95 protein-coding genes, 4 tRNA genes, 3 pseudogenes and 1 riboswitch (2 of these 103 only partly in view) are annotated in these 113,885 nt (G+C 64.9%); of the genes and pseudogenes, 46 read left to right on the forward strand and 56 right to left on the reverse strand.

The genetic code is table 11. The annotated features are described in order from the left end of the window. A protein-coding gene (locus tag J1C48_RS03200; protein ID WP_207256253.1) for an ATP-binding protein crosses the window boundary here: on the reverse strand, positions 1-3,536 show its 5' portion. 97 nt of this gene lie to the left of the window's left edge; 3,536 of the gene's 3,633 nt are visible here — the first part of the coding sequence; it begins with the start codon at positions 3,534-3,536; its stop codon lies beyond the left edge, outside the window. A 459-nt stretch (positions 3,537-3,995) separates the two neighbouring features. Here J1C48_RS03200 and J1C48_RS03205 point away from each other — a divergent pair, with 459 nt between their 5' ends. The 4 genes from J1C48_RS03205 (at position 3,996) to J1C48_RS03220 (ending at position 6,078) form a co-directional block, all read left to right on the forward strand. Beyond that, positions 3,996-4,451 (forward strand): phasin family protein, encoded by a 456-nt coding sequence (locus J1C48_RS03205; protein ID WP_207256254.1) that lies wholly within the window; start codon positions 3,996-3,998, stop codon positions 4,449-4,451. Positions 4,452-4,752: 301 nt separating this feature from the next. After that, positions 4,753-4,829, forward strand: a tRNA-His gene (locus tag J1C48_RS03210). A 184-nt stretch (positions 4,830-5,013) separates the two neighbouring features. After that, entirely contained in the window at positions 5,014-5,517 is a 504-nt protein-coding gene (locus J1C48_RS03215) for a hypothetical protein (protein WP_207256256.1), read from the forward strand. A 153-nt stretch (positions 5,518-5,670) separates the two neighbouring features. After that, a complete protein-coding gene (locus J1C48_RS03220; RefSeq protein ID WP_207256257.1) occupies positions 5,671-6,078 on the forward strand; it encodes a metallopeptidase family protein in 408 nt (135 codons plus the stop codon). Positions 6,079-6,120: 42 nt separating this feature from the next. Here the strand turns inward: J1C48_RS03220 and J1C48_RS03225 are convergent, their stop codons facing one another. From J1C48_RS03225 to mepA, 3 genes are all read right to left on the reverse strand, one after another. Beyond that, positions 6,121-6,813, reverse strand: a complete 693-nt coding sequence (locus J1C48_RS03225; protein ID WP_207256259.1) for a TIGR02117 family protein — start codon at positions 6,811-6,813, stop codon at positions 6,121-6,123. Positions 6,814-6,905: 92 nt separating this feature from the next. Next, positions 6,906-7,931 carry a glucokinase gene (locus J1C48_RS03230; RefSeq protein WP_207256265.1) on the reverse strand — a complete coding sequence of 342 codons (1,026 nt, stop codon included), beginning with the start codon at positions 7,929-7,931 and terminating at the stop codon, positions 6,906-6,908. Between the two features lie 312 nt (positions 7,932-8,243). Beyond that, positions 8,244-9,224 carry a penicillin-insensitive murein endopeptidase gene (mepA, locus tag J1C48_RS03235; protein WP_207256267.1) on the reverse strand — a complete coding sequence of 327 codons (981 nt, stop codon included), beginning with the start codon at positions 9,222-9,224 and terminating at the stop codon, positions 8,244-8,246. A gap of 290 nt (positions 9,225-9,514) precedes the next feature. On the opposite strand from mepA, the gene J1C48_RS03240 reads away from it, so the two are divergent. Further along, positions 9,515-10,240 (forward strand): glutathione S-transferase, encoded by a 726-nt coding sequence (locus J1C48_RS03240; protein WP_207256268.1) that lies wholly within the window; start codon positions 9,515-9,517, stop codon positions 10,238-10,240. A gap of 105 nt (positions 10,241-10,345) precedes the next feature. Here the strand turns inward: J1C48_RS03240 and J1C48_RS03245 are convergent, their stop codons facing one another. The 3 genes from J1C48_RS03245 to J1C48_RS03255 all read right to left on the reverse strand — a co-directional run bounded on the left by J1C48_RS03245 (position 10,346) and on the right by J1C48_RS03255 (position 13,207). Next, positions 10,346-11,176, reverse strand: a complete 831-nt coding sequence (locus J1C48_RS03245) for a lytic murein transglycosylase (RefSeq protein WP_231081550.1) — start codon at positions 11,174-11,176, stop codon at positions 10,346-10,348. 139 nt (positions 11,177-11,315) lie between these two features. Next, positions 11,316-11,648: a lipid-A-disaccharide synthase N-terminal domain-containing protein gene (locus J1C48_RS03250; RefSeq protein WP_207256270.1), complete on the reverse strand. Its 333-nt coding sequence runs from the start codon at positions 11,646-11,648 to the stop codon at positions 11,316-11,318. Further along, positions 11,648-13,207, reverse strand: coding sequence for a glycosyltransferase (locus tag J1C48_RS03255; protein WP_207256272.1), 1,560 nt, complete (start codon positions 13,205-13,207; stop codon positions 11,648-11,650). The genes J1C48_RS03250 and J1C48_RS03255 overlap by 1 nt, the downstream gene beginning before the upstream one ends. A gap of 319 nt (positions 13,208-13,526) precedes the next feature. Here J1C48_RS03255 and J1C48_RS03260 point away from each other — a divergent pair, with 319 nt between their 5' ends. Continuing rightward, positions 13,527-15,035 carry an ArnT family glycosyltransferase gene (locus J1C48_RS03260; RefSeq protein WP_207256274.1) on the forward strand — a complete coding sequence of 503 codons (1,509 nt, stop codon included), beginning with the start codon at positions 13,527-13,529 and terminating at the stop codon, positions 15,033-15,035. A gap of 143 nt (positions 15,036-15,178) precedes the next feature. On the opposite strand, the gene J1C48_RS03265 is transcribed toward J1C48_RS03260, so the two are convergent. Beyond that, positions 15,179-15,385, reverse strand: a complete 207-nt coding sequence (locus J1C48_RS03265) for a DUF1737 domain-containing protein (RefSeq protein WP_207256276.1) — start codon at positions 15,383-15,385, stop codon at positions 15,179-15,181. Positions 15,386-15,403: 18 nt separating this feature from the next. Continuing rightward, on the reverse strand, positions 15,404-16,282 hold the full coding sequence (locus J1C48_RS03270) for an HpcH/HpaI aldolase/citrate lyase family protein (protein ID WP_207256278.1): 879 nt from the start codon (positions 16,280-16,282) through the stop codon (positions 15,404-15,406). Between the two features lie 117 nt (positions 16,283-16,399). Here J1C48_RS03270 and leuD point away from each other — a divergent pair, with 117 nt between their 5' ends. The 4 genes from leuD (at position 16,400) to J1C48_RS03290 (ending at position 19,652) form a co-directional block, all read left to right on the forward strand. Continuing rightward, positions 16,400-17,005 carry a 3-isopropylmalate dehydratase small subunit gene (gene leuD, locus J1C48_RS03275; protein ID WP_207256280.1) on the forward strand — a complete coding sequence of 202 codons (606 nt, stop codon included), beginning with the start codon at positions 16,400-16,402 and terminating at the stop codon, positions 17,003-17,005. Positions 17,006-17,162: 157 nt separating this feature from the next. Beyond that, positions 17,163-17,237 (forward strand) — tRNA-Thr (locus J1C48_RS03280). A gap of 262 nt (positions 17,238-17,499) precedes the next feature. Then, positions 17,500-18,108 (forward strand): phosphatase, encoded by a 609-nt coding sequence (locus tag J1C48_RS03285; RefSeq protein WP_207256281.1) that lies wholly within the window; start codon positions 17,500-17,502, stop codon positions 18,106-18,108. Positions 18,109-18,461: 353 nt separating this feature from the next. After that, on the forward strand, positions 18,462-19,652 hold the full coding sequence (locus tag J1C48_RS03290) for a polysaccharide biosynthesis/export family protein (protein WP_207256283.1): 1,191 nt from the start codon (positions 18,462-18,464) through the stop codon (positions 19,650-19,652). A gap of 400 nt (positions 19,653-20,052) precedes the next feature. Here the strand turns inward: J1C48_RS03290 and J1C48_RS03295 are convergent, their stop codons facing one another. Continuing rightward, positions 20,053-20,508, reverse strand: coding sequence for a hypothetical protein (locus J1C48_RS03295; RefSeq protein WP_207256285.1), 456 nt, complete (start codon positions 20,506-20,508; stop codon positions 20,053-20,055). A 168-nt stretch (positions 20,509-20,676) separates the two neighbouring features. Then, entirely contained in the window at positions 20,677-21,690 is a 1,014-nt protein-coding gene (locus J1C48_RS03300) for a substrate-binding domain-containing protein (protein ID WP_207256585.1), read from the reverse strand. Between the two features lie 294 nt (positions 21,691-21,984). On the opposite strand from J1C48_RS03300, the gene J1C48_RS03305 reads away from it, so the two are divergent. The 6 genes from J1C48_RS03305 (at position 21,985) to J1C48_RS19225 (ending at position 33,022) form a co-directional block, all read left to right on the forward strand. Next, positions 21,985-27,468 carry an alpha-2-macroglobulin family protein gene (locus J1C48_RS03305; RefSeq protein WP_231081551.1) on the forward strand — a complete coding sequence of 1,828 codons (5,484 nt, stop codon included), beginning with the start codon at positions 21,985-21,987 and terminating at the stop codon, positions 27,466-27,468. Positions 27,469-27,527: 59 nt separating this feature from the next. Further along, a complete protein-coding gene (gene pbpC, locus J1C48_RS03310; protein WP_207256286.1) occupies positions 27,528-29,597 on the forward strand; it encodes a penicillin-binding protein 1C in 2,070 nt (689 codons plus the stop codon). 191 nt (positions 29,598-29,788) lie between these two features. Then, complete coding sequence (locus tag J1C48_RS03315; RefSeq protein ID WP_207256288.1) at positions 29,789-31,276, forward strand: sensor histidine kinase; 1,488 nt, start codon at positions 29,789-29,791, stop codon at positions 31,274-31,276. A 26-nt stretch (positions 31,277-31,302) separates the two neighbouring features. Next, positions 31,303-31,719: a response regulator gene (locus tag J1C48_RS03320; protein ID WP_207256588.1), complete on the forward strand. Its 417-nt coding sequence runs from the start codon at positions 31,303-31,305 to the stop codon at positions 31,717-31,719. 119 nt (positions 31,720-31,838) lie between these two features. Continuing rightward, positions 31,839-32,858 carry a sensor histidine kinase gene (locus J1C48_RS03325; RefSeq protein ID WP_207256290.1) on the forward strand — a complete coding sequence of 340 codons (1,020 nt, stop codon included), beginning with the start codon at positions 31,839-31,841 and terminating at the stop codon, positions 32,856-32,858. A gap of 23 nt (positions 32,859-32,881) precedes the next feature. Continuing rightward, entirely contained in the window at positions 32,882-33,022 is a 141-nt protein-coding gene (locus J1C48_RS19225) for a toxin-antitoxin system HicB family antitoxin (protein WP_369413336.1), read from the forward strand. A gap of 58 nt (positions 33,023-33,080) precedes the next feature. On the opposite strand, the gene J1C48_RS03335 is transcribed toward J1C48_RS19225, so the two are convergent. Next, complete coding sequence (locus tag J1C48_RS03335; RefSeq protein WP_484825356.1) at positions 33,081-34,229, reverse strand: isovaleryl-CoA dehydrogenase; 1,149 nt, start codon at positions 34,227-34,229, stop codon at positions 33,081-33,083. Continuing rightward, complete coding sequence (locus J1C48_RS03340) at positions 34,226-34,876, reverse strand: TetR/AcrR family transcriptional regulator (protein ID WP_207256294.1); 651 nt, start codon at positions 34,874-34,876, stop codon at positions 34,226-34,228. Before J1C48_RS03340 ends, J1C48_RS03335 begins: the two co-directional genes overlap by 4 nt. 120 nt (positions 34,877-34,996) lie before the next feature. Between J1C48_RS03340 and J1C48_RS03345 the strand changes: the two genes are divergently transcribed. Beyond that, a complete protein-coding gene (locus J1C48_RS03345; RefSeq protein ID WP_207256295.1) occupies positions 34,997-36,679 on the forward strand; it encodes an AMP-binding protein in 1,683 nt (560 codons plus the stop codon). 233 nt (positions 36,680-36,912) lie between these two features. Beyond that, positions 36,913-37,170 (forward strand): excalibur calcium-binding domain-containing protein, encoded by a 258-nt coding sequence (locus J1C48_RS03350; RefSeq protein ID WP_207256303.1) that lies wholly within the window; start codon positions 36,913-36,915, stop codon positions 37,168-37,170. Positions 37,171-37,185: 15 nt separating this feature from the next. Here the strand turns inward: J1C48_RS03350 and J1C48_RS03355 are convergent, their stop codons facing one another. Then, on the reverse strand, positions 37,186-37,932 hold the full coding sequence (locus J1C48_RS03355) for a DUF3750 domain-containing protein (protein ID WP_207256311.1): 747 nt from the start codon (positions 37,930-37,932) through the stop codon (positions 37,186-37,188). A 212-nt stretch (positions 37,933-38,144) separates the two neighbouring features. Here J1C48_RS03355 and J1C48_RS03360 point away from each other — a divergent pair, with 212 nt between their 5' ends. Beyond that, positions 38,145-39,155 carry an asparaginase gene (locus tag J1C48_RS03360; protein WP_207256313.1) on the forward strand — a complete coding sequence of 337 codons (1,011 nt, stop codon included), beginning with the start codon at positions 38,145-38,147 and terminating at the stop codon, positions 39,153-39,155. 589 nt (positions 39,156-39,744) lie between these two features. Here J1C48_RS03360 and J1C48_RS03365 read toward each other — a convergent pair. The 9 genes from J1C48_RS03365 to gltX form a co-directional block, all read right to left on the reverse strand. Then, complete coding sequence (locus J1C48_RS03365; RefSeq protein WP_207256316.1) at positions 39,745-40,179, reverse strand: 6,7-dimethyl-8-ribityllumazine synthase; 435 nt, start codon at positions 40,177-40,179, stop codon at positions 39,745-39,747. A gap of 73 nt (positions 40,180-40,252) precedes the next feature. Then, a riboswitch (FMN riboswitch) is annotated at positions 40,253-40,394 on the reverse strand. A 59-nt stretch (positions 40,395-40,453) separates the two neighbouring features. Then, positions 40,454-41,320 carry an NYN domain-containing protein gene (locus J1C48_RS03370; RefSeq protein WP_207256318.1) on the reverse strand — a complete coding sequence of 289 codons (867 nt, stop codon included), beginning with the start codon at positions 41,318-41,320 and terminating at the stop codon, positions 40,454-40,456. Positions 41,321-41,430: 110 nt separating this feature from the next. Then, positions 41,431-42,486, reverse strand: a complete 1,056-nt coding sequence (locus tag J1C48_RS03375) for a TonB family protein (protein ID WP_207256319.1) — start codon at positions 42,484-42,486, stop codon at positions 41,431-41,433. Between the two features lie 7 nt (positions 42,487-42,493). After that, a complete protein-coding gene (gene exbD, locus J1C48_RS03380) occupies positions 42,494-42,937 on the reverse strand; it encodes a TonB system transport protein ExbD (RefSeq protein ID WP_207256320.1) in 444 nt (147 codons plus the stop codon). 5 nt (positions 42,938-42,942) lie between these two features. After that, a complete protein-coding gene (gene exbB, locus J1C48_RS03385; RefSeq protein WP_207256321.1) occupies positions 42,943-43,980 on the reverse strand; it encodes a tonB-system energizer ExbB in 1,038 nt (345 codons plus the stop codon). A 238-nt stretch (positions 43,981-44,218) separates the two neighbouring features. Further along, entirely contained in the window at positions 44,219-44,905 is a 687-nt protein-coding gene (locus J1C48_RS03390) for a D-lyxose/D-mannose family sugar isomerase (RefSeq protein WP_207256322.1), read from the reverse strand. 81 nt (positions 44,906-44,986) lie between these two features. Then, complete coding sequence (locus J1C48_RS03395; RefSeq protein ID WP_207256323.1) at positions 44,987-45,604, reverse strand: glutathione S-transferase family protein; 618 nt, start codon at positions 45,602-45,604, stop codon at positions 44,987-44,989. A gap of 159 nt (positions 45,605-45,763) precedes the next feature. Next, positions 45,764-47,056, reverse strand: coding sequence for a citrate synthase (gene gltA, locus J1C48_RS03400; RefSeq protein ID WP_207256324.1), 1,293 nt, complete (start codon positions 47,054-47,056; stop codon positions 45,764-45,766). Positions 47,057-47,197: 141 nt separating this feature from the next. Then, complete coding sequence (gene gltX, locus J1C48_RS03405; RefSeq protein ID WP_207256325.1) at positions 47,198-48,619, reverse strand: glutamate--tRNA ligase; 1,422 nt, start codon at positions 48,617-48,619, stop codon at positions 47,198-47,200. A gap of 187 nt (positions 48,620-48,806) precedes the next feature. On the opposite strand from gltX, the gene J1C48_RS03410 reads away from it, so the two are divergent. Next, positions 48,807-51,185, forward strand: a complete 2,379-nt coding sequence (locus tag J1C48_RS03410) for a ComEC/Rec2 family competence protein (RefSeq protein ID WP_207256326.1) — start codon at positions 48,807-48,809, stop codon at positions 51,183-51,185. Here J1C48_RS03410 and lexA read toward each other — a convergent pair. Continuing rightward, positions 51,179-51,937, reverse strand: a complete 759-nt coding sequence (gene lexA, locus J1C48_RS03415) for a transcriptional repressor LexA (protein ID WP_207256327.1) — start codon at positions 51,935-51,937, stop codon at positions 51,179-51,181. The two genes, J1C48_RS03410 and lexA, sit on opposite strands and share 7 nt — an antisense overlap. 416 nt (positions 51,938-52,353) lie before the next feature. Between lexA and J1C48_RS03420 the strand changes: the two genes are divergently transcribed. Further along, positions 52,354-52,429 (forward strand) — tRNA-Phe (locus J1C48_RS03420). 76 nt (positions 52,430-52,505) lie between these two features. Here J1C48_RS03420 and J1C48_RS03425 read toward each other — a convergent pair. From J1C48_RS03425 to J1C48_RS03435, 3 genes and pseudogenes are all read right to left on the reverse strand, one after another. Further along, a complete protein-coding gene (locus J1C48_RS03425) occupies positions 52,506-54,401 on the reverse strand; it encodes a methyl-accepting chemotaxis protein (RefSeq protein ID WP_207256328.1) in 1,896 nt (631 codons plus the stop codon). A 373-nt stretch (positions 54,402-54,774) separates the two neighbouring features. Further along, positions 54,775-55,919 (reverse strand): annotated as a pseudogene (locus tag J1C48_RS03430) (IS3 family transposase). A 357-nt stretch (positions 55,920-56,276) separates the two neighbouring features. After that, positions 56,277-56,351, reverse strand: a tRNA-Gly gene (locus J1C48_RS03435). Positions 56,352-56,552: 201 nt separating this feature from the next. Here J1C48_RS03435 and J1C48_RS03440 point away from each other — a divergent pair. The 4 genes from J1C48_RS03440 (at position 56,553) to J1C48_RS03455 (ending at position 59,352) form a co-directional block, all read left to right on the forward strand. Then, on the forward strand, positions 56,553-57,080 hold the full coding sequence (locus J1C48_RS03440) for a prolyl-tRNA synthetase associated domain-containing protein (protein ID WP_207256329.1): 528 nt from the start codon (positions 56,553-56,555) through the stop codon (positions 57,078-57,080). Further along, on the forward strand, positions 57,077-58,102 hold the full coding sequence (gene trxA / locus J1C48_RS03445) for a thioredoxin (protein WP_207256330.1): 1,026 nt from the start codon (positions 57,077-57,079) through the stop codon (positions 58,100-58,102). The genes J1C48_RS03440 and trxA overlap by 4 nt, the downstream gene beginning before the upstream one ends. Positions 58,103-58,330: 228 nt before the next feature. Further along, positions 58,331-59,008 carry an LON peptidase substrate-binding domain-containing protein gene (locus J1C48_RS03450; RefSeq protein ID WP_207256331.1) on the forward strand — a complete coding sequence of 226 codons (678 nt, stop codon included), beginning with the start codon at positions 58,331-58,333 and terminating at the stop codon, positions 59,006-59,008. Positions 59,009-59,160: 152 nt separating this feature from the next. Continuing rightward, positions 59,161-59,352, forward strand: a complete 192-nt coding sequence (locus tag J1C48_RS03455; RefSeq protein ID WP_207256332.1) for a Trm112 family protein — start codon at positions 59,161-59,163, stop codon at positions 59,350-59,352. Positions 59,353-59,530: 178 nt separating this feature from the next. On the opposite strand, the gene J1C48_RS03460 is transcribed toward J1C48_RS03455, so the two are convergent. Continuing rightward, on the reverse strand, positions 59,531-61,447 hold the full coding sequence (locus tag J1C48_RS03460) for an ABC-F family ATP-binding cassette domain-containing protein (RefSeq protein WP_207256333.1): 1,917 nt from the start codon (positions 61,445-61,447) through the stop codon (positions 59,531-59,533). Positions 61,448-61,686: 239 nt separating this feature from the next. Here J1C48_RS03460 and J1C48_RS03465 point away from each other — a divergent pair, with 239 nt between their 5' ends. From J1C48_RS03465 to J1C48_RS03475, 3 genes are read left to right on the forward strand one after another with little or no spacing between them, the layout of a single operon-like run. After that, a complete protein-coding gene (locus J1C48_RS03465; protein ID WP_231081553.1) occupies positions 61,687-62,337 on the forward strand; it encodes a HupE/UreJ family protein in 651 nt (216 codons plus the stop codon). Next, positions 62,327-63,127: a hypothetical protein gene (locus tag J1C48_RS03470; protein ID WP_207256334.1), complete on the forward strand. Its 801-nt coding sequence runs from the start codon at positions 62,327-62,329 to the stop codon at positions 63,125-63,127. Before J1C48_RS03465 ends, J1C48_RS03470 begins: the two co-directional genes overlap by 11 nt. 35 nt (positions 63,128-63,162) lie before the next feature. Then, positions 63,163-63,774, forward strand: a complete 612-nt coding sequence (locus tag J1C48_RS03475) for a DUF1007 family protein (protein ID WP_207256335.1) — start codon at positions 63,163-63,165, stop codon at positions 63,772-63,774. A 166-nt stretch (positions 63,775-63,940) separates the two neighbouring features. Here J1C48_RS03475 and J1C48_RS03480 read toward each other — a convergent pair whose 3' ends face one another. After that, entirely contained in the window at positions 63,941-65,881 is a 1,941-nt protein-coding gene (locus J1C48_RS03480; RefSeq protein WP_207256336.1) for a TRAP transporter large permease, read from the reverse strand. Continuing rightward, positions 65,878-66,519 (reverse strand): TRAP transporter small permease subunit, encoded by a 642-nt coding sequence (locus tag J1C48_RS03485; RefSeq protein WP_207256337.1) that lies wholly within the window; start codon positions 66,517-66,519, stop codon positions 65,878-65,880. Before J1C48_RS03485 ends, J1C48_RS03480 begins: the two co-directional genes overlap by 4 nt. A 505-nt stretch (positions 66,520-67,024) precedes the next feature. Here J1C48_RS03485 and J1C48_RS03490 point away from each other — a divergent pair. The 4 genes from J1C48_RS03490 to J1C48_RS03505 all read left to right on the forward strand — a co-directional run bounded on the left by J1C48_RS03490 (position 67,025) and on the right by J1C48_RS03505 (position 72,077). Further along, on the forward strand, positions 67,025-70,477 hold the full coding sequence (locus tag J1C48_RS03490; RefSeq protein ID WP_207256338.1) for an indolepyruvate ferredoxin oxidoreductase family protein: 3,453 nt from the start codon (positions 67,025-67,027) through the stop codon (positions 70,475-70,477). 60 nt (positions 70,478-70,537) lie between these two features. Beyond that, entirely contained in the window at positions 70,538-70,792 is a 255-nt protein-coding gene (locus J1C48_RS03495) for a hypothetical protein (RefSeq protein WP_207256339.1), read from the forward strand. A 10-nt stretch (positions 70,793-70,802) separates the two neighbouring features. Beyond that, positions 70,803-71,363 (forward strand): RecX family transcriptional regulator, encoded by a 561-nt coding sequence (locus J1C48_RS03500; protein ID WP_207256340.1) that lies wholly within the window; start codon positions 70,803-70,805, stop codon positions 71,361-71,363. 150 nt (positions 71,364-71,513) lie between these two features. Beyond that, positions 71,514-72,077, forward strand: a complete 564-nt coding sequence (locus J1C48_RS03505) for a type 1 glutamine amidotransferase domain-containing protein (protein WP_207256341.1) — start codon at positions 71,514-71,516, stop codon at positions 72,075-72,077. A gap of 83 nt (positions 72,078-72,160) precedes the next feature. Here J1C48_RS03505 and J1C48_RS03510 read toward each other — a convergent pair whose 3' ends face one another. Both J1C48_RS03510 and J1C48_RS03515 read right to left on the reverse strand, forming a co-directional pair. Next, a complete protein-coding gene (locus tag J1C48_RS03510; protein ID WP_207256342.1) occupies positions 72,161-74,122 on the reverse strand; it encodes a GumC family protein in 1,962 nt (653 codons plus the stop codon). Positions 74,123-74,251: 129 nt separating this feature from the next. After that, the gene (locus tag J1C48_RS03515; protein ID WP_231081554.1) at positions 74,252-75,427 is read right to left on the reverse strand and encodes an endo-1,4-beta-xylanase; all 1,176 of its coding nucleotides are present in this window, start codon (positions 75,425-75,427) and stop codon (positions 74,252-74,254) included. 30 nt (positions 75,428-75,457) lie between these two features. Between J1C48_RS03515 and J1C48_RS03520 the strand changes: the two genes are divergently transcribed. After that, positions 75,458-76,768 carry a lipopolysaccharide biosynthesis protein gene (locus J1C48_RS03520; RefSeq protein ID WP_207256343.1) on the forward strand — a complete coding sequence of 437 codons (1,311 nt, stop codon included), beginning with the start codon at positions 75,458-75,460 and terminating at the stop codon, positions 76,766-76,768. Here J1C48_RS03520 and J1C48_RS03525 read toward each other — a convergent pair. The 3 genes from J1C48_RS03525 to J1C48_RS03535 all read right to left on the reverse strand — a co-directional run bounded on the left by J1C48_RS03525 (position 76,740) and on the right by J1C48_RS03535 (position 79,745). Continuing rightward, positions 76,740-77,618 (reverse strand): DUF6492 family protein, encoded by an 879-nt coding sequence (locus tag J1C48_RS03525; protein WP_231081555.1) that lies wholly within the window; start codon positions 77,616-77,618, stop codon positions 76,740-76,742. The genes J1C48_RS03520 and J1C48_RS03525 overlap by 29 nt on opposite strands. Before the next feature lie 82 nt (positions 77,619-77,700). Next, entirely contained in the window at positions 77,701-78,507 is an 807-nt protein-coding gene (locus J1C48_RS03530) for a WecB/TagA/CpsF family glycosyltransferase (protein ID WP_207256345.1), read from the reverse strand. After that, positions 78,501-79,745 (reverse strand): glycosyltransferase, encoded by a 1,245-nt coding sequence (locus J1C48_RS03535; RefSeq protein WP_207256346.1) that lies wholly within the window; start codon positions 79,743-79,745, stop codon positions 78,501-78,503. Before J1C48_RS03535 ends, J1C48_RS03530 begins: the two co-directional genes overlap by 7 nt. 302 nt (positions 79,746-80,047) lie before the next feature. On the opposite strand from J1C48_RS03535, the gene J1C48_RS03540 reads away from it, so the two are divergent. Together J1C48_RS03540 and J1C48_RS03545 are read left to right on the forward strand one after the other, a co-directional pair. Then, a complete protein-coding gene (locus J1C48_RS03540; protein WP_207256347.1) occupies positions 80,048-81,028 on the forward strand; it encodes a glycosyltransferase family 2 protein in 981 nt (326 codons plus the stop codon). Then, the gene (locus tag J1C48_RS03545) at positions 80,997-82,316 is read left to right on the forward strand and encodes an O-antigen ligase family protein (RefSeq protein ID WP_207256348.1); all 1,320 of its coding nucleotides are present in this window, start codon (positions 80,997-80,999) and stop codon (positions 82,314-82,316) included. The genes J1C48_RS03540 and J1C48_RS03545 overlap by 32 nt, the downstream gene beginning before the upstream one ends. Positions 82,317-82,349: 33 nt before the next feature. Here the strand turns inward: J1C48_RS03545 and J1C48_RS03550 are convergent, their stop codons facing one another. Beyond that, the gene (locus tag J1C48_RS03550) at positions 82,350-83,531 is read right to left on the reverse strand and encodes an acyltransferase family protein (RefSeq protein WP_207256349.1); all 1,182 of its coding nucleotides are present in this window, start codon (positions 83,529-83,531) and stop codon (positions 82,350-82,352) included. Positions 83,532-83,831: 300 nt separating this feature from the next. Between J1C48_RS03550 and J1C48_RS03555 the strand changes: the two genes are divergently transcribed. From J1C48_RS03555 to J1C48_RS03570, 4 genes are all read left to right on the forward strand, one after another. Beyond that, positions 83,832-84,284, forward strand: coding sequence for a DUF2948 family protein (locus J1C48_RS03555; RefSeq protein ID WP_207256350.1), 453 nt, complete (start codon positions 83,832-83,834; stop codon positions 84,282-84,284). A 55-nt stretch (positions 84,285-84,339) separates the two neighbouring features. Beyond that, positions 84,340-85,674 carry a histidinol dehydrogenase gene (gene hisD, locus J1C48_RS03560; protein WP_207256351.1) on the forward strand — a complete coding sequence of 445 codons (1,335 nt, stop codon included), beginning with the start codon at positions 84,340-84,342 and terminating at the stop codon, positions 85,672-85,674. Positions 85,675-85,688: 14 nt separating this feature from the next. Further along, complete coding sequence (locus tag J1C48_RS03565) at positions 85,689-86,174, forward strand: UPF0262 family protein (protein WP_207256352.1); 486 nt, start codon at positions 85,689-85,691, stop codon at positions 86,172-86,174. A gap of 138 nt (positions 86,175-86,312) precedes the next feature. After that, a complete protein-coding gene (locus tag J1C48_RS03570) occupies positions 86,313-86,792 on the forward strand; it encodes an arsenate-mycothiol transferase ArsC (RefSeq protein WP_207256353.1) in 480 nt (159 codons plus the stop codon). A gap of 30 nt (positions 86,793-86,822) precedes the next feature. Here J1C48_RS03570 and yihA read toward each other — a convergent pair whose 3' ends face one another. The 5 genes and pseudogenes from yihA to rpmH form a co-directional block, all read right to left on the reverse strand. After that, positions 86,823-87,500, reverse strand: coding sequence for a ribosome biogenesis GTP-binding protein YihA/YsxC (gene yihA, locus J1C48_RS03575; protein WP_207256354.1), 678 nt, complete (start codon positions 87,498-87,500; stop codon positions 86,823-86,825). Further along, positions 87,497-87,679, reverse strand: a pseudogene (locus tag J1C48_RS18845) (chloramphenicol acetyltransferase); the annotation flags it as partial. The gene yihA and the pseudogene J1C48_RS18845, both read right to left, overlap by 4 nt. Before the next feature lie 64 nt (positions 87,680-87,743). Beyond that, positions 87,744-89,558, reverse strand: coding sequence for a membrane protein insertase YidC (gene yidC / locus J1C48_RS03580; protein WP_207256355.1), 1,815 nt, complete (start codon positions 89,556-89,558; stop codon positions 87,744-87,746). Next, the gene (gene rnpA / locus J1C48_RS03585) at positions 89,558-89,947 is read right to left on the reverse strand and encodes a ribonuclease P protein component (protein WP_207256356.1); all 390 of its coding nucleotides are present in this window, start codon (positions 89,945-89,947) and stop codon (positions 89,558-89,560) included. The genes yidC and rnpA overlap by 1 nt, the downstream gene beginning before the upstream one ends. A gap of 33 nt (positions 89,948-89,980) precedes the next feature. Then, on the reverse strand, positions 89,981-90,115 hold the full coding sequence (gene rpmH / locus J1C48_RS03590; protein ID WP_207256357.1) for a 50S ribosomal protein L34: 135 nt from the start codon (positions 90,113-90,115) through the stop codon (positions 89,981-89,983). A 346-nt stretch (positions 90,116-90,461) separates the two neighbouring features. On the opposite strand from rpmH, the gene J1C48_RS03595 reads away from it, so the two are divergent. From J1C48_RS03595 to J1C48_RS03610, 4 genes and pseudogenes are all read left to right on the forward strand, one after another. Continuing rightward, entirely contained in the window at positions 90,462-92,357 is a 1,896-nt protein-coding gene (locus J1C48_RS03595) for a LysM peptidoglycan-binding domain-containing protein (RefSeq protein ID WP_207256358.1), read from the forward strand. A gap of 362 nt (positions 92,358-92,719) precedes the next feature. Further along, entirely contained in the window at positions 92,720-94,534 is a 1,815-nt protein-coding gene (locus J1C48_RS03600) for an ABCB family ABC transporter ATP-binding protein/permease (protein ID WP_231081587.1), read from the forward strand. 266 nt (positions 94,535-94,800) lie between these two features. Beyond that, positions 94,801-95,523: pseudogene (locus J1C48_RS03605) on the forward strand (phosphatidylserine decarboxylase); the annotation flags it as partial. Further along, positions 95,523-96,356 carry a CDP-alcohol phosphatidyltransferase family protein gene (locus J1C48_RS03610; RefSeq protein WP_207256361.1) on the forward strand — a complete coding sequence of 278 codons (834 nt, stop codon included), beginning with the start codon at positions 95,523-95,525 and terminating at the stop codon, positions 96,354-96,356. The pseudogene J1C48_RS03605 and the gene J1C48_RS03610, both read left to right, overlap by 1 nt. 48 nt (positions 96,357-96,404) lie before the next feature. Here the strand turns inward: J1C48_RS03610 and cysG are convergent, their stop codons facing one another. Next, a complete protein-coding gene (gene cysG, locus J1C48_RS03615; protein ID WP_425523480.1) occupies positions 96,405-97,949 on the reverse strand; it encodes a siroheme synthase CysG in 1,545 nt (514 codons plus the stop codon). A 310-nt stretch (positions 97,950-98,259) separates the two neighbouring features. Here cysG and J1C48_RS03620 point away from each other — a divergent pair, with 310 nt between their 5' ends. Beyond that, the gene (locus tag J1C48_RS03620; RefSeq protein ID WP_207256362.1) at positions 98,260-98,772 is read left to right on the forward strand and encodes an RNA pyrophosphohydrolase; all 513 of its coding nucleotides are present in this window, start codon (positions 98,260-98,262) and stop codon (positions 98,770-98,772) included. A 118-nt stretch (positions 98,773-98,890) separates the two neighbouring features. On the opposite strand, the gene J1C48_RS03625 is transcribed toward J1C48_RS03620, so the two are convergent. The 8 genes from J1C48_RS03625 to J1C48_RS03660 form a co-directional block, all read right to left on the reverse strand. After that, complete coding sequence (locus J1C48_RS03625; RefSeq protein WP_207256363.1) at positions 98,891-99,298, reverse strand: F0F1 ATP synthase subunit epsilon; 408 nt, start codon at positions 99,296-99,298, stop codon at positions 98,891-98,893. A gap of 189 nt (positions 99,299-99,487) precedes the next feature. After that, positions 99,488-100,927, reverse strand: a complete 1,440-nt coding sequence (gene atpD / locus J1C48_RS03630) for a F0F1 ATP synthase subunit beta (protein ID WP_207256364.1) — start codon at positions 100,925-100,927, stop codon at positions 99,488-99,490. A gap of 24 nt (positions 100,928-100,951) precedes the next feature. Then, positions 100,952-101,833 carry a F0F1 ATP synthase subunit gamma gene (locus tag J1C48_RS03635; RefSeq protein WP_207256365.1) on the reverse strand — a complete coding sequence of 294 codons (882 nt, stop codon included), beginning with the start codon at positions 101,831-101,833 and terminating at the stop codon, positions 100,952-100,954. Between the two features lie 78 nt (positions 101,834-101,911). Further along, positions 101,912-103,441 carry a F0F1 ATP synthase subunit alpha gene (gene atpA / locus J1C48_RS03640; RefSeq protein ID WP_207256366.1) on the reverse strand — a complete coding sequence of 510 codons (1,530 nt, stop codon included), beginning with the start codon at positions 103,439-103,441 and terminating at the stop codon, positions 101,912-101,914. Continuing rightward, on the reverse strand, positions 103,441-104,001 hold the full coding sequence (locus J1C48_RS03645; RefSeq protein WP_207256367.1) for a F0F1 ATP synthase subunit delta: 561 nt from the start codon (positions 103,999-104,001) through the stop codon (positions 103,441-103,443). The genes atpA and J1C48_RS03645 overlap by 1 nt, the downstream gene beginning before the upstream one ends. A 269-nt stretch (positions 104,002-104,270) precedes the next feature. After that, positions 104,271-104,663, reverse strand: a complete 393-nt coding sequence (locus J1C48_RS03650) for an AGROH133_08824 family phage infection protein (RefSeq protein WP_207256368.1) — start codon at positions 104,661-104,663, stop codon at positions 104,271-104,273. Positions 104,664-104,880: 217 nt separating this feature from the next. Then, entirely contained in the window at positions 104,881-105,627 is a 747-nt protein-coding gene (locus J1C48_RS03655; protein ID WP_207256369.1) for a ribonuclease HII, read from the reverse strand. A 165-nt stretch (positions 105,628-105,792) separates the two neighbouring features. Further along, positions 105,793-106,950: a PA0069 family radical SAM protein gene (locus J1C48_RS03660; RefSeq protein WP_207256370.1), complete on the reverse strand. Its 1,158-nt coding sequence runs from the start codon at positions 106,948-106,950 to the stop codon at positions 105,793-105,795. A 127-nt stretch (positions 106,951-107,077) separates the two neighbouring features. On the opposite strand from J1C48_RS03660, the gene J1C48_RS03665 reads away from it, so the two are divergent. Beyond that, positions 107,078-107,620, forward strand: a complete 543-nt coding sequence (locus J1C48_RS03665) for a glycosyltransferase family protein (RefSeq protein WP_207256371.1) — start codon at positions 107,078-107,080, stop codon at positions 107,618-107,620. Positions 107,621-107,772: 152 nt separating this feature from the next. Here J1C48_RS03665 and rpsA read toward each other — a convergent pair whose 3' ends face one another. The 4 genes from rpsA to aroA all read right to left on the reverse strand — a co-directional run bounded on the left by rpsA (position 107,773) and on the right by aroA (position 112,186). Next, positions 107,773-109,473 (reverse strand): 30S ribosomal protein S1, encoded by a 1,701-nt coding sequence (gene rpsA / locus J1C48_RS03670; RefSeq protein ID WP_207256372.1) that lies wholly within the window; start codon positions 109,471-109,473, stop codon positions 107,773-107,775. Positions 109,474-109,752: 279 nt separating this feature from the next. Continuing rightward, entirely contained in the window at positions 109,753-110,406 is a 654-nt protein-coding gene (gene cmk, locus J1C48_RS03675) for a (d)CMP kinase (RefSeq protein WP_207256373.1), read from the reverse strand. Beyond that, complete coding sequence (locus tag J1C48_RS03680; RefSeq protein WP_207256374.1) at positions 110,403-110,705, reverse strand: hypothetical protein; 303 nt, start codon at positions 110,703-110,705, stop codon at positions 110,403-110,405. Before J1C48_RS03680 ends, cmk begins: the two co-directional genes overlap by 4 nt. A gap of 122 nt (positions 110,706-110,827) precedes the next feature. Beyond that, positions 110,828-112,186 carry a 3-phosphoshikimate 1-carboxyvinyltransferase gene (gene aroA / locus J1C48_RS03685; RefSeq protein ID WP_207256375.1) on the reverse strand — a complete coding sequence of 453 codons (1,359 nt, stop codon included), beginning with the start codon at positions 112,184-112,186 and terminating at the stop codon, positions 110,828-110,830. A gap of 320 nt (positions 112,187-112,506) precedes the next feature. Between aroA and J1C48_RS03690 the strand changes: the two genes are divergently transcribed. Next, complete coding sequence (locus J1C48_RS03690; protein ID WP_207256376.1) at positions 112,507-112,884, forward strand: TIGR02300 family protein; 378 nt, start codon at positions 112,507-112,509, stop codon at positions 112,882-112,884. A gap of 222 nt (positions 112,885-113,106) precedes the next feature. Here the strand turns inward: J1C48_RS03690 and J1C48_RS03695 are convergent, their stop codons facing one another. Together J1C48_RS03695 and J1C48_RS03700 are read right to left on the reverse strand one after the other, a co-directional pair. Further along, positions 113,107-113,448 (reverse strand): HPr family phosphocarrier protein, encoded by a 342-nt coding sequence (locus tag J1C48_RS03695; RefSeq protein WP_207256593.1) that lies wholly within the window; start codon positions 113,446-113,448, stop codon positions 113,107-113,109. Between the two features lie 46 nt (positions 113,449-113,494). Beyond that, positions 113,495-113,885, reverse strand: partial view of a PTS sugar transporter subunit IIA gene (locus J1C48_RS03700; RefSeq protein ID WP_207256377.1) — the 3' portion only. The gene runs 11 nt beyond the window's last position; the window shows 391 of its 402 coding nt (coding positions 12-402); the start codon falls outside the window, past its right edge; it ends in the stop codon at positions 113,495-113,497.

The following is a 113,885-nucleotide window of genomic DNA, read 5'->3' on the forward strand; positions in this document are numbered from 1 at the left end:
GCGAGAGCCTTGGTCAGGGGCAGGCCGAGGCGACCGCTTTCGCGGGTGCCGTGGCCGCTGTTGTGGCCGATGCCCGGCGCGCGCATCGCGCTTTCGATTTCGTCCTGCCGCATGCCGACGCCGCTGTCGCGAAAGCGTAGCGTCACGCCGGTTTCGGGACTGAATCTGGTCGAGACGATCAGCTGGCCGCCGGCCGGTGTCGAGCGGATCGAGTTGGCGACGAGGTTGGTGGTGATCTGCCGGAGGGTTTCGGGATCGCCGACGACCGGCGGCACCGAAGAGGGCAGATGGGTGCGAATGATCACCCGTTGCCGGTTGGCTTTCGGTCCCATGATGGCGGTGACCTCATCGACGATCTCTGCCAGCGACACCGCTTCGAAGGCGATGCTCTGACCGCTGCTCTCCACCTTGGCGAGATCATGCAGAATGGTGACGAGATCGATGACCTGATGGCCGGAGCGCTTGATGTCGTCGAGATATTCGAGATAGCGCTCATTGCCCACCGGGCCGAGGCTCTCGCTGCTGATCAGGTCAGCCAGGCCGATCATCGCATCGACGGGATCGCGGATCTCCTGGGCGACTTCCGAAAGGAAGGTCGTCTTTTGCAGATTGGCGGCTTCGGCATCCGAGCGCGCCTTTTCCAGCGTCTGCTCGGAACGTTTCCAGGAGGTGATGTCCTGCACCACCGCGCAGCATCCGGGCCGGCGGGGGATGTGGCCGAGGGTCACCGAAAGCGGCAGAAAGGCGCCGCCGGCGACGCGGCCGATTACTTCACGCCGGGCGAACCATTTCGCCGCGCCCGTAGCCGGCTCGCTGGTCGGTGCCGCCGCGGCTTCTCTGCCGGCTAACAAGCCCTTCAGCCCCTTCTGGCTTTCATGCGCAAACAGCGACAGGAACGGGCGACCGGTGAGATCGTCTTCGGGAATTTCGAACAGCGCCCGGGCGGTGGCGCTCATCGCGGTGATCAGCCCGTTCGGATCGATCAGCACAACGCCGTCCGCAGCGAGATTGAGGATTGCGTCGTCGAGCGCGTCGGCCGGGACCGCTTCGGGGCTTTCGCCCTCGTCTTCATCGGCCAGATCCCGCGCGATGACGGCCAGACGTGGTGTCGCGAAGAAGGACAGGATCAGGCAGGAGACGCCGCCGACGCAGCTGCGTTGCAGCCGGGCGCGCAGCGACAGGCTGCGGCCATTGGCGCGGCGGATGCGCAAGCAGTCGTCGTCGCCGTTCTGACGCTCCTGAACCAGCGTTTCCAAACCGCCCGCCGCCTGAAACGCGGCGAGGTCTTCATGGCCGGTGAGATCGAAGAACTCGCGATTGGCATAGACGAGCGCGTCGCCGACCTGGGCAAGAATCGGCAGCGGCAGCGTGCCATAGGAGGCTTCCAGCAGAGCCTCAGCATTCGCAGCTTCGCCACTGGCCGGCGCTGCGGCATGGCGCGATGGCGTGCTGTCCGCGGCTTCTTTGGCTGGAGCGTCGTCGGCACCGGCATTAGAACTCGCCGGCGCGACGGGATGCGACAGGCGCTCCCATTCGATTTCATCGATCCGCTCCGAGGCCGAGCGCACCGCTTCGACGAGCTCGCGGGGATCGCCGCCCTGGGCTAGCGTCTCGCCGATCGCCCGGAATGCCGCCTCTTCGGTCTGGCTGAGAGTTCCGTTGCCGCCACGCCGCCGCTCTTCGAGGCGAATGACCTTACCGTCCGGGCCGCTGCTGATGCGTGGTGCTTCGACCGGCGCGGGCTCGTCGGCCGGCTTGCTTGGCGCGCTCGGCCGCACCTCGGGATCGCGGCGACCGAAGGCAATTGACGGTGCCGGCGGGGCGCCGATCGTGCGCATGACGGCCGTCAGTGCCGCGTCCTCGGGCTGTTGCTCGGCGGCGATGGCTGTATCGGTCACGACTTGGCTTTTGAAAAAGGCCTCGGCCGGCGCGAGGCCGATCGCCTCGGGATCATCTTCGGCATCGGCGAGGCGGACGACGCCGAAGCCGCGAAAGCCATCGAAGGTGCGATCGCGGGCAAAGACCGGCAGGGCGGCGAGATCGACGGGGACTTTCTTGGCGGTCGTCTCGACCGGCCACATCACCGTGCGGCCCGACCAGGTTTCGCGCCGTTTCAACAAGCGGCGCAACGCGCCGTCCGCGTCAAAACCATAGGCGTGGGCAACCTCGTCGATGCTGCGATCGACGATCGCCGCGGAGATCGGCCCGACGGCTTCGGAAAATTCCGGCGAGAGCGAGCGGAAGCGCCCGTCGCTGTCGATCCGCCAAACGAAGCGGACGGGCTCGGCGTCAAGCCGCGGGGCAAAGCCGCCGTCAGGGCCGTTTTTCGGCGCGGCCTGCTCTGCGTGCGCGGCCGCAAAATCGCCGGCGGTCGCCGCGCGAGTGTTTTCGACCGGCACGTCGCTACGCTGATCGTCCGTGGCGGAAATGGGTGTAGTCGCTGCGGGAGCGACGTCGGAGTAGGGGGCGATCGGCATCTCGGTCTCCGCGGAAGGCGTGTCGGGGACGCCGTCGCCGTCGCTCGTGGCGGTGGCGTCGGCTGGCGGCGGGGCGCCGCGCGGCTGGTCTGTCCGCCCGGCGGCGTCGAGATGCTCCGTCGAAGATACCGCGTTGCCGTCCGTCTCACTCTCGGGAACCGACCAGACCGAATGACGCCGTCGCGGAGGCTGGGGCGCCGCCGGCTCGGCGCAAGAATTCGGCCCCGCTTCGGCGGGAGCGGAATCGCTGGTCGCGGCGCTCTGCGTCATTGCCGCATCCACAGGATGAACGGCGTCGATTGAGCTTGGCGCCGGCAGGAACCAGTTCGATGGACGGTCAAGCGGCGCGATCGGCTGATGCGCCTCCTGTGGGGTGTCGTCGATGGGATCGGCGTTGCGGAACGCTGCGTCCTCTGCTGCCGCATCGGTGGCGGCTTGGTCCTGGTCCGGCTCCTGCTCGACGATGTCAGCGCCATCCGACGCCGCCACCGGCGCGGATGGATTGACGCTGGCCGGTTCACCGCCAGTGCCCTGACCCTGCAGGCTGTCACTCTGTGCGGCGCTGTCGGCAACTGCTTCGGGCTCAGCCCCGACGCTCTCGGTCGAGGATGTACCCTCCGAAGCGACAGGCAGGGCAATCACGCGATCTTCGGCAACCCGGGCGAGCAGCAGGGTGGATCCGTCGCTCGCTTGCTGTTCGGCAATGGCTTCGGCGCCGGCAAAGAAGGCGCGGATCGCGTCGGCGCCGATGCGTCCTGCGGCTTTGGGATCGCGCGGTGTGCCGTCGAGATCGAACAGCGTGACGGCCGCACCGGCTGCCGCCCCCGCCTCGCGCAGCAAGGCGGCATCGCTCTCGGCCGGCGCATAGGCGGTCCGCACAGCGCGGGTGGTCAGAAGCGCCACCTCCATTGCCGGATGTTCGCCGAACCCATCGATGATCAGGCGCCGCAAGCTGGCAGGCTGGCTCTGCGCCCGGAAGCCATTGGATGGGCGCAGCATCAGCGTCGTCGCACCCTTGCGCGACAGAATGCCGCGCGAGCCGGCGAGCTGGCGTGTCAAGTCGGACTGATTCTCACTTCGCGGCCCGACTGCGGACAGGCCGAAACTTCCCGCAGCTGCGCTGTTGGCCCACAAAATGGCCGAAAGATCCTCCGATAAGACGATGATCGCCGTATCGGGGTCATTCGCGCCTTGAACGGCCGGGTCCGCCATGATGGCGAGCGTTTGTCGCATCGGTGTGGTCGCCATGGATTGGTTCGTCACTTCCGCCACACGCGCGCCGCCGGTGAGGCCTTTCGAGTTCCGATCAGTCTTAAGCTTTCTTTCATAGTGTTGTGGGCGATGCGAATAAAGAACCCCCCAGGTTCACCCACTACGGACTTGCAAGAGGGTTAACGTCTGCCGGATGGGAAAAATCTGCGTGGTTTGTTGCAGTGCAGCATGCTAATTGCTATGTAGGGGACGGGTAGGGAAACCATAGACGTCCCTGACAAAAACAAGAATTGAGGAGATAGCCAGATGGCTGAAGCCAAGAGCGATCCGTTCGCGATGCCGAATGCGCAGTCGATCCTCGGAATGGATCCGAGCCAGCTCAACGAGACGTTCCGGTCGATGACGCAGAAGTCGATGGAGCAGTCGAAGGAAGCCTATGGCCGGATGAAGACGGCTGCGGATGAGGCGACCAAAGCGCTCGAAGCGACGATGGAAAATGTTCATCAGGGCTCGCTGCAGTTGTCCAAGAAGGCGATCGACGCGATGCGCACCAATGCCGAACTCGGATTTGCCCATCTCGACTCGATGATGTCCGCGAAGTCCTTCGCTGAAGTCATTGAAATGCAGACGGCCTATGTGCGCAAGCAGGTCGAGATGGCGACCGACCAGGCCAAGGAAATGCAGACCCTGACCCAGGCCGTCGCCCAAGACATGATGAAGCCGGGCCGCGACGCTTTCCAAAAGGCCACCAAGGGCAAGTAAGGGCGGGGCCGTTCGCGCCTGTCGGGGCGGCCGTCGCGACGAGGGCCGCTTCTTCATCTCGGGTCGCGCTGGGCGGGGCTCGCACCGGAGCGATGCCGCCCGGTCGCCTCGAGCCAGGCAATTTGCGGGAATGGGTTGGTTGTCAATCGCGATTGGATTTCGATGTTGATGCGATCGGTTCGCCGTCATCCGCATATCGCATCAAACACGTCCACATATCGTGTCGGACAAGACGATGTGCGGGCTTGCATCGCCCGCCAAAAATCACTATTCGGTGCCCGACGAGACTGAAATCTCGCATGCGGTTGTAGCTCAGCTGGTTAGAGCGTCGGATTGTGGCTCCGAAGGTCGGTGGTTCGAACCCACTCAACCGTACCAGCTTCTTTATCAGACAATCTTTGATCATTCGGGGTTCGGCTCCTTTGCAGTGGCTGCCTCGGGCAGTCTCTCTGGGGCCGGCTTGTGGAAACGGTCGGCGCATAACGTGTGATTTTTTTCGCAACAATTGACAATTGTTATCGATTGATCCCCTATTGCACCGTGTCGGCGAAGGGGGCGATCCATGGCGCGCTGGTTCCTGGCGGTCATCTGTCTCTGTCTGGCCGGCTGCCAGACGGTGCAGCACGACACGCAGAGCGGCCGGCCCGAGGTGACCATTGCGGCTCCGTCCGAAACGGTGAAGACCGCTTTCGTCGGCATCATGACCAATTTTGGCTACGCGCTCAAACGCGACAGCAATTTTCAGATCGTCATGGAGCGCCCGGTCCATAACGTTGTGATGAACCTGCTCCTCGCCAGCGAATACGACCCCACCCTCGAAGCGCGGGTGTCGGCAACGGTCCTCGATCTTGGCGCCCGCACCCGCCTGACCGCCGACATGGGCGTCGTGCGCAACGCCGGTACCGGTTTCGAAGCCGTCACCTCGGCCAACAACAGCCCGGATTCGTCAGGCCTTCAGAACTTGCTCGACGAGATCAAGACCGATCTCGAGCGCGGCATGAGCGTCGAACAGGTCATCACCAAAGCATCCGCCCGCACCATCACCGCCCGCGACAAGCCCGGCTGAGGGGACGCCGAGAACACAGATCCGCGGTGTCGCCGGCGGGCGCCGGACGGCGACGCTTTTGGCCGCCGCCTCGCATGCCTATCTTCTCTGCAATGAGACGAGCGGCATGATTGTACGCAACGGCGGTGAAGATGGAGTTGGGGGAGATTGTCGATGAAGGATGATGTCAGGCTGAGCCGGGCGCCGGATCTGGAGGCGATCGAGGCCCTCGCGGTCGCCGCCTATCGCGATCTGCCGGAGGATTTTCGCGCCTTGTGCGGCGACATCCGGTTCATTGTCGCCGATTTTCCCGGCGAGGACGTGATCGGCGAGATGAAGCTGGCCTCGGAATTCGACATTCTCGGCCTGTTCGAGGGAATGCCGATCGGTGAGATGGGCGTGCCGGCCACCGGCGCGATGACCAATCGCATCCTGCTCTACCGCCGGCCAATTCTCGATTATTGGGCTGAGCACGACGAGACGTTGGAGGCGATCGTCAAGCATGTGCTGATCCACGAGATCGGCCATCATTTCGGCCTCTCCGACGACGACATGTACGGGCTGGAGCGCGAGGCCGACTGAGTTCCTGCTCGGCCGTTTCAGGCCGCAAGGCGGCGTCTTGCATCAGCCGGCGTGAAGGTCGAGGGACAAAAAGAGGAGCTGCGGCAGCGGTGTCCAAAGCCCCGTGCGGATCCCGCCGGCACGCAGCATGGCGGCGGTCCAGCTATTGCAGTTGGCAAGCAGCTGGAACGTGCCGCGCGCCTCGAAAAAGCGATCGTAAAGCCCATAGCCGGTGCCGGAAATTGGCTGCGGCGCGCCGTTCGGGCCGGGGACGAAGCTTGCGAGAATCGCGTCGAGCAGGCGCCGATAGGCCTCCGGCGACAGGCGGAAGGCCCGCACACCGGGGTGGTTCGGATCGATCGGTCCGGCCAGCGCCACATGCAGTGCCGAGGCATCGCCAATCAAGGTACGCAGCAACGGCCGCGCCTTCAGTTCGGACCAGGTCGGCGTTTCGGTGTAGAAGCTTTTCCCGCCCCAACCGACGACCAGCCAGGCGACCGCCGGATTGTCGACGGGCAGGCCCGCCGCCGTCAAAAAGCCGAAGCGCACCCGGGTCGCATCGTCGGCGGGCAGGGCGATATCGGTGTGGATCGGCCCTTCGAGTAGGAGGATCCGCCGGTTGTCGTCGTCTCTTGCGGCCGGAAGTGCGGCGCCGCGCGGGATCAGCGTACCAAGCGCCAACGTCAGAGCCGCCAGCACAACGACGGCGACAAGGCCGCGGACGATCCGGCGCGCGATTTGCCGCCGCGCCGTCATTCAGCCCGCTTGATGGCGGCCGACGATCGCGTTGACGGTCGGATTGTCGCCGGATTGATCGAGCATCTGCGCCAGGGTCAGCTCCTTGAGAATCAGCCGATCCAGTGACGCCCGGTGGTTTCCAGGCCGAAGAAGCGCGGGGTGCGGGCGAAGGTTGCGAGGCCGGCCAGGGCGGCGAGCGGCTCGGTCATCACATAGAGCGGGATTTCCTTCATCAAGGCGGTGTGCGGCGCCTTGTCTTCGAAGGCGCGTCGGACGTGATCCTTTTTGATCGCCGGAATCAGGCGCTGGAAAATGCCACCGCCAATGAAGACACCGCCTCTGGCCATGAACACCAGCGCGATGTCGCCGGCGATCCGCCCGAGATAGGTTGCGAAGAGATCGATCGCCTCGCCGGCCTCGATATCCAGCCGGTTGATCGCCGCTTCGGTGATCGCCTGGGGCGTTTCCAGCGAGGGCGCGACGGACTTCGTCGCGCAGATCGCCTGATAAAGGTTCATCAAGCCGCGACCACAAAGGATCTGCTCGCCGGAGATACGGCCCTCGATGGCTTTCAAATGCGGCCAGATTTCCATGTCGCGTTCGGTCCGCGGCCCCATATCGACATGGCCGCCCTCGCCGGCGACCGGGATCCACATGTTGCGGGCGCGGATCAGGCCGGCGACACCCAGGCCGGTGCCGGGCCCGATCACGGCGCGACTTGCGCCCTCGCGGATCACGCCGCCGCCGATCTGGGTACGAGCGTCGTCGCGCAGCGACGAAATCGCCAGCGCCTGAGCCTCGAAATCGTTGAGGACGATGATTTCCGAAATGCCGAGTGTCTCGATCATCACCTTCGGCCGGACAATCCAGGGGCAGTTGGTCAGATCGATCTCGTCGCCGTCGATCGGGCCGGCAATCGCCAGCACGGCCGATTTCGGCTGCAACGAGGTCTTGTCGAGAACCGTTCTCTGGATTGCGTCGTCGATATTTTCGAAATCGGCCGTTTGGACGATCGGAAACATCTTCGGGTCGGCGTTGGCGTCAACGATAATGGCGAAGCGGGCATTGGTGCCGCCGATGTCTCCAATCAAAATCGGAAATTGCAACGCGGTCGCATTGCTGCGTGTCGTGACCATGGAAGGTGCCCGTTTTCAATCGATTCGCATCGTGACCGACATAGGACATCACGCTCACAACGCAAAGCGGAAAGCCGGTGCGCGTTTGCGACGGCGAAACATGCGTGTCGTTAAAACAGAATGCGATCTAGCGGAATCGCCATTGCGCTCAAAATCTTTGTCGAGCCGCATGATGTGACCCGCAACGTCACGCAACCATTCGGCATCATGCCCTCCAGCATCGGCCCGAAAATCGGAATCGATTTTCGGCAAAGCAAGATGCGCCGAATCAAAGAGTGAGAGCGCCCTGCGTCCGATCGGACGCAGGGCGCTCTAGCGTCGCGGCCGCGGCGAAGGCTTGGCAACGAGTGCGCCGGCAGGGGGCGGCGTCGTCTGCGCCGCTGTCATTGCACCGCCGGATGCCCCACCCGCAGCAGGCGCGGCAAGCACCGCGCGGCAGGCCGCCGGCATGCCTGCGAGCGTCAGGGGTGGCTTCGGCTTCGGCGGTTTCGCATTCGGCGGGGACGGTTGCAGGGCGACATTGAACCACCAGTCGAGCTTCGAGCAGCCGTCGCCGCTGCCCGCTGCCTTCTGCGGTTTGCATGTGGTCGAGCCGGGCGGACAGAACAGGCGCACATGGAAGTGCTCGTAATGGCCGTAATAGGGGCGCACCTTGGCGAGCCAGCCGCGATCGCGCCCCGCCGTCTCGCAAAGCTTCTTCTTGATGCCGGGATGGACGAAGATCCGCTGCACTTCGGGCTGCTCAGCGGTAATCTTGATCAGATCACGATAATGGTCGTTCCAGATCCGGTCATCGACAGAAAATGTGCCCTTCTTCAGGACCGACCGAAACGGATAGGTCTCGCGTTGGGCGGCGGTCAGGCGCGGCGTCGGCATTGGCCGCAGCCAGACGTCGAAGTCGAGACCGATTTGATGCGAGGAGTGCCCGGACGACATCGGCCCGCCGCGCGGCTGGGAGATGTCGCCGACGAGCAGACCGGGCCAGACCCCGGTCTTGGCGGCATCGCCGGCAATCCGCTCGATGACGGCGATAGTCACGGGATTGCCGAAGCGGCGATTGCGCGACAGGCGCATCGCTTGCCAATGGGGGCCGTCCGCCGGCAATTGCGCCCCGCCGCCAAGGCAGCCGTTGGAATAAAAGCCGATGCTGCGGGTCGGGCCGGCCGTCGGCGTTTTCTTCTGCGAAAACAGAAATTTCGCGGCCGGCTCGGCCTGCGCCGTCGGGATGGCGAACGGGCCGAGGGCACTTGCGATGACAAGCGTTACGGCGACCGGGGTCGGCAATCGGATCATGGCATCTCTTTCCAGTCTCGCCGACCAACAAGCCGTGACAAAGCGACGAAATTCCGACGCCGCGGCGCGGCCTCGTTCCAGGGCGAACCTTGCCCGATCCGGCCGATGAAGAAAAGCCGAGCGCTCTCTGCCTTTCTTGGTCTGCCCCCTCCGGCTCCGGCGTGGTCACGCGGCTTTTGCCCCGCGAACCGGGGCGCCGGGAGGCCGGTGCCATCGACGGCCCGCGTCGGGCCCATATTTCATAGCCGGTCGCAGGCATGGTTTGATCGACAAGCACGCGAGGTGGCGGCATGTACGACCTTTATTATTGGCCCTTCATTCCCGGGCGCGGCGAATATGTCCGTCTCGTCCTGGAGGCTGCCGAAGCGCCCTATCGCGATGTGGCGCGTCTCGATCCAGCTCAGGGCGGCGGACCGGACGCGATGCTGGCGATGATCAAGGATGCGGCTCCCCATCGCCCGCTCGCCCCGCCGTTTCTAGTGGCGGACGACGTCACTTTGTCCCAGACCGCCGTGATCGTGGCCTGGCTCGGGGAGCGGCATGGTCTGGCGCCAGATCTGGAGGCCGATCGGCTGTTTGCGCGCGCGATCGCGATGACCACCGCCGATTTCGTCGACGAGACGCACGACACCCACCATCCGCTCGGCGTCGATCGCTATTATGAGGAGCAGACCGAGGCGGCAGCAGCGCGCGCCAAAAGTTTTCGCGAGGCGCGGATGCCGAAGTTTTTGGGCTGGTATGAGGCGCTCCTGGCGGCAAACTCCGCCGGCGACACCGCGCTCGTCAGTAATCGGCTCAGCTATGCCGACCTCGGCCTGTTCCAATCCATCCTGGGGCTGCGCTATGCCTTTCCCCGGCGCATGGCGAGCCTGATGCCGTCCCATCCACGGATTGCCGCGCTGTGCGAGCGAGTGGCCGCCCATCCAAATGTCAAAGCCTACCTCGACAGTCCCCGACGCTTGGCATTCAACGAGGACGGCATTTTCCGCCACTATCCGGAACTCGACGGCGACTGACGCGATGCCCCAGCCCGGCAAAGGCAAGGGGCCGATCAACGAAGAGCCCGGCCGCAGGACACGGGCCGGGCTCTTTGGCTTCATCGCGGCGGCTCTCCCGAGCGATCAGTTCGCCAGCTTGGAGGCGAAGAGGGCGAGGGCCTTCTGATAGACGCCGGCCTTGTTCCACTCGCGCAGCGCGGCGAAATTTGGCTGGCCCGGCTGATAGCCGGCATTCGGCTGCCAGCCGTGCTGGCGCAGGAAGTTCGCCGTCGAGGCCAGCACGTCGGCCTTGGAGCGGATCAGATCGCGGCGGCCGTCGCCATCGCCGTCGACCGCGAAGCGCAAATAGTTCTTGGCGAGAAACTGGGTCTGACCGATTTCGCCGGCCCAGGCCCCACGCATCTGATTCGGCTGCATGTCGCCGCGATCAACGATCGCCATGGCCGCCAGCAGTTCCTCGGTGAAGAAGTCGGAGCGGCGGCAGTCATAGGAGAGCGTCGCCAGCGAATTGAAGACGTTCATATTGCCGGAATTGGCGCCGAAGCCGGTTTCCATGCCCCAGATCGCAACCAGAATTTCTTTCTGCACGCCGTAGCGCCTCTCGATCGAATTCAGCAGCTGGGCGTTCTGGGCGATGATCCGCTTGCCCTTCGAAACGAAGGAGGCCGGCGCGCGGCGCTTCATGAAGGCGTCGAGCGACAGGTTCATCGAATGCTGGTTGCGATCCAGCCGGATGACGGTGGTGGAGTATTGCGCCGGCATCAGGGCCGACTGGATGGTGCGCTGGGAAATGCCGGCGCGAGCCGCTTCCTGCGCCATCTGCTGCTTCCACTGATTGAAACCGGAAGCGGTGTTGCCGCACTGGGCCGCGACGGCTGGAAGCGCGATGGCGCTGAGCGTTGCCGCGGTCAAGCCGGCGATGGCGATCTTGGCGAGCATCGTGCGTCGGAGCATTGCGTGTTTCCTGATTCTGACGTTTTTCTTTGCGGCAAAGCCGCCCCGCTCTCTGTAATGCACGTCCTGCCTTTGTGTTCAATGAACGAAGGCGACAGAAGGCGTGCTGCTCGCGCAAGTCGAGCGGGCGTAAGGAACGTCAGGACCTCGGAATCTCGATGCTCTCTGTTTCCGCGATCGCCCGTTTTTTTTCTCCGGCGATCAGCATGATGTTGCGCGTATAGATGATCAGCCCGGTTGCCTGGCCGAGGATAAACACCGGGTCGCGGCGGTGCAGGGCATAGAGCAGCAGAAGCGCGCCGCCGATCAGCGAAAACGTCCAGAAGGCAAAGGGAACCACCGAGCGGCGAGCCCGCTCGGAGGCGATCCATTGAACCAGAAATCGCGCGGTGAACATCGCCTGCGCGAAAAAGCCGAGCACGATCCACAAATCGAATTGCTCAATGAAGACGTGATAGAGATAGGACCACATCAGTCTGTCTGCTCCTGAACCGCAGTAAGATCCTCCACATGGCCCGGGCGCCGCTGACCGCGCCGGATCAGCCACCAGACGCCGAAGAGATCGAGGGCGCCGCGGGCAGCTCGATCGAAAATTCCGTAATTGGATTGGCCGAAGCGGCGCTGTCGGTCCTTCACGTCGAGATGGGCGATGGTCAAGCCTTCGCGCAAAACGAGGGCGGGCAGATAGCGATGCCAGCCGTCGAAATAGGGGAGCGTGCGAAACAGCGCGGTCGGCACCGCCTTCAGCCCGCAACCGGTGTCGCGAGTGGCGTCGTTGAGCAGCGCGGTCCGCAGACGGTTGGCCGCCCGCGACGAGAGGCGTTTGGCAAAGCGGTCGGTGCGCCCGACCCGCTGGCCGGCGACGAGGCCGCGGCTGGCGCCGCCTTGTTCCAGAAGATCCACCATCGCCGGGATGAAGGCCGGATCGTTCTGGCCGTCGCCGTCGATGGTGACGATGCAGTCGCCTTCGGCCATCAGGACGCCGGTGCGCACCGCCCCGCTCTGGCCGCTGGAGCGCTTGTGGCGGATATGGCGCACGGCAATCCCCGCCGCGCGAAGCCGCGCCAGCATCGCGGCGGTGTCGTCGCTCGATCCGTCGTCGACGACGATGATTTCGTGCCGCCTCGCCGCCAAAGCTTCGGCGATCTCGGGCACCAGGAGGGCAAGATTGTCCGCCTCGTTCTTGGCCGGCACGACGACGGTGACCATCTCGAATGTCCGAGGCGGGCTCTTTGCGGATGCAGAATTCATCGAATAGGCCTTTGCAGAGCGGGGCGCATGGGTGTCGCCCGGGCTCGACGATGAGGGGGAGACGAGATCCTCCGGCTGGGGGCTGAGCGCGAGGCGCTCACGCAGGCGGTTCCGGATCCGCCGAAAACCGGCGTCGATCGCAGCGCCTCTTTCACCGAGGAGGAGCGGCCTCAGGATCACGATGGTCGCCAAGACCAGGATCCAGGACATCAACACGTCCGACAGGAAGTGTCCGCCGGCGGCGATCCGGTTGATCGAGACCAAGCCGGCGATGGTGCCGAGGCCAAGGGCGACGATCGGACGCTCGCTGCGCGGCGCGATAAAGACGAGCGCCAGGATCGCCGCGGCCGAGGCGGCTTCGCCTGACGAGAAGGAGCAATTGCCGACGCACTGGCCGCCAAGGTGCCAGATCGGGGTGAAGTCGAGATGGCCGCCAAATTCCGCGACATTGCGCGGGCGCACCCGGCCGAAGGTGTTTTTCAGGATCGAGTTGACGATGAGGCCGGGGCCGATCGCATAGACGGCGAGAATGAACAGCCCTTGGCTTGGACGCAGCAAGAAACGCGGCGGCCGGGTGACAAGCGCGGCGATGATCGCCGCAAGGCTTGCCACGACCACCAGCGCTGTCATCGCATTGCCAAATCTGCGCACGATACCGAGCTGGACGTCGCTCGCATCGGGAAAGCCGAGGCCCGGCTGGTAAAACAGCCCGCTGACGCGCGTGTCGATGCCGGGGAAGATCAGGAAGACGAGGCTGACGGCGATGAGAGCGAAAATCACCGACAGGACAGGGCGCGCGGCGATGGACGCAAGCGGCGAACCTGGCGCCTGCCGAGGCGCCGGCAAAGATGGCCGCCCGGCCGGTTGATGGCCGTCTGCCCGAGGCTTTGTATCGGTCTCGTCTGATGCTGCAAGACGCTCTGCGGAAAGCCGAGCGGAGGGATCGATCCCTACGTCCATTCAAACTTTCCTTGCACTTCGCCGCGACTTTGGCCACTCGGTGGGACGCCTGGACCCGCCCGCTGCGTCGCTCGCCAATTGGCGCGACGTCGCAGTCCGAAGGGAAGCACCGCCTTTAGATGTTCTACTCGAAGCCAAAATGACACTTCCGACAATCGACCTTCGCGACCCCCGCAAACGTCCGGCCGAGCGGTTTCAGGACCGCTCCTTCGGCATTGGATGGCTGCTGGCCGTCCTGGCCGCGATCGCCATCTTGCGGCTCATCGCGCTTTTCCTGTCGCCAAGCGAACTCGGCTTCGATGAAGCCCAGTATTTCCTCTGGTCGCAGCATTTCGACTTCGGCTATTTCACCAAGCCGCCGTTGATCGCCTGGACCATCGCCGCGGAAACCAAGGTCTGCGGAACGGGCGCGGCGTGTGTGCGCTCGCTTGTGCCGCTTGTCAACTGTGCAACGGCCCTTGTTCTCGCGCTTTTGGCGCGCCGACTTTACGGCGCGGCGACCGGCTTCTGGACGGGCGTCTTTTTCGCCATCATGCCGGGCATTGCCGTTTCGTCATTTCTGATGACGACGGATCCCTTGCTTCTGTTTTTCTGGAGCCTCGCGCTCTACGCCGTCATTGGGCAGCTCGATGCGCCCGGCATCAAGCCGGCGCTGCTGTTCGGCATCGCGGCGGGGCTCGGCCTCAATGCCAAATATGCAATGATCTATCTGCCGGCGCTGGTCGCTTTCGCTACGGTGGTGATGCCAAAGTTGCGGGCGAAGATCTGGCGCCGCGAGAGCCTGCTGGCGCTTGCCGTGATGCTCGTCTTGATCGCGCCGAACCTCATCTGGAACGGGCTGCACGGTTTTGCGACCTTCGAACACACCGCTCACGACAATATCGGCTGGAGTCTGGCGCGGCTGAACGCCCAGAAGGGCTTTGAATTTCTCGGCGCGCAGTTCGGCATTGCCGGGCCGGTGATCTTCGGTGCGATGGTGAATGCGCTGGTTCTGCGCGCCCGAACCGAAGCGCCGCGCACCGACGTCCTGCTGCTTCTTCTGTCCTGGCCGATCCTTTTCGCCATCACGGTCCAGGGCTTCCTCGCTCAGGCCAACGTCAATTGGGGCGCCACCGCCTATCCAGCCGGTGTCATCGTCGCGACGGCCCTTGTCATCCGTCATCGCTGGCGGTTTTTCTTCTGGACCAATCTGATCGTCTGCGGCGCGCTCTCGCTGGCGCTTCTCGCCGGAACAGCCTTCTTCGACCCGGCAATGGCGCCGCGGGCCGGCAAGCAACTGCGCCAGATGGCCGGCTGGAACGAGACGGCTGACAATCTGCAAGCCTTTGCCGACAAGGCCGGCGCGGCGCGTATCGTCGTCGAGGGCCGGGCGCTGACGGCGGGCATCGCTTATGCGATGCGCGATGCCGGCCTGCCGGTGCTGACCTATCTGCCGAAAGGGGACGGTCCGAGCGACGGCTTCCAGATGGATCGTCCTTGGAACGGCGACGACGTGCGCGCCGGCACGCTGCTTTTCGGTTTTGACGCAGACGCCGCCAAGCGCCTCGGCGCCCACCAGCTGGGCAGCATCGGCGCGCCGCTTTATTCCAGCCGGACCGGAACGATGCCGGTCTACGGCTTTTCGGCGGACGGCGGCGACAAGCCGTAAAGGCGGCTTTGCAGGCTTGTGTGCCGAGCGTCCGACAGGACGGACACAGGACGCGCGATCTGATTGATACGACGCATCGTGCTTTGCCGAAAATCGATTCCGATTGTCGGGCCGATGCTGTCGGCCGTCGACATAAACGCGTGCTATTGGTCGCCGAGCTTCATGTCCGGGGCGTAGTCCTTGCCGGAGACGATCTTGGTCACCGCCTGGCCGCAGCGCATCGCCTTGGTCTCGGCGTCGAAGGCGTAGCTCGGCGCGCCGTAGAGCTCCCAGCCCTTGGAGAGGGCCAGCGAGATCTTGTGGCAGAAGCTGGCGTCGTCGGGGCCGGTGAGGAAGCGATAGAGTTTCATGGGCGTCGGCCTTTCTGGTCAGGCGGTCGCGGTTGCGGCCGCGCGCGCGGCGATCGCGTCGCGCTGGGCGAGCACGCGGCGGGCTTCGGTGAGATGCAGGCGTTCAATCATCCGGCCGTCGATCTGGATGACGGCGCGCTCGGCGTTTTCCGGGTGCTCGAAGGCCGCGAGGATCTTTTGCGCCGCGAGGACGTCGGTTTCGCTCGGAGCAAAGGCGGTGTTGGCGGGCGCAATCTGAGCAGGGTGGATCAGCGATTTGCCATCAAAGCCCATGCGCCGGCCTGCCGCGCATTCGCGGGCAAATCCGTCCGGATCGCGAAAATCGCTATAGATGCCGTCGAGAACGAACAGGCCGTTCGCTTTTGCCGCCAGCACGATCTGCATCAGCCAGGGCAAGAGTTCGGTGCGCTCGGCATCGGGGCGGATGTTGGTCGTAAGCTGGATGTCGTTCGGGCCGACGACGAGCGCCGAAAGCCGTCCGCGCACGCCCTTGCGGGCGATTTTCTCGGCCTTAACGATCCCGAGCGGCGTCTCGATCATCGCCCATAGCCGGAGCTTGGCCGGCGCGTCCATCTCATCGAGCGCGCGGGCGGCTTCGCTCAGCTGGTCGGCGTCCTCGACCTTTGGCAAAAGCACGGCATCGACTCCGGCCCCGCGGGCCATCAACAGGTCTTCGGTGCCTTCGCTGGTATCCAGCGGATTGATGCGCACCGCCCGCAGGCCGGTGAACCGCCGCGCCGCCAGATGCTCGCGAAGCATCTCGCGCGCCTCCGCCTTGGCCCGCGGCGCGACGGCGTCCTCCAGATCGTAGATGACGACGTCGGCTGGCAGGGCGTCGGACTTTTCCAGCGCGCGGCGATTGACGGCGGGAACGAAGAGGAGGGAACGGCACAGCATCGATGGGGACTCGTCGGACCGGGTGGGCGATGGGGCAAAGGATGGCGAGAATTGCCTCACTTCCTGCATCGGAGTAAGGGCTTGCGCAAGCTTCGACGCGACGAGGAGGTAAGACCGATGCAGAAGTTCGACAAGCTGACCGGCGTGGCAGCGCCGCTGCCGATCGTCAATGTCGATACCGACATGATCATCCCGAAGGACTATCTGAAGACGATCAAGCGCACCGGCCTCGGCAAGGGGCTCTTCGCCGAGCTGCGTTACAAAGAGGATGGTTCGGATAATCCGGATTTCGTGCTCAACAAGCCGGCCTATTGCGGCGCCGAGATCCTGGTCGCGGGCGACAATTTCGGCTGTGGCTCGTCGCGCGAGCATGCCCCCTGGGCGCTGCTCGACTTCGGCATTCGCTGTGTGATTTCGACGTCCTTCGCCGACATCTTCTACAATAATTGCTTCAAGAACGGCATTTTGCCGATCCGGGTGACGCCGGAGCAGCTTGCTTTGCTGATGGACGACGCCGAGCGGGGGGCGAATGCGCGCATCACCGTCGATCTGGAAAATCAAACGATCGCCGGCCCCGACGGCGGCGAGATTTCCTTCGAGATCGATTCCTTCCGCCGCCATTGCCTGCTGAACGGTCTCGACGACATCGGTCTGACGCTCGAGCGCGTCGACAAGATCGCCGCCTTCGAGGACAGCTTGGCCGGTGAGCGGCCCTGGGCTTAAGCTCGAAGCCAGCCGGCTCCGCTATTGAGGGTGATCCGGCGACGGTGATCCGGGGCGCGAAAGCGGTGCCGGACGGTTCGGTTCTGCAAATCGGTGAAAACCGTCCGTTTCGGGTGTTGACGCGCCGCCCGAAATCGTCAAAGAAGGCGCCCGCAGCGCTGCCGTAGCTCAGGGGTAGAGCACTCCCTTGGTAAGGGAGAGGTCGAGAGTTCAAATCTCTCCGGCAGCACCAGCGATGTTCCCAGATAATTCGTGTGTCGACGGTGCTTTGGGTGATGGCGCCGGCGCGCCGGTCAAACCGTTAGCAGCACCGCAATTATGGCGCTGGCGCCGCGATGCTCATCGGTGCATACTACACTGCGTCGTGGGAGTGCCATGTGTCCGAGTGGACGCACAGGAAGCGCTTTAACTCATTGATTTTCCATTCCATTCTGTGCCGGAAATCGATTTCGATTTCCAGTCTGATGGGATGAGATCGGTGGCTGGAGGACGTCTTGGTTGCTTCGTTTCAAACGCTGTCGATGCTGAATGGGGAGGGGGATCGCTGGCCCTGCCGGATGCTGATCTGCGGCCAGTCCGAGGCCCGGAGGTTTCACGCCGACATCGATCCCACCCACGTCTTGTCGATCGTGACCCCGGGTCGGTCCTATCTCGGTCCCAAGGACGTTGCGCCGGATCATCACCTGAAGGTGGCGTTCGACGACGTCGAAAGCCCTGGCTCGCCCGGCGCGCCGACGCGGGAGATCGTCGAGACAATCGTCGCCTGGGCGGCCGGCCTGCCGGCGTCTGCGCGGCTGTGTCTGCATGGCCTGCAGGGTGTGCGGCGGGCGCCGGCCATTGGTCTCGGTCTCCTCGCCGGGGCAGCCGCGCCGGGGCAGGCGGCGGCGGCCCTGCCGACCTTCTGCCGCCATGCGCCAACGCCGAATCTGCTCGTCGTCAGCCTCTTCGATGAGGTTTGGGGCCTTCAGGGCGGGTTGATCGACGCCTGTGAAGCCCGCTTCGTTCCGAGCGTGGCGACGCTGCGGCGGCGGACCGAATCTGATCATGGCGATTTCGCCTTCGACATGCTGATTGGCGGGGCCGAACGGGCTGGTCACGGCTGATTGTCGCTGCACCTTCGCGCTATGGTTGGCGGCTCTGTGGCAAAATGCCAACAGGCATGCAGCAAACCGTCGTCTTGAGGAGACGAAACTGGTCTCTGTTTACCCTCCAAGTGTACCGGTGTGGCACAAGGCGGCGCGTGCGTCACGGGACTCGCGATACCGGCGTCCGATATCGACAGAGCGGTCGCGGGGTCGTCTCGCATGCGTGAATGTGTTTGCAGGCCAGAACGGCTTGCGTGGAGAGACGTTGAATGTTGGCCATGAAGCCAGTGCAGACGAATATCCTCGAAGCAATGCATGCGATCAGGGTTGGGCCGCAATCGAGGACGTCGAGGGTATTTTCGAATCGTCGAGTGTCGCATCTCATTCTTTCAGCCGCCGTTGCCGGACTTTTGTCCGGATGTGCCGTGTTGCCGTCGGTCGGTCCCTCGTCGGGCGCGTTTGTCGGCAATGTCGATGAAAACGTGGTCCAGTGGCGCAACGGCTATCTGTTAGTGCCGGTCGATAAGACGGTCCTTGCCTATCAACAGCCTGAAGTTCGGCCGAGTTTTCGGTCCATCGCCAACCAGAAGCTCCCCCGCGACACCGGCATCGGCGTTGGCGACACGGTTCAGGTCTCGATCTTCGAGGCGGGGGTCGGCGGGCTGTTCTCCTCGCTCGGAAGCAACGGGCAAGGCTCGTCGTCCGTCGTGTTGCCGCCCCAGGAGGTGGCGCGTGACGGGACGATCAACATTCCTTATGCAGGGCGGATCAAAGTCGCCGGCGCGACTGCTGGGACCGTCGAAAAGCGGATCGTCGCGGCGTTGCGCGACCGGGCGATCGAGCCTCAGGCCGTGGTCACCGTCCAGAAGGGCACGTCGACGTCGGTGACCGTAACGGGCGACGCGGTTGCAGGACGGACGGTTCCGATTCCGACAAGCGGTTTGAAGATTCTCGATCTCGTCGCCAGCGTCGGTGGGCCGAATGCGCCGATTTACGAGACCGCGATTTCGCTGACCCGCCGTGGTCAGACGATCCAAATGCCGTTCTCCGAACTGGTCAATACGCCGTCTGAGAACGTCTTTGTCGAGCCGGGGGATGTGGTCCTGCTGACCCATCAGCCACGAACCTATGTCGCCCTCGGGGCGACGGGACGCAGTGCCCAGCTTCCGCTGCAAGGTTACGAGATGTCACTGGCCGAGGCGCTTGCCCAGGTCGGAGGCCTTAGTCCGAATCTCGCCAATCCTGCCGGCGTTTTCGTCCTGCGGCGTGAGCCGGCCCGTGAAATGCTCGCCCGCTATCAGGGCAAGGCGTTCAAATCGGCCTCGCTGACAGATCCGAAGGCAATCAGTCTGTCTGGGAATATTCCGGTGGTCTACCGCTTCAATCTGCGGGAGCCGTCGGGTCTGATTTACTCACAGGACTTCAAGATACACACAGGCGACATGCTCTATGTGGCGACGGCGCCTTACGTTTCTGTGAAGCAGGCTTTCGATGCCTTTAACGGCAGCCTGTCGCCGCTCTCCGCGACCGCTTCGGCGGTCTCGGCGGCATCCTCGCTTTGATCAAGCGGGCGGCGCGTCCGTTTGCTACAGCATCGGCCCGAAAATCGGAATCGATTTTCGGGCCGATGCGTCGGTTCAAAGGGTGAGAGCGACCTTTCTGCGTCCGATAGGATGCAGGGCGTTCTAGGTTGAGTTCATCGGCCCGGAGATCGGTAACACGGTTTTCGGGCCGACTGCTTTTGAAGAGGGACGGGCGGAGCGCCTTCGGCATGACGCGGCCGCCTGAACGCATCGTGCTTTGTGTGTTCTGTCGGAGGCGCGGCGAGCTTTCGACCGAAGGCCAGGTCTTGTGCCGGGATAAACGAAAACACCGCGCCAGCCGTCAGGTCGGAGCGGTGTTGTTCATCTCAGGTCAGGGCGTCTTATCGCCGATCGACTGCGGCTTTTCAGTTCTCGCCGCTCAGCCGCGGGCGGGGACGATCGTCACGAACTCGTTCTGCGGATAGACCGACTCGTAAAGGACGCCGTCGCCAGGCATGAAGCGCAGCACGGTTCGGCCGCTGGCGTCGGCCATGTCGAGGGTGCCGTCGTGATTGGCGCGCCACTGCGAGACCTTGGCAAGAGCCGGGGAGTTGGCGCAGTCCGGCCCCATCGGCGCGGGCGCAAAGCCTTGCCCCTTGGGCGCCTTGCCGGCGACCTTGCAACTGGCGCCGGAGCGCAGATCGATCAGCCGCACAGCGTTGGCATGCCCGGCACGTGGCTGGATTGCGCCGACATGCTCGGCATTGAGATTGGTGACGGTGACGCCGGCATTCGCATCGCCCAATTCGAGGGAATGCTCGGGGGCTGCCTGCAGCTGGGCAATCAGAAGCAGAGCGGCAGCGGCGGTGCCCAGAACGGTGGCCGTGAAGTTCATGAATGGAACTCGGATTCCGTTAAAATTGACTGAACCCGATTATCATCGCGAAAACCTTAAGCGAGCGTTGACGATGGTGGCCGTCGGTCACTATTCGTTATTAAAATTCCTGTGAGGCAGCTATTCGCAATTTGCACAGCTCCGGCGGGAACTTTTTCGCTGCGAGCGTCATGCGCCCGCACCGCAGGATCGGCGGACCTTCAGCTCTGGCTGAATCAGCGTCGTCTGTTCGCTGGCCGTCGTGCCTTGCAGACGATCGATGAGGGCTCTCGCCGAGCACTCGCCGACCTCGCTTTGGCCGTTGGAGACGGTGGTGAGCGGCGGTGTGGCGATCTCCGCTTCGTCGATGTCGTCATAGCCGACGACGGCGACGTCGATGCCGGGCCGCACGCCGCCGCGGGCGAGGCCGTACATCAGGCCAAGCGCGACGAGATCGGAAAAACAGACGATCGCGGTCGGCCGATCCGGCATGGCGAGAAATGTCGCCGCAGAATCAAAGCCGGAATGGCGGTCGCGCGGGCCCTCGATTCGCCATCGCGGCTGAAAGGCGATGCCGCCACGTTCGAGTCCCGCGAGATAACCGGCTTCCCGTTCGCGCCCGGTCGAGGTGGCGTGGGTGCCGCCAATCATCGCGATTGAGCGATGGCCAAGCGAGACCAGATGATCGACGGCGAGCCCCATGCCGTAAGCGTCGTCGCCGCGAAAGCCGTGAACACCGGCACCGTCGATGGTGCGGGCGATCAGGATAACCGGCAGATCGTTATCTTCGGCAAGGCGGATGTCGGCCGCCGGCGTGCCGAGCGCCGGCGACATGATCAGTCCGTCGGCGCCGAGCTGCAGCAGCGTATCAACGAAAGAGCGCTGCTTCGACAGGTCGTCATGGTGATTGCACAGGATAAAGGTCTGGCGCTGGCGATCGAGCTCGGTCTCGATCGACTTGAGGATCTCGCCATAGAACGGGTTCATCACGTCATGCACGCAGACGCCGACGATGCCGGAGCGTGAGGTGCGCAGCGATGCGGCACGACGATTGTAGATGTAGCCGAGCTCCCGCGCGGCGTCCTTGATCCGCTCGCGCGTGACGTCGGCGACCAGGGGGCTGTCCCGCAAGGCCAGCGAAACCGTCGCCGTCGACAGGCCGAGCGCATCCGCGATGGTCGACAATTTCACCTTCTGCGCCACGAACGCCTGCAATGCTCCTGTCACGAACCGTCGTGTGATCTATGGCAAATGCAGCGGCATGCGGAAAGCCCTGCCGGACGGGATCATCGCCGGCGCCTTCGGGGAAAGGGGGAGGCGGCTGCCCGAGATCTCCAAGCGCCTCAGGTCACGCTGCGGCGGCTGGTGTTGGGAGAGGCCGAAATCGCTTGCAATTTCCGTGTCATCCAATCTTCTTGGTGATGACGGTGGCCACCATGGCCGCTTTATCATAGGTTTGACTTATTAATAGGGGCGACGCGAGGGGGAGATTTTTTCGTGAGGAGGTTCGCTGTCTTCGCTCTTGCGGTCTTGGTCGCGACCGGTCTTTTCGCCGCGGCGCCGGGCGAAGCGGCGGCGCAGACGAGTGGTCAGCGCGATGTGGTGATCACAAAGGACGGCGACTACTTCGGGGGCGACTACAAGACTCTGAAAAACCTCGACCTCGATGGGTGCAAGACCGCCTGCACCTTTGACAACCAGTGCAAGGCCTTCACCTACAATTCGAAATCCCGCTGGTGCTTTCTAAAGAACAGTGTCGGCACGCTGCAGAGCGCCGCCGGGGCGACAGCCGGCGAAATCGTTGTCGCTCCGGCCGTCGATCGCGCCAGCCTGGCTGCGCGGGGCAAGGAGCTGTCCTTCCTTCCCGCCGACGCCCTGGCCAGCGCCAACCGCGAGCGGCTACGGCTGATCGAGGCCGATCGTGATCCGCTCCTCAAAAACGAGTCGACGACGCAGCTGGCGATGGAAGCCGCGGCGGCGCCCTCCTTCGTCGAGGGGCTTGATCGCTGGCGGGAGATCCTGAAGCGTCAGCCGCTGGCCAATTGGGCCTGGCAGGGCCTTGTCGACACCGCCACGGCCACCGGAAAGTTCGAGCAGGGTGATGGTCCTCCCCGTCACCGCTTCAGTCTGCTGAATGCTGCGATCAACGCCTATCTGACGGCCAGCACCGACGCCGAGAAGGCGCGGGCGTTGGCCGGGATCGGCCGCTATTACGAGAAGAAGGAGGACTGGAAACCGGCGATACACGCCTACCGCATGAGCGTCGCCGCCAAGGCGGACCCGTTCGTGGTCGAGCGCTTGAACACCGTCGTCGGCGCCCACGGCTTCCGCATCGTCGATCATACGGTCGACAACAATGCTGCAAGTCCCCGCATCTGTCTGGTGTTTTCCGATCAGCTGTCGCGCAAGCTGACGGGGTCCGATCATCCGGGCGACTATCTGAGCGTTCAAGGCGGCGAGACGCTGCCGGTCACCGCCACCGGCAACCAGCTCTGCGTCGGCGGTCTCGAACACGGCCGCAGCTATCATATCACCGCGCGACCGGGCATTTCCGCGACCGATGGCGAAACGCTGCGCAAACAGGTCGATCTGTCGGTCTATGTGAAGGATCGCGACCCGACGGTGCGGTTTACTACCAGCGCCTATGTCGTGCCGGCGGGCGGGAAGACCACGATCTCGGTGGTGACGGTCAATGTCGACACAATCGACGCCAGGGTGCAGCGGATCGGCGAGCGCGGCCTCGCCGACATGCTCACCCAAGGCCAGTTTCTGACCAACCTGTCGCGATGGCAGATCAACCAGATCTCCAGCCAGTCCGGCCAGGACGTCTGGACGGGCTCGGTGTCGGTGGTCCGCAATACCAATACCGACGTGACCACGGCCATCCCGATCGCCGACATGGTCCCCGATCTCAAACCCGGCGTCTATGTTCTGACCGCCCAAGTGGCGAATGCGATGCAAACGCCTGATCCGTTCGCGACGCAGTGGTTCGTCGTCAGCGACATCGGCCTGTCGACCTTTTCCGGCAGCAACGGCTTTGATATCGTCGCCCGATCCTTGGGGAGCGCAGCGCCGCTGGCCGGCGTCACGATCGATCTCGTCGCCACCAACAACCAGATTCTCGGCATGGGCGCGACCGATGCGCAGGGTCATTTGCGGCTGCCGGCCGGCCTGATGCGCGGCCTTGGCGGCGACAAACCGGCGCTGCTCATTGCCCGCAAGGACAAGGACTTCGTCTTCCTCAACTTAAGCGACTCGCCCTTCGATCTGACCGATCGCGGCGTCGAGGGGCGGGCGCCGGCGGGGGCGATCGACGTCTTCCTCACCCCGGATCGCGGCATCTATCGGGTTGGCGACACGGCGCACTTCAATGCCCTGACCCGCGACAAGACCGGCGCGGCGATCGCCGGGCTGACGCTCACCGCGATCGTCACCCGGCCGGACGGGGTGGAACACTCCCGGCGCACGGTGTCGGACTTTGCCGCCGGCGGCTATGCCTTTGATCTTTCGCTGTCGGACAAGGCGATGCGCGGGGCGTGGGATGTCCGCCTCTACACCGATCCGAAAAAGCCGGCGATCGGCCAGACCCGTTTCCTGGTCGAGGATTTCGAGCCGCAAAAGTTGGATTTCGATATTTCGACGCCCGCCAAGAGCTTTGATCCGGCGATGCCGCCGACGATCGAGGTGGCGGCGCGCTATCTCTTCGGCGCGCCGGCGGCGGGGCTCGCGGTCAATGGCGAGGTGGTGGTGTCGGCCTCGACCGCGATCGCCGCTTATCCTGGCTATTCTTTCGGCCTTGATGCGGACAAGGTGACGGCGACGCGCAAGCCCTTCACCGAGGCGAAGACGGGACCGGACGGTCAGGCCGAGGTTTCGATCCCGCCCTTCGATCCGCCGGCGACGACGCTGCCTTTGACGGCGACGCTGCAGCTGCGGGTGGTCGATGCGAACGGCAAGCCCGTCGAGAAGATCAGCAAGCTGCCGCTGAACGAAAGCAGCGAGCGGATCGGTATCAAGCCGCGATTTTCCGGCGCGGTCGCCGAACGGTCGACCGCCGGCTTCGACGTTGTCGCGATCGATGCGGCGGGCCAGCGCGTGGCTGCCCGCGGCCTGAAATGGCAGCTGAAGCAGATCAACGTCGCATTCCAGTGGTACGAAAATTCGGGATCCTGGAACTATGAACCGGTGGAGACGTCCAAGCTCGTCGCCGACGGGACCGTCGATGTCGACGCGCAGGATCCGGTGTCGCTGTCGGTGCCGGTCGAGTGGGGCGGTTACGAGCTCGACGTCGTCGACCCCTCCGGGCGCGCGATCCCGGCGAGCATCAGGTTCGATGCCGGCTGGTATGTGGCGCCGACATCGGTCGAAACGCCCCAGATCGCCGAGGTCTCGCTCGACAAGCACGCCTATCGGATCGGCGAGACCGCCAAGGTTCGGATCGAATCGCGCTTTGCCGGCAAGGCCGAGATCTTCGTCATGGACGAGGGGATCATCGAGCGGACGACCGCCGATATTTCGGCCAAGGGCGGCGAGGTCGAATTGCCGGTCACAAAGGATTGGGGGACGGGCGCCTACGTCGCGGCGATGGTCTACCGGCCGATGAATCTGAGCGAGAAGTTGATGCCGAGCCGGGCGATCGGCATCGCCTATGCCAAGGTCGATCCGGGCCAGCGCGCGCTGACGGTGGCGATCGAGGCGCCGGACACGATCCGGCCGCGTCAGTTGCAGACGATCGGCGTTACGGTCGATGGCATCGCCAGCGGCGAGACCGCCTATGTGACGCTCGCGGCGATCGACGTCGGCATCTTGAACGTCACCCATTTCGAGCCGCCGTCGCCGCAGGGCTATTATTTCGGCCAGCGGCGGCTGGGCGTTGCCTTCCGCGACCTCTATTCGCGGCTGATCGACCGCACGCAAGGCGCGCCGGGAACGGTGCGCTCGGGCGGCGACGCCGGCGCGAGCTACGAGAGCCCGCCGCCAATGAACCAGCTCGTCTCGCTCTATTCGGGGCCGGTGGCCGTCGGTGCCGATGGCCACGCGACGATCACCTTCGACATTCCCGACTTCAACGGCACGATGAAGTTGATGGCGATCGCCTGGTCGAAGAGTGGGGTCGGCGAGGCGAATCGCGACATGGTGGTGCGTGATCCGATCGTCATCGACGTCGCCCGGCCGACTTTCCTCGCCCCTGGCGATACCTCGCGGCTCGCGATCGACCTGACCCATGTCGAGGGGCCGACCGGGCCAGCGACGCTATCGGTGGCCAGTGATAATTCGGTCGTCGCCTTCGGTGGCGAGACCGAAAAGACCGTTAGCATCGCCCCGACCGGCCAAACCCGGGTGCTGATCCCGGTGAGCGGCCAAGCCATCGGCGATGCGTCGATCCATGTGTCGTTGCGGATGGCCTCGGGCGCGACCTTCACCAAGACGGTGGCGCTCAGCGTGCGCTCCAACGCGCCGGAGATTGTCCAGCGGAGCCAGGTTACGCTGGCGGCCAGGGACGGCAAGCTCAGCCTCGATCCGCAACTCTTCACCGGCTTCAAGCCCGGCACGGCCAGGGCGACGGTGTCGATCATCGGCGCGGCGCATTTCGACGTTGCCGGGATCGTCCAAGCGCTCGATCGCTATCCCTATGGCTGTACCGAGCAGCTCACCAGCCGGGCGTTGCCGCTGATCTATCTCGACCGCATGATCCTTGCTGCCGGGCTCGGCAAGGGCGAGGACGTCAAGGAGCGGGTCCAGCAGGCGATTTCCGGCGTGCTGGCCAATCAGTCGCCGAGCGGCTCCTTCGGTCTGTGGCAACCCGATAGCGGTGATCTCTGGCTCGATGCCTATGTCACCGATTTCCTCACCCGGGCGCGCGAAGCCGCCTATCAGGTCCCGCAGGTCAGCCTGAAAACGGCGCTCGACAATCTGAAGAATTCGCTCGCCTATCTGTCCGACAAACCGGATTGGAGCGCGGTGGCTTATGCCTATTACGTTCTGGCCCGGAATGGTTCGGCGTCGATCGGTGACCTGCGCTATTATGCCGACAACCAGCTCCAGACGTTTCCGACGCCGTTGGCCAAGGCGCAGCTCGGCGCGGCACTGGCGCTTTATGGCGATCGGGTGCGGGCGGAGCGGATCTTCACCACCGTCGTGGCCGATTTACCCAAGGACAACGCGGAGGTGGAGCGGTCCGATTACGGCTCGCCGCTGCGCGACGATGCCGCCATCTTGACGCTGGCTTATGAGACCAAGATCGAGGGCGTGTCGTTCAAGCCGCTGATTGAAGAGATCAACGCGGCATGGGCGGCGTATGACGACACCTCCACCCAGGAAGATGCCTGGTCGCTGCTTGCCGCCCACGCTTTGCTGGAGCGCTATCCACCGCATCTGGAAGTCGGCGGGCGGATCGTCGACGGACCGTATTCGGCCACGATCGACGCGAGCGATCTCGCCAAGGGCTTTGACATTGTCAATCGCGGGACCTCGCAGCAACTGGCGAGCGTCACGATCTTCGGTGTGCCGGAGATCACGCCGCCGGCCTCCCACAACGGCTTCGATATCACTCGCAAATATTACACGCTGGACGGCAAACCAGCAGATCCCGCCAAGATCAAAGAGGGCGACCGGCTGGTGGTCGTCGACGAGGTGACGGCAATCGACACCGGGCCGGCGCATCTGATGGTCAACGATCCGCTGCCGGCGGGCTTTGCCATCGACAATCCGCAGATCTTGCAGAGCGGCGACGTCGCCGCGCTCGACTGGCTGCAGCTGACCAGCGACACGGCGCATGTCGAGTTCCGCTCCGACCGCTTCCTGGCGGCGGTCGACGTCAAGCCGGCCGATCCCGCTGTACGCCGCTTCGCCTATATCGTGCGCGCCATCGCCCCCGGCTCCTTCGTCCATCCCGCAGCGACCGTCGAGAACATGTACGATCCGAGCCGGCGCGGGCGCACCGATGCGGGGCGGATCACGGTGATTGGTCCGCTGCGGTGAGAGAGCGGCCGGGAACGCGGCCGAACGCGCCGGTCACGCCGACGGGCGGGGGCGCGTCAATGTCGCCACGCCGCCGCCTCGCCCAACTCGGCATCCTGATCGGGATGATGCTGTTGATCGCCGGCCTTTGGGGCTATTCGGCGATCGAACAGGCTGTCGCCCGCCGTGTCACGATGCTGTCTCAGCCGCCGGTCGGGGTCGAGGTGGTCGACCGCGAGGGCCGGCTTCTGCGGGCGTTTCCAGTGAGCGACGGCCGTTGGCGGCTGGCGGCGGACGGCCACGATGTCGACCCGCGCTTCGTCAAGATGTTGCTCACCTGGGAGGACAAGCGCTTCTTTTCCCATCACGGCATCGATCCGCAAGCGCTGCTTCGGGCGGCCTGGCAATCGCTCAGCTATGGCCGAATCGTCTCCGGCGGCTCGACCTTGACCATGCAGGTCGCGCGGATGCTCAACCAGCTGCCGACCGGCAGCTTTGCCGCGAAGATCGAGCAGATACTGACTGCCCTGGCGCTGGAGCGGCGTTACGACAAGGCCGAGATTCTGGCGCTCTATCTGCGGTTGGCGCCCTATGGCGGCAATGTCGAGGGGATCCGCGCAGCCTCTCTTGTCCTCTTCGGCAAAGAGCCGCGCCAGCTGACCGCGGCCGAGGCCGCGCTGCTGGTCGCCCTGCCGCAATCGCCGGAGCGCTATCGGCCCGACCGCTTCCCCAAACGCGCCAAGGCCGCTCGCGACCGGGTGCTGAAACGGATGGCGTCGCGCGGCGTGATCGACGCCGGGCAGGAGCACCGCGCGCTCGCCGAGCCGATTCCCGGCCGACGGCTGGCTATGCCGACGCTCGCCCCGCATCTCGCCGATCGGCTGCACCGCGCCGATCCGACCCGTGCCCATATCGCGGTGACGATCGACAAGACGCTGCAGACCCGGCTCGAGACCTACGCGTTGACCAAGGCCAAAAGCCTGACGAGCCCGCTGTCGCTGGCGATCGTCGTTGCCGACTCCATCACCGGCGAGATCATTGCCGATATCGGCTCGCCGGACTATTTCGATCGCCGCCGCCAGGGCTTCGTCGATCTGACCGAGGCGCCGCGTTCGCCCGGCTCGACCTTGAAGCCGCTGATCTACGGGCTCGCCTTCGAGCGCGGCATCGCCCATCCCGAAAGTCTGATCGACGACGCGCCGGCGGGGTTCGCCGGCTATACGCCGCAGAATTTCGACCATCAATTCGACGGCGTCATCACCGCCCGCCGGGCGTTGCAGCTCTCGCGCAATCTGCCGGCGGTGGAACTGCTTTCGGCGGTCGGGCCGAGCCGGCTGGTCGAGCGGATGCGGCGGGCGGGCGCGACGCCGAAGCTCGGCGATCGCTCGCTGCCGGGCCTGGCGATCGGTCTCGGTGGCCTCGGCATGACGCTCGAAGATCTGGTGCGGATCTATGCCGGCATCGCCAATGGCGGGCTGTCGATCCCTCTGCATGTCGACGCGGACGCGCCGCGCTCCACGCCGCGCCGGATACTGTCGCGTCAGGCGGCCTGGTATGTCACCTCGATCCTGTCGGGCGCGACCTCGACCACCAAAGGTTCGCCCGGCCTGATCGCCCACAAGACCGGAACCTCCTATGGCTACCGCGACGCCTGGACCATCGGCTATGATGGCCGCGACGTCGTCGGTGTCTGGCTCGGGCGGCCGGATGGCGCACCGGTGCCGGGTTTAATCGGCCAGGACATGGCGGTACCGGTGATGCGCGACGTGTTCTCCCGCATCGGACCGCGGCGCCGCTTGCCAGGGCCACCGTCCGGTATCCTCGCCTTGTCCGGTGCCGGCTTGCCGCCGCCCTTGCAGCGGATCGGGCGCGCCGCCGAGCGTCTGGAGACCGGGCTGACGCCGGAGATCGTCTATCCGCCGGACAAGAGCCGGATCGCACTCGGCGACGATGCCGGCGGAATGGCGCCGCTCTATTTGAAGGTGCGCAACGGTCGGCCCCCCTTTACCTGGTATGTCGACGGCGTCCCCGTCGATCGCGATCAGCTTTTGCGGCAGTCGACCTTTCAGCCGACGGAACCCGGGTTTTTATCGATCTCGGTGGTCGATGGTCGCGGCGCGGCGGCGCGCACGAATGTCTTCGTGAAATGATGTGGGGTACAGTTTGGCGTGCGCAGTAATAATTTTTATCGAGCTTGAGCTAAAGATCGGTGCCGGCTAAAGATCACTCTCGCACGATATTGTTGTCTGGCCGAATCGGACGACGACTGACGCCCGCATTTCGCCATACCCGGTGCCTCTGACTTAGGGCGCGTCGATTGGAGCCGGCACGAGACGACCCGATGAATACAGCGCAGCGCCAGTTTAACCGCGCGATCTTTGCCGCCATTGCGACCGGTTTCTTCATGCTGATTATCGCGGCAGGGGCCGTGGTCTGGGCGTTTCAGCGTACGCAGGATATCGGGCAGCGCGTCACTCATTCGATCGAAATTGAAGCGGCGATCGCCAACCTCAATCGGCTGGACGAGCGCATCGAGGCCGCGAGGCGCGGCTTTCTGCTGGAAGGTGACAAGCGATTCCTGCGGACATTCGAGGTGACGGCGGCCGAAATTCCTCACAAGATCAACGATATGGCCAAGTTGACTGCCGACAATCCGGACCAGATCCGGCGGGTAGAGCAGTATCGCAAACTGGCCAAGAACTATCTTGATCTCGTCGAAAAATCGATCGCGAACAAGCGGGCCGGAATCACCACAGTTCCAGGTTCGAGCCTGCTCGATAAGGCCGACATCGCTGTCTCTCAGCAATTGCGCGATCTGTCGGACACGATGAGCAGCGCCGAGCGCGATCTGCTCGAAAAGCGCACCACCCGAGAACATGCCGGCATCCTCTTGTCCACCTCGATCGGAATCGTGGCCGCGACCATCCTGCTTCTGGTTTCTTTCGGCACGATCTGGGTCGTGCGCCGCACCTTGGCGGCGCTCTCGGTGGCCGGAGAGCAATTGCGATTGTTGAACGGGGACCTGGAATCGGCCGTGGCCGAGCGGACGGCTGAGCTGCAACGCGCCAATGCCGAAATTCAGCGCTTCGCCTATATCGTCTCCCACGATCTGCGTTCGCCCTTGGTCAACGTCATGGGCTTTACCTCCGAACTCGCCGCGGCGATTGAACCGCTGAGCGAGCTGCTCGAGATGGCCGAAGAGCGGATTCCGGACAGCGTGACCGACGAGGCGCGCTACGCGGTGCGCGAGAATCTGCCCGAGTCGGTTGGCTTCATCCGCACCTCGACCGAGAAGATGGATCGGCTGATCAACGCGATCCTGCGGCTGTCGCGTGAGGGGCGCCGGATGCTGGCACCTGAGGCGGTCGACATGAACGCCCTTGTCACCTCGATTATCGACAGCCTGCAGCACCGGGTCGGCGAACTCGGTGTGACCATGAAGGCCGAACCGCTGCCGACGGTGATCACCGATAAGCTAGCGATCGAGCAGATCTTGTCCAACCTCATCGAGAATGCGATCAAATATCTCAAGGCTGATCGCCCCGGGACGATCATCATTCGTGGACAAAAGGAGAATAGCCGAGTTCTGATCGAGGTCGAGGACAACGGTCGGGGTATCGATCCGAAGGATCACGAGCGGATCTTCGATCTGTTCCGCCGCTCCGGAACACAGGATCAACCGGGCGAGGGCATCGGCCTTGCCCATGTCAGAGCGCTGGCACACCGCTTGGGCGGCACGATCAGTTGCACATCTGCGCTGGAGAACGGCGCGACGTTCAGACTGTCGCTGCCGAAGGACCTTGCGCCACAACAAGGATCGAACACGTGAGAAAACCCCAGACCGTCAATATCGTCATGATCGAAGACGACGAAGGACATGCCCGGCTGATCGAAAGGAACATCCGCCGGGCCGGTGTCAACAACGAGATTCGGCACTTCATGGAAGGCACGGCCGCCCTCCAGTATCTGTTCGACTCCGCCGATGGTCCGGCCAAGAATGGCCCGGCGCTGGTTCTGCTCGATCTCAACCTGCCGGATATGAGCGGCATCGACGTTCTGCAGCGGATGAAAGCGCCGGACAGCCCGCTGAAGCGCACGCCGGTGGTGGTTCTCACCACCACCGACGACAAGGTGGAGATCGAGCGCTGCTATGATCTTGGGGCGAATGTCTACATCACCAAGCCGGTGAACTACGAAACCTTCGCGCAGGCCATCCGACAGCTCGGCCTGTTTCTGTCGGTGATCCAGGTGCCGGACACCGATGTCAGCTGAACGAGCAAGTGTCAAAATGCGATCTATGATTGAATTGTTGGCCGGCTACGAATTGGCTTGCGTGACCGTGCAGTCGAATTTATCTCATCTTTCCTGCTCAACCTCATAGCCGGGCTGCCATGCCGCGTGTTCTGTACATCGACGACGATGAGGTCTTGCGGCTGCTGACCAGCCGGGCTTTGCGTCGTCGCGGTTTCGAGGTCGAAACGGCCGCCGATGCCGACAGCGGACTGGCCAAGCTGCGCGAGGGTGGTTTCGATCTGGCCGCGATCGACCACTACATGCCCGGCAAGACCGGGCTCGACGCACTGGCGATGATTGCCGAACTCCCGACGCCGCCGCCGGTAGTCTACGTTACCGGCTCGGAAGAAACCAGTATCGCCGTGGCGGCGCTCAAAGCCGGCGCCTCGGATTATGTCGTCAAGACCGTCGGCGACGAGTTCTTCGACCTTTTGGCCTCAAGCTTTCGCCAGTCCCTGGAGCGCCGCGCTCTTGTGGCGGCGAAGGAGGAGGCGGAACGGGCCTTGCGCGCCTCGAACGAGCGGCTGGCAGCGCTCGTCAAGGAGGCGAACCACCGGGTCGCCAACAGCCTGCAGATTCTGTCGGCCTTCGTCAACATGCAGGCCTCGGCGGTCGCCAGCGACGAGGCCAAATCGGCCTTGCGCGACACCCAGCAGCGGATCGCGGCGATCGCTCAGGTGCATCGCCGGCTCTACGATTCTGACGACATCGAGACGATCGACGTCGCGGACTATCTGGTTCCGCTAACCAAAGAGCTGGAGGCGACCTGGTCGACGCCGGCCTCGCCGCGCAGGCTGATCCTGCAATCGGAATCGCTGCGGCTGAAGACCGACCGGGCGGTCTCGCTGGGGATCATCGTCACCGAACTGGTCAGCAATTCCTGCAAATATGCCTACGGCGAAAACCAATCCGGCGAGGTGCGGATCTTGCTGCGCAGCGAGGGCCTGCACTTTAAACTCAGCGTCGAGGATGATGGGCCTGGGGTGGATCTCAGCGGCAAGCCGCAAGGCACTGGCGTCGGCACCCGGCTCATTCGCGCGATGGCGCACAGTCTTGGCGCTGATCTCGATTACGGCCTGGGGCCGGGGGGGCAGATCTGCGTGACGGCGGCGCGCTGAGTGGCGAACGCACGATTTTCCGCCTGGCCCGTTGCCGCGAGGGCGGCATCGAGCCGCAAACGCTGTTTTCCGGGACGCTGTCGCTGCGAACCTCTCCGGAGCGACACCCGCGGACTGCCGCCGCCGTTCGGCCTCGATCAATCCGTGGCCTGTCCAGACCGTGAAGCGGCACGCGGACATCGATCTCGATCCTAAAACGACAACGATCGACTGACGCCGCTATCACGCCGTTTCGGCAAACAGTTCGCGCCCGATCAGCATACGGCGGATTTCCGAGGTGCCGGCGCCGATCTCGTAGAGCTTGGCGTCGCGCAGCAGCCGTCCGGTCGGATAGTCGTTGATATAGCCGTTGCCGCCAAGTGCCTGGATCGCCTGCAGCGCCATCTGGGTGGCGGCTTCGGCGGCATAAAGGATACAGCCGGCGGCGTCCTTGCGATTGGTCTCGCCGCGATCGCAGGCCGCGGCGACGGCATAGACATAGGCTCTAGCGGCGCTGAGCTGGACATACATGTCGGCGAGTTTGCCCTGCATCAGCTGGAAGGTCCCAATCGCCTGGCCGAACTGCTCACGCTCGTGGACATAGGGAATCACCACGTCGAGGCAGGCGGCCATGATGCCGAGCGGGCCGGCGGCGAGCACAACGCGCTCGTAGTCGAGCCCGCTCATCAGCACCTTCACGCCGCCGCCGACCTCGCCGAGCACGTTCTCATAGGGCACCTCGCAATCGGCAAAGACCAGTTCGCAGGTGTTGGAGCCGCGCATTCCGAGCTTGTCGAGCTTCTGAGCGGTGGAAAAGCCCGCCATGCCCTTTTCGATCAGGAAGGCGGTGATTCCGCGCGGCCCGGCGCCGGGATCGGTCTTGGCGTAGACCACCAGCGTGTCGGCGTCCGGGCCGTTGGTGATCCACATCTTCGAGCCGTTGAGGACGAAGCGGTCGGTCTTCGGCGTGGCCCTCAACGTCATCGAGACGACGTCGGAGCCCGCGCCCGTCTCCGACATCGCCAGCGAGCCGACATGGGCGCCGGAGATCAGCTTCGGCAGGTATTTGCGCTTCTGCTCCGGTGTGCCGTTTCGCCGGATCTGGTTGACGCAGAGATTGGAGTGAGCGCCGTAGGACAGGCCGACCGAGGCCGAGGCGCGGGAAATCTCCTCGACCGCGACGCAATGGGCGACATAGCCCATTCCGGCGCCGCCGAATTCCTCCTCGACGGTGATGCCGAGGAGGCCGAGCTCGCCCATCGCCTGCCAGAGTTCGTTCGGGAAGGCGTTGGAGGCGTCGATTTCGGCCGCCCGCGGGGCGATCCGCTCCTGGGCGAAGCGGTGCACCGTCTCGCGCAGCGCGTCGATCTCCTCACCGAGCGCGAATGTCATTGCGCGGTCGAACATCCTGCTTCCTCCCCCAGCGGCCAGATCAGGCCGACGCTCTGCATCACCATCTGAACATAGTGCGCGGTGACCGCTTCGCGTGTCAGCGCGGCACCGTCGCGGGACCAGACGGTAATGCCGGTCATCATCGCGATCAGCGCGCCGGCCTGCACCTTGGCGTTCGGTGTCTGAAAGCGACCGGTCCGCCGGCCGTCCTCCAGGATCGTTGCGAGCACGCCCGCGTAGCGATCGCGCAGGGCGTGGACCTCGGCGCCTCGGCGCCCCGCCTCGAGACTGCGCAGCTCCATATCGGCGATGACGACGTCGTCCGGCTGGTCGAGATGATAGCCGACATGAAAGCTGGCAAAGGCTTCGAGCCGCCGCATCGGATCTCCGCCGGCGGGAACCGCGCGGACGAGGGCGGCGAGCAGCCGGTCCAGATGCGAGATCATCAAATCGGCGAGAAGATCCTGCTTGCCGGCAAAGTGGTTGTAGATCGCCCCCTGGCGGATGCCCGCCGCCTCCGCAATGTCGCGCATCGACACCGCGCCGTAGCCGCGCTCGGCAAAGAGCGCCAGCGCCTGCTTGCGGATCGCGCTGCGCGTGTCTCGGCCGCGTTTGTCCGTCCGACTTGTATCGGCGATCGTATCCATTTAATCTCGTTATGAACGGTCGTTCATTCATCTATGTCGAATTCGGCGGCCGAGTTCAACTGACACGGTGTCGCGGGAGGAGCGGGCCGGGTCGCGGCGATCGCAACGGGAGGACGGTGCATGTCGGAGCTTGCGCATGTGATGGGGCGTACGGACGCGCCGCTCATCGAGATGACGATCGGCGCGATGGTCGACGCGACCGCCGCGCGATATCCAGAGCTTCCAGCGTTGATCGCCTGCCATCAGGGCATCCGGATGAATTGGGCGGAGCTGCGCGAAACGGTCGACCGGCTCGCCTGCAGCTTCATCCGGCTGGGTCTCAAGCCCGGTGACCGCGTTGGCATCTGGGCGCCGAATTGCGCCGAATGGGCGCTGACCCAGTTCGCGACGGCCAAGGCCGGGCTGATCCTCGTCACCATCAATCCGGCCTATCGGCTGTCCGAGATCGAATATGCCCTCAACAAGGTCGGCTGCCGGGCGCTGGTGTCGGCACAGCGTTTCAAGACCAGCGATTACGTGGCGGTGTTGCGCGAGCTGGCGCCGGAGATCGATGATGGCACCGCGAAACTTGCGGCCAAACGGCTGCCGAGCCTGGAGTTCCTGATCGCGCTCGGGGCCGACGCCGTGCCGGGATTTGCCCGCTTCGACGATCTCCTGACCGAGCCGGCCGACACCGAGCGGGCCGATCTCGAGGCGCTTGGGGAACGCCTCGACGCCGACGAGCCGATCAACATCCAGTTCACCTCGGGGACAACAGGCGCACCGAAGGGGGCGACGCTCAGCCATCGCAACATTCTGAACAACGGCTTTTTCGTCACCGAGGCGATCGGCCTTGCGCCCGGCGATCGGCTCTGCATCCCGGTGCCGCTCTATCACTGTTTCGGCATGGTGCTCGGCAATCTCGGCTGTCTCGCCCATGGTGCGGCGATGGTCTATCCGTCCGACGCCTTCGACCCCGGCGCGGTGCTGGACGCGATCGCGGGCGAGGGCTGCGTCGGCGTCTATGGCGTGCCGACGATGTTCATCGCGCTGCTCGACCATCCAGATTGCGGGCGGCTGGATCTGCCGAGCCTTCGCACCGGGGTGATGGCTGGCAGCCCATGCCCGATCGAGGTGATGAAGACGGTGATCGACAAGCTCGGCATGCGCGATGTGACGATCGCCTACGGCATGACCGAAACCTCGCCGGTCTCGTTCCAGAGCGGAATGGACGATCCGGTCACTCGCCGGGTCTCGACCGTTGGCCGGGTCCAGCCCCATTGCGAGGTCAAGATTGTCGGGCCGGAGGGCGAGACGGTGAAGCGCGGCGAGCCCGGCGAATTGTGCACGCGCGGCTATCTGGTGATGAAGGGCTATTGGAACGACGAAGCACGCACCGCCGAGTCGATCGACGCCGACGGCTTCATGCATTCGGGCGATCTCGCGACGATCGACGACGAGGGCTATGGTAACATTGTCGGGCGCTTGAAGGACATGGTGATCCGCGGCGGCGAAAACGTCTATCCGCGTGAGGTCGAGGAGTTCCTCTATACCCATCCGAAGATCCGCGACGTGCAGGTGGTCGGCGTGCCGGATCGCAAATATGGCGAGGAATTGTGCGCCTGCGTCATTGCCAGCGACCCGAGCTTGACCGGCGACGAGCTGCGGGCATTCTGCCAGGGCAAGATCGCCCATTACAAGATCCCCCGCTATGTCGAGTTGGTCGAGGCGTTTCCGATGACGGTGACCGGCAAGATCCAGAAATTCGCGCTGCGCTCGCAAATGAGCCAGACGCTGGGGCTGACGGCAGAGGCAACCGCATGAAGCCGATGCGTTCATGCGCGATCATCGCAAGACGCAGCTTTTCCGCGATTTCAAATTTACGCAGCGTTAAGTGTGTGGCGGTTTTTCTGATCAATCAAAAAATTGTATATTTATAAAAGCAACCATGACGAGCAATCATGCGCGTCATGAGCAAACATCACACAGCCGATGCGGCGCCATGCCGCTTGTCCTTTACCGCCCGCCCGATCGTCGCTTGGATGGTTCTCGGCGCGATGGCCCTCAGCACCGTCCCGGCGCCCGCGGCGCAGAGCAGGCCGGCGGCTGATCCAAGCCAGGACGTCAGCCGGGTCAAAGCCGTGCTCTTTGCCGCGCGGCGCACGTGCAGGTCGGTGTCGAGCTGCGAGGAGGCGGTGCGGCTGTGGTGCAGCGGCTATCGTCGGGCGGATGGCGATCACGACGGCATCCCCTGCGAGAATGTCTGCTCGACGAAGCAGGAAGTCGACGCCATTCGTGCCCGGATCGGCTGCTGATCATAGCCTTTCTCGTCACCTCTCGCGCAGCGCGAAGCTGCCGAAGGCCGGCACCTTGATGCCGATGCGGCGCAGATCGAGCCCGGCGACGAGGCCGAGAAGATTGATCTCCAACCCACTCTTCCAGCCGGCCGAAAACCCTGCATAGCCGAACAGCGTCAGATGGATGTCCCGGCCATCGGGATCGACGAAGGCGAGGCGCCCGTCGGTCGGATAGTCGCGGCCGATCGAGGCCGGCGGCAGCACCACATCGATCGCTGGCACCTGCCGCATCACATGGGCGACGAAGCTGTTGGAATTCGGCCCCGGAAAGATGTGATAGCCGGTCCGGCTGGCGAAGGGATAGCTGTCGATCGCTGCCCGGATGTTCGAGATCAGCGTCTCCGCCCGGTTTCCCTTTGCGGCAAAGACGATCCGCGGCGGGTTGGAATACCACCGACCGTCGGCGGGATAGGCGTTGTGCCGGATCGGCAGGCCCCAGCCGACCTTGTCCCAGCGCTCATAATGGGACGCGCCGGCATCCTTCACCACGATCCAGGCATGTTCGGAGACCGCCCCCTTGAGCCCGCCGGTGCGGGCCGACAGGATGTAGACGGCCGCCTCGCGATCGGCGTCTGCGACCGGAAGCAGACCGGCGGACGACCAGTCGGCTGTTCGCCAGGAGGTCGCGTGGTCGCCTAAAGCCCAGATCGCGGACGAGGCGGCGGCAGGCAGCAGGAAGGCGGCGATAAAGCCGATCAGCAAAAACTTGAAAATGCGCATGGCTCTCCGGTGGATTTGCGTCGGCCGAGACAAAGCGCCGATAAGGGCGAGGGTCCGTCGTCTGGCAGGAATGGCCATTCCTGTGCGGATGCTTTCGGTATCGCCCATCGGCATCTGCCAGAAACCGATTTTGCTTTGCCGGCCGATGCTGTAGCTGGGGATCAAAGCCCGGGCGGGCAAATGACAACCCACATGGCAGGCAGGTCGAGATTATGGAAAATCCCGTCGTCGTGGAAATCACGCGTGGTGATTTGGTCGAGAGCTTCCATCGCGGCGCCTTCGCTTTGGTCGATGGCGCGGGGGCGATCGTGGTGTCGGCTGGCGACATTGAGCGGCCGGTGTTTCCGCGCTCGGCGGTGAAGCTCTTGCAGGCAATTCCGCTGGTCGAGACTGGAGCCGCCGCTTATTTCGGACTGGACGACAAGGATCTGTCGCTTGCCTGTGCCTCCCATTCGGGCGAGCCCGCGCATGTGCGGCGGGCGGCCGCCATGCTAGCAAAAGCCGGCCTCGATGGCGGCGTTCTGGAATGCGGCTGCCATTGGCCTTTCGACGCGGCTGTTGCCCGCGATCTCGCCCGCAGCGGCGAGACGCTAACGGCGCTTCACAACAATTGTTCAGGCAAGCATGCCGGCTTCGTGCTGACGGCGGTGCAGCGGGGCGAGACGACGGCCGGCTATGTCGGGCCAAACCATCCGGTGCAGTTGCGCGCCAAGGCGGTGATCGAGGATCTCGTCGGCCACAGTCTCAATCGCGACGTGTGCGGCACCGACGGCTGCTCGATCCCGACCTATGCCGCGCCCCTGCGCGATTTCGCCGGCGCCTTCGCCAAGATTGCCACCGGCAAGGGCGTCGGCGCGCCGCGAGCCGAGGCGGGACGGGCCTTGATGCGCGCCTGCATGGCCGAGCCGTTCGAAATGTCCGGCACCGGCCGCGCTTGCCGAAGGCTGATGGAAGCTGAGCCCGGCAAGGTCTTCGCCAAGACTGGCGCCGAGGGCGTGTTCTGCGGCGCGCTGCCGGAGCTCGGCCTTGGCTTTGCGCTGAAGATCGACGACGGCGCGACGCGGGCGAGCGAGGCGCTGGTCGCGGCGCTGATCGCCAAGGCGCTGGAGAGCGAGGACGCCGCGCTCGCCGCGCGCTTCGCCGCGATGGCGACGCACGACATGGTGAATTGGGAAGGCATCCGCACCGGCGACGTGCGGGCCATACTGCCGCAGCGCGGCTGAGGTGCGGCACGCTTTTGCGGCACGGCGTCGGGCCGCTGCGCCCCGGAGCGCGCGGCTTTGCCGCGACGTTGTGAAGGCGTGGGACGGGCCGGATCATGGGGCGCTCGCCCGTCGCCGCTTGCGGCCGATGCCTGCCCGCGGATCCCGCGTCGCTTTCCAACGATCGCGTCGGCACTGTTGCGACGCGGTATAATCGAAGGCCGCGCGCCGCGTTGCTTGCGGCCGTGACGGTTGCGATACAATAAATCGCGGATGATGCTTGACGGGGGCGAGAAGAGGCGTAAGCTTGTTGGGTCGAAGGCAGTCTCGGGAGGTCGAGATGGAACCACCCCAGCAGGTTGCCGCTGAGACGACGGGGTTAGGCGTTCGGAATTCCGTCTAGCGGCGATGTCACGAACCAGTCTCGGGAGCGGCCGACGAGCCGTTGGAGTCGTGGAACAGGCTCGACCGTGTGCCGCTCCCCGAGATCTTTTTTCGAATAGGCAGATGTCCTGAGGCGCCGGTGCGCGGCGGCTCGCTTTCAAAGCGTAGCGCCGCCCTCACGGCAGCACTGCGCTTTTCGTTCTGCATCCTCTTGACGCGTGCGCGATCAGCCGACCAGCGCGCGGCGGGTTTCGCTGATTTTAAGCGCCGCCTCGGCCGCTTCCCGGCCCTTCACCACGAAATGCTCGCGATAGATCGCGATGTGGTGCTCGGTTTCCTGAAAATGATGTGGCGTCAGCGCCACCGACAGGACTGGGACGTTGGCCTCCAAGCCGGCTTGCATCAGACCGTTGACCACCGCGCTCGCCACGAAGTCGTGGCGATAGATGCCGCCGTCGACGATCAGCGCCGCGGCGATGACCGCCTCGTAACGGCCGGTCCGGGCCAAATCGCGGGCAAGCAGCGGCAGCTCGAAGGCGCCCGGCACATCGAACACGTCGGTCTGGTCTTCGGCGATGATTTGAAGAAAGCCGGCGAGCGCCTGGTCGACGATCGAAGCATGCCAGTTGGCCTTGATGAAGGCATAGCGGGTGGGTGTCATCCGGATCTCCTTTCGCAACGACACGTCACCCAAGGCGATCACGCAGAGACGCCCCGCCAAGAGCAGGTCGCCGTCACGGTCTCTTTCATCCGGACTGTAACCGTCGGCTCAGGAATCGCACCTGATCTGCTGACCCCTTCGATGAAGGGCGCTCGCGGGCTTACAGTCATCTGCTTACCGCCGGTGGAGACTTTCACTCCGCCCTGAGAACGGCGCGACTATCGTCGACAAGCGGCCGCGCATCAAGCCGGAAGATTGGCCGGCGACGGGCCGTTCAGCCCTTGGAGGCGGCGGATTTCGTTGCTTTGTCCGCTTTGTCCGCTTTGTCCGCTTTGCCGGTTGTCGCGCTGTGTTTCGCCCGCGGCTTGGCCGGGGCCGTCTTTTGCGCGGTGGCGCGGTTTTGCGGTTGCGGCGCGAGCCGGATCTCGATGCCGCCGCCCGAGCGCGCGCGGGTTTCGAAGGCTGGCGTCGCCCGCATCAGCTCGCTGAGCTTCTTGAAGCCGTAGGTGCGCGCGTCGAAGTCCGGCGACAGATTCAGGATCTGCTTGCCGAAACTGCCGAGATTCACGAACTCGTCGTCCGTATCCATCTGGTCGATGACCCGGCGAAACAGCGCCACGGCGTCGTTCAGACTGGCGAGCGCTCGCGTCTTCTTGGCAGACGCTTCGCCCTCGACGCCGAGCCGATCGGCCAGAAGGTTTTCGGTGTAGATGAAGCGGCGGCAGGCCTGGCGGAAACTTTCCGGTGTCTTTTGCTCGCCAAAGCCGTAGACGTCGACGCCCTGTTCGCGGATGCGCGATGCGAGGCGGGTGAAGTCGCTGTCGGAAGAGACCAGGCAGAAACCGTCGAAACGGCCGCTGTGCAGGAGATCCATCGCGTCGATCACGAGGGTGATGTCCGAGGCGTTCTTGCCGATCGTATAGGCGAATTGCTGCTGCGGAATGATCGCGTGCTTGGTCAGAACGTCGGTCCAGCCCTTGGAGCGCGAGCTGGAAAAGTCGCCATAGATGCGGCGCACGCTGGCTTCGCCGATCGTGGCGATCTCCTCGAACAGCCCGTCGGCAATTTTTGCAGACGCATTGTCCGCGTCGATCAGCACGGCGAGCCGGCGGGCGGCATCGAGAGGGCGGCTGGCGGTCATAACGGCTCCTTTCGTGGCGGGCAGTTGCTCATCGCTCGGGAACGAAATCAATCCTCGCGCCGCAAAAAGGCCAGACGAGATAGCTCCGGTGGGGCTGGGTCGGCCGCCGGTCAGCGCAGACGCACCGGGACGGTCAGCGACACGTCTCTGCCGGAGGGCGGTGCCGGAAAGGGGCTTGCCCGGCGCACCAACTCGACTGCCATCGCGTCGAGGCTGGGATTGCCGCTGGAGGCGACCACGCTCACCCGGATGACGCGGCCGTTGCCGTCCATGGCAAAGGCGATGCGGGTGGTGCCGGCGCCGCGCCCGGAAAAGCGGCGGCTGGCGCTGTTGAGCCGCGCTTGCACCTGCGACTGCCAGCCGGCGATCTCGGCGCGCGAGACGGACGCGCCTTGCGAAGCCTGGTTACGGCTCTGACCGCGCGCGGCGACCGAGTCCGTAGCTGTCTGGCGTTGGCGGGCACGGTTGTCCTGCCGTTGGGGTGCTTTTCGGCGGGACGGCGGGGGCGCGGCTTTGGGCGTCTCGCGCACGGCCTGGCGTGGCGGTTTGGGCGGCTGAGGCCGCGCCGTCGGCAGAGGCACGGCGTCGGGCAGGGCGACTGTCTCAGAGGCGGTCGGCGAAGCAGTCGCGTCCGGTTGCGGCTCTGGGCTCGGCTGGGGCAGCGGCACGGCATCCGGGATCGGCGGCGTTGCCGGTTCGGGTTCGGTTTGCGGCTGCGGCTCGGCAGGCGCGGGAGTTGGCTGAGGCGGCTGCGGCTGGGGCGGTGGTGGCTCGCTCGCCGGCGGCGGCGCGGCAGGCTCCGGCTTGGCGGTGTCGGGCGCCGGGGCGGGCTCCGGATTGGCCTCTGGCTGCTCGGCTTCGGCGGGGCTCGGCTCCGTCGTCGCTCCGCGCGGCGCGGGCTCGTTTGTGTCGACGGTCTGTTGCGCCGGAGCGGCGTCCTCGATCGCTTCGGAGGGCGAGGATTGTGCCGGTGGTGCGAGATCGATCAACACCGGCGCTTGTTCGGCCCCCTGCGGCGGCGCCTCGGGCATGCGGGTCATTAGCGCATAGGCGGCGGTGGCGTGAGCCAACAGCACAACGAGCCCGGCCAGCTGCCAGCGCTGGGCGCGGCCGTGTCGACGGTCCTCGTCAAAAGGATTGCCGCTTGCGGCTGTCTGCGGGGCCATCCGTCCCCTATTTCCCGGGTGCTGCGGTCACGGCCGCCGGATCTTCGAGCCCGACGAGTCCGATCTTCAGATAGCCGGCCCGCCGCAGCGCGTTCATCACCGCCATGACGTCGGTATAGGGCACGGACCCGTCGGCCCGGACGAAAATCCGCTCGTCGTGATTGGTCTTGGTTGCGGCGTCGAGGCCGGCGGCAAGCTCCTCCCGCCCGATCGGCTGTTCGCCAAGGCTGAGCGTGAGATCCTTCTGGATGGTGAGATAGACCGGCTCGTCCGGCCGCTCCTGAGGCGCGGCGTTGGACGTCGGCAGATCCACCGGGACATCGACGGTCGACAGCGGCGCGGCGACCATGAAGATGATCAAAAGCACGAGCATCACGTCGATGAAGGGGGTAACGTTGATCTCCGCGACCTCGTCTGCCTCGTCGTCGCCGGCGCTCAGCTTGACGGCCATGGCGGTTACTCCGCCGCTTCGGCCAGCCGCGCCGGACGGCCGCGGGCGGCGGACCGGTCGAGATCGCGCGACAGATGCTGCATGACCAGCGCCGAACCATCGGACAGCATCGCCTTGTAGCTGGCGATCGCGCGGGCAAAGCCGTTATAGACGATGACGGCGGGGATCGCCGCAACGAGGCCGATGGCGGTGGCGAGCAGCGCCTCGGCGATGCCGGGCGCGACGACGGCGAGATTGGTGGTGTTCGCCTCGCTGATGCCGATGAAGGCGTTCATGATGCCCCAGACCGTGCCGAACAGGCCGACGAAGGGAGCGATTGAGCCGATCGTCGCTAAAATGCCGGTGCCGCGATTGAGCGAGCGGGCGGCATTGGACTCGATGCGCGACAGGCCGATGGCGACGCGCTCCTTGATGCCCTCGGCGGCGAGGCCGACGGAGCGCTCGGTCTCGGCCTTGGCCGACTTGGCGAGATTGCCGACCGGTCCGCGCCAGTCTTTCGCCAGAAGATCGCCGACGGCCTCGTTGAGCGAGGTCGCGCGCGTCAGTCGCTTGATGCCGGCCCGGGCTCGCCATTTCGCAGCGAACACCTCAAACCCCTTCACCAGAAGGATCGTCCAGGTGGTGAGGGAGGCCAGAGCCAGGGCGATCATCACGCCTTTGACCACCCAGTCGGCGGCCAGGAACATGCCGAGCGGCGACAGATCGTGGGGCAGTTTGTCGTCCCGGGGTGTCTGGATCGCAGCAGGGGGCTCGGACAAAGAGGGTGTCGGGCTCGCTGGACGGTCGGTCTTGTCGCTGGCGGCGGGGGGCGGAGCGGGCGATATGGAATCGGAGGGGGGTGCCGCCTTGCTCGGCGCTGTCGCGGGGGCGGCGTCAGAGCGTCCGCCGGGCACTGTCGCCGGGGTCGTGGCTGGAGCGGTCTCGCCCTTTGCCGAGGGACTCTCCGCGGGCGGTGTCTGGGCGCCGACGCTTCCAAGGGCCGCGACGGTGACGAACACCGACAGCGCGATCGGTCGCAGGATCGAGGCGAAGCGGAGAGACATGGCGAACTGACCACCGGTTGCTGACTTCGACAAGGGGCGGTCGCCTGCCAGACGGCGGCGCCGCACACCCGCTTCCGGTCTCCTTTAAGGAAAGATGATGTCTTTAGTCAACTTAATCGGTGCCCTTGTGTCGCAAAAGACAAGATTTCGCGGAGGCAAACGCCGATGGGCACAACGGGTCATCTCCACCGCGCCGCTTGAAGGTCAGATCCCCGGACCACAGCGATCGCGGCGGGGATCAGCCGAGATGTTTTTCATAATCGGATACGAGAAGGTGTAGCGGCGCCTCGTCCTCTTCGATCTCGGCAAAACGCCCGAGCGGCTCGCGGAACACGTTGTCGGTCAAATCGTCATTGACCGTTGACACCTCGCCGATGAAGACGTCGGCGCCCTCGGCCCAGAACGCATGCCAAACGCCCGGCATCAGGGTGACGCTCTCGCCGGGATCGAGCTTCAGATGGCTGCCGGCCGGCATCTTGCGCATAATGCCATCGGTCGGCACCACGACTTCGGCGCTCGCGTCGACGTCGCCATTGGCGTCGGACATATAGAGCTCCAGCACCAGCGTGCCGCCGCCGCGATTGATGATGTCCTCGGCCTTCACCACATGACGGTGCATCGGAGAGAGCTGATTCTTACGCGAGATCATCGCCTTTTCGGCATAGAGCATGCCGCGCCCGCGGGTAAGATCCTCGGCCTGGCCATTGCGAACGGTGAACAGGAACAGGCCAAGCTCGTCAAATCGGCCCCGGCCGTAATCGGTGATGTCCCAGCCGAGTCGTGCGTCGACGATGCCTGCCAGATCGCCGCGCCGGCGGACCATCTCCTCTGGTGAAAAATAGGCAAAGGGCGGCAAAACATAGCCGAAGGACCGAATGAAGGCGTCCGATTCGCGGATGATGTCGTTGATCACCGAGCGTTTCATCGCGGCTATACCTCTGTTGCTGCTGTTGTCGTGGCCCTTGCCCGTCGGCGGGTCGGGCGAAGCTTTACACCGGCGCGCGGCTCACGTCAGCGCCGTCATCACGCTTTTTTGGTAGGCCGGCCGGATTTTCAACCGTCCGTACCAGGCGGCAAGATGAGGCAGGTCCGGCCGGTTGATCGGCATTTCGAACCAGGCATAAGCGACGGCGCCGAGCGGAATATCGCCGATGCCGAGATCCTCGCCGGAGAGATAAGGGCTCTTGGCAAGCGCGGCATCGGCAATCGCCAAGAGCGCGCTGCAGCCGGCGATGCCGTTCTCAATCGCAGCGTCGTCGCGGGTCTCCGGCGTCATCCGCACGACATTCCAGAAGACGTCGCGAAATGGTGCGGCGAGCGAGGTCGACGCCCAGTCCATCCACTTGTCGGCTGCGGCCAGACGAGCCGGATCGGTCGGGGTGAATGGCAGTTTGCCGTAGCGATTGGCGAGATAGCGCACGATCGCATTCGATTCCCAGAGGACCAGATCACCATCTTCGAGCGTCGGGACACGACCGTTCGGATTGAGCGCACGATAAGCCGGCGTCTCGACCACGCCGAAGGCGCCGCCGGCATCGATCCGCTCATAACTCAGGCCCAGCTCTTCGGCGCACCAGAGCACCTTGCGGACATTGGAGGAATTGATTCGGCCCCAGATCTTCATGGCGTGGCTCCCTGACATCGTGTTGCCCGCACGCCGCTCCTCGGGCTCGGGCGGACGAATTCCAGCGTTTCCGTTGCCATCTCCCTGAAAACAACGAGCCCTGCCGATCGTGCGGCAGGGCTCGTGTCGTCAGGCGGATGCGATGATCCTGGCCGCGTCTCAGTCGCGCTGATCGATCGCAACGTAATCGCGGAGTGGCGCGCCGGTATAGAGCTGGCGCGGACGACCGATGCGCTGATGCGGATCCTCGATCATTTCCTTCCACTGGGCGATCCAGCCGACGGTGCGCGCGACGGCGAACAGCACGGTGAACATGGTGGTCGGGAAGCCGAGGGCCTTCAGCGTGATGCCGGAGTAGAAGTCGACATTCGGATAGAGCTTCTTCTCGATGAAGTATTCGTCGGTGAGCGCGATGCGCTCCAGCTCCATCGCGACTTCCAGCAGCGGATCGTCCTTGATGCCGAGCTCGTCGAGCACCTCGTGGCAGGTTTGCTGCATGATCTTGGCGCGCGGGTCGTAGTTCTTGTAGACCCGATGCCCGAAGCCCATCAGGCGGAAGGGGTCGTTCTTGTCTTTCGCGCGGGCGATAAACTCGGGGATGCGATCCTTCGACCCGATCTCCATCAGCATGTTGAGCGCGGCCTCGTTGGCGCCGCCATGGGCCGGGCCCCAGAGGCAGGCGATGCCGGCCGCAACACAGGCAAACGGGTTGGCGCCCGACGAGCCGGCGAGCCGCACCGTCGAGGTCGAGGCGTTCTGCTCGTGATCGGCATGGAGGATGAAGATCTTGTCCATGGCGCGGGAGAGAACCGGGTTGATCCGGTAGGGCTCGCACGGCACCGCGAAGCACATATGCAGGAAGTTTTCCGCGTAGGAGAGATCGTTGCGCGGATAAACGAAGGGCTGGCCGATGTGATATTTGTGGGCCATCGCCGCGATGGTGGGCATCTTGGCGACCATGCGCAGGCTCGCGACCATCCGCTGATGCGGATCGGCGATGTCGGTCGAGTCGTGATAGAAGGCCGAGAGCGCGCCGACCGAGCCGACCATGACCGCCATCGGATGGGCATCGCGGCGGAAGCCGGTATAGAAGCGGCTCATCTGCTCGTGAACCATCGTGTGCCGCGTCACGCGGTAGACGAAATCGTCCTTCTCGCGCTGCGTCGGCAGTTCGCCATACAAGAGAAGATAGCAGGTCTCGAGATAGTCGCCCTTTTCGGCGAGTTGATCGATCGGATAGCCGCGATGCAGCAGCACGCCCTCATCGCCATCGATATAGGTGATCTTCGATTCGCAGGACGCCGTCGAGGAGAACCCGGGATCGTAGGTGAACACGCCACCCTGCTTGTAGAGGGTGGTGACGTCGATGACATCCGGACCGAGGGTGCCGCTACGCATCGCCAGACCGGCATCCGTCGATCCGAAATTGAGTTTCGCCGACTGTTCTGTCATGCGTCGTCCTTTCATGAATCGCGACCACGCAGGCGCTTTTCGCAGCGCACACGTTTCAGCCACACACTGCCTACTCCAAAGGCTTAGCCTGGACAAGTTCCACGCCGCCGCCGTGTGCGGCGCAATATGATGCCGTTGCGTTCAGCCGGCCTGATCTTGCAATCGGGCCAGGGATTCGTCTTTGCCGAGCACCGCCAGAACATCGAAAACGCCAGGGGAGGTGGTGCGTCCGGTGAGCGCCGCGCGCAGCGGCTGCGCCGCCTTGCCGAGCTTCAGTCCGGCCGCTTCGGCATAGGTCCGAACCAGGCTCTCCAGGGTCTCGGCATCCCAAGGCTGGGCTGCCTGGAAAATCGGCAGCAGGTCTTTCACGACCGTCCGGCCGCCATCGGCGAGGATGGCTTCGGCCTTTTCATCCAAGGTCAGGGGGCGCTTGACGAAGAGGAATGCGGCGCCGTCCGCGAGCTCGACCAGCGTCTTGGCGCGCTCCTTCAGACCCGGCATGGCGGCGGTCAGCTGGGCGCGGGTGGTCGCTTCGTCGGCGCTCGTCAGGATCGCGCCATTCGGCAGATGGTCGCGGTTTTCCATCAGCAGCGCGACGAGTTCGGTGTCGCTGCTCTGGCGGATCCAATGGCCGTTCAGCGCCTCCAGTTTCTTGAAGTCGAAGCGGGCGGCGCCGCGATTGATCTGCGGCAGATCGAACCAGGCGATCATGTTTTCGGTGGAGATGATTTCCTCGTCGCCGTGGGCCCAGCCGAGCCGCACGAGATAATTGCGCAGGGCGACCGGGAGAAAGCCCATTTCGCGATACGCCTCGATGCCGAGGGCGCCGTGGCGCTTCGACATTTTGGCGCCGTCCGGGCCGTGGATCAGCGAGATATGGGCCATCACCGGGACGTCCCAGCCCATCGCCCGATAGATCATCGTTTGGCGGCCGGCATTGGTCAGGTGGTCATCGCCCCGGATGACGTGGGTGACGCCCATGTCGTGATCGTCGACGACGACGGCGAGCATGTAGGTCGGCGTGCCGTCCGAGCGCAAAAGGACGAAATCGTCGAGATCCTTGTTCGGGAAGCGGACCGTGCCCTGAACCTGATCCTCGACCACCGTCTCGCCGTCGAGCGGCGCTTTCAGCCGGATCACCGGATCGATGCCGGCGGGTGCCTCGGACGGATCGCGGTCGCGCCAGCGCCCGTCATAGCGCGGCGGACGCTTTTCAGCCTTGGCCGTTTCGCGCATTTCGTCCAGCTCGGCCGGCGTGGCATAGCAGCGATAGGCCTGGCCCTTGGCGAGCAGCTCTTCGGCGACGGCGCGATGACGCTCGGCCCGAGCGAACTGAGACACTGCCGGCTCATCGGGTGAAAGCCCGAGCCAATCAAGGCCGTCGATGATCGCCTGAACCGCCGGTTCGGTCGAGCGGGCACGGTCGGTGTCCTCGATCCGCAACAGCATCTTGCCGCCCTTGGCGCGGGCATAGAGCCAGTTGAACAGCGCGGTGCGGGCACCGCCGATATGCAGGAAACCGGTCGGCGAGGGGGCGAAGCGGGTGACGACGGTGTCCGCCATAGGGGCTCCAATCATGCAAAGGGTTGGCTGAAGCGGGGCAAATCGGCCATCGCTTTCCTGCGCGGGCTGTGTAGCATAGGCGGATCGAGAGGCAAGCGGAGGCACGGGAGCGTTGCCTCAGACGCCGGCTGGTCACGAACGCATCAGGCCACCGTCACCGGTCGAACGACATCGGTGGCGCGGTCGCTTGCGGTCGGCATTGCGCGACGTCGACACCGAGCCGCCCTTCGGGGAGGAGGGCGATGGCTGCCTGGCCGCGGCCCGGCGCTGGCTCGCGCGGCAAGTGGCGATCGAGACGGCGCATCGGTCGGGCTTTCACGTCATTCCGGTCGCGCTGATCGCCGGCATGATCGCCATCTTCGCCCTCGACTGGCGTCCCAATCTCGCAGCCACGTTCATCGCCGCCGCGCTGTTTGTCGCCGCGGCGGTCAGCGCCGCATCCCGCCCGGTGCTCAAAGCCGCTCTGGTTGCGCTCGCCGGACTTCTGGTCGGCGCGCTGGTTTCGCTCATCGATCTGCAGCGCACCGACACGACGATCATCTCCGGCACCGTGACCACCCGGATCGCCGGCACCGTGCTTGCGGCGTCCAGGGATGAGAAGGGCCATATGCGCTATCTCATCGCGATCGCGGGGACGGCGCGGCCGGCGTTGTCGCGCCCCCCGCAGCGCGCGCAGATCGTGGTCGTCGCCCATCACATGCCGAAACAGCCGGGCGATCCCTATGACGGTTTGGTTCGGCTCTCGCCGCCATCCGGGCCGGTCGCGCCGGGCGCTCATGATTTCGCCTTTCAGCCGTTCTTCGACGGCGTCGGCGCGCTCGGCTTCGCCCTCGGCGCGCCCGATGCGAGGCCGGCTCACGGTCTTGCCCGGCCACCGCCACTGCAGGGCTTCGAACGGTTGCGGATTGGGCTGGAGCAGATCCGCGATGCCATGACCGCGCGGATTGCCGCCACCGCGGGCGGCGAGGCCGGCGCGGTCGCCGCGGCGCTGGTGACCGGCAATCGGGCCGGCATTTCAGACGAGACCGAGACGTGGCTGCGGGGGATCGGTCTCGCCCATGTCCTGTCGATTTCGGGTCTGCATCTGGCCATCGTCGCCGGCTCGGTGCTGCTCCTTTTGCGCTGCGGCTTCGCTCTGATTCCGGGTCTTGCCCTTCGCTATCCGGTCAAAAAGATCGCGGCCGGCGCGGCGCTGATCGTCGCCGCCCTCTATCTGCTATTATCCGGCGGCAACGTCGCCACCCAGCGGGCCTTTGTCATGCTTGCTGTCATGCTGGTCGCGGTGATGGCCGACCGCCAGGCGCTTACCCTGCGCAATGTGTCGCTGTCGGCGATAATCGTCGTCTTGATCGCGCCGCATCAGGTGACGACCGCGAGCTTCCAGATGAGCTTTGCGGCAACGCTCGCGCTTGTCGCGGGTTATGGCGACGTCATGCGCTGGCGCCCGCGCGACACCCTGCAGGTCGAACGCCCGCACGCAATTCGCCTGCTGGGGCTCGTCGGCGCGGCGCTTCTCGGCATCGCCGCCAGCTCGATCATGGCCGGAGTGGCGACGGCGCCGCTTGCGGCCTATCATTTCCACCGCATCGCGCCTTTCGGGTTGGTCGCCAACATCCTGATCCTCCCGCTCTTCACCCTGATCATCATGCCGCTCGGTCTTCTCGGCACGCTGTTGATGCCGTTCGGTCTCGACGCCTGGTGCTTCCACCTGATGGGGTTGGCGATCGAGCTGGCGCTGGCGATCGCCGCATGGCTGTACGCCCTGATGCCCGACCACGGCACCGGCCCGATCGCTGGCATCGGCGTCGCGCTGCTGGCCGGAGCGCTTCTCTCGTTTGCCTATTTCGCCAGTCATCTGCGCTGGGCGGCGGCGCCGCTGGCGATCCTCGGCCTGCTCACCATCCGCGACACCAGCCCGCTGCCCCAGCTGCTGGTCTATGAGGATGGCCGCACCATCGCCGCCTTCGAGCCGTCAGGCGCGATCGCCTATCTCGCCGCGGGGCGTCCGCGCTTCGTCGCCGATCAATGGGCGCGCGATTTCGGCTCAGGGCCGGCCCCTGGTGATCCTGCCGCCTCTCCATCCCGCAGCCTGCGTCGGATCCAGCCGCCCTGCGACGACAAGATCTGTCGTTTCACCACCCGCGACGGTTTGCGGGTCGTCTGGACCAGCGACTACAAGCGCACCGGCGAGGCCTGCGACGGCGGCGATATCGCCATCGTCGCTCGGGCGATCCGTCTGACGCATTGCCGCTCGGGCGCGATCCTCGTCACGCTCAGAACGCTGCGCGAGACCGGCTCGCTCGCCTTCAGCCGCGACCCGGCCACCGGCAAAGCGGTCGAGATCCGCTCCGTCGCGCCGAGCATCCAACCCTGGAACCGCCATCGCCTTGCACCCTGGCCGCACGGCCGGGGCCGCCCCAAAGCATCAAAACTGCGCCGGCCCTTCCGCCGAACCGACCGTGCCGCCGATCGCACGATCGACAGCGCCGCTGAACGCGCGGCCAACCAAGCGGCCGGGCGCGCCGCGGGCCAAGCGGTGGCGCCGACGGACGACGCCGATCAGTAGCGCCGGATCAGACCCACCAGCCGGCCCTGCACCTTGACCCGGTCGGCGCCGAAGATGCGGGTCTCATAGGCGGGATTGGCGGCTTCCAGCGCAATTGTGTCGCCGCGCCGCCGAAAGCGTTTCAGCGTCGCTTCCTCGTCGTCGACGAGGGCGACGACGATGTCGCCGGGGGCCGCAGTGTCCATCCGGCGGATCACCACCGTATCGCCGTCAAGAATACCCGCCTCGATCATCGAATCGCCTTTGACGTCGAGGGCATAATGCTCGCCATTGCCGAGCATTTCCGGCGGCACCTGAATCGAATGGGTGTTGTTCTGAATGGCCGAAATCGGCACGCCTGCGGCGATCCGGCCCATGACCGGCACCGACACTGCACTGTCGCGATGGCCCTCCATCACGCGAGGCGCCGAGATGGAGGCCGGGCGCCGCGTCATGGCGGCCCCCTCCGCTTCGCTGCGCTGCGCCCCGAGACTGCCTTCGATGACGCTCGGCGTGAAGCCGGTCTTGCTCATCGTCGCCGGCCGGCCGCTGCGAATCGAATCAGGCAGCTTCACAACCTCCAGCGCTCGGGCGCGATTGGGCAGGCGGCGGATGAAGCCGCGTTCCTCGAGCGCGGTGATCAGCCGGTGGATCCCGGACTTCGAGCGCAGCTCCAGCGCGTCCTTCATTTCGTCGAAGGAGGGGGGCACGCCACTTTCCTTCAGCCGTTCATGGATGAACAACAGCAGATCGTGCTGCTTGCGCGTGAGCATGACGAGCCCCTTAAAAACAAAACCTGAACAAACCTATCTGTTCTAGTTGTGTTCTGCAAGCCCTGTCCACGTGCTTCTTGCGAGAAAGACGCAAATCTCTCGCTTTGGCTGATCCTGTCGCAGCATTTGTAAAGACCTCCAGCATCGGCCGCGGGCAGCCTTCGACGTCCGCTGCGCATCGCGCGATTCACCGGGGCCGCAGGCCTGCGGCAAAAGGGCGACGTTCGAGGGGAGGAGCGGCGGCGGCTGCGCAGGGCGGCGAGGAAACCGCCATCGGCCGTCGACGGATTGCCAAAGACGGTTTGCTCGGCGGGGGATTTGGCGCTGGACAGGACGAACAAGCTTTTCTATAAGGCCGCCACTCCCTGCCGGGGCGGCACATGCGGACTGTTCCGCAGGCAGCTTGCGGCGGCGGCGCCCAGGTAGCTCAGTTGGTAGAGCATGCGACTGAAAATCGCAGTGTCGGTGGTTCGATTCCGCCCCTGGGCACCATTTCTCCCGATCGAAGCTTTTGCGAGAGTCTTTTTGCCGCGCCTGGGCGCGTGAGGCTATCGGTTGGCCGGGGCGATCAGAACTCCTCCCAGCTCTCCACATCATTGGCCGCTGCCGGCGCCGGCGCGGCATTCGACTGGCGGCGGATCTGAGCGACGGGTCTGGCCGCTGCCGTGAGTGATGCGTGTTCGGCGCCTCTGGCGCGTTGGGTCTTGAAGCGTGCCATGATGGCGGAGAGGCGATCGTTGTCCGTGCCGAGCGTCTGGCAGGCCGCCGTGGTCTCTTCGACCATTGCGGCGTTCTGCTGGGTGACCTTGTCCATCTGATCGGCTGCGGTGGACACTTCCTTAAGGCTCGTCGCCTGGTCCTTGGCGTTGGCGGCGATCTCGGCGATGATTTCGGTCATCGAGGCGACCTCGGTGACGATCTCCTCCAGCGATTGGCCCGAGGCCGTCACCAGCGTGACGCCCTCCTCGACCTGCCCGCGCGAGGTGGTGATCAGCCCCTTGATTTCCTTCGCCGCCTCGGCCGAGCGCTGGGCGAGGCTCCGCACTTCCTGGGCAACCACGGCAAAGCCCTTGCCCGCCTCACCGGCTCGGGCCGCCTCGACGCCGGCGTTCAGGGCCAGAAGATTGGTCTGGAAGGCGATCTCGTCGATCACGGCGATGATCTGGTTGATCTGCTGCGACGAGGCTTCGATGGCCTGCATGGCCGTCACCGCCTTGGCGGCGACCGCGCCGCCCTTGGTCGCCTTGCCGCGCGCCGCCTCGGCGGTCTTGAGGGCGTCGCTCGCGCCGTCGGCGGTGTCGTTCACGGCGGTGGTCACGTCGCCGAGTGCCGCGACGGTCTCCTCCAGCGAGGCGGCCTGCTGTTCGGTGCGCTGGGCGATGTCGTTGGTGGCGACGATCATTTCCGAGATGCCGTTGCGATTGGCGGCAGTCAGCCCGATGACCTCCGCAAAGGCGCTGTCGAGCTTGGCCACGCTGTCGTTGAACAGCGCCCGCACGCCCTCGTAATCGACGGAGAAGGGCTGGTCGAGCCGAGTGGTGAGATCGCCGTCGGCCAGGCGCCCGAAGCCGGCCTCGACCTCGGCCATGAAGAATTCGTGGGCCTTGACGTATTCGGCGCCTTGTTCGTCCTGATGGCGGCGCTCGATCTCCTTTTGCGCGGCGGTGTCGATTGCCTCCTGGCGGAGCGCCTGCTGGTCGATCACCGCATGGCGCAGCTTTTCGACCGAGCGGGCCATCCGGCCGATCTCGTCCTTGCGCTCCAGCCCGTCGACGCTGCCTTCGGTGTTGCCCTCGGCGACGTTCGTCACAGTCTCGGTGAGATTGCGCAGCGGTTTGAACATGCGCCGGGAGGCGAGCAGAACGGCGAAGCCGATCAGCAGCGAGGCGACGACCGCGACCAGCGCCAAGCGGGTCTGCAGCGCATCGGTCGAGGATAGAAATTCGGATTTCGGAACACCGACATAGAGAATGCCGATCGTCTGACCGTCCCTGTTCTTGATCGGATCATAGGCGGTGAAGAACGCCCGGCCGAGAATATCGGCTTCGCCGCGATAGGGTTTGCCGGCTGTCAGCACCGCGTCATAGACCGGGCCCTTGGCGAGCCGTGTGCCGATCGCCCGGCTGCCATCCGCCTTCATCACATTGGTCGCGATCCGTCGGTCGCCCATGAAGATCGTCGCGGTGCCGCCGACGAGCGCCTTGATGCGGTCGACCGGCGTGTTGAAATCGTTGAGCGGCTGGAATCCGGCATAGAGTTTGTCGTCGCTGAGCTTGAACCACTCGCCATAGCGGCCGAGCACGTCCCAGGCGACCCGCATATTGGCCTCCTGGCGCTCGGTCGCGGTGCGCATGCCGTTGGCGTGAACCTCGATCAGCGCAACCGAGGAGAGAATGACCGCCAAGGTGACGATGGCGCCAAAGACCATCGCCGAGACTTTTGCTGAAAGGCTGGATTTAAGCATGGAACGACCTGTTGTCCGAAATTGCCGCAAGGAAGCCGGGCTGTCGCAGGCCTGGCCAGGATCCAGGATCTGCGCTGCATCACGAGGCAGGTCTGTAAGGTTGCATTCCAAGACTAAACATTTCGTTGCTGTATTATCAGTGTACGCTGTTGGAGGCCGCCGATTTTCAGACTGTCAGACGGTTGAGCGCAGATGAAGCGTTCATGCAACGGGTCGGATGCGCGCTGCTCGATCGCTTTAGCCGGTGAATCGCTTTCGGCTATTTTCAAAAGACAGATGAGTGCAAAAAACTTCGAGGCGTGTTGCTTGCGGCGCGCGTCGGTGCATGCTGAAGTGAGCTACTCCCCGATCGTTGGACAGTTCGCGCGGTGATTTAAGCTACTCTCTGCCGCTGCTGGTCATTTTCGATCTGGTTGAAGTAGACCACGGCGGGCGGCTGTCCGCCATGGGCGGCGAGGGGCCGCTGGTGATTGTAGAAGGTGATCCACCGGTCAACGCCCGCCTTGGCCTGAGAGCCGGTCTCCCAAGCGTGCAGATGGACGCACTCATACTTCAGGGATCGCCAGAGGCGTTTGATGAAGATGTTGTCGAGACAGCGCCCTTTGCCGTCCATCGAGATCCGCGTGCCGATCCGTTTCAGCCGATCAGTCCAGGCAAAAGATGTGAACTGCGACCCCTGATCGGTGCTCATGATCTCAGGCGGTCCGAAGCGATGGACCGCCTCGTTCAGGGCCTCAACGCAGAAGTCGGCCTCGAGCGTGTTGGAGATGCGCCAGGCGAGCACTTTGCGGGTGAACCAGCCCATGACAGCGACCAGGTAGAGGAAGCCCCGGCGCATCGGCAAATAGGTGACGTCGGCGCACCAGACCTGGTGGGGCCGATCGACCCGCAGGCCACCCAGCAGATACGGGTAAGTCTTGTGCCCCTTGGCTGGTTTGCTCGTGTTCGGCTTCTGGTCGACCGGCATCAAGCGCATGAGCCGCATCAGCCGCCGGATGCGCTTCTGGTTCACAGGATGGCCGTCGTTCTGCAAGTGCCAGGTCATCTGCCGGACCCCGTAGAACGGCGCTTCCAGGAACTGCCGGTCGATCACCTGCATCAATGCCAGGTTCATCTCGGTCTCGCCCTGAGGCGCTTAATAAAACGAGGAGCGCGAGATCGACAGCAGACGGCATTGCGTCCCGACCGACAGCGAGGGGTGGGCACGTTCAATCATCCCGCGCCTCACTTTCCGGTCCACGGCTTGAGCTTTCTAGACAAAAAATCGTTGGCGACACCCAGTCCCCCGATCTTGGCATGCGGCGAGCGCACCGTCTCCTCGTCGACCTCGGCCTTCTTCTTCCCGCCGCGTTCGAAGATCTCCGATGCCCCCTCGAGCAGCGCCTTCTTCCACTGATGGATCATCGTCGGATGCACGCCGTATTCCGCGGCCAGCTGCGACACGGTCCGCTCGCCCTTCACGGCTTCCATCGCGACGCGAGCCTTGAAGCCCGCGTCATGGTTCCTGCGTTTCGACATGTTCTGATCTCCTCGTTCTTGGAGACCAGCCGATGTCAGATCGTAGCTTCCGTAACCGTCCGATTTTCGGGGGGTAGCTCATTGCTTGCGTATTTACATCGACGTTGAGAGCCGTGTTAGCCGACGGATTATCTTGAAAGCGCCCAAGCCATAAGTCGCGCGAAGGCTATGTACCGCAATTTCTTCGCTTGCTGAGCGGGAGTATTTTCTCGGCCACGGCGGTAAGGCGAACAGACGCAAGTTTGGGACCGTTCCCGAGTCACCAGCTACTGTGTTGACCAAGTGTTGACCAACGCCAGAAAAGAGATGGATGCCTTGAGTGCTGGTCAGATAATTAGTTGATTTTATTAAGAAAAATGGAGCGGGCGAAGGGATTCGAACCCTCGACCCCAACCTTGGCAAGGTTGTGCTCTACCCCTGAGCTACACCCGCCCGCTCCCCGCTGCGCATCATTTCCGGCGCCGCGAACGGGCGCTATATGGCCGAAAGAATCGGACAATGCAACAGCCAAAATTGGCGCCGCGGCAAATTGTTGGCCAAGGGCCTGGCGAGAGTGGCCAAGGCCTTCAAGCCGCGCGCCACTTGGGATATGGCGAAACCGGTGAAGCTGAGGAGCGAGCGGTGGAGAGGCCGATGCCGGCGACGCGTGACGAACTGATGACGTTTCTGTCCGATCTCGGTGTCACGGTGACGACGATCGATCATCCGCCGCTTCACACCGTCGCCGAATCGCAGAAACTGCGTGGCACGATTGCCGGCGGCCACACCAAAAATCTCTTCGTGAAGGACAAGAAGAGCCGGCACTTTCTCGTTGTCGCGGAGGAGGATCGTGCGGTTGATCTGAAATCGCTTCACAAGCTGATCGGAGCGCAAGGGCGCCTGTCCTTCGCCGGACCCGATGCGATGATGGCGATGCTGGGCGTCACGCCCGGTTCCGTCACCGCCTTCGGCGTTCTCAATGATCGCGGTGGTCAGGTCACCGTCGTGCTTGATGAAGGCCTCACCTTACACGATATGGTGAACTGCCATCCGTTGACCAATACGGCGACCACCACGATTGCCATCGACGGATTGATGACATTCTTCAAGGCCACCGGGCACGAGCCGCTGATGACACGACTCGATACGCCGGCGGAACAGGCAAGGGGGCAGGACGGATGAACGATAACCCTTACAACAATTCGCAAGGCGGTTTCGGACAGCAGACGGTTGGTTTCGGCGGCGCCGGCGGGTCGGGTGCGGCGCCCCGCGCGGGACAGCCCGCGGCCGGCGGGCTCGAAGGGTTCGGCCAGCCAGCGGGGTCGGCTGCCGGCGATCTGATCAAGGACACGACGACGGCGAATTTTACCGCCGACGTCATCCAGGAATCGCGTCACCAGCCGGTGCTGGTGGATTTCTGGGCGCCGTGGTGCGGACCCTGCAAGCAACTGACGCCGATTCTTGAAAAGGCGGTCCAGGCCGCCGCCGGTTCGGTCAAGCTGGTCAAGATGAACATCGACCAGCATCCCTCGATCGCCGGTCAGCTCGGCGTTCAGTCGATCCCGGCGGTCTTTGCCTTCGTCAACGGCCAGCCGGTCGACGGGTTCATGGGGGCGCTGCCGGAGAGTGAGGTCAAGGCTTTTATCGGCCGGCTCACCGCCGGCCAGCCGGGCGGCGACCCGATCGGCGAGGCGCTTCAGGAGGCGAGCGCGCTGCTGGACGCAGGCGATGCCGGCAGTGCGGCGCAAATCTTCGGGGCGATTCTCCAGCACGAGCCAGGCCATCCGGCCGCGACGGCAGGGCTTGCCGAATGCTATCTGAAGACCGGCGACAGCGAGCGGGCCAAGGCGCTGATCGATCAAGTCCCTGCCGACAAAGCCGAGGATCCGGCGCTGACGGCGGTGGTGGCCAAATTGAAGCTGATGGAGGAGATTGCCGAGCTCGGTGATCCGGTTCAACTCCAGGCGCGGCTCGACGCCAATGCCGACGATCATCGGGCGCGCTTCGATCTGGCGCTGATCGCCAATGCTCGCGGCGAGCGCCAGATTGCGGCCGATCAGCTCCTGGAAATCATGCGGCGCGATCGCAGCTTTGACGACGACGCGGCCCGGCTGAAGCTGCTCGACCTCTTCGCCGCCTGGGGGGCGGCGGATCCCGCCACCAAGGAGGCCCGGCGCAAGTTGTCCTCGTTGCTGTTTTCGTGACGCGTCGCCCCGCCGGCAAGGCCGCGTGGATGATCGAGCCCGTTGGTTGACGCTGTTCTTTGCCGAAAAAGATTTTGCTTCGCGTCATGATGACGAAGAGCCGAGAGCTGGGTTCCAAAGACAAGCGTGTCGGCGTGATGCCGGCGCGCGTCCACGGCCGCGGGGGCCGCGTGGGCTTGAGATCGCGCTGCGTCGATCCAAATTCGGTTGACGGGAACGGAGGCTGTTTTGGTTCAGGCGGGAAATTTCTATTACACGGACGAGACCGATCTGCCGGCGACGATCCCGGTGTTTCCGCTGTCCGAGGCGTTGCTGTTGCCGAGCGGCCAGCTGCCGCTGAACATCTTCGAGCCACGCTATATCGAAATGATCGACGACGCCATGGCGGGCGAACGCCTGATCGGCATGGTCCAGCCGAGCCTTGACGGTGCCATGCGCGAAGATGGCCGTCCGAAGCTGTGCGAAGTCGGCTGTATTGGCCGGATCACCTCCTTCGCCGAATCCGGCGACGGGCGTTATGTGATCAGTCTGCAGGGTGTTGCCCGGTTCCGGGTGGTCGAGGAAATGGCGGTGCGCGCCGCCTACCGGGTCTGTCGCATCGCGGCGTTCTTAGGCGATCTGGAGGCCGGCAAGGGCGCCGACGAGGTCGACCGCGAGGGCTTGCTACGGGCCTTTCGCCATTATCTCAACGCGAATCAGATGGATGCCGACTGGGACTCGATCGCCCGGGCATCGAACGAAACCCTGGTCAACGCCTTGTCGATGATGTCGCCCTATGGCGCGGCGGAAAAACAGGCGTTGCTCGAAGCGAACGATCTGAAGACCCGGGCCGAGACGCTGGTCGCGATCACCGAGATCGCTTTGGCGCGAGACGGCGGCGAGGACGGCGCGCCGACCTTGCAGTGACGGCTCGCGGCGTGTCCGGCGCCATGGTAAGGCGTCGGCTCGGCACGAGGCGAGCCGGCGGGGCGGGGCGTTCGGCGGTGGGCCGATGGGCGGCGACGATGGGCGACAAAACGGCGTGATCAGCCGGTGGCTGGAACAAAACGGACAAGATGATGAGCGAACGCAGCAAGGACGATCAGCCCGATCCCCGACTTCTCGAACTTTTGGTCTGCCCGCTGACCAAGAAGCCGCTGGTGTTCGATCGGGAGGCCAACGAACTCGTTTCGTCCGCGGCCAAGCTCGCCTATCCGATCCGCGACGGCATTCCGATCATGCTGCCGTCGGAAGCCCGGGAAATCGAATAGACCGCGCGTCACTCATCCTTCGCCGGTGACGGTGGTGCCGCGACCGCGTCAGCACGGGATCCGTTCGGCGGCCGGGGATGTCCGGCGTAGAGCATTCTTGCCCGGTGGTCTGATCGGCCGATGTGTCGACTCCATCAGACTGCGCGTCCTTTGTGCATCCTCTCGGACGCATGGAGCGCTAATCAGCGCCCATTGCCGCATCATGTTCCTCGGTCATGGCCAGCCAATCCTCTTCGCAGCTCTCCAAGGTTCTTGACGCGTCGGCGCGCTGCTTGTTGAGCGTCGTCGCCTTGACGGGATCGCGCGTGTAGAGCGCCGGGTCGGCCAGCGTCTCGTCGAGGTCACCGATCGTCTTCTGCAGCCGCGAGATTTGGATCTCCAACTGGCTGATCTTCTTCTTCAACGGTTTCAGCGCCTCGCGCCGCTCCGCCGCCTGCCGGCGCTGATCGACCTTGGAGACCTGCGGCTGCTGCGGCTCCGGCTCGGCCGGATCCTGCCCGGCACCGCCCGCCGCGCCGCCGCCGCTGCGCGTGCCGGAAAGGATGAGCTTCTTGTAGTCGTCGAGATCGCCGTCATAGCGCGCGACGGTGCCGTCGCCGACGATCCAGAGCCGGTCCATCGTCGCCTCGACCATGTGCCGGTCATGGCTGATCAGGATCACGGCGCCGGGATAGTCGTTGAGGGCGTGAACGAGGCTTTCGCGGGCTTCGATGTCGAGATGGTTGGTCGGCTCGTCGAGAATCAGAAGGTTGGGCGCGTCGAGTGTCGCAAGGCCCATGAGCAGGCGTGCCTTCTCGCCGCCCGACAGGCTGTCGGCGGCGGTGTCCATCTTCATCGTCGGCAGCCCCATCTGGGCGACCTTGGCGCGCACTTTGGCTTCCGGCGCGCCGGGCATCATCCGGCGCACGTGCTGGACGGCGCTTTCGGCCGGGCGCAGATCGTCGATCTGATGCTGGGCGAAGAAGGCGATCTTCAGCCCCGGCGCGCGGGTGATCGTGCCGGTCCCGGCCTTCAGCCGTTCGGCGAGCAGCTTGGCAAAGGTCGATTTGCCGTTGCCGTTCTGGCCGAGAAGGGCGATGCGATCCTCGGTGTCGATCCGCAGATCGAGATTCTTCAGGATCGGCCGGCCGGGCTGATAGCCGACCGAGACGCCCTCCATGCGGATGATCGGCGAGGCGGCCTGTTTCTCGGGGGCGGAGAAGACGAAGGGCGTGACGTGCTCTTCGACAATCGCCTGCAGCGGGCGCATCCGCTCCAGCGCTTTCAGCCGCGACTGGGCCTGACGCGCCTTGGTGGCCTTGGCACGGAAGCGCTCGACGAAGGCCTCCATGTGCTTCTTCTGCGCTTCCTGCTTGGCGATCGACTTTTGCAACAGCTCGATCTTCTCGGCCCGCTGGCGTTCGAACTGGTCGTAATCGCCGCGATAGAAATTCAGCTTCTTCTGGTCGAGATGGACGATCGCATTGACGGCGTTGTTGAGCACGTCACGGTCATGGGAGATCACCAGCACGGTGTAGGGATAGCGCTGGACGAAATTCTCCAGCCAGAGCGTGCCTTCCAGATCGAGATAGTTGGTCGGCTCGTCGAGCAGCAGGAGATCGGGTCGCGAGAACAGCACCGCCGCCAGCGCGACACGCATGCGCCAGCCGCCGGAAAAGGACGAGGCGGGACGCGCCTGCGCGACCCTATCAAAGCCGAGGCCGGAGAGGATCGCCGAGGCGCGGGCTTCGGCAGAATGGGCATCGATATCGGCCAGCCGGGTGTGAATGTCGGCGATGCGCGTCGGATCGGTCGCGCTCTCGGCCTCTTCGAGCAGGGCCAGCCGCTCGGTATCGGCCTTGAGCACGATCTCGATCAGCGACTCCTCGGTCCCCGGCGCTTCCTGGGCGACCTGGCCGAGCCGGGTGTTCTTCGGATAGGAAACCGAACCGGTTTCCGAGGCGAGATCGCCGGTGATCACCCGAAACAGCGTCGACTTGCCGGCGCCGTTGCGCCCCACAAGGCCTGCCTTGGTTCCGGACGGAATCGTCAGGCTGGCGTGGTCGATAAGCAGGCGCCCGGCAACGCGCGCGGAAAGGTCGGTGATCTGAAGCATGGCGGTCTTTTGCCACGGGCCCGGCCAGGGGGAAAGAGCTTTGGCAGTTCGTTCGGTGCAAAGCCGCATTGCGGCCTCGGCATGATCGGCCGATCGATCGGAAGGGCAGGGCGGATGGTCGGCAAATTCGATCGCGGCCGTGCCCCGGCGCTTTTGTCAGACACGGTCAGACCGGCTGGTTCGTGACCAAAATTTAAGGCAGGTTGAACAAAGCCGCTGCGCTACAAGGACCGAGGACTTTGTCGAAACCGCTCGGAGCCGATCCCTTGACCACTTTCTCCCATCGCCGCTTTGCCATTGCGCGGACTGCGGCGCAGCGGGCCGCGAGCCTTGCCTGGCTGGTGACGGTGCTGATTCCGACCGTTGCCAGCGCCCATATCCTGCGCGGCGCGCAGGGCGGCTTCGGCAGCGGTTTTCTGCATCCGCTGTCCGGCCTTGATCATTTCCTCGCCATGTTCGCGGTCGGCCTGTGGGGTGCGCAGATGGGCGGGCGGCAGGTCTGGACCCTGCCGGTCGCCTTTCCGCTGATCATGGTGGTCGGCGGCATCATCGGCATTTCCGGCTTCCATCTACCCTATATCGAGACCGGCATCGCGCTGTCGATCCTGGTTCTCGGCTTGGTCATCTGCGTCGCCTGGAAGGCGCCGGAATGGATGGCGCTGCTGCTGATCGCTTTCTTTGCGATCTGCCACGGCTATGCCCATGGCGCCGAATTGCCGCTGGCGGCCGATCCCGCCGACTACGCCATCGGCTTCGTGCTCGCCACCGGTCTGATCCATATTCTCGGCATCGGCGTCGGTCTCCTCGTCGGCCGCTTGTGGCGGGGCCGGGTTTCGCAGATGCTGGGCGGCGTCATCGCGCTCGGAGGCGTCTACTACCTTGTCGCTTGAGGCCCAAGAACGGCAGGATCATCGCATCGCCGGGCTTTTGGGTCCGGCCTTGCTGCTTGCCGAACTGGCCTTCGCCGCGATCCTCTATCTGCAGCCGGCGGCCTCGCTCGACACCCTGTTCTGGTGGACGGCCTATGGGCCGATCGCGCCGGAGCGCTCGATTCCCATTCTGGCGCTCGGCCTTGCCCTCGGTCTCGTCGGATGGAAGGTCCGCTGCGCCGCGCTGATCTTTGCCGTTGCCGGATTTGCCGTCGGAGTCTTCGGGCAGGTCGCTTGGCTCAATCTCTTGGCGCTGCTGCCGGCGGCGACGGCGCATGACTTCTATGTCGGCCCGGTCTCGTCAATCGTCGCTGGCCTTGCGCTGATTTGCGGGATGCGGCTGCGGCCGGTGGTAACGCCCATCGCCGCCTTTCTGCTGGCGGCCTTGTGGGCGCTGTGGATCAACCTGCTCGATCCGACGATGCACGATCTGAAGATCACGCTCGCCGGAATCGCCGTTGCCCTGGCGGTGCTGGGCGCGGTCACGCCGACGGTGCTGGCCTATCGCCGGCCCTGGATGTTCGTCGCTGCGCCGATCGGCGGTAGTTGGCTGGTGGCGATCGGACTGCTTTATGGCGGCACGTATCTTGCGACCAAGCCGGTGCCGTTGACGCCGCCGCCGCCGCCGGCCAAGACCGCGCCGGATCCTGGCCTGATGGATGGGCTGTTCCCGACCCAAGGCCAAGCCGATGGCCAGACGGGCTCGGCCGGCAATGACCTGATGCCCGGCGGCGAAGCGAAACCCTTTTAACGCGGCGTCTTTCAGATAGGGGACGGATGGTGCGAGTGATCAGCAAATTCTGGCGCCGGTCAGCATCCGGGCTCGTTGTCGGTCTCGTTTTGGCGACGGGCGGTCCGGCGATCGCCCATCCCAACATCATGATGCAGTGCCGGGTCCTGTTCAATTTCAAGGGCGATCTGATCAATGGCATCGGCGAAGCCTGGACTTTCGATCAGACGTTCAGCGACGAGCTGATGAAGGATTTCGACGCCGATCACGACGGCAAACTGTCGGATGCCGAATCGCGCAGGATGGGTGCCCAGGTGATGACCAATCTCGGGGCGTCGCGCTACTTCACCTATATTTCCGTCGACGGCCAGGACATCGGAAAACCGAAGGCCTCGGGCTTTCGCGCCGCCGTCCAAAACGGCATCGTCTCGATCGCCTTCGCCGTACCCCTGCCGCAGCCGATCGATCCGCGGCAGCACAAGCTGACGGTGGAGATCAAGGATCAAGAGTTCTTCGTTTACGCGCTGTTCGCGACGCCGAGCCCGGTGTTGATCAAGGGCGCCGGTGGCACCGAGGATGGCTGTACGCCGAAGGTCTATGACGATAAGGCCGGCGCCTATTGGGGCGGGGCGATCATTCCCCAGGCCGCGACGCTGGTCTGCAAATAGCGCCCGATCCGCGCGGCGGCGCACCCAATCAAAGGATGAAACGCGGACGGCCGCTCTCACCCTTTGAATCGACGCATCGTGCTTTGCCGAAAATCGATTCCGATTTTCGGGCCGCGCGGTTAAACCTGCGCAGCCGTTGGCTTTGCTTGCGCTGTCGCCCGCGTCGTCAGTTGAACGACGGTGGTTTCGACAGGTCGACGCCGCCGGTGCCGGTGCCACCGGTCGCAGGCTCAGCCGGGGTCGACCCGCTGCCATTTTCGAGCTGCAGCGGCGGCAGGCCGAAGGCCGGCGCTTGGCCGCTCGCGGCGGGGGCCTTGGCGCCCGCGCCGCTGTTGCCGGACGGGGCGTTTTGCGGCGTCGTGTCGTTGCCGGGGAACTGCAGCGGCGGCAGGCCGAAGCCGCCATTGCCGGCATTGCCCGAGGCACCGTTGCCGCTGGACGGCATGCCGAGCGGCGGCAGGCCGAAGCCGGCATCGCCGTTGCCGCCGCCGCCAAAGCTCGGCAGATCGGCCTTGAAGTCCTCGACCGCCGGAGCGGGCGTTGCCGTCTTGTAGCGCATCACCATGCCCGGGAAGGCGATGGTGAGGGCCACCATCACGATCTGGATGCAGACGAAGGGCACTGCACCCCAGTAGATCTGGCCGGTGGTGACCGGCGCCATCCGCTTGCCGGTGACGCGGTCGAGATAGGGCACCTTGGCCGCGACCGAGCGCAGATAGAACAGCGCGAAGCCGAAGGGCGGATGCATGAAGCTGGTCTGCATGTTGATGCCGAGCAGCACACCGAACCAGATCAGGTCGATGCCGAGCTTGTCTGCGACCGGCGCCAGGAGCGGCACGATGATGAAGGCCAGCTCGAAGAAGTCGAGGAAGAAGGCCAGAAAGAAGACCAGAACGTTGACGACGATCAGGAAGCCGGTCTCGCCGCCGGGCACCGAGGTCAGCAGATGCTCGACCCAGACATGGCCGTTGACGCCGTAGAAGGTCAGGGAGAACACCCGCGCGCCGATCAGGATGAACAGCACGAAGGCTGACAGTTTGGTCGTCGACTCCATCGCCTGAACCATCAGCGAGGTGTTCAGCTTGCGCTTGGAGAAGGCCAGGATCAACGCGCCGACCGCGCCCATCGCGCCGCCTTCGGTCGGCGTCGCGACGCCGAGGAAGATGGTGCCGAGGACGAGGAAGATCAGAGCCAGCGGCGGGATCATCACGATGATCACCTGCTGGGTGAGGTAGGATAGGAGCTTGAGCTTCAACGTCTTGTTGAGAACAGCAATGGTGTAGATCACCGCGACGCCGATCACCGCGCCCCAGATGCCCGCGCCCTGATGGGCCCAGCCGGCGAGATAGAGGGTCGCGCCATAGGCGATCGCCACGCCGGCGACGAGGCAGGCAATCAGCGAGGTGACGCCGCCGCCGAGCGTGCGCGCTTCCGGCGGCAAGGCCGGGGCCGATTGTGCCCGGAAGATCGTCATGCCGAAGACATAGGCGACGTAAAGGCCGGTCAGGACCAGTGCCGGCACCAGCGCGCCGGAATACATGTCGCCGACCGAGCGGCCGAGCTGGTCGGCCAGGACGATCAGCACCAGCGACGGCGGCACGATCTGGGCGAGCGTGCCCGAGGCGACGATGACGCCCGAGGCGAAGCGGCGATCATAGCCGTAGCGCAGCATGATCGGCAGCGAGATCAGGCCCATGGCGATGACCGAGGCGGCGACGACGCCGGTGGTGGCGGCGAGCAGCGCGCCGACGAAGATCACCGCATAAGCGAGACCGCCGCGCAGCGGGCCGAACAGCTGGCCGACCGTTTCCAAGAGATCCTCGGCCATGCCGGAGCGCTCGAGGATCAATCCCATGAAGGTGAAGAACGGAATGGCGAGCAGCGTCTCATTCGACATGACGCCGCCGAAGAACCGGTCGGGCAGCGCTTTCAGCAGCGGCCAGAACAGGTTGATGTCGGGTGACAGCGGCGCCAGCTCGACGCCGACAACGAAGAAGCCGAGGCCGATCGCCGCCAGCGCGAAGGCGACCGGATAGCCGAGCAGCAGCACCACGACGAGGGTGATGAACATGATCGGCGCGAGGTTGTGGGCAATGAACGCGATCATCGACGTGGCGCCTCGCTGTCGGGAGCGCCGTTCGCGCCTGTCGGTGTCGGTGTGCCGCCTTGCTGTTCGTCTGGGGCCAGTGTCGCGAGTTCGGCGGCCTCGGCATGGCCGGCGCCGGCCGGTGTCTCATCGGGATAGCCGGCAAACAGCACCGCCGCGCGCTTGATCAACTCGGAAATCGCCTGCAGGAACAAAAGCGCGAAACCGGCGAGCAGCAGCGCCTTGGCCGGCCAGACGATCAGGCCGCCGGCATTCGGCGAATATTCGTTGATCTCGTAGGAATGCAGGACATAGGGCCAGAGCAGATAGACCATCAGCGTCACGAAGGGCAGCAAGATCACGAGGTGGCCGAGGAAGTCGATCCAGTCGCGGGTGCGCTTCGACAATAAGCTGGAGACGATATCGACGCGGATGTGCTCGTTGCGCTGCAGGGTCCAGGCGGCGGCGAGCATGAAGATCGCGCCGAACAGATACCACTGCAGCTCCAGCCATGCGTTGGACGAAATATCGAAGATCTTGCGGATCACTGCATTGCCCGCGCTGACCAGGACGACGACCAGCACCAGCCAGGCAACGGCCCGACCGATGAAGGTGGTGATCCGGTCGATCCCGCGTGCGAAAGACATGAGCGCCGACATGCGGCTTATTCCCCCCAATCATCATGGATCGGCGAACAGGCTTTGAACCCGTTGCTCCGGCCGTCCTAGCGTTTGAGAGCGCCGTGCCTGCGACTGGGCGCGCAAGGCCCGCTCTCGGTTTTGATCCTTCAGCACCCTGCGCGGCCGAAAATCGCTGTCGATCTTCGGGCCGATGCGGGGCCTTGTCGACCGGCGCGTGACCGGTTGCCGGGCGGCCGCGACAAATAGTGTCGACGGAGCCGAAAGCCTGGTTGCGTTAAGCAAATTCCGATCGCTCTGCAAGTGCACCAAAGTCTCGAGCGCGTTCAGTGCAGATGATCGTCATCATCGATGCGGAAATTTGATCGCTGATCCCGGCTCCAAGCGCCGCGCATGGACGCGGTGTTTTCCGTGAAAGTCTTTGACGATCGCTGCTAGAAAGCCCACAACAAATTGAAAAGACGGGGGCAGGTTGGTTGATCCAGCCGTGGCGCGGGGAGGCGTCGCAAGTCCCGTGGAGGAAGATATGGCGGTTCGTCGGGTCGCCTTGCGCGACAGAATCGATCTCGACGTCGAGGACGTGCTGTTGTCGGGCTCGCAAGCGGTCGTGCGACTGCTGTTGATGCAGGCAGCGCGCGATCGGGCGGCTGGGCTGTCGACGGCGGGCTACGTCTCCGGCTATCGCGGCTCGCCGCTCGGCGGCCTTGATCAGCAGTTTTCGCGCGCCGCCGGCCCATTGGGCGAAAGCCGCATCGTCTTCGAGCCGGGGCTCAACGAGGACCTCGCCGCCACCGCCCTTTGGGGCAGCCAGCAGGCGGAGCTGCGGGGCGAGGGGCGCTATGACGGCGTCTTCGGCCTGTGGTACGGCAAAGGACCGGGCGTCGACCGCTCGGGCGATGCGTTTCGCCACGCCAATCTCGCCGGAACATCCCGCCATGGTGGCGTCCTCGCGCTGCTCGGCGACGATCACACCTGCGAATCCTCGACCTCGGCTCACCAATCGGAATTTGCCGCGATCGACGCGATGATGCCGATCCTGCATCCGGCGGGGGTGCAGGAGATTCTCGACTACGGCCTTGCCGCCTACGCCCTGTCGCGTTTCTCCGGCCTGTGGACGACGATGAAATGCATCAAGGACGCGATCGAATCGACGGCGACGGTGAAGGCCGCGCTGGACCGGACGGTCTTCGTCCTGCCCGACGATCGGCACGCGCCGGGCTATCGCAATATCCGCCGGGCCGCCCATCCGCTTGAGCAGGAGGCGATGGTGCACGAGCATCGTCTGCCGGCGGTGCAGGCATTTGTGGCGATGAATGGGCTGAACCGGATCGTCCATTCCGGCGGGAGAACCCCGCGGATCGGCATTCTCTCCCTCGGCAAGTCCTGGCTGGACGTCGAGCAGGCGCTGGTGGCGCTCGGCATCGATGAGGTGGCCGCGGCCGGCTTCGGCCTGCGGCTCGGCAAGGTGGCGGTGCCCTGGCCGCTCGATCTGGATTTCGTGCGACGCTTCGCTGCCGGCCTGGAGCTTGTGATCGTCGTTGAGGAAAAGCGCGGCGTCGTCGAGCCGCAGGTCAAGGACATCCTCTACGGCATGGCAAACGCGCCCGGCGTTGTCGGCAAGCGCGGCGAAACGGGCGGCATCCTGTTCAAGGCGACCGGCGCGCTTGATTCCAACGAGATCGCCCTCGTCATTGGCCAAACGCTTGCCGACCGCATGCCGCAGGAGCGGCTCGCCGCCCGCCTGAGTGCAATCGAGACGCTGCAGCAGCATCTGGGCGCTAGCGAAGAGATCGCTGTCCGCACGCCCTATTTCTGCGCTGGCTGCCCGCACAATTCCTCGACGCGTGTACCCGATGGCGCGCGGGCCTATGCCGGGATCGGCTGCCATTACATGGTTCAATGGATGGATCGGGCGACCGAGGGCTACACCCAGATGGGCGCCGAGGGCGCCAACTGGATCGGCGAGCGGCATTTTTCGACCCGCGACCACGTTTTCCAGAATCTCGGGGACGGAACCTACAACCATTCCGGCCTGTTGGCGTTGCGAGCGGCCGCGGCCTCCGGAGCGAACGTCACCTACAAGATCCTTTATAACGATGCGGTCGCGATGACCGGCGGCCAGGCCCATGAGGGGCAGCTGAGCGTGCCGATGATCGCGGCGCAGGTTGCGGCCGAGGGCGCCAAACGGGTGGTGATCGTCTCCGACGCGCCGGAGACCCATCGCGGCGATCCGCTGCTGCCGGCCGGCGTCACGTTGCATCATCGCCGTGACCTGAACGCGGTGCAGCGCGATCTGGCAACGATCGAGGGCCTGACGGTGCTGATCTTTGATCAGACCTGTGCCGCCGAAAAGCGTCGCCGGCGCAAACGCGGCCGCTTTCCCGATCCGGACCGGCGGGTGGTCATCAACACGCGGGTCTGCGAGGGCTGCGGCGACTGCGGCGTGCAGTCGAACTGCGTCGCGATCGCCGCCGTCGAGACGCCCTTCGGCCGCAAACGGCAGATCGATCAATCGGCCTGCAACAAGGATTTTTCCTGCCTTGAGGGCTTTTGTCCGGCGCTGGTGACGGTGGAGGGCGGTGCGCTGAAGGCCGTTGCCGGGATGCGGCGGGAGGCGCCGGCAACGGCGGATCCCGCCATCGCGGAACCGCAGGGCGCGGTCGGCATCGTCATCACCGGCGTCGGCGGCACCGGCGTCGTCACGGTCGGCGCTCTGATCGCCATGGCCGCCCATCTCGACGGGCGTGGCGCCGGGATCATCGACATGGCGGGGCTCGCCCAAAAGGGCGGTCCGGTGACCAGCCATGTGCGGATCGCGCCGGCGCCCGGTGACGTCAAGGCGATCCGGGTTGCCGCCGGCGAGGCGACGCTGGTGATCGGCTGCGATCTCGTCACCGCCGGATCGGCCAAGGTCCGGGCGGCGTTGCGCCACGGCAAAACGGCGGTGGTGCTCGACACGCATGAAACGCTCTCGGGCGAATTTACCCGCAATGTCGACTTTTCCTTCCCCAATCGGCGGCTGATCGAGGCCATCGAAGCGGCGGCGGGCGAGGCGAACGTGAATTCGATCGACGCCGAGGCGGCGGCTCGCACGCTGTTCGGCAACACCATCTTCGCCAATATCCTGATGCTCGGGCTCGCCTATCAGACCGGCGCGCTGCCGGTCTCGCGGGCGGCCTTGCGCGAGGCGATCCGGCTCAACGGCGTCGATGTCGAGACCAATCTCGCCGCCTTCGAATGGGGCCGGGCGCTCTTTGCGGATCCGGCTGCGTTGCCGGTTGGTGCCGGGGCGCACCTCGCCACCGCCATGCCTGGGCGTGAAGCCCTCGATCCGCTGATCGCCCGGCGGGCACGCGATCTCGCCGCCTATCAGGATGTCGCCTATGCCAAGACCTATGAGGCCAAGGTCATGGCGCTGCGCGAGGCCGAGCACCGGGTGGCGCCGGGCAAGGAGGCGTTGACGGCGACGGTCGCCCGCGAGCTTTATCGGCTGATGGCGATCAAGGACGAATACGAGGTCGCGCGGCTTTATACCGACGGTGGCTTTGCCGCCGAGATCGCCGGCAGCTTTGAGCGTCACAAGCGCCTGACCTTCCATCTCGCGCCGCCGATCTTCGGCGAGGACGGGTCGAATGGGCGGCCGGCGAAACGGCCTTTTGGTCCTTGGATGATGCAGGTCTTCAAGCTGTTGGCGGCAGTGCGCCAGCTGAGGGGCGGCCTGTTCGATCCGTTCCGCTTTTCCGCTGAACGCAAGGCTCAGCGCTGTCAGCTCGCCGCCTATCGCGATACCCTCGATGCCATTCTCGCCGGGTTGACGCCAGAGCGCTACGAGGCGGCGCTGCAATGGGTCCGCTGGCCGGAGGGGCTGAACGGTTTCGGCCCGGTGCGGCAGAAAAAGGCGCAGGCGGCGGATCTGCGGCGGCGAGCGGCCGAGGCGGCGTTTTTCGCGGCCGAAAGCATCCGGCAAGCGGCGGAATAGTTGCGTGCACGGGGCGAAGACGGGATGGACAAGCCCGCCGCAGCTCGGCATGTCTAGCCCATGTCCGAGGAACCCGCCCCGCAGCATTGGCCACGCTTCATGACCGATAAGGAGCTGCGGGCCTATTTCGGTCTCTCCGAGCGCGCGTTGAAACGCTATCGGGCGCTGAAGGAGTTTCCGCAAAAGGACATCGTCGCGGGCAAGAGCGACAGTCGTGCCGTCGGGCGGTTCTTCGACTGGATCGCCGGCCTCGCCGAGCAGCCGCCGCGCACCAACAATCGTTATGTGCCGACGGCCGACAAGGCGAAAGGCTGAGCGATCAGCCATGGCGGAGCGGGGCGCGAAGAGCAAATTTCAACCCAAACCGGTGACCGAAGACTGGCTTCGGCGATCGGCCTTTCACTATCTGGAACGCTATGCGGCCTCCGGCGAGGGACTGCGCCGCGTGTTGCGCAGGCGCGCGGCGCGCCGGGTCGGCGGCGTCGACGCGCTGCCGAACGATCTCGACACGATGATCGATGGGCTGCTGGAGCGCTTCGCCGAGCTGAAGCTGATCGACGATCGCGCCTTTGCCGAGGCCAGGCTCGCCAGCCTCAGGCGCAAGGGTACGTCGCGGTCGATGGCCGCCGCCAGGCTCGGCGAAAAGGGCGTCGGCCGCGCTCTTGTCCAGGCGGTCCTGGATGAGGATGAGACCACCGAGGCCGCCGCAGCGGCAACCTATGCCAAACGTCGGCGTTTCGGTCCGCATCGGCGATCGGGCCGCGACGACCGACGCGATAAGGAAATCGCGTCGATGCTGCGTGCGGGCTTTCCGATGCGTCTTGCGATTGCCGCCATCGATGGCGAAATCTCAAGCAATGATATGGACTTAAGCGAAGGCGATTGAGCGTCGTGTTCAGAAGTTTCGGGGTCCCTGGGAGGAACTTGAGCGCGGACTCATCGTTGTTCCGGAAACGACAAAGGCGTGTGGGTTCGGTGAACAATCCAGCAAGGATTGCGCCCCATCGCGCCGTTTCGAACAAAGGGACAGCCTAACATGCCGAAGATTACCGACGCCAAGATCGCCATTCTCGCCACCGACGGTTTCGAGCAGGTCGAACTGACCGAGCCATTGGAGAAGCTGCGTGAAGCGGGCGCCACGGTCCATGTGATTTCGCCGAAAAGCGGCTCGATCAAGGGCTGGGACAAGGATCACTGGGATCAGGAGGTCCCGGTCGACAAAATACTCTCCGAGGTGCGCAGCACCGATTTCGACGCGCTGGTTCTGCCGGGCGGCCAGATCAATCCGGATACGCTGCGCGCCGATCCGAAGGTGGTCAGTTTCGTGCGGGAATTCTTCAATTCCAAGAAGCCTTTGGCGGCGATCTGCCATGCGCCGTGGCTGCTGATCGAGGCGGATGTGGTGCGCGGTAGGGACGTCACCTCCTTCAAGTCGATCAAGACCGACATGAAAAATGCCGGCGGCAACTGGCTCGATCGGGAAGTCGTCTGCCACGAGGCGCTGATCACCTCGCGCAATCCGAACGATCTGCCGGCCTTCATCGCCAAGATCATCGAGGAAGTCGAGGAAGGGCGGCACGAGGAGCGCAAGGTCGCCTGACCGTCTCGGATCGACGAATGCCCCGATAGGCGAATGCCGCTGCGTTTTTCGCGGCTGCCACGATCAAAGCCGGCGTGATCCTCTTACGGATTGCGCCGGTTTCGCGCGTCCATGAGATTGCGTTTGACCGCTTGGATATCCTGCTGGAGACGCGCAATGTCTTCATTGTAGACGGGCCGATCCCCGGCGCCGTCATCCGTCTCCGCCTCTTCGGCGATCGCGCGCAGCTTCTGCCGCAACGCTTCGCGGTCGGCAGGGGAACGCCGAGCGGCGCGCGACGGGCCGGCGATCGGCGCGCGGTCACTTCTGTCGCCGGCGCTGCCGGCATCGGGGGCCGCAAGCCCCGACTCGGGCAGGCGCGCCGCTAACGCTTCCTCCGCGCGCGAGACACGGCCGGCCATGCGATCGCGGGAGCGGAATGGGCCGCGCCGCTCCTCACGCGTCGTGCGTTCCACAGGCGTGTCGACCGTCGGGCGCACGGCCTGCGCGACATCGTCGGCTGCGGCACCTGATCGGACCGTCCTCGCCGCCACCTCGTTCTCGGTTCTCTCGGCCTCTTCGCGCCAAAGATCCGTCTGCTCCGGTTGGCGCAGGGTTCGCCGCAGCATCTTGATCAGTGCGGCCAGCACTGCGAGCCCGAGCCCAACGAGAAAGCCGCCGATCACGCCGACGATGACGATCAGCTTGCGGCTGGTGCTCGACGGCGACAGCGGCGGCGTAGCGGAGGAGATGATTCGGACATTGGCGGTGTTCAGCCGCTCCTGCTCGCCGGTCTCGCGGGCGCGTAGCAGAAAGGCCTCATAGACGGCGCGCGAGGCATCGACTTCGCGCTCGAGTTCCCGCAGCTTGACGAAGTCGGCGCTGGTCTGCAGCTGCTTGTCCTTCAGTCCGTTGACCTGGGCGGTCAGTTCCTTGTCCGTCCGCTCTGCGCGGGCAAGCTCGGTCTGGGCCGCCGAGACGATCCGCTGCAGCTCCTGCTTGATTGCCTGGCGGGCGGATTGCAGCGCGTCCTCGGCAGCGATCAGCCTGGGATGGCGCGGGCCGAGGGTGGCGGCAAGGGTGGCGCGACGCTGCGCCAGCTCGGAATAGGTCGTCCGCAGGCGGTTGAGCGTATCGGAGGTGAGTTCTTCCGGCAGCGTGCCTTTGACGACATCGTCGACGCTGGCGTTCTTCATCTGCTCGGCGCGCACCCGCAAGGTGGTGGTCTCGCCCCGGGCTCTGGCCAGTTGATCATTGATCCGGACAATGTAGTCATCGTCGACCAGCCGGCCGCCGACGCCGACCAGCCGATATTTCTGCTTGTAGGCCTCGACGGCTTGTTCAGCGTCGACCACCTTCTGCCGCAACTCGGCCAGGCGCGAGGAGAGGGCATCGCTCGCTCGTTTGGCGGTGTCGGACTGAACCCGCGCGATCTGATCGATGAAGGCATCCGCGAGCAGATTGGCGAGGCGCGCCGACTTGTCCGGGTCGCGCGTCGTCAGCGCGATGTTGATGACGAACGTCTTGGGATCGCGGCTGACGTCGATCGACTTGCGCAGCGCGGCGAGCGTGACGAGGTCACGGCGGCGGAGCGCGTCAGCGTCTTCCGGCTTGGCAAAGAAGGACAGGATCGGCGAGAGGACGCTCTTGGTCTCGCCGTTAAACTCCGGATCCTTGGCAAGATCGGCCTTCTTGGCCACCGCGCCGAGCACGTCGTTCGAATAGATGATCGACATCTGGCTCTCGATCAGGGCCAGCGTGGCGTCCCCCGGTAGGCCGTTCGGCGTGACCTCGTTCTGCACCACCTTGAGGTCGCGTGGGTCGATCAGCACCTGAGTGACGGCGGTGTATTTGTGCGGCATGTTGAGGGCGATCAGCACCGACAGCGCGATGCCGAGCAGCGTGATCAGCACGATCAGCCATTTGGCGGCCCACACCTCCCGCAACAGAAAAAGCGGATCGACCAGCGAACCCGGATCGCTCCGCGCCGACAGTGAGGCGCCGGCCGGTGCCTTGACCGGCACGGGCCGCCTCACTCCGCTTTCGGAGCCGGGTTTCAGAAACATTGATGCCACCGCTGACTTGAGAGTCGTTTTCCGACAATCGGAGTTTATGCTAAACAAATTCTTAACGCGAAGGATTTCGCTGGATCATTCCCGGATAGGTTTCAGTCCGCCCCCGGCCAGACGTCGTGTCTACGTCATCGCCAGGCGCTTGCGCAGCATTTTGAACCAGGGTTTGGGCTGCAAATTCCGGTTGAATGGCAGCGGCCGACTCGGCGCCTTGTCGGGCCGTGGCATGACATCGTTGATCCAGCTGTAGCGATCGGTCAGCCCCCAGCTGATCACCATTTCCGGCGGTTTGTCTGCGAACAGGGCATCGAGATAGCGCGAGACGAGGTCGGCTGCGGTGGCGTCCTGGCTGGCTGAACCCGGAGGGGACTGCCAGTCGATGATATCGAGTTCGGTGACGAGGAGCTTGACGCCAAGCTGATCGAGTTCGCGATGGAAGCGCTCGATGGCGTCGACGTCGATGACCTTGCTGGCATAGAGGTGGCCCTGCATGCCGACCGCGTCGATTCGGATGTTCGCATCCTGCAACTGCCGGATGATCGACAGCATGATCGTTCGCCGTTCGTCGTAATGCGGGCCCTGAAACTCGAGGTCATAATCGTTGATCACCAGCTCAACATCGGGATCCGCCCGCGCCGTAGCCTTGAAGGCGATCGGGATGTGGCGGGGGCCCAGGGTGCGCAGCCAGTAGGTGTCGCGCAGCGAGCGTTTCTCGTAGATCGGATCGTTGGCGATGACCTCGTTGACGACATCCCAACTGATCAGCTTGCCCTTGTAGCGGTCGGTGACCCGCTCGATATGCTCGACGAGCACCTTTTCGGCTTCCGATGGGCTGTCGATCGCCTTCACCCAGGCCGGTGTCGCGCCCCACCAGATGTGGCAGGTGCCGCGGCTGGTCTTGCCGTGGCGCAGCGCGAAGTCGACGATCTTGTCGGCGGGCGCGAAGTTCCAGACCTCGCGCGTCGGCCGCAACAGATCGAATTTCAGTGCGTTCATCGGCATGATGAGGTCGCAATGATCGACGAAGAGCTGGCGATAGGCCGGATCGCCATCCATCAGGTTGAACTGGATCGCGCTGCCGAAGGGCACCGGCTTGCCGGCGGCTCGAGCCGGCCTTCCAGTTCCCCAGATCGCACCGGGTAGGGCGGCGAGGGCGGCGGCATTGGCCAGGACGGAACGACGCGTTAATCCTCCCATGATAGTCTTTTCGCAACCACGCGTCGTCGCCGTGCCGGATTTCTGCGAGGCGGCGCGCGCCGCAGTGGCGGGCCCCGCCATGGATTGATTGGCTTTCGTCATCGTGAGCGTCTTTTCGTCGGAACCCTTGGCATGTCGGCACGATCATACTGGATCGAAACGCTTAGCAGCAATTTTGGGCTGATCCGCGACTATGCGTCGCTGCTCTCCGGCTCGGCCGGCCGACTGGTGCTGTCGCTTGCCTATTTCGTCTGTGTCGCCAATGGGTTGTCGGTCGGTGACTTCGGCCTCTTCGCGACCGCTTCGGCGACCGGGATCGTCCTGTCGCGGATCGCCGGCTTCGGCTTCGTCTCGCCGCTCTACCGCACGGCGGCCCGCCGGCCGCGGCTGATCGGCACCTACACGACCGGCTTCCTGATCGCGCTGACGGCGTCGCTACCGGTGGTCGCACTGGCGGCCGGCTTCTTCTTCTTGGCCTTCTTCGCCGGCGAGATGTCGCTCGCCGCCTTCGCCGCCATCGTCGCCGCCGAGGTCTTGTGCTGGCGGCTTTTGGAGGTCGTCGTCATCGTCAATAACGGCCTCGGACGCTTTTTCATCGGCGCCGTGCTCGTCATCGCCGGATCGGCGGTGCGGGCGGCCGCGGCCTTGGCCTTCGTCGGCCTCGGCACCGGCACGCTCGTCAACTGGGCGCTGTTTTATCTCGGCGCCAATGCGCTGGCGATGCTGGGCTCGGTGGTGTTTTGCTATCCGCGTCAACGGCTGCGGTTCAAGCCAAAACTTTATCTCGGCCGGCTGCGCGACAGCCTGTCGGTTGCCGGCGCCGAGATCGTCTTCTACCTGCAGTCCGAACTCGACAAGCTTTTGGTCCTGTCCTTTGGCGGGCCGCACACCGCCGGCATCTACGCCATCTTGATGCGGCTGATCGATCTTACAGCCTTGCCGGTGCGCTCCTTCAACACGATGATCGTGCAGAAGCTGATGCGGGCGCCGGGGCTGCTGGCGACCTGGCGCATCCGTTGGGGCGTCGAGGCGGGGATCGCCGCGGTATCGATCGCCGGCCTGGCCTTTCTCGGTGGGGCTTTGCACTTTTTTCCTCGGCTTCTCGGCGACAATGTCGCCGACGCGGCGCCGCTGGTGCTGATCCCGCTGCTGGTGCCCGCCTTCCGCAATCTCGTCGAATATCAGAGCGAGCTGCTTTATGCGCGCGGCAAGACCGCCGTCCGCGCGGCGATCATGGCGATGGTCGGTGTCGTCAAGGCCGGGCTGCTGCTCGCCCTCTTGCATGGTTGGGCCGACGACCGGCTGTGGATCGCCGGGCTGAACGGAGTCTTCCTCGTTTTGTGGATGGTTTCGGCGGCGGCGAGTTACAAGGCGCTCGATTGGCAAAGCCCGGCTGTCCGCAACCGGGAGGCGCTCAGCCCAGCCCCGCAGCCTGGCGAATGAGCTGCGGATCGGTGGCGGTGAAGGACTGGATGCCGGCTGCGACCTGATGCGGTTTCAGACAGGCGACGAAGCGGGTGAGGGTCTCTTCATCCATCGCCGCGCCCGCCCAATACATTTGGCAGAGCGATTCCGGCATTGGCAGATGCGCCTCGCGCTCGCCCTCGACCTCATCGACGAAGCGGCCGTAGATCGTGCATTCCGACAGCGCCCTCGTGCCGGCGAGCGTCTTCATCCAACCGCGGCCGGTGACGGCTTCGATCCGGGCGGCGAGGGCGCGCGCCGATTGAGTGCGCCAGGGGATGAGCGTGCCGATATAGCCGATGTCGGTGGTGTCCGGGGCTTTGATGCCGAGCAACGCTCCGGCTTTGCGCGACCAGTCGCGGTGCGTTTCCTGCAACTCGGGCAGGACCTTGGCCATGCCGTCCGGCTGACGGAAGAACAAGGTGCGCCCGTCTCTTTTGAAAAAGCCAACATCGAAATCCTTCAGAAAGACGACATCGGAATCGACCGAGACCATCACCTGGTCGTCGAGCGCGGCGGCGAGCGCCAGCCGCCGCAGCTGCTGCACGTGCCAGCCGCGCAACGGCCAGCCAAAGGGCGACAGCCAGATGCGGCGGCGCCCGAAACTGGTCGGATCCGGAAAGGGGCGCAGCCAGGCCGGCAGCAGATCGCGCTCGTCGACGATCTCGCGTTTCGGGCCCGCGAGCTGGCGAAACAGTGCGACGTCGGCCGCTTCGACCAGGATCAGATGGCGCGAATGGCCGCTGACACGGGCATCCATGCTCTCGCACAGCAGCCGGCAGCGCTCGAAATCGCCCTTGTAGCTGGCTGTTGCGATCGTCGTGGACACGGTCGAGGAGGCTCCTTTGATGGTGCCGGGCACCATAAAGGCGCGGCGTGTAAAGATGTATGTCGAAGTGTCGCAGCAGAATCTATGGGCGGTGACGCCTGGACGGGCGCAACCTGTCAAGGCCGACCTCAATGAGAAACTGCGGATTGCCAAGAACGTAGCGGCGAAACAGCCGCTTCGGCTCGAGTCCCAGCCGCCAGGCCCATTCCATCCGTAGCCGACGGATCGCCTGTGGCGCGCGCTGGACATTGCCGGCGAGGAAATCGAACAGGGCGCCAACGGCGATGAAGACCGTGCCGTGTTGTGTGTCGAGGTGGTCGGCGATGAAGCGTTCCTGGGCCGGAACACCCATCGCGACGAGCACGATGTCCGGCCGCTCCGACGCAAGCGTGGCGAGAACCTTTGGTCGCCCGGCCTCGCCGAAATAGCCGTCGCCGATGGCGACGATCGCGTGCTGGGGCGCAAGCACGGAAAGGGCCGCGGCGGCGCGTTCAGCGATGCCGGGCGCGGCGCCGAGCAGCGCGATCCGCCGGGGCGTTGCAAGCTGCGCAGCAAGCCGTGGGACGAAGTCCGTGCCATTGAGATTTTCGCAAAATGGCTCGCCGCGCAGGATTTTGGCGCCGAGATCGACACCAATGCCGTCGGGCAAAAGCAGAAAATCGGCGAGTGCCCGGCGATAGGCGGCGTCGCGCCGGGCAATGTTGACGCAATGGGCGTTGACGAAGCCGAGCTTCAAAGGCGCGCGCGTGCTCAGGGCGTGCTCGACCTTCGCGATCGCCGCCGCGCCGGTGATGTCGGCGATGGCGAGCCCGGCGATGGTCACCGAGTCTGGCGCAGACGGGCCCGTTGCGGCGGGGGCGGCGACGGGGCGGGCGGGTTCGCTCAGCATTGGACCTTGTCCGCCGACGGTGGCGCGATCGGACCGGCTTCGGCTTCAGTGCGCCGGGCCACCGGAGACTTGCGGAGGGCGGCCTCGAACAGGGCGAGCCCTTGTCGAATGCCGGCGTCGAGCGCGGCCTTCTGCGCGGCGGCAAACAGCGATCCGTCGAGACGGAGCGGAGCCCCCGCGCGCTCGGCGGCGACCAACTCGGCGATCGCGGCGGCAAAGGCGTCCGGATCCTCAGTGACCCGGACGTTGGCCGGCACGGCGCCGATCCCGCGCAGGGCGGCGGGCGTCGCAACAGCTGGAAGCCCTTCCTCAAAAGTCTCGATCGTCTTCAGCTGCACGCCGGTCCCGCCTTTGGTGGCCAGCGCCAGCACCCGCGCGCCGCGCACGAAAAGCTGGGCGTCCGGCACGCGGCCGAGGAAGTGAACATTCTTGGGGGCCTCGGGCGGTGCGCCGTCCATGCGCCCGGCAATCGCGATCTCAATGTCGCTCGGCAGGCGCGGCGCGACGGCGGCCAGGAACCAGTCGAGCCCGACCCGATTGGGCGCCCAGCTCCAGGTGCCGATCAGCCCGACGTCATGGCGGCGCGCGCCATCGTCGATCGCATGGCGCGGCCGGTCGATCGACAAAGCCAGCGGAATCGCGCGGGGATCTGCGCTAAGGCCGAGGCCCGCCCGATCGTCCTCGCTCAGTGTGTGGATCACGGCGGCGCTGCGGCAGAGCCGGGCTTCCTCGCCTTTCAGGATCTGCGCCTCGCGCCGGAACAACAGCCGTTCGAGGCGGGTCTCGCCATGGCGGGCGTTTTCCGTGGCCGAGCGGTGCTCGACATTGTGGGCGATGAAGATCGCCGGCATTTCGCTGGCCAGAAACGGATAGGCGATCGGCATCTGCACCGAATTGAGGATGACGCCGTCGACCGGGCCGGCCGTGGCGAGGCGATCGAGCAGGGCGGCGCGGGAATGCCGGGCGAGCTTCTCGGCCGAAACGGTGCGCCCCGAGCGGATGGCGCCGAACACCCAGCGGGCCTTCTGCAGCCGGGAGGCGGCGGCGTTTTCGATGACGATGGTGCCGAGATCGATTTCGTCCGCTGTCGCCGGCCGGGCGCCTTCGCGGCGAAAGCCGGCGATCGTCAGCCTGACGCCTGCCCGCCGATAGCCGTCGAGGATGGCCTGATTGGCGAGTTCGAAGCCGGTGCTCGGGGCGCCATCGGGCAGCAGCGAGGACAGAAACAGAAGATGCATGTGCCCCCAACCAAATCCTGGTTCTGTTCGAGCCGAAGCCTCGCAGCGATCTGGCCGATGGCGGTCTCGGTCGGACGATCGCTTCCAAGAGTCCCAAGAACAGGTTTCGATCCGGCTAATCGTCTCCGGTCAATCCAACGGTTCAGCCGGATGATCCTGTCGCTTCATCTGATCGTGCTGTGACGATGATGGACAATCCTTCGCACGGCGAGACTTTTTTCATGGAATCGAGCGTATCGTCAGCTGTCCATCCGAAACAAGCGGCCGTCCTCGGCGGCCGAACCACGCGGAATGCCGACGGAATGTCACCGACGATCACCATTGCCTGCGTCTCACCAAATTTGGCGAAGAGCGCCGTCGAAACCGTCGTGACGCTGCCGACCTTTCGCCGGCCGGGCCATCTTCTGGAAACGCTGGCAAGCCTTGCGGCGCAACAGGGCGCACCGCCCTTCGCCGTCATCGTGATGGAGAACGACGATGAGGGCCGGCAGGGGCTGGAGGCGGCGCGGTCGCTGTTCGAGCGCGGCGATATGACGGGCCTGGTGCTGATCGCCCATGAGCGCGGCAATTGCTCGGCCTATAATGCCGGCTGGCAAACCGCGCTTTCCGAATTTCCGCAGCTCCGCCATCTGCTGGTCATCGACGACGACGAATTGGCCGACGCGCATTGGGTCGCGCGGATGGTCGATGCGGCGGCGAGGCTTAATGTTGACATCCTCGGCGGGCCGCAGGTGCCGCGCTTTGAAACCGGGGCGCGGAGCGGTTTCGAGCGGCATCCGGTGTTTCGCCGGCCTTATGCGGTGACGGGCGTCGTGCCGATCCTTTTTTCCTCCGGCAATGTCCTTATCCGGCGGCGGGTGCTCGACACCATGGGCGCGCCATTCCTCGACACGGCCTTCAACTTCATCGGCGGCGGCGACAGCGACTTTTATTCGCGCTGCCGCGAGCGCGGCTTTGGCTTCGGCTGGTGCGCCGACGCGCCGGTTTTCGAGACCGTTCCGGCGCGGCGGACGGAATTTTCCTGGCTGAACGCCCGCAGTTTGCGCAACGGCGCGATCTCAGCAATCATTGAGCGGCGACGGTGCGCGGGGGGCGGTGGCGCGGCCAAGCGGCTCGCCAAGAGCCTGGCGCTTTTGGTCGCATCACCCTGGCGCTCACTGCGGCTCGGTCTTAACACGGGGTCGGCGACCATCGGTCTTTATCACTGCCAGGTCGCCGTCGGGCGTCTCATGGCCGAGTTTGGACGGGTGAATGAGCAGTATCGGCAACCGGAACGCAATTGACGCCGGGTCCGTCGTCGACACGCCGGATTGGATCGGCCTCACCCGCTTTCTGCTCGCGGCGGCTGTCTTATCGGCGTTGCTCGTTACTTTCACGCCCTTCGCGGTCACCTTTCAGGGCAGCGAGAATGCCGGCGATCTGACCAATCAGCTCGGTTATTCCGGTCTTGCGGCGATCGTCCTTCTCGGACATCTCATCTTCACCGAGCGGCATGTGCTGGTCTCTCTGATCCGACCGTGGTGGGTGCTGATGATCGGCTGGCTGCTGGCCAGCGCCCTGTGGGCACCCGATCCGCAGAATGCCCTGCGTTCGGCGCTGTTTACCCTTTTGGCGATGAGCGCCGTCACCGGCGTCTTTGCCTTTCCGACCAGTGGCCGGGCGTTTCGCTGGGTGCTGGTGGTGGCGGCGCTGGCGGTGCTGGGCCTGTGCTATGTCGGCGTCATCGCCCTGCCGCATCTCGCCATCAATGACGGCTCGGGATCGGAGCCCGAACATGCCGGGCTCTGGCGGGGGATCTATTCTCACAAGAACATCGCCGGCGCGGTGATCGGTTCGCTGTTTTTCTTCGGCGTCTATCTCCTGCGCTCGCGCATGATCTGGATCGGGCTCTCGATCTGTGCCCTGGCCGCCAACTTCGTCCTCCACACCGGCTCCAAGACCTCAACCGGCCTGTTGCCGCTCGTCACCCTGCTCGTCATCTTCGGCCGCATCGTCGGCGGGCGCCGGCTGCTCGCCGTTGGCGTGTTTCTGGCGATCGTCGCGATGGCGCTTTTGACGCTCGGCACCGTGCTGTCGCCAACGCTCGACGCCATCGTGCAATGGGCGGCGCCGGGCACCACCTATACCGGCCGGATGGATCTGTGGCGCTACGCGCTGGAGGTCTGGCAGGGGCACCATTGGACCGGCTTCGGCCTCAATGCCTTCTGGCAGACCGACGTCGTCGCCCACACCGAAAAGAATTTCGAACTCTCCTGGGATCCGCGCGGCAGCCCGAACGCCCATAACGGTTATCTCGACATCGCCATCTCGATGGGCATTCCGGGACTGTTTCTGGCGGTCGTGATGCTGGTGATCCTGCCGCTCGTCGACTATGCGCGGATCGGCCGCGATCCGGAAAGCACCCGGCTCGGCGATACGTTGCTGATGGTGCTGTTCTACCTGCTGCTCAACTCGTTTCTGGAGAGCTATCTGTTCGAACGGGCCAATCCGATCTGGATGCTGGTCTGGTTTGCCGTGGTCGGCTTGCGGCTGCTCGCCCGGCATCGGATGGAGAGCGGGGTGCCGGGCTGACCTTGTGTCTGTCGGCGGGCTTTGCCGGGTGGTTTATGCGGCCGCCTTGGCGCCGTCATCCTTGGCCGCCGGCTTGCGTCGGGAGACGAGGCGTCGCCCGAGCGCCATGCCGGGCTGTTCCACCCACCGCCAGGTGAGGGCGCTGACGACGAGGGTTGCCGCGACGATCATGACGAGCGCGATGTCGCCCTGCCAGCCGGTGACGCCGATCAGACGGCGGCCATCGGAGGCTTGCGAAAACACCGCCCAGCCGGTGAGGCGGCCGAGCACTGACGTCGCATTGATCGCCCGGTCGATGACGAAGGCGTGGGTCATGTAGATCGAATAGGAGACCGCGCCGAGAAAGGCGATCGGCCGCAATTTCAGCCCGCGGCTGAGGACGCCCCCCTCATGGGAGAAGACATAGAGGGCGAAGGCAAAGACCAGGGGCGCGAGGACCGACAGCGTGGTGCTGCCGATCTGGTCGACGAAGACGATCAGCAACAGCACCGCCGCCGCCTCGGCAAGGCTCCAACTGATCACGTGCCGTCTGGCGGTTTCGCCGGCCTCCTCCCGCCAGATCGCCCGGCGCAGGATGACGCCGAGCGAAAAACCGGCAACGCAGCGCAGCCAGCCGAGATTGGAGGACGCGTCCATATTGCCGTTGACGAGCGCGATCACCGGCAGGCCGATGACGATGGCCAGGGCGCAGAGCGGCACGATCAGCCGCGGCACGGTGACGACCGCCAGACCGAAAAGCCCATAGGCGACGAGTTCGGCCGAGATCGACCAACTCGGATAGTTCCAGGTCAGCGTGTCGAGCACGCCAAGGGAGTGGACCATCGCCAGATTGGCGATCAGCCCTGCGATCGAGGTGCCGCCCTGAAATGCCTCGCCCGGTCCCTTGACCGCGAGCATCGCACATTCGACGGCGACGTAGAGGGCGAGCATGAACAGATGCAGCGGATAGACCCGAAACAGCCGCAGCAGGAAGAAGCGGCCGAAAGCGCGTTCGGCCTTCAGCTTTTCGAAAAAGGCATGGGTGATGACGAAGCCCGAAAGGACGAAGAAGAAGTCGACGAACAGGAAGGCGTTGCGGATGACGCCGCTGTTCTCTGCGATCCCGCCGACCGGCGCATGGAAGCCGACGACGAGAAGGGCGCAGATGCCGCGCCAGCCGTCGAGCGCCTGAAAGCGGGCGCCATCGGTTTTCGTCGCCGCGCGGCCTTCGATCATCGGGTCTCGTCCTGTTCCAAACGCCGTGGCGTGCTTCGGGCATCCCGCGTGATCGCCATTGTCGCCGCGATCGCGCAAGGAACGGTTAAGGCCGTGCGACCATGCGTTCAAATCGGGCGAGGCGATGGCAGTGATCGGGGTTGGCCGATTGACTGCGATACCGTTTTTCGGCATCGCCACGACCTGTTCCCACTCGGCCGTCCATGCCCGATGCGGCGGGTGCTTCCTTGCAGTCGCCGCTGCGTCGCCTAAGTGTCGCGCGACGACGGGCATCACGTTTTTGAAGGATAATCGGCCACAATGGATCGGATGCGCCTGCTTGCGGTCGATGCTGAAGACCTGGAAATCGTCTCGGCCCATTGCCAGGATGCCGTCCTGCGCGTCGACGATCTTCGCTATGTACCGAAGGACCGGCGCTTCGTCATGGAGATGAACCGCTTCGTCTGGGAAAAGCTCGCGCCGCCGAAGCGGTTTTCGATGTTTCGCCGGGCCGACTATGAGCGGCGGCGGGCGATTTTGCATTTCGATCGGGTGACGGCCGCCCGTCGTCTCGGATTTGAGCGTCTGCCTGCAGACGAGGTTCTCGTTCTTCTCGCCATCCGCTTCGCGGAAGAGGACGAGCCCTCCGGTGTCATCGAACTTGTCTTTGCCGGCGGCTCCGCGATAAGGCTGGAGGTCGAGGTGATCGAGGCGCAGCTTGCCGATGTCGGTGGCGCCTGGGGGACGCTGACCCGGCCCAATCACGGCCGCTGAGTACACGGCTCTTGCGGCCGGCGAGCCGACTGTCTCCAAGACGCCTCGAGCGACGATGGATCAGCCCGGTTGTGGGCCAGTGAAAAGGATTTCGAGATTGCCCTGGCGCCTCGATTCGACCGATGCGGAGTTCGAGCAAGGTTTTGCGAGCCTTCTGGCGACGAAACGGGAGCAGGCGGCCGACGTCGACGCGGCGGTTCGGGCGATCGTTGCCCGGGTTCGCGCCGAGGGCGACGCTGCCGTGATCGCGCTGACCAGCCAGTTCGATGCACTCGACCTGACGCCGGCGACCATGCGGGTCACCGCCGAGGAGATCGACGCGGCCTTCGAGGCGACCCATCCAGAGACGCTGGAAGCCCTCGAACTCGCCCATGCGCGGATCAGCGCCCATCACCGCCGCCAGATGCCAAAGGACGATCGCTATCAGGATGCGCTTGGCGTCGAGCTCGGCAGCCGCTGGACGGCGATCGAATCCGTTGGCCTCTACGTGCCTGGCGGCATGGCGAGCTATCCGTCCTCGGTGCTGATGAACGCCGTGCCGGCCACGGTGGCGGGCGTCGAACGGATCGCCATGGTGGTGCCGGCGATGCGCGGTGCGTTGAACCCCTTGGTTCTGGCCGCCGCAAAGATCGCCGGCGTGACCGAGATCTACCGGATCGGCGGCGCCCAGGCGGTGGCCGCGCTCGCCTACGGCACCGAGACGATCGCGCCGGTCGCCAAGATCGTCGGTCCGGGCAATGCTTTCGTCGCCGCCGCCAAACGGCAGGTCTTCGGCCATGTCGGCATCGACATGATCGCCGGGCCGTCGGAAATCCTGGTGATCGCCGATGGCGACAACGATCCGGATTGGATTGCCGCCGATCTCTTGAGCCAGGCCGAGCACGACACGGCCGCCCAGTCGATCCTGATCACCGACGATGCGGCCTTCGCCGATGCCGTCGCCGATGCCGTCGAGCGCCAGCTCGGCTCGCTGTCGCGGAGCCAGACCGCTGCGGCGAGTTGGGCCGATCACGGCGCGATCGTCACCGTGCCGACGCTCGCCGACGCCGTGCCGCTGTCCGATCGGATCGCGCCGGAGCATCTGGAGCTCGCCGTCGCCGATCCGGACGCGCTGTTTGCGAGGTTGCGCAATGCCGGCGCGGTGTTCCTCGGCCGCTACACGCCGGAGGTCATCGGCGACTATGTCGGCGGGTCGAACCACGTTCTGCCGACGGCGCGCTCGGCGCGCTTCTCCTCCGGCCTGTCGGTGCTCGACTTCGTCAAGCGGACCTCGATCCTGAAGCTTTCGGCCGACCAATTGCGCACGCTCGGACCGGCGGCGATCGAGCTGGCCCGCGTCGAGGGGCTCGACGCCCATAGCCGTTCGGTCGCCATCCGGCTGAACCTCTGACGCGGGCGGCTGGTATGGGCGAGGGCAACACTGGTCAAGGCAGGCTGATCGACGTCGAACTCGACGAGACGATTGGCCGGGCGACGCCTGATGTCGAACATGAGCGCAATGTCGCGATCTTCGACCTGATCGAGGAGAACGTCTTCGATCCGGTCGGCGCGCCGGCGGGGGCGAAGTTCAAGCTGAAGCTGTCGCTGGTCGACAAGCGGCTGGTCTTCGACATTCGCGACGAAGCCGGCGAGACGCTGGTGACGCACATTCTGTCGCTGACACCCTTCCGAAAGGTCATTCGCGACTATTTCATGATCTGCGACAGTTACTACGAGGCGATTCGCTCGGCGACGCCGCAGCAGATCGAGGCGATCGATATGGGCCGGCGCGGCATCCACAACGATGGCTCTCAAACTCTGATGGATCGCTTGACGGGTAAGATCGAGGTCGATCTCGACACCGCCCGCCGGCTGTTCACGCTGATTTGCGTCCTCAACTGGCGGAGCTGAGGCGATGGCGGCTCCGGCGCGTTCGACGGTGCGAAACGATCGTGGCTCTAGGCTGGCGGGGGCTTCCGCGCTCGGCATCACCGGGCGAGGCGCCGGAAAACCCTGCGCCTGCCTCGTCAAAGCTTCGGAGGCCGGCATATGAGCGCCGGGCGGGACGACGATGCGCAAGGAGCTGGCGCTCCGGGCGACGCCGCCCGCCCGAAGGTCTCCTCGGTTCTGTTCCTCTGCGGGATGAACGCGATCCGCTCGCCGATCGCCGAGGCTCTGGCGCGCAGCCTGTTGCCGCCAACCGTTTACATCGCCTCGGCCGGGGTGCGGCACGGCGAGCGCGACCCCTTCGTCGACGCGGTGCTGGAAGAGCGCGGGCTCAGCCTCGGCGAGCGTGAGCCGCAGCGCTATGAGGATCTCGAGGACGGCTTTTTCGATCTGATCGTCACCATGGCGCCCGAGGCCCATCACGCCGCGCTCGACGCGACCGGAACGGCCTCGGTGCAGGTCGAGTTCTGGCCGATGCCCGACCCCTCCGTCGTCACCGGCTCGCGCGACCAGATCCTCGACGCCTATCGCGACCTGTTGGGACGCATCGAGCAGCGGATCAGGCAGCGCTTCGAGGCCTGAGCTTTGGCCCGGGCCAAAGCGCGGCCGGCCTCAGACCGCCTGGGCGAGAATCGCGGCGCGCAGATCGTCGAGGCCCTGGCCCTTTTCGGACGACGTGGCGATGAGGCTCGGAAAGGCCGCTGGGCGTTTGCGGATCCGCTGCAAGGTTTCGCCGATCAGCGTCTCCACCGCCGGGGCCTTGATCTTGTCGGTCTTGGTCAAAACCAGCTGATAGGACATCGCCGCCTTGTCGAGCAGGGTCATCACCTCCTCGTCATTGGGCTTGATGCCGTGGCGCGCGTCGATCAGCACGAACACCCGCTTGAGGCTGGTGCGGCCGCGCAGATAGTCGAAGACCAGGGCGGTCCAGGCGTCGACCTGCTCTTTCGGCGCGCGGGCATAGCCATAGCCCGGCATGTCGACGAGGGCGATCGGCGGCAGCCCGGCCTCGGGGGTGCCGAAGCCGTCGGGAACGAAGAAGTTCAGCTCCTGGGTCCGGCCCGGCGTGTTGGAGGTGCGGGCGAGCCCCTTCTGGCCGAGCAGGGCGTTGATCAGCGACGACTTGCCGACATTGGAGCGGCCGGCAAAGGCGACTTCGGGCGGACCCTCGGGCGGCAGGAATTTCAGCGCCGGCACACCGCGCACGAACACCCACGGCTTGGCGAAAAAGCGCCGATCGGCCTCGCTGACATCGCTCTGCGGTGCGGTCTCTTCCTCGCTCTGGCTCATCTCGCCGCCTCCAATGCATCGATGTCGGCGCCGCGAATGGCGCTCAGGTTGCGGGTGATCTTCTCCACCGGCCAGTCCCACCATGCAAGGGAAAGAAGCCGGGAGACGGTTTCCGGGTCGAAGCGGGCCTTGATCGGTCGCGCCGGATTGCCGCCGACGATGGCATAGGGCGCAACATCCAGGCCAATCCCACGCCGCCAAACAGAAAGGCGGGCCGCTGGAGCCCGCCTTTGATCGATCCCGTCAGCTGGATGTCTTCGGTTTTCGTCGGAAGGTGTTGCGAACATTGTCCCAAAGCTCGATCTTGGCGCCGTTGCGCTTCATGATCACGCTTTGCTGAATGATCGATAGCGTGTTGTTCCAGGTCCAGTAGATCACCAGGCCGGCCGGGAAGGCGGCGAGCATGAAGGTGAAGATCACCGGCATCCAGGTGAAGATCAGCTGCTGGGTCGGATCCGGAGGCGTCGGGTTCAGCCGCATCTGGCAGAACATCGTGATGCCCATCAGGATCGGCCAGACGCCGACCATCAGGATATGCGGCAGGGTGACCGGGATCAGGCCAAAGAGGTTGAAGATCGAGGTCGGATCGGGCGCCGCCAGATCGTGGATCCAGCCGAAGAACGGCGCGTGGCGCATTTCGATGGTGACGTAGAGCACCTTATAGAGCGCGAAGAAGACGGGGATCTGGATGACGACCGGCCAACAGCCTGCGGCTGGGTTGATCTTCTCCTCCTTGTAGATCCGCATCATCTCCTGTTGCTGCTTCTGCTTGTCGTCCTTGAAGCGCTCGCGCAGCTCCATGATCTTCGGCTGTACGGTCTTCATCCGCGCCATCGACTTGTAGGACTTGTTGGCGAGCGGGAAGAAGAACAGCTTCAGGACGACGGTGACGATCATGATCGCCACGCCGAAATTGCCGACCAGCTTGTAGATGTAGTCCAGCGCGTGGAACATCGGGCGGGTGATGAAGAAGAACCAGCCCCAGTCGATCAACTGGCCGAACTGCTTGATGCCGAGCGTGTCCTCATAGCCGTCGATGATGTCGACCACCTTGGCGCCGGCGAAGGTGCGGGCCGTGGCGGTGCTCGCCTGGCCGGGCGCGATGTCGATCGGATCGGAGACGTATTCGCTCTGATAATGCGGTCGCTGTCCGGTGAGATAGAGGAACTGGCTGCTGAACGGCCGCGAGGCCTCGGGGACGAGCGCCGTCGCCCAATATTTGTCGGTGATGCCCATCCAGCCGCCGTCGGTGGATTTGGGCAGGGCGTCCTTCTTCGAGTCCTCGATCGCCGAGTATTTGACCTCTTTCAGGCCGTCGTCGCCGAAGACGCCGAGGAGGCCCTCGAACAGGACATAGGCCGAGGCGACCTCAGGCTTCGAATAGCGCACCACCCGGCCGTAGGGCGACACCTTGACCGGCGACGAGCCGTCGTTCTCGATCGAATCCTCGATCGTGAACATGAATTTGTCGTCGACGGAGATGGTGCGGTGGACGGTGAGGCCGTCGGCCTTGGCGGTCAGCGTGACCGGGGTCGATGGGGTCAGCTTGGCGCCTTCGGGCGCTTGCCATTCGGTCGAAGCGCCGATGACGGGGCCCTTGCCGGGAACGATCAGGCCGTTTTCGGTGAAATAGCCGTTCGGCAGCTGCTCTGGCGAAAGCAGCACGATGGTCGGCGAGCTGTCCTTGACCGTCTCGTGGTATTTCTTCAGCCGCAGATCGTCGATGCGGGCGCCGGCGAGATTGATCGAGCCCGAAAGCTGCGGGGTCTCGATCGGAACGCGTTGGCCGCTCGAAAGAACCGCTTGGCGATCGTTGGATGCCGGCAACTGCGGGCTGGAGATGACGCTTTCGCGGCCCGACGGCGCGGCGATGTCGCTCTGCTTGGTGCCGGCCGGGGTCTGCGGCGTTTGCAGCGAGCCCTTGTCGGCATTCGTCTGGCTCGTCTCGGCCAGCTTGCGCTGGGCCTCGGTTCGCGGAGAAACAACGAAATATTGCCAGCCGATCAGCACCGCAACGGACAAAGCCATGGCGATCAGGAAGTTGCGGTTGTTTTCCATCAATCAGACCTCGATCGGCGATCGGACGCGCTGTTGCTTGCCGGTGTCCGCTTGCGATTCGGTTCGGCCATCCGGGCGAACCGAAGCCGCAATTCCTGCGACAGGACGGTGAATGGCGCCGTTAGGACATCGCGACGCGCGACGACCACATAATCGATGCCGGGCGCCATGTCAGCCTCGGCTTCGAGGCGGATGGCTTCGCGCAATCTGCGGCGGATCCGGTTGCGTTCGACGGCGTTGCCGACCTTACGGGTGACGGTCAAGCCGAAACGTGCCGGACGGTCGTCGCCGCGATCGAGCGCCTCGATAAAGAAAAACGGGCCGTTCAGGCGACGGCCCCGCCGCGCAGCGAGAAATTCCGTGCGCTTCTTGAGGATTTTTGCAGCCATGCCGGGCGACCGGCGATCGCCCAGGAGCCGAGGTTAGGCGGAGAGGCGCTTGCGGCCGCGCGCACGGCGCGCCGCAATGACCTTCTGGCCACCCTTGGTCGCCATACGGGCGCGGAAGCCGTGGCGGCGTTTGCGGACAAGCCGCGAAGGCTGATACGTACGCTTCATCGTCAAATCCCGCGATTGTTCAGAACGCGGGCCCTTCAGTCATGTGTGATCCGGGAAACCGGCGCGGCCATCCGAGTGCAAACCACCGTCGCGCGGAACGCCGCCCGCTCGCTGAGGCTGCTTATAGGAAGGCCGGGCGGGAAAAGTCAATCTCCCTCCGTCTTTTCAACCATGCCTTTGTGGTGATTTGATCGCCCCATGGCGGTTTTGCGGCAACAATAGGGAGCAGGCCGTTCTGGCAAGTTGATCTAGCGCTTGTAGGCCGCCATCTGGTTCGCTACACGTCGAAATCGGTCTTGCCTTAATATTGCGACGAGAACACTCGGCGCGACGTCTGAGTGGATACATGCAGCGCAGAGCCCTTGGTATCGTTCTCTTTTGCCTCGTTCTTCTGGTGGCAATCGTCGCCGGCTACTGGGACATGCTGAATTCCGAGAAGTTGCGCATCGCCGAGCGCGAACGCAGCGCGACGACGCTGCCGAAGGACGGCGGCGGGGTACCGTCCGAGGCGGTTGGCACAATGGCGACGCCGAAGGGCGATCGCCCGGCGGTTGACAAGAAGATTGCCGGCACCGACCAGGCCAGCAAGAGCGATCGGCCGTCGGCGACGTTGAACGGGCCGGGCGGATCGCCGGATTCCAGCCGGGTGGTTGCCAAGACGCCGGCCCACGGTGTGATCTCGGCGCCAGATGCCGAGCAACCGGGGACCGCGGCATCGATGGCAACGGCCGCGCCGAACAAGCCGGATGCGACGGCTCGGCCGACTGAAATCGGCAAGGCTGACATCTCCTCCAATTCGACCCCGCCGCCGAGCGCCACCGGGCCGTCGTCCGCCCCGTCGGCGACGCCCAAGAGCGCGGCCCCCGCTGCGGCTGGCGCGCCATCGGATACGACGGCGACGGCTGAGGGATCGGCATTGGGCGGGTCTGAGACCGCGACGCCGCCCGCCGCCGCATCCAACGCGACGCCGGCTGCGCCAGCCGAACAGCCAACTGCGGCCGATCGCGCCGCCGCCGACCCGAGCGGCACGCCGCGTTTCGACGTACTCCGCGTCGAACCCGACGGCTCGACGCTGGTTGCCGGCCGCTCGGCGCCGGGCAGCACCGTGACTCTTCGCGACGGCGACAAGACGCTCGGCAGCGACAAGGCCGACAGCGCTGGCGATTTTGTCATCGTGCTCGACAAGCCGCTGGAGCCCGGTGATCACGCGATCAAGATCCAGGCCGACAAGGACAACACCGCCAAGGTCTCGAAGGAGACCGCTGTTGTCTCTGTGCCAAAGGACGGCAAGGGCGACGAGCTTCTGGCGATGATCGAAAAGCCCGGCGAGGCCTCACGGCTGATCGACTTGCCGAAGAGCGAAACGGCCTCGGCATCGGGCGACAACGCCAAGCCCGATCAGGCAGCAGGCGCGCCGGCGGCGGCCGAAAGCGCCACGCCGCCGGCGGTGACCGCTAAGGCCGAGCCGAAGGCAGGGGCCGGCCAGCCGGGCGCCGTCGATCAGAACAATCCGCTGCATGTCGAGGCCGTTGAGATCGACGAGGGCAAAATCTTCGTCGCCGGCACGGCCAAACCCGGCGCGCGCTTCCGGCTCTACATCGACAACAAGCCCTTCGCCGAGGGCCAGGCCGATGGCAAGGGCCGCTTCGTCGTCTCGACCAAACACGACCTTGGCGTCGGTCAGCACATGATTCGGATCGACGAGCTGAACGGTTCAGGCGATGTCGTCGCCCGCGTCGAGGTGCCGTTCTTCCGTCCGGAGGGCCGTTCGCTCGCGGCCGTTGCGGAAAACGCCGATGGGGCGGCGCCTGCCGCGCCGCCATCCGCATCGACCGGAGAGGCGATGAGTGACACCGGACCGCAGAGCGAGCCGAAGGTGGGTGCCGCGCCGGCCGAAGCCTCGGGCGCGCAACCTGCCGAGACCGGGGCGGGCAGCACGCCGTCGGCCGGCGTGAGCGTCGCGCAACCCTCGACGGAAGCAGCGCCGGGCGACAAGACCGATCGCTTCCCGGTGCGCCGACAAGCGGCGCTGACGGCCTCGAAGTCGAGCCGGGTGATTATCCGCAAGGGCGATTCGCTTTGGCGGATTTCGCGGGACACCTATGGCGAGGGCAGCCGTTACACGGTGATCTACCTCGCTAATGGCGATCAGATCCGCAATCCGAACCTGATCTATCCGGGCCAGGTGTTCCGGATGCCGGACGAGCAGACGAACACCGAAGGCGCGGTCACGGCGGACTGATCCGGCCCAAGATGCCGCAAGGAGGCGTGGCGCCGCTGCGATCGGCGGGCGTGATCCGTTCGGCGCCGGCGTTAAAGCGTCATGGGTTCGACAGGACGCCCGAGGCGCTCTCATTCATTTGAGGCGTCAGGCGATGATGGACGGTGCGTTCATGGCGTGCCTGCGGCCTTTTTGCCCCGCAAGGTAACGTAAGGTCGAAATTGCCGTGCCGATGGTCTAGATCGGGTCGCAGCGATCACGCGAACCTGTTTTTAGTGATGCCGCCCGACACCGGCCGGCGAAGGACGATCTTGGCGCAACCCGACACCACCCGCGTTTCCGGCGACGATACGCTGTCGACGCTCAAGAATCTGTGGCCCTATATGTGGCCGAGCGATCGCCCGGATTTGAAGATGCGGGTGATCTACGCCTCGATCTTCCTGGTGCTTGCCAAGCTTTTGACCGTCGGCGTCCCCTATTTCTACAAATGGGCGACCGATGCCCTCGACGGCAAGACGCAGCCGACGGAATGGCTGCCGCTGATCCTCACCGGGGCGATGACGCTGGTCGTCGCCTATAATGTGGCGCGGGTGATCGCGGTGGCGCTCAACCAGCTGCGCGATGCGCTGTTTGCCCGGGTCGGCCAGTATGCGGTGCGCCGGCTGGCGTTTCGCACATTCGTTCACATGCACCAGCTGTCGCTGCGCTTTCATCTCGAACGGCGCACCGGCGGCCTGTCGCGGATCATCGAACGCGGGACCAAGGGCATCGAGGCGATTGTCCGCTTCACCATTCTCAACACCCTGCCGACGATCCTCGAATTCGCTCTCGTCGCGGTCATCTTCGGCTTTGCCTACGGCCTTTCCTACGTCGTGGTGATCGCGGTGACGATCTGGCTCTATGGCTGGTTCACGATTTGGGCGAGCGACTGGCGTATCGCCATCCGCCGCGACATGAACGATTCCGACACCGACGCGAACACCAAGGCGATCGATTCACTGCTCAACTTCGAGACGGTCAAATATTTCGGCAACGAGGCGATGGAGGCCGAGCGCTTCGACCGTTCGATGGCGCGCTATGAGATTGCCGCGACCCGGATTTGGACCTCGCTCGGCTGGCTGAACTTCGGCCAAGGCGTGATCTTCGGCATCGGCACGACGATCGTCATGGTGATGTCGGCCATGGCGGTGCGCAGCGGCCAGCAGACGCTGGGCGACTTCGTCTTCGTCAACGCCATGCTGATGCAGCTTTCGATCCCGCTGAACTTCATCGGCTTCGTCTATCGCGAGATTCGCCAGGGCCTGACCGACATCGAAGCGATGTTCGCACTGCTCGAGATCAAGGCGGAGGTGGTCGACAAGCCGGCGGCCAGGCCGCTGATCGTCACCGACGGCGCGATCCGTTTCGAGAATGTGCGTTTCGGCTACGATCCGAACCGGGAGATCCTCAAGGGCGTCTCGTTCGCGGTTCCGCCGGGCAAGTCGGTGGCGATCGTCGGCCCGTCGGGCGCCGGCAAGTCGACCATCTCGCGCCTTCTGTTCCGCTTTTATGACGTCGGCGGCGGGCGGATCACCATCGACGGCCAGGATGTCGCGACGGTGACCCAGGAGAGCGTGCGGGCGGCGATCGGCATTGTGCCGCAGGACACCGTGCTGTTCAACGATACGGTCGCCTACAATATTCGCTATGGGCGCCCGGACGCCAACGAGACGGAGGTGCTGCGCGCCGCCGAACTCGCCCAGATCGCCGGCTTCATCCGCCAGCTGCCCGACGGGTTCGCCACCATGGTCGGCGAGCGCGGGCTGAAGCTCTCCGGCGGCGAGAAGCAGCGGGTGGCGATCGCGCGGACGATCCTTAAGGCGCCACCGATCCTGGTGCTCGACGAGGCGACCTCGGCTCTCGACACCCACACCGAGCAGGAAATCCAGTCGGCTCTCGACCTGGTTTCGAGGAACCGCACGACGTTGACCATCGCCCACCGCCTGTCGACCATCGTCAATTGCGACGAGATCCTGGTCTTGAAGGCCGGCGAGATCGTCGAACGGGGGTCTCACCGCGAGCTTTTGGCGATGGACGGCCTTTATGCCGAGATGTGGGCGATGCAGCGCGAGGCGACAGAGGCCGAGGAGGCGCTGCGCAAGGCCCGCGAGGCCGACGCCCTTGGCGTCATCGAGCGACGACCGCCACAGACCGCCTGATTGGGCGCCGCGCCGCGCGAGGCCGTGGCGGTGGAACGGCACAGCCTTGGCCGCGTTGGCCTCGGACGGAACGGCTCGCAAGCCTCCAGCATCGGCCCGAAAATCGGACTCGATTTTCGGCAAAGCCCGATGGGTCGATTCAAAGGGTGAGAGCGACCTTTCTGCGTCCGATCGGACGCAGGGCGCTCAAAGTCCGGCGCGCGCGGGAGTATGCGGCGGCGCGTCCATCGGCTAAAGCCTGAGCAGCGAAAGAACGCCCACGCCGAGACAACACAGAAAGACCCGCACAGGTGCATATCTTCACGTCGATCCGCAATGCCCTCGTCCCGATCCATCGGGCCGGCCATCCGTTCATCGCCGCCTTCTTCGCCGCGTCGATCGTGCTCGGCTTGTTGTGGGGGCCGTTGTTCTGGATCGGCGTCGTGGTCACCTTGTGGTGCGCTTATTTCTTCCGCGATCCCGAGCGACTGACACCGGTCGCCGACCACCTCGTCATCAGCCCCGCGGACGGCAAGGTGTCGCTGGTCGGGCAGGTCATACCACCGGTCGAGCTCGGCCTCGGCACGGAGCCGATGCTGCGCATTTCGATTTTCATGAACGTCTTCAACTGTCATGTGAACCGGGCGCCGATGCGTGGCCGCATCGCCCGCATTCTCTACCGCGAGGGCGAGTTCAAGAATGCCGAGCTGGACAAGGCGAGCGAGGTCAACGAGCGCAATTCGCTGGTGATCGAGGGACCACAGGGCGAGTTCGGTGTGGTCCAGATCGCCGGTCTCGTCGCCCGGCGGATCGTCTGCTGGTCACAGGCCGAGGATCGCCTCGAGGCCGGCGAGCGCTTCGGTCTCATCCGCTTCGGCTCGCGTCTCGACGTCTATCTGCCGGGCAGCGTCAAGCCGCGCGTCGCCGAGGGGCAGACCGCGATCGCCGGCGAGACGATCATCGCCGAATATGGCGAGATGCTGCAATCCTGGCCGGCGAGGCGCGACTGATGCCGCTCGAAAAGATTTTTCCGCCCTTCGATCCGGGGCATTCGGATCAGGACGACGGCCGTCGTCCCCGCCGCATTCCGTTTCGCCGGATTGTGCCGAATCTGATCACCATCCTCGCGATTTGCGCCGGCATGACCGGCATTCGGCTGGCCTTCGAGGGGCGGTTCGAGATGGCTGTCGCCATGGTTCTGGGGGCAGCGCTGCTCGACGGGATCGACGGGCGTGTCGCCCGCCTCCTCAAGGGGCAGAGCCGGTTCGGCGCGGAAATGGATTCGCTCGCCGACATCGTGAATTTCGGCCTCGCCCCGGCCCTGCTGCTCTATGCCTTCGTTCTGCAGGAGGCGGGGGCCTTCGGCTGGACGGCGGCGCTGCTCTACACCACAGGCTGCGCCCTGCGGCTTGCGCGCTTCAACACGATGCTCGACGATCCGTACCGGCCGAAGTGGCATTCGGCTTTCTTCGTCGGCGTGCCGGCGCCGGCGGGCGCGGCGCTGGCGCTGCTGCCGATGTATGTCAGCTTCGTCGGGATCAACGTGCATCTGCCACGCATCACCGCCGGTTTCACCGCAATCTATCTGGTGTTCGTCGGGCTTTTGATGGCGAGCCGCATTCCCACCTGGTCCGGCAAGGGCGCCGGCATCCGGGTACCACGCAACTACGCCATCCCGATCACGATGCTGGTGGTGCTCTATGTGGCGACGCTTGTCAGCTATTTCTGGGAGACGCTGACGGTAACGATCCTGCTTTATTACGTCTCGATCCCGTTTTCCTGGCGCGAATTCGCCAAGCGGGCCGAGCGTGAGGCGCGCCAATACGGTCCTTCGGCGCCCTGATACGCGACGCCTGGACGACGTCGAGATCGCAAGTCTGCGAGGGTGGGCTCAGCTCGCGCGCAGGGTCGCCACGGCCGCGTCGGCTGCGCCGTCGTGCGATGCGGCTTTCGCTGCCGCTTCGCCGAACACCGCGCCGACGCCGATGAGGATCGGCCGGTCGAAGCCGATCGCGCCGACGATGGCGCCGAGATCGTCCAAGCGACCGGCGGCGCGGGTTTCGTCCTCGCGGGACAAATTGGCGGCGACACCGACGGGAATCGCCGGCGACAGCCCCTCGGCGATCAGTCGCGAGGCGATCTTCTCCGCCATCCGACCCCCCATATAGAAGATCGTCGTCGCATTCGGCTTGGCGAGTGCCGCCCAATCGACATTTTCGGGCAGGCCGCCCTTCTTGGAATGGCCGGTGACAAAGCGCAGCTCCTGCGCGTGGTCGCGGTGGGTGAGCGAGACGTTGAAGGCGGCCGCTAGCGCCGAGGCGGCGGTGATCCCCGGCACGATCGCCACCGGAATACCCTCGGCCTTCAGCTCGCGCAGCTCTTCGCCCGCCCGGCCGAACACCGACACGTCGCCGGATTTGAGCCGCACCACGGATTTGCCGGCCTTGGCGAACTGGATCATCAGGGCGTTGATGTCCTCCTGGCGGCAGCTCTCGCGGGCCGCCCGCTTGCCGACCAGCATGCGCTTGGCCTCGCGCCGGGCAAGCTCCAGCACGCTGTCGGAGACGAGGTCGTCGAACAAAATGACGTCCGCGGCCTGGAGGGCGCGGACCGCCTTCAGGGTCAAGAGTTCCGCCTCGCCGGGGCCGGCGCCGACCAGCGTGACCTTACCGATCGCCGTGCCCTCGACCGCCGCCTTGGGGGCGCTGGCGATCGCATCGATCAGCCGCGTCGCCTCCGCGTCGTCGGCCGCTTCCGGCGCGCGGGTGAGGAAGGCCTTGTCGGCGAAGCGCTCCCAGAAGGCGCGCCGTTCGAGCCCCGGGGCGAGCTTCTCCATGGCGGCCGTGCGCAGCTTGGCGGCGAGCGCTGCCCAGTCGGAGAGGGCTGGCGGCAGCAGGGTCTCGATCCGCCGGCGGATCGCCTGACCGAGGATCGGCGCGGCGCCGAAGGTCGAAATGCCGACGACTACCGGCGAGCGATTAACGATCGAGCCGAAGGCGAAGTCGCAAAAGGCCGGCTTGTCGACGACATTGACCGGTACCGAGGCGGCCCGCGCCGCAGAGGCGAAGGCCTGGCCCTCGGCTTCGCTCTCGGTATCGAGAATGGCGAGGGCCGGTCGTGTCGCGAAGAGGTCGATCGCCCAGGCCCGGTCGTGATGGCGGATTTCGCCGGCGCGCGGTGTCTCGCTCGTGCCAAGTTCGGCGAGGAGCGCCTGCATCTCCGGATCGCGCTCCGCCGCCGGCACATAGAGTTCGACGCAGGCGCCTGCCGCCGCCAGCATCTCCGCCTTCCAGGCCGCCGCCGCCGAGCCGCCGGCGAGCAGCACCGGGCGACCGTGCAGCGAAACGAACACTGGCAGGACCGAGAGCGCGCCCATCCGCTTGCGGCGGGCGGCGGTCGGATCCTTCTTGGGCGGGAAGACAGACGTCAGGGTCATGGCAATATGTCACGTTCCGATCAAGGCCAAACCTTACCGCAAAGACCAAGGCCAAGGCGAGGCCGTAATTTTCGCGTTTCGAGCCGATTGGACAAGATCGTGCCGATCTCGCCGCCGCCGCCGCAAAACCGGCCCGCTTGCGGCGGGGTGCGCCGCGGCGCTAAAGATCAGCCCGAACCTGCCCGCGATCTGACCTGAAAGCGCCCTGCGTCCTGTCGGACGCAAAGGACGCTCTCACCTTTGGATCGACGCATCGTGCTTTGCCGAAAATCGTTCCGATTTTCGAGCCGATGCTTAAGAAAGAGAGCCCATGCCGAAGGTTGATCCCCAATCGCTGCCCTATCGTCCCTGTGTCGGCATCATGGTGCTGAACCGCGACGGCCTGGCCTGGGCCGGCCGCCGGCTGGTCGAGGACAAGGGAGAGATGACCGGCGCGGACAAGCTCTGGCAGATGCCCCAGGGCGGCATCGATCCGGGCGAGGATCCGCTCGCCGCGGCCAAGCGCGAGCTTTACGAAGAGACCGGCATGACAACCGTTTCGCTGCTCGCCGAGGCGCCGGACTGGATCAACTACGACCTGCCTGCGGATCTCGTCGGCATCGCGCTGAAGGGCAAATATCGCGGCCAGACCCAGCGCTGGTTCGCCTTCCGCTTCGAGGGCGAGGAAAGCGAGATCGCCATCGACCCGCCGCCGGGTGGCAATCATGCCGAATTCGACCGCTGGGATTGGAAACCGATGGACGAGCTGCTCGACCTCATCGTGCCGTTCAAGCGCCCCGTCTATGAGGCGGTCGTGAAAGCCTTTCGCCATCTGCAGGGCTGATCGCCCGACCGGCGGGATTCGATACGGGTCCGGTGACGGCATTTCGGAAAGACAAAACCCGGCGCGGAGGCCGCACCGGGTTGAACACGGTTGGCGTTGATGGTGCCGGCAGAACCAATCAGGCGGCGGACAGCCCCTCGCGGGCTTCCTTCAACTGATCGAGCTTGTGCTGGGCATGAGCCTTCGCCTCCGGACTGGTCGCATCGGCGACATCTTCCTCGGCATCCCTGATGCTCTGGTCGAGCGCCTGAAGGTCGACCTCGTCGGCCGGCGAGGCGTGCTCGGCGAGCAGCGTCAGGCCAATCTCGTTGACGTCGGCAAAGCCGCCCTGGACGAAGATGCGCTGCTCTTCGCCGCTCTCGGTGGTGACCAGCACGATGCCCGGCTTGACCGTGGTCATCACCGGCGCGTGCTTCGCCATCACCGTGAAGAAGCCTTCCGAACCGGGAACCGAGACCGCCGTCACGGCTTCCGACATCAGAAGCTTTTCCGGGGAGACGAGTTCAAACTGGAAGCTGTCGGCCATCGTGCGTCTCTTTCATCGCGGCGTCGAAGGGGCGCTACGCCGCCTCGATCGTGTCGCGGCAGCCGGGGTTGATCGAGCCAACCCCGTGCCCGTGATGGAGTATCAAGGTTTCGCCCGTGATCGGTTGTTTCGACCAAGGGCAGGTCGGGTCGATCGCGTCCCCGATCCTGAGGACGCAATCGACGTTCATCAGGCGGCGTCCTGCGCCAGCTTCTTGGCCTTCTCGACGGCCATCTCGATCGAGCCGACCATGTAGAAGGCGGCTTCGGGCAGATGGTCGTACTCGCCGTTGACCAGGCCCTTGAACGACTTGATCGTGTCTTCCAGCGGCACCAGCTGGCCGGGCGAACCGGTGAACACCTCGGCGACGAAGAAGGGCTGCGACAGGAAGCGCTCGATCTTGCGGGCGCGGGCCACCGTCAGCTTGTCCTCTTCCGACAGCTCGTCCATGCCGAGAATGGCGATGATGTCCTGCAGCGACTTGTACTTCTGCAGGATCTGCTGGACCGAGCGGGCGACGTCGTAGTGCTCCTCGCCGATGATCATCGGCGACAGCATGCGCGAGGTGGAGTCGAGCGGATCGACGGCCGGGTAGATGCCCTTTTCCGAGATCGCACGGTTGAGAACCGTGGTCGCGTCGAGATGGGCGAAGGAGGTCGCCGGCGCCGGATCGGTCAAATCGTCGGCGGGCACGTAGATGGCCTGCACCGAGGTGATCGACCCTTTGGTCGTGGTGGTGATGCGCTCCTGCATCGCGCCCATGTCGGTGGCGAGCGTCGGCTGATAGCCCACCGCCGAGGGGATGCGGCCGAGCAGCGCCGAGACCTCGGAGCCCGCCTGGGTGAAGCGGAAGATGTTGTCGACGAAGAACAGCACGTCCTGGCCCTGATCGCGGAAATGCTCGGCAATCGTCAGGCCGGTCAGGGCCACACGGGCGCGGGCGCCGGGAGGCTCGTTCATCTGGCCGTAAACCAGGGCGGCCTTCGAGCCTTCCGCCGAACCGTTGTTCTCGTGCGGATCCTTGTTCACACCGGACTCGATCATCTCGTGATAAAGATCGTTGCCCTCGCGGGTGCGCTCGCCGACGCCGGCGAAGACGGAGTAGCCGCCATGCGCCTTCGCGACGTTGTTGATCAGCTCCTGGATGAGCACCGTCTTGCCGACGCCGGCGCCGCCGAACAGGCCGATCTTACCGCCACGGGCGTAAGGGGCGAGAAGGTCGATGACCTTGATGCCGGTGACCAGGATCTGCGATTCCGGCGACTGCTCGATATAGGGCGGAGCCGGCTGGTGGATCGCGCGCTTCTTCTCGGTCTTGATCGGGCCGACCTCGTCGATCGGCTCGCCGATGACGTTCATGATGCGGCCGAGGGTCTCGTCACCGACGGGAACCTCGATCGGCGCACCGGTGTCGGTGACCTCCTGGCCGCGCACCAGACCTTCGGTGAGGTCCATGGCGATCGTGCGCACGGTGTTCTCGCCGAGGTGCTGCGCCACTTCGAGCACCAGGCGATTGCCGTTGTTGTCGCATTCGAGCGCATTCAGGATGGGCGGCAGGTTATCGTCGAACTTGACGTCGACGACGGCGCCGATGACCTGATGGACGCGCCCTACGATCTTGTCAGCCATTCAAAGGCCTCCTTTCGATAGGTGTCAGAGCGCCTCAGCGCCCGAAATGATTTCGACCAGTTCCGTGGTGATCTGCGCCTGACGCTGGCGGTTGTAGGAGATCGACAGCCTGTCGATCATGTCGCCGGCGTTGCGCGTCGCGTTATCCATGGCCGACATGCGCGCGCCCTGTTCGGAGGCGGCGTTTTCCAGCATGGCGTGCAAGATCTGGACCTTGATGTTGCGCGGAATGAGGGCGTCGAGGATGGCGCCCGGCTCCGGCTCGTATTCGTAGACCGCGCTCGAGGCCTCGTCGCCGTCATCCTTGGTACCCTCGGAGAGATCGGCAGGAATGATCTGCTGCGCGGTCGGCACCTGAGTAATGACGTTCTGGAAGGCGGAGTAGAAGATCGTGCAGACGTCGAACTCGCCCTTGTCGAACAGCTCGATGATCTTCTCGCCGAGCCTGTCGGCCTCGTCGAAGCCGATCTGCTTGACGTCGCGAAAATCGACGCGCTCGGCGATCTTGCTTGCGAGATCGCGGCGCATCAGATCCCACGCCTTCTTGCCGACGGCGAGGAACTTGACGGTCTTGCCCTCGGCCTCGAGCTGGCGTTGGCGTTGGCGCGCAAGCTTGACGATCGAGGCGTTGAAGCCGCCGCACAGGCCGCGCTCGGCGGTGAAGACGACGAAAAGATGCACGTCGTCCTTGCCGGTGCCGACCATCAGAGGCGGTCCGTCGCCCTCGACGGCGCCCGCGATATTGGCGAGAACCGATGCCATGCGATCGGCATAGGGCCTCGCGGCGGCCGCCGCTTCTTCGGCCCGACGCAGTTTCGCCGCCGCGACCATCTGCATGGCCTTGGTGATCTTCTGCGTGGATTTGACCGACGCGATGCGGTTTCGAAGGTCCTTCAATGATGCCATGGTCTGGCGCAGTCTCCCGCTGGCTCGGTCTCACCCCGCATCCGGGCCGGGTGAGATCATCGAGCCTTGTTGATCAGATCAGGCGAAGCCCTTGGCGAAGGAATCGATCGCGGACTTGAGCTTGCCCTTGATCTCGTCGGTCAGCGACTTTTCTTTGGCGATCTGGTCGAGCACGTCCGTGTGCTCGGTGCGCAGGGCAGTCAGCAAGCCTTCTTCGAAATCGCCGACCTGATCGACCTTGAGCTTGTCGAGATAGCCCTGGGTGCCGGCGAAGATCACCGCGACCTGCTCTTCGGTCTTCAGCGGCGAGAACTGCGGCTGCTTCAAAAGCTCCGTCAGGCGCGCACCGCGGTTGAGCAGGCGCTGGGTCGCGGCATCGAGATCCGAGCCGAACTGCGCGAAGGCGGCCATTTCGCGATACTGGGCGAGCTCGCCCTTGATCGAGCCGGCGACCTGCTTCATCGCCTTGATCTGGGCCGAGGAGCCGACGCGCGACACCGACAGACCGACGTTCACCGCCGGGCGGATGCCCTGGTAGAACAGGTTGGTCTCGAGGAAGATCTGGCCATCGGTGATCGAGATCACATTGGTCGGGATGTAGGCCGACACGTCGCCCGCCTGGGTTTCGATGACGGGAAGGGCGGTCAGCGAACCGGCGCCATGATCGTCACCCATCTTCGCGGCGCGCTCTAGCAGACGCGAATGCAGGTAGAAGACGTCGCCCGGATAGGCTTCGCGGCCGGGCGGGCGGCGCAAGAGCAGCGACATCTGGCGGTAGGAGACGGCCTGCTTCGACAGATCGTCATAGCCGATCACCGCATGCATGGCGTTGTCGCGGAAATACTCGCCCATGGCGCAGCCGGTGAACGGCGCGATGTACTGCATCGGTGCCGGATCCGAGGCGGTCGCGGCGATGACGATGGAATAGGCCATCGCACCGCGCTCTTCCAGGGTGCGCACGAACTGGGCGACGGTGGAGCGCTTCTGACCGACGGCGACGTAGATGCAGTAGAGCTTGTCGCCCTCGCGGTTCTCGTCATGGGCCGGCTTCTGGTTCAGGAAGGTGTCCAGAAGGATCGCGGTCTTGCCGGTCTGACGGTCGCCGATGACCAGCTCGCGCTGGCCGCGGCCGATCGGGATCAGCGCGTCGATGGCCTTAAGGCCGGTCGACATCGGCTCATGCACCGACTTGCGCGGGATGATGCCCGGCGCCTTGACGTCGACGCGGCGGCGCTCGGCGCCCTCGATCGGGCCCTTGCCGTCGATCGGATTGCCGAGACCGTCGACGACGCGGCCGAGAAGACCCTTGCCGACCGGCACTTCGACGATCGCGCCGGTGCGCTTGACGGTGTCGCCTTCCTTGATCTCGCGGTCGGAACCGAAGATCACGACGCCGACATTGTCGGCTTCCAGATTCAGGGCCATGCCCTGGATGCCACCCGGGAACTCGACCATCTCGCCGGCCTGGCAGTTGTCGAGGCCGTAAACGCGGGCGATGCCGTCACCGACCGAGAGAACCTGGCCGACTTCCGAGACTTCCGCCTCGTTGCCGAAGTTCTTGATCTGGTTTTTCAGGATCGCGGAGATTTCCGCGGCGCGGATGTCCATCAGCCGACCTCTTTCAGTGCAAGCTTGAGAGAATTGAGTTTAGAGCGGAGCGAGGTGTCGATCTGACGCGAGCCGATCTTGACGATCAGACCGCCCAAAATCGCAGGATCGACCTTCTCGCGCATCGTGACCGTCTTTCCGGCGTAGGAACCGAGGGCGTCGGCGAGCTCCTTGCGCTGCCCGTCATCGAGCGAATGCGCGCTGGTCACGTCGACCTCGATCTCGCCACGGTGCGCCGCTGTGAGCTGGCGAAAGCGACGGATCATCCCCGGCAACACGAACAGCCGGCGATTGGCGGCCACGACCTTCAAGAAATTGCCGGTCAAGGCGCTTGGGCCGGTTTCTGCGACGATCGCTTCGATCGCTCGCAACTGCTCGCCGGACGAAAAGGCCGGGCTTTCCACCAAACGGCGGAAATCGGCATTCTCCCGGATCAGGCTATCGAAGGACTGGAGCTCGGATTCAACCGTCTCGAGCGCGTTGTCTTCGAGCGCGAGTTCGAACAGGGACTGGGCGTAGCGGTCTGCGACCCCCGAAACGGGAGAGGATGATTGTGCCACGGACGACCGTTTCTCTTTCGCGTTGTCGTCAAGCCCGCGTTGCCGGATCGTCTCCCGCGCCGTAAAGGCTTGAACCCGTTGGTAGGATGCCAAGGGGACTGCCAACGTTATGCCGGCCCTCCTCCTTGAGACTGGGTCCGTCTAGCATAGGGATTTCACCGCGACAACACGCTTTCGGGCGGCAATTCGCAGCGGTTTTCCGGTTATTCACGGTCGATCAAGGGTTGCCTGCCGATTCGGAAGATCGCCGCAGGCGGGCAAGGCCCCGATCAGGACGGCAGGAAGCCGAGCGCCGGGGCGAGGGTGGCCGCCGCCAGGGCGAGTTCGATGAGTAGATAGAAGCTCGCCCGCAGGCTGTTGCCGTCTGACAGCAGCGAAACGAGCCGCCCGAAGGCCGACATCAGCCAACCGGCACCGAGGGCGAGCTGGACGAAGGGCTGGTCGTAGAGGGCAGCCCCGATCAGCCCGACGCCGAGCCAGAAGCCGGCGAGGCTGGCGCGCGAGCCGCCAAGAGCGTCGCGGCTGCCGGCGCTGGGAGCCAGACCGATCGCCGAGAGCGTCAGCCGGGGCGCGAACAGTGCCGCCAGCCCGAGCAGGATGGTGACGCAGGCGGCGGCAAAGGGCAGCCAGCCGGCCAGATCGGTGGGAAGGGCGAAATCCATTAGGGTAACACGATCCTGGGAAATGATGCGAGGCAACCACCGCTCGGGTCAGGCCTTCAAGACACCGTGTGTCGGGGTGCCGTCAAGTGTCACGGCGTCGCGTCGCTGCGGGGCGCATCGGGCCCGGCCGAGATGCTGCCTGCCCAAAGTCCTGCCGCCGGGCCGTCGCTCGATTTCAAGCGGATCCAGTTCCCGGGTGGCCCGATGCCCGGCGATGTTATCGGCTCGAATGTCTCCGACGTTGGCGTTCGCCGCTTTGAGCTGGTAGGGGCAGCAGCGCCTGCTTCAGTGGGCTGAAGCTCATGCGATGCAGCGGCGAGGGGCCGAGCCTGGCGATCGCCTCCAGATGGGCGGCGGTGCCGTAACCCATATGCTGTGAGAAGCCGTAGCCGGGAAAGGCGAGGCAGGCCCGGCGCATGAGCCGGTCGCGCAGCACCTTGGCGACGATCGAGGCGGCGGCGATCGACTGCGAGGCGGCGTCGCCGCCGATCACGGCGGCGGCCTCGCAGACAAGGCCCGGCGGCACGTCGCGGCCGTCGATCAGGGCGTGGTCGGGGGTCGTTTCCAGCGCCGCGACCGCCCGGCGCATGGCAAGCAGCGTCGCGCCGCGGATGTTGAGGCGATCGATTTCGGCCGGGCTGGCGAAGGACACCGCGACCCAGGCCTTGGCGAGGATTTCGGCAAATAGCGCCTCGCGGCGGCTGGCCTTCAGCGCCTTGGAATCGTCAAGGCCATCGGGAATGTCGTCGGGGTCAAGAATGACGGCGGCTGCCGTGACCGGACCAGCCAGCGGACCACGGCCGGCCTCGTCAACGCCGGCGACGCGCCGTCTGCCGTTGGCGATCAGCTGGCGTTCGCGATTGAAATCTGGCCCAGCGCGCTTGGCGCGAGAGGGCTTCGCCGACTTTTCCGCCTTGGCGGTGCCGGGCGGCGAAAAGGGGGAATCGGAGGAATGCGCGGTCATCGTGCGGCGGAAAATCGCGCATCCTCCGATCCCATGCAAGGTCCGCCGACGTCCCGAGGGTGCGGACGGCGGCGAACCTCACCGCCTTGCCGCGAACGGCCGGCGGTGTGTCGTCAGAGCGATGCGGCGCGTCTGGCGACGATCTTTGCTCGAAGCTGCGGCGGCTTAAAGCAAGGCGAGTTGCACGCCGGCGCTTTTCGGCGGCGTGAACAGATCGGTGCGCAGCTTGAGCCGATCGGTATTGAGATTCAGCCGCCGCGCCGTCATCTCGAAGCGGCGGCGGATCTGGAAAGCATAAGGCCCCGAGCCGCGCATCCGCTTGCCCCATTCGGCGTCGTAATCCTTGCCGTCGCGCATCGAGCGCAGCAGCGACAAAACATGGCGATAACGGTTCGGATAATGGCGCAGCAGCCAGTCCTTGAAGAGCGGTGCCACCTCCAGCGGCAGCCGCAGAAGCACGTAACCGGCCTCCTTCGCACCGGCGGTGACGGCGGCCTCCAGCAGCCGCTCGATTTCGCTGTCGTTGAGCCCTGGAATGATCGGCGCGGTCATCGCCATGGTCGGGATCCCGGCCTGCGACAGGGTTTTGAGCGCGTCGAGGCGCTTGGCCGGCGTGGCGGCGCGCGGCTCCATCGCCCGGGCGAGTGTGCGGTCAAGCGTCGTCACCGACACCGCGACCTTGGCGAGTCCTTTGGCCGCCATGCGCTGCAGAATGTCGATATCGCGGATGACCAGCGCCGATTTGGTGACGATCCCGACCGGATGGTTCGCCGCTTCCAGCACCTCTAAGATCTCACGCATGATGCGCCGATCCTTCTCGATCGGCTGATAGGGATCGGTGTTGGTGCCGATGGCGATCGACTTCGGCTCGTAGCCGGGCTTGGCGAGTTCGCGTTCCAAAAGCTCGGCGGCGTTCGGCTTGACGAACAGGCGCGACTCGAAATCCAGTCCCGGCGACAGGCCCATATAGGCATGGGTCGGGCGGGCGAAGCAGTACACGCAGCCGTGCTCGCAGCCGCGATAGGGGTTGATCGACCGGTCGAAGGAGATGTCGGGCGAGGAATTGCGGGTGATGATCGTCTTCGGCTTTTCCACCTGCACTTCGGTCTTGAAGGCCGGCAGGCTGTCGAGCGTGTCCCAGCCGTCGTCGAAGCTCGACCGTGCGAAGGGTTCGTAGCGGCCCGACGGATTGATCCCGGCGCCGCGGCCCCGCCGGCGCTCGGCCGGAAGGCGCAGATTGGCGCTGTCGATGATACCGTTGGCGCGCTCGACGCCGTTGGCGCTGGCAAAGGCGGCCTGATCGGCCGTGTTGATCTGATGCATGTCCGGCCCTCCCAATAATGGGCGTTGGCAATCTGTGAACAAATAGCTAATGCCAAAATGAGAACATTGCAAGAACAAATTCACAAGCCGGCTGGCCAAGCGGGGCGCGCTCGGATACTCGCAAGAGATGCTGAGCGTTTTCATCGATTGCGGCCCCGACGATCAGGCCTTGGCCAAGTCCCTTGCGAGCCTGGTGCCGGGGGCGGTCGAGGGCGTGGTACGCGAGGTGCTGCTGGTCGATCGCGGCATGGGACCGGAGGCCCGCAAGGTCGCTGATCATGCCGGCTGCCGGCTGATCGTTGCGGCGACGTTGCGCGAGGCCGTCAGGACCGCGAAGGGCGACTGGCTGCTGTTCCTCGAGCCGGGCGCGCGGCTGCAGCCGGGTTGGATCGGAGCGGCGATCGAGCACGCCGACCAGGTCGTGGCGGGGCGGGCAAAAACGCCGGCCGCCCGCTTTCGGCGGGCGGCAATCGACCGGCCGCGACTGTTTCAGCGGCTGCGCCAGATCCGCACTGCGCTCGCCGAAGGATTTCTCGTCACCAAAAGCCAGGCCATCAGCCTCGGCGGCAAGTCGCCGACTCTCGAAGCGATGGCGCGCGGCGTTGCGGTGACGCGGCTCGACGCCGAGATCCGGCCGGCGCTGGCGAGCCGGCGGGCAACGGCCGGCTGATCGCCCTCGTCCGGTGAGGCGGTCGCACGCGCCCGGTACGACGGCGAAATCTTTTCGATCGTTTTCATGAAAAAGCCCGCGGCGAGCGATCGCCGCGGGCTTTTTCGAATGGGGTTCTGCCGGCGAAACAGGTCTCGCCGGCAGAGGGGGGCTTAGTCTTCGTCGCGGTTCTTCAGGGCCGCGCCGAGGATGTCGCCGAGCGAAGCGCCGGAGTCGGTCGAGCCGTACTGCGCGACGGCTTCCTTCTCTTCGGCGATCTGCAGCGCCTTGATCGACACGCCGACCTTGCGGGCCTTCTTGTCGAACTGGGTGACGCGCGCATCGACCGCCTGACCGACCTGGAAGCGCTCGGGGCGCTGCTCGTCGCGGTCGCGGGCGAGATCGGCCCGGCGGATGAAGGCGGTGAGATCGGTATCGACGATCTTGACCTCAAGACCGCCATCCTTGACCTCGGTGACTTCACAGGTGACGACCGAACCGCGGCGGATTTCGCCAGCCTCGGCAGCGTCGACGAACGGATCGCCGGCGACCTGCTTCATGCCGAGCGAGATGCGCTCCTTGTCGACGTCGACGTCGAGGACCTGCGCCTTGACGAGGTCGCCCTTGTTGAACTCCTCGATCACCTGCTCGCCCGGACGGTTCCAGTCGAGATCGGAGAGGTGAACCATGCCGTCCACATCGCCTTCGAGGCCGATGAACAGGCCGAACTCGGTCTTGTTCTTGACCTCGCCCTCGACCACGGTGCCGATCGGGAACTTGTCGCGGAAGGCTTCCCACGGATTCTGCAGGGTCTGCTTGAGGCCGAGCGAGATGCGACGCTTGTTCGGATCGACTTCGAGAACGACCACCTCGACCTCCTGGGAGGTGGAGAGGATCTTGCCCGGATGGACGTTCTTCTTCGTCCAGGACATTTCCGAAACGTGGATCAGGCCCTCGATGCCCGGCTCCAACTCGACGAACGCACCGTAGTCGGTGATGTTGGTGACGCGGCCGGTGACCTTGACGCCCATCGGGTACTTGACGCCGATGCCATCCCAAGGATCGGCCTCGAGCTGCTTCATGCCGAGCGAGATGCGGTGGGTGTCCTGGTTGATCCGGATGATCTGGACTTTAACCGTCTGGCCGATCTGCAGGATCTCGGTCGGATGGTTCACACGGCGCCAGGCCATGTCGGTGACGTGGAGAAGACCGTCGATGCCGCCGAGGTCAACGAACGCACCGTAATCGGTGATGTTCTTGACGATCCCCTCGACGACCTGACCCTCTTCGAGATTCTGGACGATCTCGGAGCGCTGCTCGGCGCGGCTCTCTTCGAGAACCGTGCGTCGCGACACGACGATATTGCCGCGGCGCTTGTCCATCTTGAGGATCTGGAACGGCTGCGGGGTGTTCATCAGCGGGGTGACGTCGCGGATCGGACGGATGTCGACCTGCGAGCGCGGCAGGAAGGCCACGGCGCCGTCGAGGTCGACGGTGAAGCCACCCTTAACCTGGTTGAAGATCTGGCCTTCGACCTTCTCACCGGCTTCGAACTGCTTCTCAAGCTTGACCCAGCTCTCCTCGCGGCGAGCCTTGTCGCGCGACAGAACCGCTTCGCCGAGAGCGTTCTCGATGCGCTCGACATAGATCTCGACGGTATCGCCGACCTTCAGCTCGCCGTCCTTGCCCTTGGCGCCGAATTCCTTCAGCGGCACGCGGCCTTCGACTTTCAGGCCGGCGTCGATGACGGCCATGTCCTTTTCGATCGCAACGACGGTGCCCTTGACGACCGCGCCTTCGGCGACGTCCTGCTCGTGGAATGAGGCTTCGAGCAACGCGGCGAAATCGTCGCGCGAGGGATTGAGGTTAGACATTCTTTCTCCTTGAGACCCTTCCACCCGCTGCGGTCGGGGGAGGGGCATGCGCCTCGGGGTGTCCGCCCCGCACGGGTTGAGTTGTCAAACCGTCCGTCCCACGCTCGTGGCTCCGCGATCGATCGGCGGAGCCTCCAATCGGCCGGCAGCGCGACTGGCTGCGGGCGAAATGGTCGGCGCTCGAAAAGCCTGGACCGGACGTCTCGTTCAGCATGGCCAGGGCAACTGACGCACCGCCCATATAGCCGAAAAGGGCACGCCCCTTTCGGATGCGGCCCCTCAATGCCTGTCCGGATCCGCCAGAACACGATCGACGATCGCGCAAGCAGCTCGGAATGCTGAAGCTATATCCAATTCGCTGGTGTCCAGCAAGTGGGCGTCCTCGGCCGGTTTCAACGGTGCCATCGTGCGGCCGGCGTCGCGGGCGTCGCGTGACTTCACCTCGGCAAGGATGCGCGCATAGTCGATATCGGTGCGCCCATGCGAGACCAATTCGTCGGTGCGTCGCCGGGCGCGAACCTCGGCCGAGGCGGTGACAAAGATCTTCACCCGCGCGTTCGGGCAGATCACCGTGCCGATGTCACGCCCGTCGAGAACGGCGCCTTCGGGACTGGCGGCAAAAGTGCGCTGGAACCTGACCAGCGCCTCACGCACCGGGGCGTGGACGGCAATCCGCGAGGCGAGTTCGCCGGCCTCGTGGCCGCGCAGGGTCGGGTCGGTGAGATGGCCGACGTCGAGGTCGCGAGCGACCGCGCCGGCAGCCTCCGCATCGTCCGGATCGACCCCGGCCTTGGCCACCTGCCGACCGACGGCGCGATAGAGCAGGCCGGTGTCGAGATAGGGCAGCTGGTAGTGACTCGCGACGCGCTTGGCGAGGGTTCCCTTGCCGGCGGCAGCGGGGCCGTCGATGGCGATTGTCAGCGGCACGGTCATGAAATCTGCTCGTTGGATTCGGTGGGCGGCGGCGTCAGGGTGATCTCGCCCCAGGAATGAAGAATGAGCAACGCGGCGGCGACTACGCTCGCAAGGATATAAGGGATAGAGAGAAAGAAGAAAATGAGCGCGAATTCGCCGATCCAGAACAGCACCCTTGCTCGAGGAATCGGCGCCCACAGCGGACCGATGGCGCTTGCCGCGGAGGACCAGCTCCCGGCGGCCTCATAGGCCCCCGGAGCCGTCGACAGGGCGATGAGGAGAACGATCGGCACTGGCGCCAGCCGCAGCAGCGTCATGCCGAGCCCTCCGTCTCTTGGCAGAAGCGCGCGAGCCCGGTGGCGGCCGTAAACAAACACCAGCGGGACAAAGAACAGCACGACCAGAAGACCATTCATCGACCGTTCCGATTTGTCGGCTTTCAGGCGAGGGCGGCGGGCTCCAGCGTGGCGCCAAGGCCGGTCATCATCGTTTCGAATTCCGGAAAACTCGTCGCGATCATTCGGGCGTCGTCGATGGTCACAGGCTTTCCGCATGCCATGCCGAGCACCAGGAAGCTCATCGCGATTCTGTGATCGAGATGGGTCACCACCCGCCCGCCGCCCAGGCCCTTGCCGTCCGGTGTGCCGGTGACGCTCAGGCTGTCGGCGCCCTCGACATGGGGAATGCCATTGGCTTCGAGACCTCTCGCGACGGCCGCGAGCCGGTCGCTCTCCTTCACTCGCAACTCGTCGAGCCCTTGCATCAGCGTCTTGCCCTCGGCAAAGGCCGCGGCGATCGCCAGCGCCGGATATTCGTCGATCATCGATGGCGCGCGCTCGGCCGGAACGGTGACGCCCTTTAACTCAGAATGGCGCACATGCAGATCGGCGACGTCTTCGCCGCCGGCCTGGCGGCGGTTGGTGATTTCGATGGCGGCGCCCATTTCGAGCAGCGTCTCGATCAGACCGGTGCGGGTCGGATTCATCAGAACATTCTCGATCACGAGGTCGGAACCTGGCACGATGAGCGCCGCGACGATCGGGAAGGCGGCCGACGACGGATCGCCCGGTACCGTCAGCTCGGCGACGGCTTTGAGCGGGCCCTGACCTTCGAGGGCGATGTGGCGCGCGCCGTCGGCATCCGTCTCGACCGACAGGGCGGCGCCGAAGCCCTGCAGCATCTTTTCGGTGTGGTCGCGGGTCGCAACCGGCTCGATCACGGTGGTCACGCCCGGCGCGTTGAGGCCGGCAAGCAGCACCGCCGACTTGACCTGGGCGGACGCCATCGGCACCCGGTAGCTGATCGGCGCGGCAACGCGCGGGCCATGGATCGACAGCGGCAGGCGATCGCCGGATCGGGCGACGACCTGGGTGCCGATCAGCCGCAGCGGATCGAGCACTCGGCCCATCGGCCGGCGCGACAGCGAGGCGTCGCCAACGAAGGTGGCGGCAAAGTCATAGGCACCGACAAGGCCCATGGTCAGCCGGACGCCGGTGCCGGCATTGCCGAAATCGATGACGCCTTCGGGCTCGAGCAGCGCACCGTTGCCGACGCCGTCGACGATATAGACGTCGTCGCGCTTTTCGATTCGCGCGCCCATCGCCGCCATCGCACGCCCGGTGGCAAGCACGTCCTCGCCTTCCAGCAGGCCGTGAACGCGCGTGGTGCCGGCGGCCAGCCCGCCGAACAGGAAGGCGCGGTGAGAGATCGACTTGTCGCCGGGCACCCGCACGCGGCCGTTCAACGCACCGGCGAGCCGTGCCGCGAGCGGGCGCGGCGCTTGATGATCTGACTGCATGGTCCCTGTTTCCCGTTATCTCGGTCGGCGGTCAGCCGATCGACGCGGCGCCTTTGCGCCCGTCGTCAGGATCGTTTGGTCGCATCGGGTGCGAGCGGCCTCTTTCTGTCTTTGGAATCGGGCTTTGACAAGGGCTCGGCGAGACCGTATGGAGCAGCCGATTTTGCCGGACCACGTCTTGGCGGGCGTCGCGTCATCCTGCATGGTTGGGATGGAGGCCTTAGAAGCGTGAATTTGCGGGCGGCGACGAGGGTCGCGGGCGCCGAATGGAGCGCAACGCGGCGGTGCGAATTCTAATGACAGCGAATGATGAGGCAGTGATGGCGAAGCCCGAGCTCGGAACCAAGCGGGTCGATCCCGAAACCGGACGCAAATTCTACGATCTCAACAAGGATCCGATCGTCTCGCCTTTCACCGGCAAGTCCTATCCTCGGTCGTATTTCGAAGGCGACTCGGTGAAGGAAGAGGAAGAGGTCGAAGAGCCCGAGACCGTCGAGGTCGAATCGACGCCGGACACCGTGTCGCTCGAAGACGTTGCCGAAGATGAGAACGACAACGATGTCGACAACCTGCCGGATATCGACGACGATTCCGATGACGGCGACAGCGACGATGACGACACGTTCCTCGAAGACGATGAGGACGACGAGGATATGTCGGATATCATCGGCGGTGGCCGGGACGACGACGAGGATTGATCGGCCTGTAAGGCTCTGGGCGTCCTTGCGGGCGCTCGGGCTTGACAGCATCAAACCGAGATCGGATCGCTGCTCGGAAGGCGCGATGTGTCGAATCAACGAGCTGGCACGCCGTGCGCGCTGTCGGACGCACGCTGTGCCAGCCGGATCGTCGGGATCGAGCGCCGGCAAGGCAAGATACTCTTGAGACGGCGTGAATGGAGGCTCCGGCGTTTGAGGCGTTCAGCCGTCCTCGCCGAAGCGATTGGCGATTAGCGCTTCCAGAGCGTCGAGGACAGCAACGGCATCCGGGCCGGTGGCGCTGACCTCGATGGTGGTGCCCTGGCTCGCGGCAAGCATCAACAACCCCATGATCGACAGGCCGCCAACGCTCATGCCGTCGCGCACGATCGTGACCTCCGAATCATAGTCTTCGACGGTCTCGACGAAGCGGGCGGAGGCGCGAGCATGGAGGCCGCGCTTGTTGATGATCGGGAAGACGCGAGCCGCCGGATCGGCGGGCTGGGGCGTGTCCAGCCTGGCGCAACGATCTTCGCCTCGGTCGGGTTCTGCCGGGGATGGCATCTCGCCGCTGTTATCCTTCTCGTCGAAGCGTCGCATCGGCTTGCCTCTAGGTTCCGCTGAGCACACGGCTTGCGACGTTGATGTATTTGCGGCCGGCCTCCTGCGCTGCCAGCAGCGCGTCATCCATCGGCTTTTCGCCACGCACGCTGGCCAGCTTGATCAACATCGGCAGGTTCACGCCGGCGAGGACATCGATCCGGCTGCCCTCCATGACGGAGATCGCCAGATTTGAGGGCGTTCCGCCGAACATGTCGGTCAGAATGATGACGCCGGCGCCGCGATCAGCCTTGGCCACCGCCTCGACGATGTCGATCCGCCGCTGCTCCATGTCGTCTTCCGGGCCGATCGAAATCGTCTCAAAGGCATCCTGCGGGCCGACGACATGCTCGACCGCATTGAGAAATTCCTCTGCCAGGCGGCCGTGGGTTACGAGCACG

Origin of the sequence: Jiella flava, assembly GCF_017349315.1 — a bacterium.
Taxonomy (GTDB): domain Bacteria; phylum Pseudomonadota; class Alphaproteobacteria; order Rhizobiales; family Rhizobiaceae; genus Jiella; species Jiella flava.

What these genes read in the sequence shown, in the direction of transcription:
- J1C48_RS03205 (WP_207256254.1), top strand. Translation starts at nt 3,996, where the DNA reads ATGGCTGAAGCCAAGAGCGATCCGTTCGCGATGCCGAATGCGCAGTCG.
- J1C48_RS03215 (WP_207256256.1), top strand. Translation starts at nt 5,014, where the DNA reads ATGGCGCGCTGGTTCCTGGCGGTCATCTGTCTCTGTCTGGCCGGCTGC.
- J1C48_RS03220 (WP_207256257.1), top strand. Translation starts at nt 5,671, where the DNA reads ATGAAGGATGATGTCAGGCTGAGCCGGGCGCCGGATCTGGAGGCGATC.
- J1C48_RS03225 (WP_207256259.1), bottom strand. Translation starts at nt 6,813, where the DNA reads ATGACGGCGCGGCGGCAAATCGCGCGCCGGATCGTCCGCGGCCTTGTC.
- J1C48_RS03230 (WP_207256265.1), bottom strand. Translation starts at nt 7,931, where the DNA reads ATGGTCACGACACGCAGCAATGCGACCGCGTTGCAATTTCCGATTTTG.
- mepA (WP_207256267.1), bottom strand. Translation starts at nt 9,224, where the DNA reads ATGATCCGATTGCCGACCCCGGTCGCCGTAACGCTTGTCATCGCAAGT.
- J1C48_RS03240 (WP_207256268.1), top strand. Translation starts at nt 9,515, where the DNA reads ATGTACGACCTTTATTATTGGCCCTTCATTCCCGGGCGCGGCGAATAT.
- J1C48_RS03245 (WP_231081550.1), bottom strand. Translation starts at nt 11,176, where the DNA reads ATGCTCCGACGCACGATGCTCGCCAAGATCGCCATCGCCGGCTTGACC.
- J1C48_RS03250 (WP_207256270.1), bottom strand. Translation starts at nt 11,648, where the DNA reads ATGTGGTCCTATCTCTATCACGTCTTCATTGAGCAATTCGATTTGTGG.
- J1C48_RS03260 (WP_207256274.1), top strand. Translation starts at nt 13,527, where the DNA reads ATGACACTTCCGACAATCGACCTTCGCGACCCCCGCAAACGTCCGGCC.
- J1C48_RS03265 (WP_207256276.1), bottom strand. Translation starts at nt 15,385, where the DNA reads ATGAAACTCTATCGCTTCCTCACCGGCCCCGACGACGCCAGCTTCTGC.
- J1C48_RS03270 (WP_207256278.1), bottom strand. Translation starts at nt 16,282, where the DNA reads ATGCTGTGCCGTTCCCTCCTCTTCGTTCCCGCCGTCAATCGCCGCGCG.
- leuD (WP_207256280.1), top strand. Translation starts at nt 16,400, where the DNA reads ATGCAGAAGTTCGACAAGCTGACCGGCGTGGCAGCGCCGCTGCCGATC.
- J1C48_RS03295 (WP_207256285.1), bottom strand. Translation starts at nt 20,508, where the DNA reads ATGAACTTCACGGCCACCGTTCTGGGCACCGCCGCTGCCGCTCTGCTT.
- pbpC (WP_207256286.1), top strand. Translation starts at nt 27,528, where the DNA reads ATGTCGCCACGCCGCCGCCTCGCCCAACTCGGCATCCTGATCGGGATG.
- J1C48_RS03315 (WP_207256288.1), top strand. Translation starts at nt 29,789, where the DNA reads ATGAATACAGCGCAGCGCCAGTTTAACCGCGCGATCTTTGCCGCCATT.
- J1C48_RS03320 (WP_207256588.1), top strand. Translation starts at nt 31,303, where the DNA reads ATGATCGAAGACGACGAAGGACATGCCCGGCTGATCGAAAGGAACATC.
- J1C48_RS03325 (WP_207256290.1), top strand. Translation starts at nt 31,839, where the DNA reads ATGCCGCGTGTTCTGTACATCGACGACGATGAGGTCTTGCGGCTGCTG.
- J1C48_RS03335 (WP_484825356.1), bottom strand. Translation starts at nt 34,229, where the DNA reads ATGACATTCGCGCTCGGTGAGGAGATCGACGCGCTGCGCGAGACGGTG.
- J1C48_RS03340 (WP_207256294.1), bottom strand. Translation starts at nt 34,876, where the DNA reads ATGGATACGATCGCCGATACAAGTCGGACGGACAAACGCGGCCGAGAC.
- J1C48_RS03345 (WP_207256295.1), top strand. Translation starts at nt 34,997, where the DNA reads ATGTCGGAGCTTGCGCATGTGATGGGGCGTACGGACGCGCCGCTCATC.
- J1C48_RS03350 (WP_207256303.1), top strand. Translation starts at nt 36,913, where the DNA reads ATGGCCCTCAGCACCGTCCCGGCGCCCGCGGCGCAGAGCAGGCCGGCG.
- J1C48_RS03355 (WP_207256311.1), bottom strand. Translation starts at nt 37,932, where the DNA reads ATGCGCATTTTCAAGTTTTTGCTGATCGGCTTTATCGCCGCCTTCCTG.
- J1C48_RS03360 (WP_207256313.1), top strand. Translation starts at nt 38,145, where the DNA reads ATGGAAAATCCCGTCGTCGTGGAAATCACGCGTGGTGATTTGGTCGAG.
- J1C48_RS03365 (WP_207256316.1), bottom strand. Translation starts at nt 40,179, where the DNA reads ATGACACCCACCCGCTATGCCTTCATCAAGGCCAACTGGCATGCTTCG.
- J1C48_RS03370 (WP_207256318.1), bottom strand. Translation starts at nt 41,320, where the DNA reads ATGACCGCCAGCCGCCCTCTCGATGCCGCCCGCCGGCTCGCCGTGCTG.
- J1C48_RS03375 (WP_207256319.1), bottom strand. Translation starts at nt 42,486, where the DNA reads ATGGCCCCGCAGACAGCCGCAAGCGGCAATCCTTTTGACGAGGACCGT.
- exbD (WP_207256320.1), bottom strand. Translation starts at nt 42,937, where the DNA reads ATGGCCGTCAAGCTGAGCGCCGGCGACGACGAGGCAGACGAGGTCGCG.
- exbB (WP_207256321.1), bottom strand. Translation starts at nt 43,980, where the DNA reads ATGTCTCTCCGCTTCGCCTCGATCCTGCGACCGATCGCGCTGTCGGTG.
- J1C48_RS03390 (WP_207256322.1), bottom strand. Translation starts at nt 44,905, where the DNA reads ATGAAACGCTCGGTGATCAACGACATCATCCGCGAATCGGACGCCTTC.
- J1C48_RS03395 (WP_207256323.1), bottom strand. Translation starts at nt 45,604, where the DNA reads ATGAAGATCTGGGGCCGAATCAATTCCTCCAATGTCCGCAAGGTGCTC.
- gltA (WP_207256324.1), bottom strand. Translation starts at nt 47,056, where the DNA reads ATGACAGAACAGTCGGCGAAACTCAATTTCGGATCGACGGATGCCGGT.
- gltX (WP_207256325.1), bottom strand. Translation starts at nt 48,619, where the DNA reads ATGGCGGACACCGTCGTCACCCGCTTCGCCCCCTCGCCGACCGGTTTC.
- lexA (WP_207256327.1), bottom strand. Translation starts at nt 51,937, where the DNA reads ATGCTCACGCGCAAGCAGCACGATCTGCTGTTGTTCATCCATGAACGG.
- J1C48_RS03425 (WP_207256328.1), bottom strand. Translation starts at nt 54,401, where the DNA reads ATGCTTAAATCCAGCCTTTCAGCAAAAGTCTCGGCGATGGTCTTTGGC.
- J1C48_RS03440 (WP_207256329.1), top strand. Translation starts at nt 56,553, where the DNA reads ATGCCGGCGACGCGTGACGAACTGATGACGTTTCTGTCCGATCTCGGT.
- trxA (WP_207256330.1), top strand. Translation starts at nt 57,077, where the DNA reads ATGAACGATAACCCTTACAACAATTCGCAAGGCGGTTTCGGACAGCAG.
- J1C48_RS03455 (WP_207256332.1), top strand. Translation starts at nt 59,161, where the DNA reads ATGAGCGAACGCAGCAAGGACGATCAGCCCGATCCCCGACTTCTCGAA.
- J1C48_RS03460 (WP_207256333.1), bottom strand. Translation starts at nt 61,447, where the DNA reads ATGCTTCAGATCACCGACCTTTCCGCGCGCGTTGCCGGGCGCCTGCTT.
- J1C48_RS03480 (WP_207256336.1), bottom strand. Translation starts at nt 65,881, where the DNA reads ATGATCGCGTTCATTGCCCACAACCTCGCGCCGATCATGTTCATCACC.
- J1C48_RS03485 (WP_207256337.1), bottom strand. Translation starts at nt 66,519, where the DNA reads ATGTCGGCGCTCATGTCTTTCGCACGCGGGATCGACCGGATCACCACC.
- J1C48_RS03490 (WP_207256338.1), top strand. Translation starts at nt 67,025, where the DNA reads ATGGCGGTTCGTCGGGTCGCCTTGCGCGACAGAATCGATCTCGACGTC.
- J1C48_RS03495 (WP_207256339.1), top strand. Translation starts at nt 70,538, where the DNA reads ATGTCCGAGGAACCCGCCCCGCAGCATTGGCCACGCTTCATGACCGAT.
- J1C48_RS03500 (WP_207256340.1), top strand. Translation starts at nt 70,803, where the DNA reads ATGGCGGAGCGGGGCGCGAAGAGCAAATTTCAACCCAAACCGGTGACC.
- J1C48_RS03505 (WP_207256341.1), top strand. Translation starts at nt 71,514, where the DNA reads ATGCCGAAGATTACCGACGCCAAGATCGCCATTCTCGCCACCGACGGT.
- J1C48_RS03510 (WP_207256342.1), bottom strand. Translation starts at nt 74,122, where the DNA reads ATGTTTCTGAAACCCGGCTCCGAAAGCGGAGTGAGGCGGCCCGTGCCG.
- J1C48_RS03515 (WP_231081554.1), bottom strand. Translation starts at nt 75,427, where the DNA reads ATGACGAAAGCCAATCAATCCATGGCGGGGCCCGCCACTGCGGCGCGC.
- J1C48_RS03520 (WP_207256343.1), top strand. Translation starts at nt 75,458, where the DNA reads ATGTCGGCACGATCATACTGGATCGAAACGCTTAGCAGCAATTTTGGG.
- J1C48_RS03530 (WP_207256345.1), bottom strand. Translation starts at nt 78,507, where the DNA reads ATGCTGAGCGAACCCGCCCGCCCCGTCGCCGCCCCCGCCGCAACGGGC.
- J1C48_RS03535 (WP_207256346.1), bottom strand. Translation starts at nt 79,745, where the DNA reads ATGCATCTTCTGTTTCTGTCCTCGCTGCTGCCCGATGGCGCCCCGAGC.
- J1C48_RS03540 (WP_207256347.1), top strand. Translation starts at nt 80,048, where the DNA reads ATGTCACCGACGATCACCATTGCCTGCGTCTCACCAAATTTGGCGAAG.
- J1C48_RS03545 (WP_207256348.1), top strand. Translation starts at nt 80,997, where the DNA reads ATGAGCAGTATCGGCAACCGGAACGCAATTGACGCCGGGTCCGTCGTC.
- J1C48_RS03550 (WP_207256349.1), bottom strand. Translation starts at nt 83,531, where the DNA reads ATGATCGAAGGCCGCGCGGCGACGAAAACCGATGGCGCCCGCTTTCAG.
- J1C48_RS03555 (WP_207256350.1), top strand. Translation starts at nt 83,832, where the DNA reads ATGGATCGGATGCGCCTGCTTGCGGTCGATGCTGAAGACCTGGAAATC.
- hisD (WP_207256351.1), top strand. Translation starts at nt 84,340, where the DNA reads ATGGATCAGCCCGGTTGTGGGCCAGTGAAAAGGATTTCGAGATTGCCC.
- J1C48_RS03565 (WP_207256352.1), top strand. Translation starts at nt 85,689, where the DNA reads ATGGGCGAGGGCAACACTGGTCAAGGCAGGCTGATCGACGTCGAACTC.
- J1C48_RS03570 (WP_207256353.1), top strand. Translation starts at nt 86,313, where the DNA reads ATGAGCGCCGGGCGGGACGACGATGCGCAAGGAGCTGGCGCTCCGGGC.
- yihA (WP_207256354.1), bottom strand. Translation starts at nt 87,500, where the DNA reads ATGAGCCAGAGCGAGGAAGAGACCGCACCGCAGAGCGATGTCAGCGAG.
- yidC (WP_207256355.1), bottom strand. Translation starts at nt 89,558, where the DNA reads ATGGAAAACAACCGCAACTTCCTGATCGCCATGGCTTTGTCCGTTGCG.
- rnpA (WP_207256356.1), bottom strand. Translation starts at nt 89,947, where the DNA reads ATGGCTGCAAAAATCCTCAAGAAGCGCACGGAATTTCTCGCTGCGCGG.
- rpmH (WP_207256357.1), bottom strand. Translation starts at nt 90,115, where the DNA reads ATGAAGCGTACGTATCAGCCTTCGCGGCTTGTCCGCAAACGCCGCCAC.
- J1C48_RS03595 (WP_207256358.1), top strand. Translation starts at nt 90,462, where the DNA reads ATGCAGCGCAGAGCCCTTGGTATCGTTCTCTTTTGCCTCGTTCTTCTG.
- J1C48_RS03600 (WP_231081587.1), top strand. Translation starts at nt 92,720, where the DNA reads ATGTGGCCGAGCGATCGCCCGGATTTGAAGATGCGGGTGATCTACGCC.
- J1C48_RS03610 (WP_207256361.1), top strand. Translation starts at nt 95,523, where the DNA reads ATGCCGCTCGAAAAGATTTTTCCGCCCTTCGATCCGGGGCATTCGGAT.
- cysG (WP_425523480.1), bottom strand. Translation starts at nt 97,949, where the DNA reads ATGACCCTGACGTCTGTCTTCCCGCCCAAGAAGGATCCGACCGCCGCC.
- J1C48_RS03620 (WP_207256362.1), top strand. Translation starts at nt 98,260, where the DNA reads ATGCCGAAGGTTGATCCCCAATCGCTGCCCTATCGTCCCTGTGTCGGC.
- J1C48_RS03625 (WP_207256363.1), bottom strand. Translation starts at nt 99,298, where the DNA reads ATGGCCGACAGCTTCCAGTTTGAACTCGTCTCCCCGGAAAAGCTTCTG.
- atpD (WP_207256364.1), bottom strand. Translation starts at nt 100,927, where the DNA reads ATGGCTGACAAGATCGTAGGGCGCGTCCATCAGGTCATCGGCGCCGTC.
- J1C48_RS03635 (WP_207256365.1), bottom strand. Translation starts at nt 101,833, where the DNA reads ATGGCATCATTGAAGGACCTTCGAAACCGCATCGCGTCGGTCAAATCC.
- atpA (WP_207256366.1), bottom strand. Translation starts at nt 103,441, where the DNA reads ATGGACATCCGCGCCGCGGAAATCTCCGCGATCCTGAAAAACCAGATC.
- J1C48_RS03650 (WP_207256368.1), bottom strand. Translation starts at nt 104,663, where the DNA reads ATGGATTTCGCCCTTCCCACCGATCTGGCCGGCTGGCTGCCCTTTGCC.
- J1C48_RS03655 (WP_207256369.1), bottom strand. Translation starts at nt 105,627, where the DNA reads ATGACCGCGCATTCCTCCGATTCCCCCTTTTCGCCGCCCGGCACCGCC.
- J1C48_RS03660 (WP_207256370.1), bottom strand. Translation starts at nt 106,950, where the DNA reads ATGCATCAGATCAACACGGCCGATCAGGCCGCCTTTGCCAGCGCCAAC.
- J1C48_RS03665 (WP_207256371.1), top strand. Translation starts at nt 107,078, where the DNA reads ATGCTGAGCGTTTTCATCGATTGCGGCCCCGACGATCAGGCCTTGGCC.
- rpsA (WP_207256372.1), bottom strand. Translation starts at nt 109,473, where the DNA reads ATGTCTAACCTCAATCCCTCGCGCGACGATTTCGCCGCGTTGCTCGAA.
- cmk (WP_207256373.1), bottom strand. Translation starts at nt 110,406, where the DNA reads ATGACCGTGCCGCTGACAATCGCCATCGACGGCCCCGCTGCCGCCGGC.
- J1C48_RS03680 (WP_207256374.1), bottom strand. Translation starts at nt 110,705, where the DNA reads ATGACGCTGCTGCGGCTGGCGCCAGTGCCGATCGTTCTCCTCATCGCC.
- aroA (WP_207256375.1), bottom strand. Translation starts at nt 112,186, where the DNA reads ATGCAGTCAGATCATCAAGCGCCGCGCCCGCTCGCGGCACGGCTCGCC.
- J1C48_RS03690 (WP_207256376.1), top strand. Translation starts at nt 112,507, where the DNA reads ATGGCGAAGCCCGAGCTCGGAACCAAGCGGGTCGATCCCGAAACCGGA.
- J1C48_RS03695 (WP_207256593.1), bottom strand. Translation starts at nt 113,448, where the DNA reads ATGCCATCCCCGGCAGAACCCGACCGAGGCGAAGATCGTTGCGCCAGG.